Raw genomic sequence first — 82,973 nt, forward strand, 5'->3', positions numbered from 1 at the left:
AAAAAGAAAATGGCAGGGCTAGACGATGATTATCGCTCAACCCTGTTAGAATCTGGGATTAAAATGCGCTAGCCGTGGTAGTGTTGATATAAACCCAGTTTTAGTGCTGTAGTCATAGTCTGTTATCTTGTATAATTTGCCTTCGCTTTTTATTATGCCAAAGAATACGCCAATACTATGAATTATATTTCTCTTGATGATTACAAAAAAGCCTGGGTATTTCGCCACAAAGATATTCCGGTTTCAGATATTGATGCAGCTAATATTAAACCGATGACCAGCGAACGTGCTGCAGTGCTATGGACAACCATGGTGAGTCGTGAACATGATCATCCTGACTTTTTTGATAAAACCGATTGGTGCGCGCAAGAGCAAAACTTTAGCCAAGAAATTAATTGGGAAGATGCGTGGGAAAGCGAAGATCCCCAATTTCCTGACGCTATTTTAAACCACCTAGACTGGCAGGCTAACACCACCGTTTATTTTTGTATGGCGCGCGATAATATTATTGAAACGAGCTTTGATGTGTTTAAACGCAACTGGCAAAACTTTATGTTTTTAGCTGATGGCAGTTTATTAATTGGAAAAAAACGTAATACGGTTGTGCAATTTTTAGAATCAGGCATTGCGAAATTAGGCGAAAAGCCCTAACAATCGGTGCTTAAAAACTGTGCATTACTGTGTTATAAAACATCTATTAAGGTGTTTTTGAGTATAGCGATTGGTCAGTAAAAATAAGCAGTTTGACACAAACCAACAAGTTGAAATGTGGCAAACTGATGCACAAAAAGTGCTTTATGCACAATTATGTAATGCCTTTTATCAGCGTGAGGTGCAGCGCTTAGTGGCTGAACCTAATGGTGATCGTTTACGCAGGCAATTAAAAAGCCTGCCTTATTATATTGAACGTGCCGCAACACGTGTAGCTAATGCACCATTGCCTTTTACGCTTGATGCGCAAAATGGAGGCTGGCTTGAAAAACAAAAACCAACTCCGCCAGAAGTTAATTCTTCAGCGAATGAACTTTTTTATCAAGCGCATGCCAAAGTTGGGCTGATTATTCCTGTATTATTACAAAGTCACGGCCAAATTCGGGTTAGAATAGACAGCATTGATCAAGTAACTAAAACACAGGTTCATTGCAATGAGCTTGGCTGGTTTGATTTTTTAGGTCAAGGGCTTGAGCAGCAAAGTGCGCAATTACTCAAACCCAACAAAGCAACGCTTGCTGCGGCGTGTTGTGGCCATCAGTGGCAGTTTTCAAAGCGCAGTACGCCACGGGTATTATCGTTACGGGAAATGTTACTAGCTGCCAATATTAATTGGCGCAATGTTAAGCGGCCATTGGCGTAAAGCTTACAATTCAAAATTAAAATAAGGAGTGTTTAATGCGATTTTTTCAATTTGGCTTGTTGTGCTTAGCACTTTTTATCCAGTACCGCCTTTGGTTTGGTCATAACGGGGTGCAAGACTACACCCGTTTAAAAAATGCGGTGGCATCGCATCAACAAACTAACGAAAAACTAATAAAGCGTAATAAAGTATTAAAAGCGGATATAGAAGATTTAAAGCTCGGCCACGAAGGCATTGAAGAGCGTGCCCGCAACGAATTAGGAATGATTAAACCGGACGAAACCTTTATTCGTGTTTTACCGGCTCAACACCATGACAAATAAATTTACTATTGCAGCTATTGTTCCTGCCGCAGGTGTTGGCAGTCGAATGCAACACACAACACCAAAGCAATATATTTCCTTAGCAGGGAAAACCATTCTAGAGCATACGCTCGCTAAGTTATCGCAGTTACCGCAGTTAAACTCTATAGTGGTGGCCCTGAGCGAAACCGACCCTTACTTTGACGACCTTACGCTATCTGATCCTCGCATCGTGCGTGCTATTGGCGGTAAAGAGCGTGCAGATTCAGTATTAAACAGTTTATTGTTTTTAGCTGCCAACCCACCTGCTTGGGTTTTGGTGCATGACGCTGCAAGACCTTTAGTCGATATTGCTGATATAGAGCGCTTAATCGCACAATGCATGCAGGCTGATGAAGGCGGCATTTTAGCCAGCCAAGTAAAAGACACTATAAAACGAGGGCAAAGCCATGCGCAGCAAACTGTGCCTCGTGATGATTTATGGCAAGCGCTTACCCCGCAACTGTTTAAATACGACGAGCTTAAAACGGCATTGCAAAGTGCGCTTAACAGCGGTGCAACCATTACTGATGAAGCCAGTGCAATGGAGTGGGCAAATAAGCCGGTAAAGCTGGTAGCAGGGCGTAGTGATAATATTAAAATTACCACCCCAGAAGATTTAGATTTAGCTGGCTTTTTACTGCGAAAACAAAATAATGAGAGTGCAACATGATACGAATAGGGCATGGTTTTGACGTGCATAAATTTGGAGGCCAAGGGCCTTTAACTATCTGCGGCGAAAAAATTGATTATCCACAAGGCTTTTTAGCACACTCAGATGGTGATGTAGCTATTCATGCCTTATGTGACGCTATTTTAGGATCATTAGCGCTGGGTGATATTGGTAAGCATTTTCCGGATACGGCCAGTGAATATGAAAATATTGATAGCCGTATTTTACTTCGCCATGTAGTGAACCTAGCCAAGCAACAAGGTTATGTATTGGGCAATGCGGATGTAACTATTGTGGCACAAGCACCAAAAATGCTGCCGCACATCCAAGCCATGCGAACCAATCTTGCCAGTGATTTAAATGCCGAGCTTTCACAGGTAAATGTAAAAGCTACCACTACCGAAAAACTCGGTTTTGAGGGGCGTAAAGAAGGAATTTCAAGCCATGCTGTGGTCATTATGAGTAAACAAAACGCATGAGCGAATTAAATTATTTATATGGCGCGCCGCTTTCCAAAGCCGACTTTAAAACCACCGCAGAAGACTTTATGGTTGATGAGGAGCTCGGTATAGAGTTTACCGGCAGTGGTGAACACGTGTGTTTGCAAGTGGTTAAAAAGGGTGAAAACACCCAATATGTTGCCAAGCTGATTGCACAAAAAGCGGGTGTATCGCCACGTGATGTAAGCTATGCCGGTATGAAAGACCGCCATGGAGTATGCTCGCAGTGGTTTAGCGTAAAAGTACCGATTAAAAAGCATATTGATTTTACAGAGCTGAACAGTGAAAGCGTGTTTGTGGTATCGCAGCAGCGCCATGAGCGAAAATTGCGCACCGGTTGCCATAAAGGAAATAGATTTACTATTACCTTGCGCAATGTAACCGAGCCGCTTGATATTTTGTGCCGTATAAACGCAGTACGCGCAGGTGTGCCTAACTATTTTGGTGAACAGCGCTTTGGTCGTGATGGACACAACCTAGTGATGGCCGAAAAGATGTTTGCCGGTGAGCGTATTCGCGATAAAAAGCTGCGAGGCATTATTATTTCTGCTGCGCGTTCACATGTGTTTAATCAAATTGTTAGTTTACGCGTGGCAGAGCATGGCCTTGCTAAAACCATGCACCGCGAAGTATTTATGCTCAGTGGCAGTAATGCATTTTTTGAAGATGCGATAAGTGATGAAAATATTGCACGGCTTGCCTCAGGCGACATTATGATGTCGGCGCCCATGGTGGGCAAAAGTGAAAAAGGCTTAACCGAACAAGAAAAAACATGGTTGGCACCGTATCAAGTATGGTGTGATGGCTTAGGTGAGTTAGGGCTTAAAAACGAGCGTAGAATGCTGCGTTTAATCCCTCAAGATCTAAGCATAGAAACACTTGATGAACGCACATTAAAACTCAGCTTTGGTTTACCCAAGGGCTGCTTTGCAACGGCTTTACTGCGCGAACTGGTTAATTATACTGACGCCAGCCCTCGCGAGCGAAAAGAAAAGGATAACGCAGATGAAGATTCTATTAAGTAATGATGATGGTGTTAATGCCAAAGGTATTGCTGTTTTATATCAAGCATTAACACAAATTGCTGAGGTAACGCTGGTTGCGCCAGATAGAAATTGTAGTGGTGCTAGTAATTCACTAACGCTAATGAATCCGCTGCGTGCCACAACGCTCGACAACGGATTTATGTCGGTAAACGGTACACCCACTGATTGTGTGCACTTAGGTGTTAATCAATTAGTGGATGAAAAACCCGATTTGGTTGTTGCCGGTATCAATCATGGCGGTAATTTAGGCGACGATACACTTTACTCTGGTACAGTTGCTGCGGCGACCGAAGGTCGTCATCTGGGCCTACCAGCAATTGCAGTATCTTTGTGCTCTCATCATGGTGAGCATTTTGAAACAGCGGCAGCCGTTACTGTAAATATTATTAAAGGGCTTGCCTCACATCCGCTGCCGAAAGATCAGATCATTAATATTAATGTTCCCGATATTCCGCTCTCTGAGCTCAAAGGCGTTCAGGTAACTCGTTTAGGGGCTCGTCACAAAGCAGAAACCATGACCAAGCAAACCGATCCATGGGGACGCGATATTTTTTGGTATGGCTCACTAGGGCTTGAAAGCGATGCCGGTGAAGGCACTGACTTTTATGCGGTTAATAATGGCTATGCATCAGTGACCCCGTTAAGCGTTGATATGACTGCCAAAGACAGTATTAAAGCCGTGGGAGAATGGTTAGCCGAGTTGGAGATTAACCGTGCTGGCTAATTATACCCGCAGTGCACAAGCGCTTTCAGAGCTTTTACAGCGAGAGGGCGTAGAAGATAAAGAGGTTTTAAAAGCAATAGCGCAAATTCCTCGGCATATTTTTATTGATGATGTACTCAAGCATAAAGCGTATCAAAATACCGCGTTACCGATAGGGCAAGGGCAAACTATTTCTCAGCCTTATATTGTTGCCCGCATGACCGAGCTAATGCGATTGGCAGGTGTACAACATAAGGTGTTAGAAATAGGCACAGGGTCTGGCTATCAAACGGCGGTTTTGGCTAAAACCTTTGATAAAGTATATTCGGTAGAGCGTATTAAAGCTTTGCAATGGCAAGCTAAACGCCGATTACACCAGCTTGATTTGTACAATGTCGCCATGAAACATGGCGATGGTTGGCAAGGCTGGCAGTCACAAGCGCCATTTGATGGCATTATCGTGACCGCTGCGGCAACCACCATTCCCCCCGAGTTACTCGCACAACTTGCCGATGGAGGCGTATTACTCGCCCCTATTGGTGAGGCGGAACAAAAATTAACTATGGTTATTCGCCAAGGCGATAGCTTTACAGAGCATGTAATTGCGCCAGTAAGATTTGTACCTTTAGTCCCTGGTGATATTGAATAGGAATTCATTTTGAAGTTGTTTACCAAGTTATACGATATGGCGCTAGTGTGGGCTAAACACCGCCATGCAGAACGTTATTTAGCAGGAATGAGCTTTGCCGAATCGGTATTTTTTCCGGTCCCACCCGATGTAATGTTAGCCCCCATGTCGCTAGCGCAACCGAGTAAGGCATGGCGATTTGCAAGCTTTGCCACGGTTGCGTCTGTGCTCGGCGGCGTGCTGGGTTACCTGCTTGGATTTTGGTTGTTTGAACCGGTTGTAGAGCCCTTTATTGCGCAAATGCAATGGCAAGATAAATTTAATACGGCGCTTGCATGGTTCAAAGATTATGGTGTTTGGGTGGTATTTATAGCGGGATTTTCGCCTATTCCTTATAAAGTGTTCACCATTGGCGCTGGTGTATTACAAATGGCGTTTTTACCTTTTATTATTGCTTCTGCTGTTGGCCGTGGCGCGCGTTTCTTTTTAGTTTCTGCTTTAATGAAATGGGGCGGAGTTAAAATGGAACAAAAATTACGTCAATATATTGAAGTACTTGGCTGGGCAGTGGTTGCTTTAATCGCTGTTGCGTACCTATTGTTGCGATAATAGCCATAATATAATGATATTAAAACAGAGGGCAAAACACATTGAATAAACAAATACGCTGTTATGTTGCTTTATTTATTAGTGTTTTGCTTTGTGCATGCTCGTCTCGCCATGTTCCGGCTCCTGTAAGTAGTTTAAATAATAATATTAATGACTATCCTTCACGGATTAATATTAACGGTGGTAAGTACACAGTACAAAAAGGCGATACACTTTACTCGATTGCTTTTAGTGCCGGAAAAGATTTCAGAGAACTTGCAAAAAACAATTCAATTCCATCACCTTACACTATTGTTCCTGGTCAGGTTGTATCCCTTTTAGAACCAAGCAGGTCAAGGGTTACACAAAAAAAGCATAAAAAGAAAGCTGCTAAAAAGCCTTCTCATTTACAAAAAAGTAACAGAAAATTAAAGAAAGAGCTTGATAAGCCGAAAAAACGTAGGTATGTTCAAAAACAAGCTAACCAAAAAATTAGTCAGTCTCAAGGTTCTTCAACTAAAAAGTTGAGTTGGTTTTGGCCTGCTAAAGGTAAAATAACAAAACGCTTTTCTAACAAGGAAAATGGTTATAAAGGCCTACAGATTGCTAATAAAAAGGGTACTACCGTACTCGCCGCTGCTCAAGGAACGGTAGTCTATGCGGGTAGTGCACTAAGAGGTTACGGTAATTTAATTATTTTGAAACATAACGATGATTACCTAAGTGCTTATGCACATAATTCAACGTTACTTGTTAAAGAAAAGCAAACAGTGAAGGCGGGACAAAAAATAGCAGAAATTGGTAATTCAGAGTCTTCAGTAACGGCACTTCGTTTTGAAATTCGTTATCGAGGAAAAGCTGTTAACCCTGCTAAATACCTACCCTGAACTAAAGGTGTTGATTGATTGTTCTGGAGAAGGCTCATGGCTAATATAGCAAAAGCTAATAAAACGACTACAGACCTTAATCATAAAGTTATTGATAGCTTGCTCAGGAGAAGTCTTATGGCTGATGTAGCAAAAGCTGAGAAAACCCCCACTGATGATAAGTTTGACGATTCAAAAGTTGAAGATCCAACGCAACTACTTGATGACGTGGAAGATGAAGACGTATTTGTTAAAGAAGAAGTCACTAAAAACCTCGACGCCACTCAGTTATACCTAGGCGAAATTGGTTTTTCCCCTCTATTAAGTGCAGAAGAAGAAGTATTTTTTGCACGAAAATCGCTGAAAGGCTGTGAAGCTTCCCGTAAACGCATGATTGAAAGTAACTTACGCTTGGTTGTGAAAATTGCGCGCAGGTATAACAATCGTGGGCTTGCTCTACTCGATTTAATTGAAGAAGGTAACTTAGGACTCATTAGAGCGGTTGAAAAGTTTGATCCTGAACGTGGTTTTCGATTTTCTACTTATGCTACATGGTGGATACGTCAAACCATTGAGCGGGCGATAATGAATCAAACGCGTACGATTCGTTTGCCTATTCATGTAGTTAAGGAGCTTAACGTTTATTTACGTACAGCACGTGAGCTAACGCAAAAGCTTGATCATGAGCCTACCGCAGAAGAAATTGCAGAAAGCTTAGATAGACCGGTTGAAGACGTCACCAAAATGCTACGCCTAAATGAAAAAATAGCCTCTGTAGATATGCCCATTGGTGGCGAGAATGACAGTGCATTATTAGATGTGATAGCTGATGAAAAAAATGTAGGCCCTGAAGGTGAAGTACAAAACAACGATATGAATACGCATATTATTGACTGGTTAGGTGAGTTAAACCCTAAGCAACGCGAAGTACTGGCACGTCGGTTTGGTTTACTAGGCTATGAACCCTCAACCCTTGAAGATGTTGGCCGTGAAATAGGCTTAACCCGTGAGCGAGTTCGCCAAATACAGGTTGAGGCGCTACGTCGGTTAAAAGATATTTTGCAACAAGAAGGCTTAAGTACCAAAAGCTTATTTGAACAGTTCGCTTAATCTAATCTAATCTAAACACACAGAGAAATGAATACAGCCCGGCTTTTTAAGCCGGGCTGTTTGCGTTTAAAGCAGTGCTTTTAATTTATAAAGCAGTTCATGCGCCTGACGCGGTGATAGGTTATCAGGGTCTATTGCGCTCATTTGTTGCTCCAATTCACTAGGCTGAATTATTTGCGGTTCACTATCAAACGGTAAAACCTGTTGCTCTGTAGTGACTGTGGTGACACTTTGATGGTTTTCAAGCAAGCTTAGCTTTTGTTTAGCTTGGGCAATAACTGCTTTAGGCACCCCGGCCAGTGCCGCTACTTGCAAACCAAAGCTCTTACTCGCTGCGCCATCTAATACCGTATGCATAAAGGCAATGGTATCGTTGTGTTCGATGGCATCTAGGTGCACATTAACCAGCCCAGGCGTTTGCTCTGCAAGCTCTGTAAGTTCAAAGTAATGGGTTGCAAACAGGGTTTTAGCCGCGATTTTTGAAGCGAGGTGATCAGCCGTAGCGTACGCCAGTGATAAACCATCGTAAGTACTGGTTCCTCGGCCTATTTCATCCATTAATACCAATGATTGTGCAGTGGCATTATTTAAAATTGCCGCGGTTTCGGTCATTTCAACCATGAAGGTTGAACGCCCAGATGCTAAGTCGTCACTGGCGCCAATACGGGTAAATATTCTATCTATATTACCAATTTTAGCGCTATCGGCAGGAACGTAACAGCCAATATGTGCCATAAGCACAATAAGGGCCGTTTGGCGCATGTAGGTTGATTTACCGCCCATGTTAGGGCCGGTAATAATCAACATTTTACGCTGGTTATTGAGTTCCACAGGGTTGGCAATAAACGGGTCTTTCATTACCTGCTCTACCACAGGGTGGCGGCCTTGTTTAATGCTGATATTATCGTTATCGCAAAGCTCAGGTTTGGCATAATTAAGTGTTTGGGCACGCTCTGCTAAATTGTTCAGTACATCTAAATCGGCAATGACCGAGGCCATTATTTGTAGTTGCTCAATATGCGGAGCAATAAACTCAAATAACTGTTCGTATAATTGTTTTTCAAGGGCCAACGCTTTTGATTGACTGCCGAGAACTTTGTCTTCGTGTTCTTTTAGTTCTGGGATTATATAGCGCTCGTTATTTTTTAATGTTTGACGACGAATGTAATCTGCAGGCACTAAGTGCGAGTTGGCGCGGCTCACTTCAATAAAAAAGCCATGCACTCGGTTATAACCAATCTTAAGTGTACTAATACCTGTACGTTCACGTTCGCGCTGCTCTAGCTGTTCAAGCACATCGGTGGCACCTTGGCTTAAATTACGCCACTCATCAAGTTCGCTGTTATACCCTGGCGCAATAACACCGCCATCACGAATTAACACCGGTGGGTTATCAATCACTGCACGTTCAAGTAATGCTTGAAGCTCAGGAAGCTCTTTAGAGTGGGCTATAATATGAGAAATACGCGCATCTGTGGCATCGTTTAATAAGCTATGCAGCGGTGCTAATGCTTGAAGCGCACTACGAAGCCTTGTTAAATCGCGTGGGCGAGCCGTGTGTAATGCCAAGCGAGCAATTACACGTTCTATATCACCAATCTCTTTGAGCGCGTCATGCAGCTCACTGCATAATTGCACATCTAAAATAGCACTAATGGCATTTAGACGAGAGTTTAACTCGTCTTTATTACGAATAGGGGTATGAATACGACGCTTAAGTAATCGCGAGCCCATCGCTGTGGCGGTTTTATCAAGCACTTGAGCAAGGGTATTTTCAAAGCCACCTGATAGATTAACGGTAAGTTCAAGGTTTTTGCGAGTTGGCGCATCCAAAATTACTGCGTGTTCGTTATGCTCAAGAGTGATTGCGCGGATGTGCGGTAATGCAATACGTTGCGTATCTTTTACGTACTGCATTAAACAGCCTGCTGCCACCAGGGCGCTATGTGCTTTGTCGACGCCAAATCCCACTAAATCTTTGGTCCCAAACTGCTCGCACAGTAAGTGCTGCGCGGTATCAAGGTCAAACTCCCAATCAGGGCGACGTCTTGCCCCTTTAATGTGTTCAATTAAGTGAATATTTTCAAAGTGTTCGCTATACAGTAATTCAGCAGGCGCTAAGCGTTGTAGCGTTGAGCTAAATGCTTCATCAGTGTTTACTTCAACAACATTAAAGCGTCCTGAGTTGATATCAAGATACGCAATACCGTATTGGCCTTTTTTATTTTGCCAAACACTGGTTAAAAGGTTGTCTTGGCGTTCTTGCAGTAAGGCTTCGTCAGAAATAGTACCCGGGGTGACAATACGTACTACCTTGCGCTCAACAGGACCTTTGCTGGTAGCTGGGTCACCCACTTGCTCACAAATAGCCACCGACTCGCCCATTTGTACTAAGCGGGCTAAATAGTTTTCTACTGCATGATAAGGCACGCCCGCCATAGGAATAGGATCGCCGCCGGCTTTGCCACGATGTGTTTGTGAAATATCAAGCAATTGCGCGGCGCGTTTTGCGTCGTCAAAAAAGAGTTCGTAAAAATCCCCCATCCGATAAAACAATAAAATATCGCGATGCTCTGATTTTATTTTTAGATACTGCTGCATCATAGGGGTTTGTTGTTTTATAGTGTGCGGTGCATAAAGATCAAACGACATGTATTTACCCAAAGGCTGAATATGGAATTACATCAAGAGATTAAGACACTTGCTGCGCAATTAGGCGCTATTTTAACGGATAAACGCTTATGGATCACTACCGCTGAATCATGTACTGGTGGTGGAGTGAGTTATTCGCTTACCGATACCCCAGGCAGCTCAGCATATATTGACCGTGCATTTGTCACTTATAGCAATAACGCCAAGCATGAATTACTCAATGTGAAGCGTGATACCTTAGAGGAATTTGGCGCGGTGAGCGAACAAACAGTCATTGAGATGGCAGCAGGCGCATGTAAGGCGGCTAATGCTGATATTGGCATTGCTATTTCAGGAATTGCAGGTCCCGGTGGTGCCACTGAGGGCAAACCGGTAGGGCTTGTATGGTTTGGCCTACAAATTAACGGTAAACACTGGGCGTTTGAGCAAGTATTTGATGGAGATAGGGCACAAGTTAGGCTGCAAGCTATTGTATTTTCTTTAAAAACTATAATAGAGAAGATAAAATAATAAAATTAGCTTGATACTGTGATTTCATACAGTATACTTGTCTGCATTAGCTGGATTTGGAGAGTAAAATGAACGATAACAAACAAAAGGCATTGGACGCTGCTTTATCACAAATTGAACGTCAATTTGGTAAAGGCTCAATTATGAAATTGGGTGACAACAAGGCGTTAAACATTGACGCTGTATCAACAGGCTCGCTAGGTATTGATATTGCTTTAGGCATAGGCGGCTTACCAATGGGGCGTATTGTTGAAGTATATGGCCCAGAGTCATCAGGTAAAACAACGCTAACATTACAAGTTATCGCGCAAGCTCAAAAAGAAGGTAAAACGTGTGCCTTTGTTGATGCTGAGCATGCTCTTGATCCAGTTTACGCACAAAAGCTAGGTGTTAATATTGATGAGTTACTTGTATCTCAACCAGATACGGGTGAACAAGCACTGGAAATTTGTGACATGTTAGTGCGCTCAAGCGCGGTTGATGTAGTGATTGTCGATTCTGTTGCTGCATTAACACCAAAAGCTGAGATTGAAGGCGACATGGGTGATTCACACATGGGCCTACAAGCACGTTTAATGTCACAAGCACTACGTAAGCTTACAGGTAACATTAAGCGTTCAAACACGCTATGTATTTTCATTAACCAAATCCGTATGAAAATTGGTGTAATGTTTGGTAACCCTGAAACAACAACTGGTGGTAATGCCCTGAAATTTTACGCCTCTGTACGTATTGATATTCGTCGTATTGGCTCGGTAAAAGAAGGCGACGAGGTTGTTGGTAATGAAACGCGTGTTAAAGTTGTGAAGAACAAAGTGGCACCGCCGTTCAAACAAGCTGAATTTATCATTATGTATGGTGAAGGTATTTCTAAGCAGGGGGAGCTGATTGATTTAGGTGTTAAGCATAAAATTGTTGAAAAAGCAGGTGCTTGGTACAGTTATAATGGCAACAAAGTTGGCCAAGGTAAGTCTAATTCGATTAAGTTCCTTAAAGAAAACCCTGAAATTGCAGATGAAATTGAAGGTAAATTACGTGAAATGCTATTGCTAAAAGCAACGGTTGAGCCAGAAGATGGCGAAGACGTATTAGGTGATGAAGGCGACCTTTAAGCCCATTTGTTTTAAAGCTTGATTTGACCCGAGCTTAAAAAAAAGCGCTAACCATTAGGTTAGCGCTTTTTTATTGTTTGCTATAAAGTGGCTTAAAGCCTAGTTAGCTTTATAGCTGCCAGTTAACTGACAATGAGTAGTTACGCGGTGCCCCGTAGTAACCTTGAGCCCAATAGAGGCTGTTTATGTATTTTTCATCAGTGCTGTTATTAACATTAAAGGTAACACCGACGTTTTGAGTAATTTCGTAGGTGGCCATTAAATCTAGTAAGCCATAAGCATCTTGTTTTGTTGTTGCCAATGCGTTGCCTGCTGGATCTTTTACTTGCACACGGCTAATAGAATCTTGCCAGCGGTAATTAGCACCTAAGGTTAAACCATCAATAAATGGCACTTGATAAGTGGCTGCCATTTTTAATTGGTTTTCTGGGGTGTAATCTTTAACGAGTTCATCACCATCAATACTTAAATTACTAAAGCTGATACTGGCACTTAAATCATCAGTTAAGCGACCGCTTAATTCAATTTCGAAACCATCACTGTTAATACCATCTGCAGCGTAATAACGCGTATCGCTTGGAAGGGAGCTCGGAAGTGCAACAGCAAGTCCATCTTGCTTAGCATCAAAATAGGCCAGTGTTACAAATACTTGCTCACCTAAAAGTTGTGCTTTTAAACCAACTTCAGCACTTTTACCAATAACAGGAGCCAGTTGTTCAGCGTTAATGTCTAACTCTTTTTGTGGTACAAACGTTTCTGTGTAGCTAGCGTAAGCTGATAATGACTCGGTAAAATCGTACACAGTACCAATATAAGGAATTAATTCTGAGTCATCACGGGTTTGCACTACATCATAAGCAGTACCTTTAGTTTCCCAGTCGGTATAGCGTACGCCAGCCAAAATGCTTAATGGTTCTGCTAGTTTTATACGAGTTGAAACATAGGCCGATCTTTGTGTATTTTGTACATCACTGCCGTTAGGTTTATCAACCAGTGTTGCTTCTGGTGCTATCCCATCCCAAGTCGCCAAATCAGGCATCGCAGGGAAACCATTTCCTGTGCTGTAGTCATAAAGAGATTGGTCATTAAAGTCCATGTTTGCTTGGCTAATGCCGAATGATAAGTCGTGCTCTAAAGAAAATAGCTCAAACTTACCGCTGGCATATAAATCAAACAAATCTTGGGTGTCTTTGTAATCATAACGACTCGCATAGCCGGTTAAACCTAAACCAGTATCTTTATCTGGGGTACCATATACATAAAATAACTCAGAATTTTGTTCATTTTTTATATGGGCATAACGGGCTTTAGCAACCCAAGTCGCTGATAAGTTTTGCTCAAGTGTTACATATATACGTTCAGCGCTATTATCCCAATACGACCAATCTGCAGCTGTACTAGTTGACTCATCATAATCAGTTGGTGAACCATCAGTGTAATAAAGCGGTAACGCGCCCCATAGAGGGCTATCGGCATCTTTTTGCTGGTTTACATAGTTAATGCTTAGTAATGTATCGTCAGTTAGCTTACCCTCATAGGCAAGGTAGGCAATGGTCTTATCGGTTTCGTAACGGTCTAGGTACGACTCTTTATCTTGCTTAGTAAATACAGCACGAACAGCGTGTTCATCGTTAATCGGTGCGGAAACATCAATATCTACACGTTTGTTATTCCAAGAACCATAAGAAGCAGATGCATTAGCTTGCGTGGTGTAGGTTGGTTTTTTTAGCACCATATTTACAGTCGCTGATGGGTTACCTGCACCGGTCATCATGCCATTGGCACCACGTACAATTTCAACACGGTCGTAAATTGCAGTATCAAGTGTCCCTTGAATTGAACCAGAGGTTTGCGGTGTGCCTAAGCCATCGATTAAAAAGTTAGTTATTTCAAAACCACGGGCTTTAAAGTAAGTACGATCGGTTTCTATTTGTTCCACTGTTACGCCTGGGGTGCTTTCTAATACCGCATTAATATCATCAAGTGAAAAGTCATCCATCAACGCGCGTGAGACAACAGAAATTGATTGCGGAGTTTCTTTAATGGTTAAACCTAGCTTAGTCGCTGACTGTGCTTCTTCGGTAATATAATTTTTATGATGTTGCCCATAAACGGCAATTTTTTCTAAAGGTAGGTCGTCTTGCGTGTCGTTTGCAACAGCATGCCCAGATAAAACCAGTGAAGTAAGTAGACTCAGTTTAAATGCAGAGTTTTTATGTTTGTACAGCATCATGTTTCCCATAAGATTAAATGTGGGTGGTAATTTAATCTAAATGAGAGTGATTTGCAATTGCGTTTGCTGGGTATTTTACACGTCTTTAATATTTTTTAAGTAAAGCGCATGGATTTGGTTAACTTGAGCTCTGGTTAAAAACAAAAAAAGCGGCCGAAGCCGCTCAGGAAGTAAATCAGTATTTTAATTGGTTAGGAAATTAAAACGCATACTTTACAGAAAATTGTAAACGATCTAGATCGCCATCTACGCCACTTTCAAGCTCGCGTTCTGCATGTTTAAATTCAGCGCCAAAGGTTAGACGTTTAACCGGTGAGTATAAAATATTTGCGCTGTAGCTTTGGCTTGATTCTGTAGGGTCGCCATACATTGCAAGTAGGTTTTCATCATTATCAGCAGACAAGAACGAATATAAGAAAGTAGAGCGCCACTGGCTGTTCCACTTATGTTGATACGCAATAAAACCAGATGTTGAATCAATCGCATCTAGGTCATCACCATTAAGAACCGCACCACGTGCTACGTTTAGACCCACATAACGACCTAGTCCTTTACCTTGGGTAAGCATAAATTTTAGATTGTCTTCACCAAGCTTCACCATACCCGATGCACTAACACCAAATGAGGTTTCATCGGCATCAACACCACCTACTTTGTAGGTCAGTTGACGAGCAAGGGCTGTTACTACAAAGTTACCCCAATCAGCATTATGGGTGTAGCGTGCGGTAAAGTCAGGTAATGAGGCATCATCAGTTACGGCCATGCCACCGCCGGCTGTAGTAATTGTGCTTTCTGGGTTCTCTAACGAGAATGACCATGCACCCGTAGTGTATTTAATTTGAGATTGACGAACAAACACCGTGCCTTCTGCAGGACCAACAAAATCAAGTGCTTCTGGTAATGCACCGACGTTTTGAAAGTTTGACCATGTTTGACCAAATAACCAGCCATCATATGAGATAAATGCATGGCGAATGCGCGGAGAGTATGAATTAGACACACGCTCGTTGCCGCCAGGAGCTGACAATAAAAAGTCTAGCTCTATTTTAGTTTTAACCGTTTTACCGTTATCTAATAAGGTAGCAGTTCCAAAATTAAAACGTGACTCACGAGCGTGCATATCAAATACGGCGTCTGAACTATTATCGTTACCAACGGTTAGTGTACTTGGCACATAAAAATCACGGCCAACACTGGTGCCCGCAGGAGCGCCTGCTGAGTAGTCACTCCACATTGCGTCGAGTTTAATGTATCCACCGTAGGTAAATTCTGTATCACCTATTTTTGCAGCATAAGCTGTGCTAGAAAGTGCACATAGTACAGCAATAGCTGCCAGTGTTTTAATTGGAGTAAATTTCATTGTTGCGTCCTTTTATAGGCTACTTGTTGTATGTTGTTTGCTTATGATATGTATTAATGTGTGTTACTTATATAGTACTAACAGATTGAATTTAATTATCTTTAATCTAATTTGTTAGTAAATACGAATTATTAATAAACAATCAAAGTTTTTAAATATTCAAGCTACTGTTGTATATGTACACAATTTACTCAATCAACTATTAGTCTATTAGACTAAGGTTTAATAATTATTGAGTGTTCATATACTTTTATTTAATAGTATGTTTTTTATGTAAATAGGGTGTAGCCATGAGGATTATAGATAAGATAATCGTTGTTTGAACTCAGATACAACTAATGTCTAATATTTAATAGTGCACTGCTGAGTAATCCTTGATGAAAAGCCTAAGGCAAGTAATATAAATTGGAGACTAATATGTCACAAAGTATCTATCCAGTTCCTGCGCACATTAAAAACGCAGCGCTCGTCGATAATGAAAAATATAATACGATGTATAAACAGTCTATTGAGGACCCTGAAGGGTTTTGGGCTGAGCACGGTAAGCGTCTTGACTGGTTTACTCCATATTCAAAAGTAAAAAACACTTCATTTGATAAAGGCCATATCAATATCAAATGGTATGAAGATGGCTACCTTAATGCCTCATATAACTGTATTGATCGTCACTTAAAAACAAAAGCAGATAAAGTAGCGTTAATTTGGGAAGGCGATGATCCTTCGCAAAGCGAAAATATTACCTACCAACAACTACATGATGAAGTTGCTAAATTTGCCAATGGTTTAAAAAAGTTGGGTGTGAAAAAAGGTGACCGTGTTGCCATTTACATGCCAATGAGCCCACAAGCTATATATGCAATGCAGGCTTGTGCTCGTATAGGCGCAATTCATTCAGTTATTTTTGGTGGTTTTTCACCGTCAGCTATTGCGGATCGTATTAACGACTCGGGCGCTAAAGTGGTGATCACGTCAGATGAAGGCCGACGTGCAGGTAACTGTGTTCCGCTCAAAGCCAATGTAGATGAAGCCGTATTACAAGATTCAGTCACCACTGTTGAACATGTAGTGGTACATAAACTAACGTCAGGCGATGTTGATTGGCACGACCATGATATTTGGTGGCATGACTTAGTTGCAGATCAAGCGCCAGAGTGCGAACCTGAACACATGAATGCTGAAGACCCGCTGTTTATTCTGTATACCTCGGGTTCTACGGGTCAGCCTAAAGGTGTGGTTCATACCACCGGTGGCTATTTAGTCTATTCATCTATGACCCACGAATACATTTTTGATTTAAAAGACGATGATATTTTTTGGTGTAGTGCTGATGTTGGCTGGATCACAGGTCACAGTTATATTGCTTACGGGCCGCTCGTTAATGGGTGTACGCAAGTCGTATTTGAAGGCGTACCGACTTACCCAACAGCAGGTCGTATGGGTGAAGTGGTTGATAAACATAACGTGACAATTTTATACACAGCACCTACTGCCATTCGTGCATTGATGGCCAAAGGCGAAGAGCCGATTGCCAGCTCACATCGCGACAGCTTGCGCATTTTAGGTTCTGTGGGTGAGCCAATCAATCCAGAAGCATGGACCTGGTACTATGAAAAAATTGGTAAATCTAATTGTCCAATTGTAGATACGTGGTGGCAAACTGAAACCGGTGGCATCATGATTGCGCCATTACCAGGTGCAACCGATATGAAACCTGGCTCTGCAACTCGTCCATTCTTTGGTATTGCACCGGCGTTATTTGATGCTGAAGGCAATACATTAGAAGGTGCGGTTGACGGTAACCTTGTGATTTTAGATAGCTGGCCTTCACAAGCACGAACCGTGTATGGCGACCATGAGCGCTTTGAACAAACCTACTTTAGCGCTTATCCTGGTGTGTACTTTACTGGTGACGGTTGTCGTCGCGATGAAGACGGTGATTATTGGATCACAGGACGCGTTGATGACGTACTTAATGTGTCTGGGCACCGTTTAGGTACTGCTGAAATTGAAAGCGCATTAGTTGCTCATGAAGCTGTAGCTGAAGCGGCAGTGGTAGGTTACCCACATGATATTAAAGGCCAAGGTATTTACGTTTATATAACTCCTAATGAAGGCGTTACTGTGAGTGATGAGCTGACCAAAGAGATCCGTAATTGGGTACGTAAAGAGCTAAGCCCAATAGCATCACCCGATATGATTCAATGGTCGCCAGGTTTACCAAAAACTCGTTCGGGCAAAATTATGCGTCGTATTTTACGTAAAATCGCGGCAAATGAGTACCAACAGCTTGGTGATACCTCAACACTTGCTGATCCGTCAGTGGTTGATGAGCTAGTAGAAAATCGATTAAATCGTTAATTTCGCGTTAAAAGCTTGATTAGAAGTTGATTCTAAACGTAGTATATCGGCTGTTGTCTATTGGACAGCAGCCGAATTTTTGGGAGTGAACAATGAGTCAGTTTTTAATAGCGGACGATCATCCGTTATTTCGTGAAGCACTAAAGGGCGCTTTGAGTGCAAAGTTTGCGGGTTTGGAAGTATTTGAATCAGCGGATTTTGATAGCACATTGCAGGTGTTAAGCGAACAAGAAGATCTTGATATATTACTACTAGATTTACACATGCCAGGTAACGGTGACTTATACGGCTTGATCCGTATACGTGAAGATTACCCAAGCTTACCTATTGCGGTGGTTTCGGGTAGTGAAGATGTAAATATTGTTTCGAAAGTTATGGGTTATGGGGCAATGGGGTTTATTCCTAAGTCTTCATCATCTGACGATATTGCCAACGCAATTAACCAAATACTTGAAGGCGATACTTGGCTGCCAACCGAGCTAAAAAGTAAAGTGGCTGAAATCGAAGGCGCAGATAGAGAAATTGCCGCACAAGTGGCATCACTTACTCCACAGCAATACCGCGTTTTACAATATTTGCACGAAGGTTTACTGAATAAACAAATTGCGTACGAACTTCACATTTCAGAAGCCACAGTCAAAGCACACATTACTGCCATATTTAGAAAACTCGGTGTTTATAACCGAACTCAAGCTGTTTTAATTGCTGCAAAACTACAACTAGAACCCATAGAGCAAGCCTAAGCAGACTAAATAAGAGGCGAGAGCCTCTTTTTTGCAATCCCATTACAACAAACCAATTAGTTAATTACCATGACATAACAAGTCATTCATCTTTATTACATGACCTGCTCAGAAAATAATGCTAGGTTACGGGCATTTTGTAATTAAGAGAGCATGGTATGTCAGACTCAATAGACTCACCACACACATCCCAAGATGAAAATCAGGTCGCAAAGGGCGGCTGGTTCAATCGATTTTTAGCCACAGTAGAATTTTTAGGGAACATGCTTCCCCATCCAATTACCTTATTCGCGCTGTTTTGTATTGCCATTATTTTATTTAGTGGCGTTGCCGATTGGTTTGGACTAAGTGCCATCGATCCTCGTCCTGAGGGCTCTGCTGGGCGCGATCCAGATGGTGTAATTGAAGTGGTTAGCTTACTCAGTGCTGAGGGCTTACAGCGTATTGTAACGGGCTTGGTGACTAACTTTACCAGCTTTGCTCCATTAGGTACGGTGTTAGTGGCGCTATTAGGTGTGAGTGTTGCCGAGCATTCAGGGTTATTGTCTGCGGCAATGCGTGGCATGGTTATGGGTGCATCTAAACGCTTAGTAACCTTTATGGTGGTCTTCGCTGCTATTTTATCAAACACAGCGTCTGAGCTGGGTTATGTAGTATTGATCCCCCTAGCGGCAATGATATTTCATAGCTTAGGTCGTCATCCGCTTGCAGGTCTTGCTGCAGCGTTTGCTGGTGTATCGGGCGGCTATAGCGCTAATTTATTACTTGGCACTATCGATCCGTTATTAGCGGGTATTACTACGCCTGCAGCACAAATGATTGACCCAACTTACCAAGTTGGCGCTGAAGCAAACTGGTATTTTATGATGATTTCGGTGTTGCTAATTGCTGTTTTAGGCACACTTGTTACTGAGAAAATTGTTGAGCCACGTTTAGGTAAATATAATCCAGATGAAGCCAGTGAAGATTTAGCTCAAAATAATATTGCGGGTTTAACTGACAAAGAAAAATCAGGTTTAAAATGGGCTGGGGTTTCATTACTTCTGGTTTCATTGTTACTTGCTTGGACTATTGTTCCTGCCGACGGTATTTTACGTAATCCTGAAACGGGGCTGGTTGCTCACTCTCCGTTTTTAAAAGGGATTGTGGTGTTTATTTTTGTCACCTTTGGTATTCCAGGTTTTGTGTATGGTCGCGTGGTTGGTACCATGAAAAATGATAAAGACGTGATCAATGCCATGAGCAAAAGTATGAGCTCTATGGGCATGTACATTGTATTAGTGTTTTTTGCTGCACAGTTTGTGGCATTTTTTAAATGGACTAACTTAGGTACGATTTTAGCGATTAATGGTGCCGCATTACTACAAGCACTTAGCTTAACTGGACCGGAAGTATTTGTACTGTTTATTTTAATGTGTGCGTTAGTTAACTTAACTTTAGGCTCATCGTCAGCGCAGTGGGCAGTAACAGCACCTATATTTGTTCCTATGCTGATGCTTATAGGTTATGCCCCCGAGACAATTCAAGCGGCTTACCGTATTGGTGATTCAGTAACTAACTTAATTACTCCGATGATGAGTTACTTTGGTTTAATCCTCGCGGTTGCCACTAAATACAAAAAAGACATGGGAATAGGTACTTTGGTAGCCACTATGTTGCCATACAGCTTAATTTTCTTTGTTGGCTGGGTGGTACTGTTTTATTTATGGGTATTTGTTTTAGGTATGCCAGTAGGCCCTGGGGCACCAACGTATTACACACCCTAATTAGGTAAGGTTTAATATTTACTTATAAAAAATGCCAGCTTAGTAGCTGGCATTTTTAATTTTGATATAAAGCTAATTATGAAAATACCACGGTTTTATTGCCATTAATAAACAGCTTATGTTCTGATGCTAGTTGCAGTGCTTTAGAAAACACCGTTTTCTCTACATCTTTACCCATTTTAGCCATCATCTCAGCTGTATTCGCATGAGTCACACTCGATACGTCTTGTAAAATAATAGGGCCTTCGTCTAGCTCATTATTAACAAAGTGAGCCGTGGCACCAATAATTTTCACACCACGTTCAAACGCCTGATGATATGGTTTTGCACCAATAAAAGCAGGTAAAAATGAGTGATGAATATTAATGATTTTACCCTCAAAACGACCTACAAATTCAGGGCTTAAAATACGCATATATTTAGCTAGGCCAATAATGTCTGGGTTATAGCTGGCAATTAAGTCACCGACTTTTTCGTCGTGCTCACTGCGCGTAAGTCCTTCATGAGAAACCATATGAAAAGGAATATCAAACCCTTTCACTAGAGGCTCTAAAGTAGGGTAATTGGCGATAACGGCTAGTATCTCTATGTTTAGGGCTTGTTCAAATTGCTTAAGTAACATGCCGCCCAAACAATGAGCTTCTTTTGTAGCTAATAGTACCACTTTGGTTTTTTCTTCACCGTGCAGTGCCACTTTTGCGCCAGCAGGTAATACATCGCGCAGTTGTGACAAAAACTCAGTGTGTGGTTCGCCAGTAAGCTCTGTGCGCATAAAAAAGCGCTGCGCATCTTTATCTACAAATTCGTTATTACGAATAATATTTAAATTGTGCTCATTACACAGTCCGGTAATTTTGGCGATTAAACCTATATCGTCTGCGCATTGGGTGGTTAGTATATAACTCATTTTCCTCATTCTTACCCAGTAGTTAGTTGCTTCATTATTTGTGTTTTAACTCAGAAAGCAAGGCCTTTGTGTGATGCCCAATATTTAATTTTCATTAAAGCTAAAATAGTGTTACTGAGGTTAGTTAAGATTTAATCGTAAGGTAATAAGCTGTGCACTAGTAAGAATTTATAGCATGAGAAAAATCAGTTATTTATTACTGCTTTTATACTATCGTCTAGTTATAAAGTTGATTTTAGTATGTTTTACTAACATACGAGTGTATTAAATTGCGCAACAACCCTGTTTGTGCTTAATTTATATACAAGTGTAGCGCTGTTGTCAGTAATACAAACAATGGAAACGTAGTTGCTAAGTGGCTGCAAAATAAAAAGCTTGATAGCTTATAATGTTAATTGGAGAAATAATGGGTAATTTAAGCTTAAAAACCAAATTGCTACTGCTGGCTGTTTTACCTTTGATTGTATTACTAATCAGTTTTATGGCAGGTTCTTATTATTTAGAGATGCAAAATCAACAGCAAAACTTTAATGAGTTCAAAACTAAATTAATTGCTGATAAACAAACTCTATTAAGAACAGAAATAGAAATCGGCTCTAAAGTAGTGCAATACCAATTAGCGCAAGGAAATGAACAAGACGCTAAAGATGCGTTGCGAGATTTAACCTTTGGTGAAGATGGTTACTACTTTATTTATGATACCGATGGTATTAGTGTTTTTCATGCATTACTGGGTGATGCGATAGAAGGGCAAAGTAAAATAGGCATGACCGACCCTAACGGTAAAAAAATAGTGGTTGGCTTACTTGAGCAAGCGCGTAAAGGCGGTGGCTCGTTTACTTATCATTTTCAAAAGCCCAATACTAGCGGCTTAGTCGAAAAAATTGGTTATGCAGCCATGATCCCAGGTACTAATTGGATGATAGGCACTGGCACATATATGGATGATATTGAAGCCGAACTGGTAAAATATCAAACAACCATGGAGCGCCATTTAAGCGAAAAAATGACCACTTTGGTTTTAATCTCACTTCTACTGCTTGGTTTAGCAGCAGCCGGTGCGTTGTACGCTTCTAATAATATGCTAAAACCAATTAAACGTATGGTGCAAAGCTTAGACGATATTGCCAAAGGGGAGGGGGATTTAACCCGACGTTTAGAAATAGATACTCATGATGAAATTGGTCAGTTAGGTGAATCTTTCAATGTATTTGTGAGCAAGCTACACAGTATTATTGCCGGAGTGGTTGATGTAACAAGTGACGTTAAAACAGCTTCTTCAGACATTAATACGCAAACATTGCTAATTGAAGATAAATTATTAAAGCATAACCATGAAACCGATTTAGTGGCAACAGCGATTACCGAAATGTCAGCAACCTCGCATGAGGTAGCGCAAAATACCACGCAAGTTGCGGTATCAACGCAGGCAGCGACAAAAGAAGTGGCCAACGCGCAAGATTGTGTAGATGTTTCACTGAGCGAAGTATCAAACTTAATGAGCGAAATTAATCAAGCCGCGGAGCAGGTTAACTCCTTGAGTGAGCAATCTAAAAAAATTAATAGCGTATTAAGTGTAATTGGTGGCATTGCTGAACAAACAAACTTACTGGCATTAAATGCGGCTATTGAAGCGGCACGCGCAGGTGAGCAAGGCCGTGGGTTTGCGGTGGTGGCTGATGAAGTAAGAAGCCTGGCGAGTAGAACCCAAGACAGCACATTAGAAATTAACGAAATGCTAAGCGAGTTACATAATTTAGTAACGGCAGCGGTTGATGCAATGCATGCGAGTCAACAAAGCTGTAACCGCTCAGTTGAGTCTTCACGGGCTATATCTGAAAGCTTAGGTGCGGTAACTACGTCCGTGACCACCATTAATGATATGAGTACACAAATTGCCACTGCCGCTACCGAGCAAAGTAGTGTTACAGAAGAAATTAACCGTAACGTGTATGCTATTCAAGAAATAGTTAATGAGTTAACACAGTCGAGTAAAACCACTTCTTCAGTTAGTAAGCACTTAGCGGGACGCGGTGAGAACTTGGGTGACCTAGTGGGGCAATTTAAAATATAAATAGCGCTGAGTTATTAATTTTTTAGCAAGCCGTAACGTGTTTAGTTACGGCTTTTTTTGGCTTTATTTTTAGCTAAAGCGCGATAGTTTATAGCACGCTACAACCATAAATATTTAACAACACAGCGATTTTTTAATATTTTTATGCGTGTCTAATGTACACTATTAGCTATTCTCATTAATAAGTGCTTACTTATTACAGTAAATTTATAGTGAAAGACTATTTTAGGGTTTTTAAATGATAGAGTATCCGGTTGATCAGTTACCACAACTCATAAACGACTTATTGCAGTGTGATACCACTGAGCGCAAAAATAAATTACTTATTGATGCTCAGCAAACCTTATCAACGGAACACTTATCCTTATTATTTGAAGCTATTCCTAAAGAGCAGCGCCTTGAAATTTGGCATTTACTAGATGAAGACACGCAACACGAAATTTTCGTTAATTTAAGTGAAGATAGCTGTTTATGGTTACTGCAAACCCTAGATGACAGTGACGGTTTTAAATTATTAGACGAAGTTAACGTTGAAGAGCTGCTTGAGTTAGAAGAAGTGATCCCGCAGCGCTTTATTGATTATGCAAAAAAGCAGCTTGATGAAGCACAAACCAAACAATACGAGCTGGCGCAACAATATACGCCTGAGCAACTAGGTCACTGGATTGGCTTTGACTTTTTAAAGGTGTCAGACAAACTCACAGCCGGCGGCGCTAAAAAGTTACTCCACAAAGGGTTACCGCAGTACAGCGAAGTGATTTATTTAGTGAGCCGCAAAGGCAGCTTAATAGGCGAAGTGGCAGTTAATGACCTGATAAAAGCGCATGATAATGAGAGTTTAATGACCTTAGCTAATCATGACTTTACCTCATTGCATGCAGACCATGATTTATATGAAGCCGCTGAAGTGGTTATTCATAGTGAACAAATGGCCATGCCCGTGGTTAATGCCGATAACAAACTAATAGGGCGATTAACCATTGCATCTGCTTATGAATTACGTCAAGAAATCGCTGACGAAGCCACAGCAAAGGCGGGTGGTTTACGAGAAGACGAAGACCTATTTGCTAGTGTTCGCAAAAGTGCTAAAAACCGAGGTATTTGGCTAGGTATCAACTTAGCGACGGCATTTTTAGCCTCGTGGTTTATTGGTTTATTTGGCGCCACCATAGAACAAGTGGTTGCTTTAGCTGTATTGATGCCGATTGTCGCTTCAATGGGGGGTATTGCCGGAAGCCAAACCTTAACGGTTATAGTGCGTGGTCTTGCGCTTGGTCAGGTTACCGACTCCAACCGTAAGGCACTGCTTAAAAAAGAGCTGCGTGTGGGCGCGGTAAATGGCTTGGTATGGGCTTTAGTGATTGGCTTGCTAACTTTCCTATGGTTTAACGATATTATGCTTAGTATAACCATTACTGTGGCGATACTGCTTAATCTAGTGGCTGCGTCGTTAGCGGGCGTAGTGATCCCGTCTATCTTAGATAAAATGAAAATTGACCCTGCATTATCAGGCTCAGTTATTTTAACCACAGTCACTGATATTGTCGGCTTTGTAACCTTTTTAGGATTAGGTAGTTTGTTACTACTGTAATTTTTATATAAAGATTAATCTCTTATCTACAGCATTTAAAATTAATCTAAACGCCAGTAAAGTAACTCAATTTAGTGGCTTTTAGGGTAGATATAGCGCCATGGAATGGCCTTTAATTTAAACTTTAAACAACAGTACTTATTTTATTTCTACCTTCGGTTTTTGCGCGGTACAAAGCCGTGTCTGCGGCGTACAACAGCGCCTCGTAGGTACGGTATTGACTATTGTGCTCACAGGCAATCCCTTGGCTCACACTAACTTTAACCTCTGGTGGCAGGCCTATATCTGTAAATGTCATCGCATTAATTTGTTGTTGTACATGCTTGGCAACAATCGTTGCACTTTTTATATCGCAACGCGGTAAAATAATAGCAAACTCCTCACCGCCATATCTCGCTGCCAAACACTCTCTTGACGGGATACAATGCAAAAGCATTTTTGCAATTTTTTGTAAGCATTTATCACCTTTAATATGCCCATAGGTGTCGTTGAATTTTTTAAAGTGATCTACATCAATCAATATGCTGGTTAGAGGTTGTTGGCTTTGAATACTTTCTTGCCAGTATTTTTTTAGTGACTCATCTAAAGCTAAACGATTAGCGAGCCCAGTTAAGTGATCGGTTGAAGCTTGTATTTTTAAACGGTTGTACATCGCTTTATGCGTACTGAGATCATGAAGTATGCAAACGTATAATTTTTGCGCCGATGCAATACTTTTTGGCATGCTAGATATTGATAAGTCTGCTTCAATAATATCACCATTCGCTTTATTTATTTTTATTTCATTTGGGCCAAAGCTAAGGGAAGTATCTTTAATGTCTATCCAATTTAATAACGTCTGTTTATATTTATCAAGGTCTGCACCGTGTAAAAACGACAGTAAATTTTCGCCTATTAGAGATTGCTGAGAGTAACCTAATAGCTGTGCTGCTTTTGGGTTTGCAAACTCAAAATCACCTTGTTCATTAATTACAAATATTCCTTCAGCAGTGCCATTAAACAATTCAATTAAAGCACTAAATTGAGCATTTAAAAAAGGGCTCGATGAAGCACTCTCGAAGGAGAGCGCTTTATCATTTTTAATTGCTGCAGTTTCTTTGTTATTAATTTGTTTAGACACGTTTTAGCCTTAGCATGGTACAGACGTTTTTGATGTCTACAAATTTACTTAAAAAAGTGCAATTAAACCTTTCGGTAATCTTCTGTTTTTAACTTGCTGATATTTAATGATAAAAACCATATTTGCACAGGTTTTAAGTAACCTATGCAAGGTGAAAATTAGTTACTCAGCAATTGAAAGTTGAGGTTTTTATTATAAATTAGTAATAAAGGATAGTTATTAATGATGCTGCTTGGTATGTGTAAACGTTAAAGTGTTTGGCTTATAAAATTGCAAAGGAATAAATCAGCCCTGTGCAATTTAAAAATCAATAATTAATCGATGTTAATTAATTTTCACCTCTATTTTCAACTTGCGGATCAGTGCTTTCATAGGCTGTGCCGTTGCACTCAACATTAAATATCAAACAGGCAGTACCTGGGTTTTCATCGGTATCGATAATAGTAATTTTGCGGCCATTATCGCTTACTTTAAAGCTGAAGTTTTGGGCGCAAGGCGTTTCTTTATCGACATCAGTAATAGTCGCGCCAGTAAATAAAAATCCATTTTCAATTGTGGTTTCATCTAAACTATAAATGCCCGCAGTCTCGGTTCTTACAACTCCGCCGCCAGAGACTTCTTTGTTATCTTTAAAGTATGTAAAATTGGCGTTGTCGTTACTGTCTAATTCAATATTTACAGTAAAGTTAATTTGTTCTTGAGAGCTATCCATATTATTTCCTTTTGTATTCGTGGTTATAGTTTAAAGTGAGTAATGCCTAATTTAACTAGACTTGCTTTTATTTTGGGGATTTCGTTTGCTCTATTTAAGCAGGTGTATGCCTGTAACAGCGGGTGCGTTACGTGAACGCTTTGGTTTATTTTTACTGTTTCAGCAATGGCTTTAAGCGCATTTAAGCAAAATTGCTCTCGCTGTACGGTATTTTCAGCTAATTTAGCTTTAAGTAAATTTATATTCGTAAAGTCTACATTATCACCACTCTTTGCTTTATTAGCTATGTACTGTTGGTAGCTTGTATCATTTTCAAGGGCTGTTAAAAACTCATATGCTTTAAGTGGTGACTGTCTATCAATAAAGTACTGTATAAGGATCAATTGAGTATTAATTGCAAAGTTATTTTTAAAGTCCTGCACTTTCAAAAAGTTAATAATATCCTTAACTCGGTTATCAATGTTTTTATTAGGTGAAAGCATTAGCTGGTGGGCTAAAAAACGATAATAAGAATGTTGAATGTCTTTACTTTTTGGATCTTGCAATCGTGCGGTATTAACTGTTTTTGTGGCTTGCTGTGCTTTTTTGTAGGCTGGTTGTTTATTTGGCAGGTAGCTCAAAAGGTAGCTTTGTTGAATATAAGTATAAGCTAAACTGCTTGATAAACTGGCATCATCTGGATATTCAATTAATAAACTTTTTAACTCATTAGATGCATTTTCATACATGGTTAATGCGGCATTAAAGTTACCAAGCCTTTCTTCAGTTTTTGCAAGCCAACTAATGGTGTCTGCTTTATCGCGCAATAAATTTTTGTTATTGGGTTTAAGCTCAAGGGCTTCATTTTTAAGGGTGAGCGACTTTGTAAAGCGTTGTTTCGCGGCAGTGTAGTTAAATTGCTTTAAATACAAAGAACCCAGCGAATTATGCGAATACGATAGCTCCATAATCGAGTTAAAATCATTCGGTGCTAATGAATACATTTTCTCACTGTAGGCATGATATTTTTTAAATAATGGCTCAGTGGCTGCGTAATCGCTTTTATCATAATGAAGCTGACCGAGCCAAAAAGCATTGGCACCGGCAAGGGTGAGTAGTTCTAAATTATTTGGTTGTATTTTTAAAAGTGCCTCAAGACGCGTGCGGGCGTTTTCAAAGGCGGTTTTAGCCTCATTGGTTTTACCGCGCGAATAGGCCACTTCGCCCATGGCCTCAAGAGTTTGTGCATATTGAAAGCGGTTGTTAAATTCGGCTTTTTGGTCGTTAAAACTAAAAAGAGAGCTGGGCTCTTCTGCTTGATTGGTAAAATACTCCAGCGCTTTATTACTAATTCCATCGAGCAAATCCATACGCTTAACGCTGCGCAGTTTATCGGCAAAGTCACCGACCATAAAGCCAAGTAGGCTTTCGGCCTCTTGGCGCTTTTGCTGTGCAAGTTGCTGCGCTTGAAAACTAGTGAAACTCATGAATAGGGCAACACAGGTAAGTAAGTAAAGCAGTGCAATCGTGCCGCGTTTTATTATTGTTTTTGTTTTACTATTTTTGAGAGAGTTATTTATAAGGGCGCGTTCGTCATTGTCTAGTTTGAATATATTGTCGTTTAATAACGTGAGCGCTTCTTGCAATGGTTTACCCGGTGCTAATAGGTAAGCGCTACTTTTATGTTCATTAAGCCAGTGTTGCGTGTGGTGGTGCAAACGGCTTTTAATAGCAAGGGCATCTTTATGATCGTTTATCCACTGTTTAGCACGTGGCCATTGGCGTAATAATGCCTCGTGGGCAAGGCTAAAGCAGGCTTCTTGGTTTTGTAAATGCGATACAAATAAGCGGCTATCGACCATGGCTTGAACCAGCTCTTTTTGGCTGGTGTTGGTTAATGCTTGTAAGCGGGCCGCACGGCTAGTAATGGTTTTACCATCTGGGTTTAGCGTCACTAACTGCGATAATACGCTTTTTAGTTGTTGTTGTTGTTTTGCGCTCAGCCCAATAAAAACATCTTCTGCCTTTTTACCAATGGCGCCTTCAATACCGCCGAGTTTTTCATACACGCTGTGCAATAACTCATTATTATCACTGCGCTGTAAATACAGCTCTTGCAGTGTGTATTGCAACATGGGCAGGGCATCAGGATTGTTGGCGGTATCTGCACACAGTATTTCATCCAGCGGAGTTTTGGTTTGCGGGTCGTGTGAGAACGTTAAATTAGCGGTTAATGCCGGCAAGCGAATAATTTGTTGTAGTTCCTGGCGGTTGGGAGGGGTTAAATCATAATGGGCGCCATTCGCTTTTGCGGCCATAAGGCTGGGTTGCTCTACCACTAAAGGGTAAAAGTCGTTACGACACGCACTAAATACGATCACCGCTTTAGAGGTGGCTAAACGTTCAATAATCGATAAAAAATGACTTCGGGTGTTGGGACTAAATAGTGGCGATGAAAGCAGCACCTCTAAGCGGTCTATAAACAAAAAAAACTGCGGTGTGTTTAGCTTTGTATTTGCCTTACTGATTGCAGTTTGTAACGTGTTTATCGCTTCGTCAATTGTGTGCTCTAATTGCTGCGCCAGTGTTTGCGAGCTTAATCCTTCAAATACGGGGTGTTGGTTTATATCCCAATCAAGCATGGCAGAGGCTAAATCTAAATAGAGCCTAGTTTGATGCACATCTGCAAAGTCGAGCTGAGTGTATGAAACAACGCCAATACTATCATAACCTCGCTCATCAAGTAGCTTCGGTAAAATACCCGCATTGACTAACGACGATTTACCCGTACCACTTGGGCCAAGTATTAAGCAAAAAGCACGGCCAGATTTTACTTGGTTTGATACGTTTTCGAGTAAGGTGGTGATGGCTTGGTTACGACCAAAAAATAAATGAGTATCGGTTGGGTTATACGCGCTTAAGCCTAAAAAAGGAGAACCGCCTTGCCACGTGTTTACAGGGCTTGATGTATCTTCTGCAAATGGAAACTCAAGCTTTGCAATAATACGGTAGCCGCGTTTACGAATGGTTTCTATGTATTGCGGGGAGCTTGCCTTATCACCCAGTGCTTTTCGCAGTTGTGTGATGGTTTTATGCAGTGGGTTATCGCCTACTTCAATGTTTTGCCAGCACTGATTGAGTAACTCGTCACTGGTGACCATATCGCCTTTTTGTAAGCACAGATATAATAATACATCCATTGCTTTAGGTTCTAATTGTGTTACTTTTTCAGCACATTGTATACAATTGCTGGCAGGTGTTACCTGCCAGTCGCCTAAATAAAAAGGTGATTGATGCATAAGGACTCGTTATTATTTTATTTGTAAGCACGCTTAATTAATTTAATATGATTTAAAATCATATTAAGGTTTTTATTTATTTTAAGTCGCTTTTATTAAGCGTAACAATGCGTTGTGGAAACGGAATTTCAATATTGGCATCGTTAATCGCTTTATACACACCGCCATTTATAGCGAGTTTAGTTTCAATAATTTTAGTGGTGGGCACCCAATAACGATAACTAATGGTGACTCCGCTATCAGCAAAGCGCTCTATGCCAATTTGTGCATTGGGTTTTTTAGCGACGAGTTCGTGATTGACTAATACGTTTTCAATAAGGCTTATCGCATTATCACTACAGGCACTGTAGGCTATGTCTATTTCACCTTTTACCAGTGAATAATTAAATGAGTTATGCAGAATTTCGCCAACAATATGTTTGTTAGGAATGGTTATTTCTACTTTTTCTTCATTAATTAATATGGTGTGCCCCAGCTCAATTACTTTTACTTGGCCGCTAACACCTTTTACTTCTATGGTATCGCCGACCACAAATGGCCGTGTAGCAATAATAGCAAGCCCCGCGCCATAATTAGAAAGCATACCTTGTAACGCTAAGCCTGCGCCTAATGAGGCGGCACCTATTGCAGCAACAAATGGGGTCACACTAATACCAATTTTACCCAGCGCAATAATGATCACCATAATGATCAGCAGTACTTTTACAACATTACTGACAAAATTAGTCAGGGTGATATCAATGTTGTGGCGGGTCATTAAGTTTGCGACAACTTCGGCGAGCTTTTTAGCGACCCACAGGCCAACGAGTAGAATAAAAATAGCGCCCACTATTTGCATACTGTAGGTAACTAAATACTCGGTAAGTAGGGCGTAGTACTTTTCAAATTGCTGAATTTCGGAACTGATCATGCTGGGCTCTATTTTTAGCGATACTGTTATCTGCTTACTATAACAAAGTGTTAACTAAAATTGGATATAATAGTGGTACTATCACTGCGGTTAATAATGCACTGAGTGCCATAGCCACTGATGAAAATGCGCCTATTTTTGGGTGTTCGGCAATAGCTGCCGCCGTACCAATTGCATGGCACGCGGTACCGATTGCAATTCCTTGTGCCTCAAAGTTATAAATCTTAACTAATTTGAGTAACATAAAGCCAAACAAAGCCCCCAATAAACCAATAAAAATAACCATGGCAGCGGCAAGCGAACTAATTCCTCCTAATGAGTCAGTAACCAGCAGTGTGATAGGCGTTGTTACACTGAGTGCCGCAACAGAGGCGCTCAGTTGTGAGGGCACAGCAAACAAAATACTTAATACAAAAGCCACTAGTGTGGCGTTAACAATACCTATACTGCAAGTAGCGACAATTAATAGTAAGTTTTTACGTACGTGCATAAATTGCTGATAAAGCGGCAAGGCTAAAGCAACAATGGCCGGCTCTAATAGCCAACTTAGTAACTGACTATGTGAGGCAAATTGTGAATAGGGTAATTTAAGGTTGACTAACAGTAGGGCAATAATGCCAATGCTTAAAAAAACAGGGTTGGTTAATGACTTTAAAATAGTCTGATTTATTTTAAGATTAACCGCTCTTAGTGCAATAAAGAGAATAATAATAAATGGCACGGTTAACCACCATAGGCTGGGGGTTATGCTGGTGGTTAAGTTAGTCATTATTAGCTCTGCCTTTAAAATAGCCCACTAGGCTTGCCACTAAAATTAAACTACTGAGTGGGACTAATAAGACGACCGCAGTTAAGAAAGGCCAATGTGATTTAATTAGCCCTAAATGTTCTATAAAACCGACGCCTGCAGGAATAAAGAAAATAGGCATTACATTCAAAATAGGTGATGCGCAGGGAGCGAGTTGATGTTCTTTAACTATGCCCAATAACAGTAACGTTAGCAGCAAAACCATGGCGAGTAGAGGAGCAGGAAAACTTGCATCAAGAAGATGCATAGTGAATTTGCTTGTTGCCAAGCACAATAAAATAATTGCGCTACTTAGTAGGTATTTCATTAATTTGGCTCACTAGAATAGAAGAGCCTAACTTTAACAAATAACGCTGTTTTATGCATTGTGCCTTAGTATTACCATCAATGTTACCAGCGCTTGGCGTTTGAAAACTCAATATCAGCTTTCCCTTTAGCTTTAGCAATGGCTTTTTTAGTATTAGGGTTGATCAGTAAGCGAATTTGGCTCCATGTTTCTTTGGCGAGTATTTTTCGAGCTGGGGCTTTATAGCTTTGTTGAGTCACACGCTTTATTGCGGCTAATGTGTCAGGTGAGCGCGCTAGCAGTGTATCAAGCATCTCTTTAGTTGCTTTATCGGTATCGTCGGTTGTTTTTGTTACTAAACCGAGTTCAAAAGCGTCTTGTGCGTTTATTGGTTCGGCATGGCTTGCTAGGCAAAGTGCTTGGTCGCGTTTTACTAAGCCTGAAAGCATAACATTAGCGCCCATGTCTGGGCATAACCCCCAGCGCGCTTCCATAATGGCGAGTTTGGCATCGTGATGAACAATCCGGTAATCAGCCCCGAGCGCTATTTGCAATCCACCACCGAGGCAATTTCCGTTAATTTTAGCAATTACAGGCACACTCAATGACTGCCAGCCCAGTACGACCTTTTGCGCTAGGTTTTGATTACCAGGTAGCCATTTGAATAGGAGCTTTATGATATTGAATGGTGAGGCCATAACCGCGTTAATATCGAGTCCCGCACAAAAGTGTTCGCCTTCACCGGTTAATACAACCGCACGAATACTGGCATCTCTTTTTATATTTTTAATCACCTTGTTAAGCTCAACAAACATAGCAAAGCTTAAGGCATTTTGTTTTTCTACACGATTTAATGTAACAGTGGCAATACCCTGTTTTTTTTCTAATTTTATCATTATGCACTCCTCTGACCTGTTGTTTGAGCTTATGTTTTTATTGATGTTAAGTAAAGTGGATGAAGATGAATAAAAACAAAGTGAATTTTTTAAAGCAAATGGGGTCTGTTATCTTTAACGATTAACTTAATTTTTAAGGGTAACACCTTACGCTAACTAATCGTTAATCTATCTATAAGTATTAGGAATAAATAAAAAAGTCAGTATTTAACGTGTTTTTTTATCAAAACCCCAACAACTTTTGATATTATGATACCCACTTAAAAGCTCAGAGGTTAACCATTCATGTCAGGTCCACGTTTATTTACGATAGAAGAAGCAACTCATCAAGCTTATGATATTTTTTTAGAGCTAGCTCCCAATAATTTAAGCGATAAAGATGTTGAAGAATTTAACCTGCACCGTGAAGAGCTAGGCTTTATTGAAGAAGATGAGCCTGATGAACAGTGGCAAGACTTTGTTGCCTTAGAAATTGAACCTGAGCATTTTATTCAAGTATTAGTAGGCCTTGAGTTTGATAATGAAGACGTATTATTTGCGAAAATTTTAATTAGCCGTGATAAAGATGCACCTTTTTGTCATATTTTGTGGAAAGAAAGTGAATAACCATTTCTCCGCTTTTTTGTTATTGCCATTTGCAAGAGAACGTATTTTGCGAAACTCCTTTGTATTACTGCTTTTATTATTTAGCTGCTTTAGCTGGGCTGTTGATCCTTTTGAAGATTTTCATGAGTATGGTCAGCTTTCAGATGAAGAGATTCATGAGTTACACAAAGGCGAAGTACTGTATGGCGATACCGAATTTGGTTTTATTTTAAGTAAAGGTAACACTAATTCAACCAGTTTTAAGCTTAAAGGGAACCTTTATCAAGATTTTGAAAACTGGCGAAATCAATTCAAAATAGACTCCCTCTACAAACGTGACGAAAATGAAGAAACAGGTGAGTCTGATGTGACTGCTAATCGCGTGTTTGTATCTGCACAAGGCAACTATAAAGTAGGGGTTAAAAACTCGTCGTTCTTTATTTATGGGGATTACGAGGAAGATGAATTTAGTGGCCTTGATTTTAAAAGCACGGTAGCAACTGGTTATGGTGCACGTGTTTATCAAGGGGTTAAAAATAAAGTAGATATAGATATTGGCCCAGGTTTATACCGCTCAGTTGCTGATGATGAGTCAACAGCACTTGAAGACGACAAAGACAAAATGGGCTATTTACTTCGTATTGCAATGCAGTGGGAACGGTTGGTATCTGAGCGCACCCGATTTAATCAGGATATTAGTATAGAGCAGTCATTGTCTGGGCTTAACTCTCGGTTAAAGTCAGAAACGGCATTAATTAGCCAAGTGGTTGGCGCGGTATCGCTTAAATTTGCGTATATGTACCGTTATAATTCTAAGCCTGAGGAAGATAAGCTTAAATACGATTCAGAGCTCAGTGCAACCTTAGTGTACAGTTTTTAATTTTTTTAACTTTTTAATTGAGAGTGTTATGTATCAGCATAAGCAGTATGCGGTATTTATATTTGTAGTATTAGCGTGGATCAGTGGTTTTGTTGCGCTTGCATGGAACTTAATCGGTGCCGATGCCCCATTAATCGTATTTGCGGGTATTTTAGTGCTGGTGGGTTTTTTATTTCATGGTTTAACCATTAAAGTTGACGAAACTCATATTAGCTGGGCATTTGGTCCAGGTGTTGCCGGCCAAAAATTAGCATTAGAAGACATAGTGGATGTAAAGGCAGTACAAAACTCATACCGTCATGGTATTGGTATTCGCATTACACATGATGGTTGGATTTATTCGGTATCAGGCTTTAGTGCGGTGCAATTAACGCTTAAAGATGGCACTCAGTATCGCTTAGGCACGAATGACCAAGAGGGGCTAGTTGCTGCGCTTGAAGATAAAATAACCCCAGGCGAAGTACCAGCAGCAGAGCCTCAAGTTAAATTACGTACGCATAATAATATGCTATAAAAAAAGCGCCTGAGGCGCTTTTTTTATTACTGCATTAGGGCTTAGTGCTCGTGACCACAACCGCCTTCGCCATGTACGTGGCCATGCTCAAGCTCTTCGGCTGTTGCATCGCGTACTTCTAAAATTTCTACATCAAAGTTAAGTGTAATACCGGCAAGTGGGTTGTTACCATCAACAATGACTTCTTCATCTTGAATATCGATGATCATTACTGATTGGTCGCCGTCATCTGTGGTTGCACGAAATTGCATGCCCACTTCAATTTCCATACCTTCAAACATTGATTTTGGTACGGCTTGCATTAAGTGATCATGACGCTCTCCGTAACCTTCTTCTGGTTCTACTTTTACACTTAGTGTATCGCCAGCTTGCTTGCCTTGCAGCGCATTTTCAAGCCCTGAGATCAGGTAGCCTGTACCAACGATAAAAATTAATGGCTCACCGCCAAATGAGTTATCAATGGTATTTCCGTCATTATCTAAAACAGAGTAATGCATTTTTACCACTTTATTTGCTGCAACGATCATAGTCATTCCTATTATTCATCTTCAAGAGAGTAAGGTAGAGGCAGAATGTTTAGCTCTACCGAAGGGGTGTGTTTTGCACGAAGAGTCTGATCGATATCAGTATCGTTTGGCAACACGACCAAACCAGTTAAAGTCTGTGTTTGTTCATTATAGCTTTGCGCAATAAGTTTACCTGCACGGCGCCAGTTTTCACTTAATTGGGTTTCAATATCAGGCTCATCAAGTCGTCCTTCGCTTTGTCCTGAAACGATATACATTGCGCGTTTGTTTTTGCCTAGGTATTTCATACGTGCGACAGTTTCTTGGCCTGTGTAGCAACCCTTTTTAAAGCTAATGCCGTTAATGGCTTGCAGGTTAACCATTTGCGGTACGTATTCATCAATTGCATCAACACTTAATTGCGGTTCACCAGCGAGTATAGACGCTTGCTGCCATAGGGCGTCGTTGTCGAGGGTAGACACGTCATCAGGTAGGCAAAATTGGCTATCAACCATTAGTAAAACGCGGTTTGGTGCCAGTTTCAGTGCTTTACCATGGGCGAAGTCACAGGCTGTGGCGTCATCGCTGAAGTGAATATCGAGTTGTACGAGTATGTCTGTTAAGTTATCGCCAAGTAGACCAATTAATCGCTCTGATGCTTTATTAATTTCAACTTTTGCAAATACAGCATATTTTTTTAATTCAGCCAGTGAGCGTTCTACTTCAGCACTTGAACCAGCTAAAAAGTAACTTTGTTGATAAGAAAATAGCTTAAATACACCCCACAGCTTACCTTTTGCGCTACAGTGACCTGTCCACAAAAAGTTGTTGTTGTTGATTTTATTGAGATCTTGAGTGATTTGTCCGTGTAGGTACGATAATTTATCTGCGCCTGAGAGGCTAATAACCTGATGTGATAAAGGACATGCATAAACCTGAGACATAAACACCTTCTTTGCAATAACAAATGAGGTCACATAATAACGTAGTTAAAGCGTATGGTACAGCGACTAACAGACGATGTTTTTATAACTTAGTGCTGTTAAATTAACGCGTATTTGGTAAACTCGAGTTAATTAAATATGAGGTTTAAAATGGTTGAAATACATAGTAAAGCACGTATCCGTTGGGCTTGTCGCCGTGGCATGTTAGAGCTAGATGTTTTGTTTATGCCGTTTGTTGAAGAAGCTTATGATTCGTTAGATGCTAAACAGCAAGCGATTTTTCAGCGTCTATTAACGCAAGAAGACCCAGATTTATTCGCTTGGTTTATGGGCCATGAAGAATGTAAAGACGCAGAGCTAAACAGCATGGTTCAGCTAATTTTAGACCGAGTTCGTGTATAGATTTACCGTTACAGATAATAAAACAGACCACAAACCGATTGTGGTCTTTTTTTGTGTGCTGACTCTAGTGTTGTGCCTATTTATGAACTCGGTGGTGGCAACTCTTTTTTGTATTGCACTTAATACACTTGCTGGCATTATTGTTTGGCGAAAAATCGTGGCTGCTCAACCACAGCAAGGCATTATACTCTTAGAGCCGAATCAATTTCGCTTTGAAGGCTCTGGCAGGCAAATTCAAGGTGTAATTAGTAATCAAAGCCGATTACTTGGTCGCAGTGTGTGGTTGTATATTAATGGTTTTAGTAAAAACTATTGGCTGATTATTTCAGCCAATAGTGTTGATGAGCAAAGCTATGCGCGTTTAAAACGGGCAACGCTTGAAGTAATTAATTACGTAGCGGAGTCAAAATAGTGGGCGTTGGGTTCTCATTTTGCTCTGGATAATCAATGGTAAAGTGTAGTCCACGACTTTCTTTACGTTCCATAGCACTTCTAATAATAAGCTCGGCAACTTGCACCAAATTACGTAATTCAAGTAAGTTATTGCTTACTCTAAAGTTTGCGTAATAATCGTGTATTTCTTGTTGCAGTAACTCAACACGATGAAGCGCACGTTCAAGGCGTTTAGTTGAGCGTACAATCCCAACATAATCCCACATAAACAATCGTAGCTCATGCCAGTTGTGAGTGATGACAATTTCTTCATCTGAATTAGATACACGACTTTCGTCCCAACTAGGTAAATCAACCAGCGCGGGTGCGGTCTCTATTTTACTCAAAATATCTTTTGCTGCTGCATGGGCAAACACAATGCACTCTAATAACGAGTTACTCGCCATGCGATTAGCACCATGCAGGCCGGTATAAGCCACTTCACCCACAGCGTACAAATTTGCTAAATCCGCTTTGCCGTTAAAGTCGGTCATTACGCCACCACAGGTGTAATGTGCTGCGGGAACGACAGGGATTGCCTCTTTGGTAATATCAAGCCCTACACTCAAGCATTTAGCGTAGATAGTAGGGAAGTGTTCAATAATAAAGTCTTTGTCTTTATGGCTAATATCTAAATATAAGCAATTTGCGCCAAGGCGTTTCATTTCAAAGTCGATAGCGCGCGCTACAATATCGCGAGGAGCGAGTTCTTCTCGTTCATCAAACTCTTTCATAAAGCGAGTGCCATCAGGGCGTTTTAAATAGGCACCTTCACCACGCATTGCTTCAGTAATTAAAAAGTTTTGTAATTCTGGGTGGTAAAGACTGGTTGGATGAAATTGATTAAATTCCATGTTAGCAACGCGACACCCTGCACGCCACGCCATTGCTATGCCATCACCGCTAGAAACATCAGGGTTAGAGGTGTAAAGGTATACTTTACTTGCGCCACCGGTTGCTAAGGCAACAAATTTTGCACCAATGGTTTCTACTTTTTTGGCTTTTTTATTCCACACATGCATACCGTGAACATGTGCCCCCGTTTTACCGATATTTTTATCTGTAATTAGATCAATCGCATTATAATGCTCTAACAAGGTGATATTACTGTGCGCTTGAACTTGGCTAATCAGCGTTGTTTGCACTGCTTTGCCAGTGGCATCGGCAGCATGCAAAATGCGTCGATGGCTATGACCCCCTTCACGAGTTAAATGAAAGCGCTCTTTACCTTTACTATCAAATTCCATATCAAAAGGTACGCCTTGGTCAATCAACCATTGTAGGCAGTCATGCGCATTACTGGCAGTGTAATGAACAGCTTCTCTGTCACATAAACCGCCACCTGCATCTAAGGTATCTTCAACGTGAGATTCTATACTGTCATTTTTTTTATCAAAAACAGCGGCAATTCCGCCTTGGGCATAAAGAGTAGAACCTTCGGTTAATTCACCTTTACTGATCACGGTAACGTTACAGTAATTAGCCAAAGATAAAGCAAGTGATAAGCCTGCTGCGCCGCTACCAATAATAGCGACATCGGTAATGTGATGTTTATTTTGGTTCATCTGTGAGGTACTTTGCGGTTACAATGCTCAGATAGAGCAATATTTATTTTTAATACTTATAGTTGTACCATATTTGTTGAACTACTACTAAGTGGTTTTAGCGTATAAACGCGTAATTTGTAGCTATTTTATAAAAAAACAATATGAGTCAGAACTTTTTATTCATCTAAGGGTCAGAGTAGGTGTGAACAATGGCGACACTATGAATAATAAGCAAGAATCAATCAGAGGAGTACCGGCTCGAATGAGCGAGCAGGAATTAGATTTAGCGTTAGTGAAAAGGGTCCAGCAGGGAGATAAAAACGCCTTTAACCTATTAGTTAAGAAGTATCAGAACAAGATTGCCGGTTTGATCTCACGTTATGTATCAAATCAAGGTGACATTGCTGATGTAGCACAAGAAGCGTTTATTAAAGCGTACCGTGCCCTTCCAAACTTTCGTGGTGACAGTGCTTTTTATACTTGGCTTTACCGTATCGCCGTTAATTGTGCTAAAAATTATTTAGTGGCTCAAGGGCGTAAACCGCCAGCAAATGATATAGATGCTGAGGATGCCGAGTTTTATGAAGGTGCAGATTCAATGCGTTCTAACGCGTCACCTGAAAATTTACTATTAAGCGAAGAAGTACGCGCTGTTATTTTTAATACGATTGATAGTTTGCCTGAAGATCTAAAAACCGCGATTACTCTTAGAGAAATTGAGGGTATGAGCTATGAAGAAATAGCCGTGGTGATGGATTGCCCAGTCGGGACGGTACGTTCGCGTATTTTTCGTGCCCGTGAAGCAATTGATAATAAATTAAACCCATTGATAGGCGAGTCTTAGTATGACAAAAGCACACGTTAACCGCTTAGATAACGAATCGTTATCAGCATTACTTGACGGTGAGCAAACTTTAAATGATGCCGCTATTGCATCAGATGATGTTGCTACGTTTGGCCGTTACGCGTTAATCGGTGATGCAATGCGAGCTAAAGAAAATAACAATAATATGGACTTTGATATTAGCGATCGCATTTCGTTAGCACTTGAGAGTGAGCCCGTTTATGCAGACTTTAGCCAGTCTGACAGTGTGGCAACCCCTTCAAGCACCGAAACAGACAACAAAGTAGTGGCGTTTAATTGGCGTAAACCGGTTGCCCAATTGGCAATTGCAGCAAGTGTAGCAATGTTTACTATTGTTGGCGTGAACACCTTACCGCAAGGTGAAGATGCTCCACAAAATGAAATTCCTTTACTGCAAACCACGCCGTTAACCGGCATGGCGTCGCCAGTAAGCTACTCATCAGCACCAGCACTTGATAACGCAGAGCAAGGCTTGCGCGAGCTTCAACAGCAACGCATTGGCGCATTAGTACTTGAACATCAGCGTCAAGCGCGTGTTGCTCATTCGTTAAAAACAGCTAAAACAGATGAAACGTCACAAGAGGAAAAAAACTAATTAGATGAAAGTAATCACTTTTATTATGTCATTGGTGTTAAGTTTTAACACTTTTGCCAATGACACAAACCCCGCTAAAGATTTACTGCTTGAAATGGCCAGTGCAGTTCACACTCGTAATTTCGACGCCTCTTTTGTTGTTGTTAAAGGTAAAAGTATGGAGCCCTACCGCTGGGTGCATGCTAAACAGGGGGACGATGAGCTTGAGCATTTGAGTTTACTCAACGGTGCTGGCCTTGAAATGATCCGCATTGACAACCAAGTTACCTATTTTGAGCCACAATCAGAGCCGTATTCATTAACAACAGACTCAATTGCCGGCCCTATTCCTGAAGTGCTTTTTAAAGATATTAATCGCCTAAGTGCGCATTATGATTTTGTGCTTGGTGGTAAAGGCCGTATTGCGGGGCGTCCTGCTCAGCTGGTTCGAATTGAATCTAAAAACGATGACAAATATAACTATTGGATTTGGATTGATACTGAGTCTTCGTTATTATTAAAAGCCGCTTATGTTAATCATCAAGGCGAAGCACTTGAGCAATTACAACTTACCCATATCAGTGTAACTGAGCAACCGGCAAGCTTATTATTAGAAGTACTTAATCGTAATTTTCCAACCCCATTACCCGCTAATTCAATTGCTGAACAAAGCAAAGCAAATGCTATGAATTGGACTATTGGTTGGCTACCTGAAGGGTTTGAACTACTCAAGTCAGATAGACATAAGCTCGACTTAAACAATGAATTAACAGACTACTATTTATTTTCTGATGGATTCGTTGAGGTATCAGTATTTGTACAACGACCACTACCGGGCAAGCGTTTAAGCGGAGCACTGACCTCGGGTGCAACCACTATATATGTGCACAACGGCGGAAATTTTGATGTGTCTGTGGTGGGGAATATCCCAACAACGAGTGCTAAAGCGATTGCAGAGTCGGTATCACGGGCATTATAGAAACTAAATTATGATAGAACAAACGTTAACCGTCGTGGCCCTTAGTGGCCACGTTGCGCATTTAGAAGCCCAACAAAAACAGGCCTGTGAAGGCTGTAATGGACGTTGTGGCTCACAGGTGTTTAGCAAGTTATTTGGTACCGCCAAAAAAACCTTGCCCTATAAATTTGAAACGCAATTAGAGGTGGGGCAAAAAGTGACCCTGTCACTAGATGACAGCCATGTTGTAAAACATGCCTTTGCCGTTTACATGTTGCCCTTGTTTTTGAGTTTAATCTTCGCCTTAATAACCAGTGAATTAATATTATTGGCCGAAGGCTGGCAAATTTTAGCAGCGATATTGGGTGGCATCACCGGCTTTTTAATTGCTAAAACATGGGTAAAATCACTTAGACATGAGATTAAAGTGATAAAAATTCATCCAATTAGTCTCCCTTTAACTCAAATAGATGGTGATTGACGCCAATTAAATGTAAAATTGCGTTTTTATGCCACAGTAACTTGAAAATGCACAGCAAGTATTTTCAAGTTATTTAGGCATATGACCTTAGTCCTTTAAAATAGAAGTTTAGAATCCAGTTTATGAAGCATATCCGTAATTTTTCGATCATCGCCCACATTGACCATGGTAAATCGACCCTTTCTGACCGTTTGATCCAAGTTTGTGGTGGTTTAACCGACCGTGAAATGCAGAAACAGGTTCTAGATTCAATGGATATTGAACGTGAACGTGGCATTACCATTAAGGCGCAAAGTGTAACGTTAAACTACAAAGCAAACGATGGTGAAACGTACCAGCTCAACTTTATCGACACTCCTGGGCACGTTGACTTTACTTATGAAGTATCACGCTCACTAGCAGCGTGTGAAGGCGCATTATTGGTTGTTGATGCCGGCCAAGGTGTTGAAGCACAAACATTAGCCAACTGTTATACCGCCATTGAAATGGACTTAGAAGTTATACCGGTTCTGAATAAAATTGATTTACCGCAAGCCGATCCATTACGTGTAGCCGAAGAAATTGAAGACATTATTGGTATTGATGCCCTTGATGCTGTGCAATGTAGCGCCAAAACAGGTGTGGGTATTGCTGAAGTACTTGAAATGATCGTTAAAGATGTACCACCACCAGTTGGTGATAAAGACGCACCATTACAAGCGCTAATTATCGATTCTTGGTTTGACCCATACCAAGGCGTTGTATCGCTAGTGCGTATCAAACATGGCGAACTTCGCGCTGGTGACAAAATTAAAATCATGTCAAACGAGAACGTACATACCGCAGATCATGTGGGTATTTTTACGCCTAAACAAACTAACACCGGTGTTTTACGCACAGGTGAAGTAGGGTTTGTTATTGCCGGTATTAAAGAAATACACGGTGCACCAGTAGGCGATACTATTACTCATCAAAAAAATGCGGCACCACTGCGCTTACCTGGTTTTCAGAAAATTAAACCACAAGTCTACGCGGGCATGTTCCCAATTGCGTCAGATGATTACGAGTCGTTCCGTGATGCACTTAACAAACTAAGCTTAAACGATGCGTCGTTATTCTTTGAACCAGAAAATTCAACCGCGTTAGGGTTTGGTTTCCGTTGTGGCTTCTTAGGTATGCTGCACATGGAAATTATTCAAGAGCGTTTAGAGCGTGAATACGACATTGACTTAATCACCACAGCACCAACGGTTATTTATGAGGTAGTGACTAAAGAGGGTACTACACAAATAGATAACCCGTCTGACCTACCAGCCGTAAACGATATTTTAGAAATACGTGAGCCAGTAGTAGAAGCAAACATTTTAGTACCACAAGAGTACTTGGGAAGCGTAATCACGTTATGTGTTGATAAGCGCGGTATGCAAACTAAAATGAGCTATCACGGCAAGCAAGTTGCAGTAACGTATGAACTGCCAATGGCTGAAGTGGTAATGGATTTCTTTGATAAGTTAAAATCAACCAGTCGTGGTTTTGCGTCGCTTGATTATAACTTTAAGCACTTCCAAACCTCAGACATGGTACGTGTAGATATACTTATTAATGGCGAGCGCGTCGATGCTCTAGCTATTATTGTACACCGCGAAAGCGCGCAGTCTCGTGGTCGTCAGCTTGCTGATGCGTTAAAAGAGCTTATACCGCGTCAAATGTTTGATATTGCGATTCAGGCAGCAATTGGTCAGCATGTAATCGCCCGTACAACTGTAAAGCAACTACGTAAAAACGTAATCGCGAAGTGTTACGGTGGTGACGTGAGTCGTAAGAAAAAATTACTTCAAAAACAAAAAGATGGTAAAAAGCGAATGAAGCAACTTGGTAATGTTGAAGTGCCTCAAGAAGCGTTCTTAGCCATTTTAAAAGTTGGTAAATAAAAATAAAGGATAATAAATGGCTGGCTACTTTTCAGTTTTATTGGTGTTATTAACCTTAGGCTCAGGCCTTATATGGTTAATAGATCACTTAATGTTTGCCCCTAAAAGGCAGGAGCGTTTGGCAATTGCACAAACTTCTGCCGGTGGCCAACTTGATGAAGAAACCGCAGCATTGATTGCGCCTGAGCCAGTCATTACTGAAACAGCAAAGTCGATTTTTCCGATGATTGCTGCTATCACTATTTTTAGATCGTTTATTTTTGAGCCGTTTCAGATCCCATCGGGTTCAATGATGCCAACCTTATTAGTAGGCGATTTTATTTTAGTGCAAAAGTATTCTTATGGAATTAAAGACCCAGTATGGCGCAGCCAGTTAGTGGATGTGAGCGAACCAGAGCGTGGCGATATTGTTGTTTTTAAATACCCGTTAGATGAGAGAGTGGACTATATTAAACGTGCTATAGGTTTACCTGGCGATAAAATTGTTTATCGTGATAAGCGTTTATATATTCAACCAAAATGCGAAGAAGGCGAAGTTCAAAAGGGCGCACTTCTTTGTAATGAATTCAATAAAATTGATTTTAAATTAATTAATGATAATGAATTTAAGCAAGGCCCAATGGCTTTAGCGCGTTTAAATGAAGATTTAACTACGTCTAGCCATGATATTTTAATTAACCCAAAATCGCCTGAACGAAAAGGGCGTTACTACCAGCAATTGGGCACTCCTGCGGATGAATGGGTGGTGCCTGCTGATCATTACTTTATGATGGGTGACAATCGCGATAACAGCCAAGATAGTCGCTTTTGGGGCTTTGTACCAAAAGAAAACTTGGTGGGTAAAGCTGTCTTTATATGGATGAGTTTTGAATTTGATAATGGCCCAGATGACATTTTACCAGGATGGGTTCCAACTGGTGTTCGTTTTGAACGCCTAGGTAATATTCAGTAACAATGAAAAAAAATGTAACAGAGTTATACAAAAGAATTGGCTACACATTTGCTGATCAAGGCCTACTTGAGCAAGCAATGACGCATCGCAGCCACAAAGGTCAACACAACGAGCGACTCGAATTTTTGGGCGACTCGATTTTGAGTTTTGTAATTGCCAATGCCTTGTACGCTAAATTTCCTAAAGCACGTGAAGGCGATTTAAGCCGCATGCGTTCGACTTTAGTTCGCGGCCAGACGTTAGCTGAATTTGGCCTTGAGTTTGAGCTAGGTGATTACCTGCGTTTAGGCCCAGGCGAGCTAAAAAGTGGCGGGTTTAGACGCGAGTCGACCCTTGCAGATGCAGTTGAAGCCATAATTGGTGCTGTATTTTTAGATTCAAATATTGATCGCTGCGGCGAGCTTATTTTAGCGTGGTATGAATCACGTTTAGATGCTATTTCACCAGGGCTTAATCAAAAAGATCCTAAGACCCTGCTGCAAGAGTATTTGCAAGCTCGTAAGCTATCATTACCTGGCTATACTGTAGTAGATACTAAAGGTCAGGCACACAATCAAACATTCACGGTTGAATGTATCGTTGATGGAATGGATAGCATTATTTCTGTTGGCAGCTCAAGGCGTAAAGCCGAACAAAAAGCGGCCGAAAAAGCATTGAAGATACTTAAAAATGAATCTTGATACCTTAATACAGCCTCATGAAGGCGAAATAGACACATTTTGTGGCATGGTTGCGATTGTTGGCCGTCCTAATGTGGGTAAATCAACCTTGCTTAATGAAATTATTGAGCAAAAAGTCAGTATTACCTCACGTAAGCCACAAACCACGCGCCATCGTATTATGGGTATTCATACTGAGGGTAAACACCAAGCGGTGTACGTAGATACCCCAGGTCTTCACGTTGAAGAAAAACGCGCCATTAACCGTTTAATGAACCGTGCAGCGTCGAGCTCAATTGGCGATGTTGAACTGATTATTTTTGTTGTTGAAGGCACTCATTGGAATGCCGATGACGAGATGGTACTTAACAAAGTGAGCCAAAGTGGCAAGCCGGTATTGTTAGTTATTAACAAAATTGACCAAGTGAAAGATCGCGACCTTGTACTGCCACATATGAAGTGGTTAGGCGATAAGTTTGATTTTATAGGCATTATGCCTGTATCTGCGACTCAGGGTAAAAACATTAACCTGATCAAAGATGAAGTGACTAAACGCTTACCGCCGTGCGAATTTTATTTTCCAGACGACTACGTTACTGACCGCTCAATGCGCTTTATGGCTGCTGAAGTTATCCGTGAAAAGCTAATGCGCTTTATGGGTGAAGAGTTACCGTATTCAGTGACTGTGGAAATAGAGCAGTTTAAATGGCAAGAAAACGGTATTTGGCACATCAATGGCCTTATTTTGGTTGAGCGTGAAACGCAAAAGCGGATGGTTATCGGTAACAAAGGCGAAAAGCTAAAAGTGATCGGCCGTGAAGCGCGTAAAGACCTAGAAGAAATGCTTGAAAATAAAGTATTTTTAGAATTATGGGTTAAAGTAAAATCGGGCTGGGCTGACGATGAACGTGCCTTAAGAAGCTTAGGCTACGGTGAAGATTAATAAGTATCGAATAGCCTAATATGGACAGCGACTTTTACAAAGCCTATTTATTACACCGACGTCCCTACAGTGACTCGCAAGTAATGTTAGATATGCTGGTAGAAGGCGTTGGTCAGCTTAGAATGCTCGCACGAGTTAGTGGCCGCCAGGCCACTAAATACAAAGCCCAACTCCAACCATTTCAAGCCTTACTCGTCCATTACAATGGCAAATACGATTTAAAGTACATCAATAAATTTGAGCTTCATGGTAATCCGTTATTTTTAACCGGTGATAAGCTTTACTGTGGCTTTTATTTAAATGAGCTAACTAATCGCATTGTGCCGATTAATGAGCCCATTGATCAAGTTTTTCAACTTTATAAAACTCACCTAGAAAACCTTAATAGCGGTAGTGACATGCAAGCGGTACTGCGTTCTTATGAATTTCAACTGTTAGAGCTGCTAGGATATGGAGTCGATTTTAGTTTTGACGCTGACGGTGAGCCAATTGACGAGGTACAAACGTATAGCTACTTCGCAGAAGTAGGGTTTTCAGTGCAACATGACTCGCGTTCTGGGTTTACTGGTTCACAACTCAATGCCATAGCAAATCATGACTTTAGCCAAGCGGATGTGTTATATATGGCAAAGCAATTAAGTCGTTATTTATTAAAACCATTGTTGGGCAACAAGCCATTAAAAAGTCGTGAATTATTTACGGCCTCTCAATAAACAAATTTCACAGGTACAAACATGAAAGATATTCTTCTAGGCGTGAACGTAGATCATATTGCAACGCTTCGCCAAGCTCGAGGTACTTCTTACCCAGATCCAGCCCATGCAGCCAGTGTTGCAGAACATGCCGGTGCAGATGGCATTACGATTCATTTACGCGAAGACCGCAGACACATTCAAGACCGCGATGTGTATGTGATGGCTAAAACCATTCAAACACGCATGAATCTAGAAACCGCAGTAACCGATGAAATGATTGCGATTGCACTTGAGGTTAAACCTGAATATGTATGCTTAGTACCTGAAAAACGTGAAGAGCTTACTACCGAAGGTGGCTTAGATGTAGCGGGTAATATTGATAAAATAGCCGCAGCGACTAAAACCCTAACGCAAGCCGGTATTAAAGTATCACTGTTTATAGATGCTGATAAAGCGCAGTTAGATGCGGCAAAAACCTGTGGTGCACCTTATGTTGAAATTCATACTGGGGCCTATGCAGATGCAACTAATGATGAAGACACCGCAAAAGAGCTTGAGCACATCCGCCAAGGCGTTAAGTATGCAGCGAGTATTGGCTTAATTGTCAATGCCGGCCATGGTTTGCATTATCACAACGTGAAGCCAATTGCAGCGATGCCAGAGATTTACGAGCTTAATATTGGTCACGCTATTATTGCCCGTGCAGCGATTGATGGTTTAGACAAAGCGGTGCGTGACATGAAACGCTTAATGCTTGAAGCACGCGCTTAGAATCATAAAAAACAACATCAAAGACGAGCTTATTTATTAGTGATATCAATTTTGGCATCAACAAGTAAGTTTTCCAGCTCGTCTTGAAGTTCAAACAGTTCGGGCTCTATATTATCAAGTACGCATTCATTTTTTAGTGATGTTTCGATCGTTTCAGCTAAGGTTTTTAGCTTTGGTACGCCGGTGTAGCAACACGCTCCATGAAACTTATGGATCACGCTGAGTACTTGATGGCAATCATTACTGACGATTGCTTGATTTAATAAGTTTAGGGTTTCAGGCACGCTTAATAACAACATGTTAAGCATTTCATTGGCTAATTCAGGCTTACCGCCTGCACGTTGCAGTGCCAACGTCCAATCAAGCCGAGTGCTATCAAAAGGTGCTGTGCTATGTTCAAATCTGCTTTTTGACTTATCACGGCTTACAGGTAATTGCGGGCTATGATCGCAAATAATTTGATTGAGCATATCTTCGTCAATTGGCTTGGTTAAATAGCCTTCAAAGCCATCTTTTAATAATTGTTCTTTTTCACTATTAAGTGCATGCGCCGTTACGGCAATAATAGGTGTATCTTCATTTAAAGATGACTCTTTAATGAGTTTACAGGCTGTAATGCCATCCATTATCGGCATTTGAATATCCATAAAAATCACATCATATTTATGACTTTTACTTAAGCTGTAAGCTTGTGAACCATTATGGGCAGTATCAATCAATTCAACCTGTTCATTTAGTAGGGTGTATATTAATTTTAAATTAGCGTCGTTATCATCTACCACTAATACCTTTAATGGCAGTAGAGTTTGTTCATGCTGATCTATGTTATGCGCCGGGTGATCAAGTCGATATGGTGCGGCTAATAACTCACATAATTTACGATGGTTGAGCGGTTTACTTAAACAGGCATCTGCGCCGCTGCCTATAAAAGCTTCACGCATATTATGCGATACAGTATTAAGCATTAAATATAAATAATCGGTTGATTCCCTAACCGCTTTTACATAGCTTTTTAAGCGCTGCATATCGTCAACCGATGCCATGTGACCAATAAGGCATATATCAAAATTAATCTCTGATTTCTCGATACACTCTAAAAATTCACTTTCGCTATGACATGGGGTGACGCTGATTTTCCACTCTTGTAATAATGAAAGTACGGCATGATGAGTATGTTTATGTGGCTCTAGATAAAGAACACGTTTACCAATTAATGACTGGGTAGGCAAATCGTTGATAAATACATGATTTGGTAATCTAAATACGCCATTAAAAGTAAAGCATGTGCCACTACCTGGAGCTGAATTTAAGGTAATACGGCCATTCATAGCTTCAACAATATGTTTAGTAATAATAAGCCCTAAGCCAGTGCCACCAAATTTACGGGTGATACTGGAGTCGGCTTGGCCAAAGGCGGTAAATAACGCGTCTTGTTTATCGGCAGGAATACCCACCCCGGTGTCAGCCACCGACACTAAAATGGAAGTACGCTCCTCATCCAACAAACGATGGCTAATATCGACTTTAATGGCGCCTTTTTCAGTAAATTTTATAGCGTTACTTAACAAGTTAATAAGTACTTGTTTAAATCGAGTGGGGTCGCCGGTTAAGTGATCGGGCACCTGAGGGTTTATATAAATAGAGAGCTCAAGTTGTTTGTCGTGAGCGCTAGGTGCCAGTAATGTCATCACTTCGTTTACGCTATCGCGTAATTGAAATTGAATTGATTCAAGCTCCATAGCACCCGCTTCTAATTTGGAGAAGTCTAATATATCGCTAATAATGGTCAGTAAGCTGTTTGCTGAAAGCTCAATGGTATCAAGGTAATCTTTTTGGTTTTTATTTAGCGGTGTTTTATAAAGCTGGCGAGTAAAGCCAATAACCCCATTAAGTGGTGTGCGCAATTCATGACTCATTTTTGCTAAAAAGTCAGACTTAACGCGGTTAGCATCTTGGGCTTCTTTTTTAGCCATAGTGAGCTGTATATTTTGTGTTTCGTATTGCTCAAGCGTTTCGCGGTAATCACTAGTTGCTTGATCAATATTTTTTTGCATTTCGTCTTTTTGCATCACCATAGAGTGGGATATGGTATTGAGTCCTTCACGCAATAGTTCAAACTCACCATTCATGGGCTCAGTTAACCCTGTTTGTCTTTTCCCTTCAATTAACCTGTCGGTAGCAAGTACTAACTTATTTAGCGGTGTCATAAACATACGGCTAAGTTTTAGTGCTAAAATAGCTGCTAATACTAAGGCAAGAATAATAATAATACCGCTGACTAATAATGCGCGTTGCTGACCAATAACAGCTTTGTCGCGATTAAGTTGGATCACTACGGTACCTAATGTGGTCTGAAACTCAGAGGTATTCCAATCGCTATTAGGTGTTGTGTGATTAATAATAGGGGTAAAAAAAGTCACTAACTCTTCAGTTTGCTGAACATGTGTGGCTTTAAAACTGTCTATTTGTGTTTGCTCAATTAAGGTATCGAACGAGCGATGATAATTACTGGTTATAATAAGTTGGTTGTTATCATTAAAAATAGCAATTGATTTAATCGCCGGTGAGTGTTTGTTATGTGTATAACGAATCACGCGATTAAGTAGTTTTTTATTTTTTTCCAGTAAAGGTTGTTCAAGGGCAATCGCTAAAGGCTCAGCAATCGTTGTGCCTTGTTGATATAAAATTTCATCAAGCTCAATGTAACGATTTATTGTAAAATAACCACCTAGTAAAAGCCCAATGATCACTGTGGGGATCAGGGTGAGTGTTAAAACAGAATCGCGCAAGCCTAGTTTGGTCATAATCTGAGCATTATTATCATTTTTATTAAATGTGAGTATATACATACTCATAGCTATTCTCAAAGTAGAGACGTAATTCATCAACCTTTAAGGTAATGCCTCATGGCACAAATATTTAAAGCAAAGAAAAAACCACTACAACAGCAATCGCTAGAACTCGATATTACAGCAATGGATCACCATGGCCGTGGTATTGCTAAGTACAATAATAAAGTGTGTTTTGTTAGTGGAGCATTACCTGGTGAGCGAGTAAAAGCTAAGTTGGTTGATGATAAAGCACGTTACAGCCAAGCTGATACGCTTAAAATAATTAAAGCTAGTGAATATCGCACAGCGCCTATTTGTGAACACTACAGCCAATGCGGTGGTTGCCAGCTACAGCATTTAGATACCACACAACAGGTAATTGAAAAGCAAGCTGCGGTGAATCAATTATTTGCCAAGTTTGCAAAATTAACCGATTTAAACTGGCAAGCCCCGCTGCAAAGCCAAGCAACTCATTATCGACGCAGTGCTCGGGTTGCTGTTATGTTCGACAAGGCCGCAAAAAAAATGCGGGTAGGCTATAGGGCACGTGGCTCTAAAAGCATTGTTAGTATTAATCAGTGCCCAGTATTAAGTGACGTATTTGCCGATGTATTTAATGTATTTGATAAAGTCATTAATCAACACAAGACGCTGCACAGTATTAGTCATTTACAGTTATGTGCCGCTGATGAACAATATTTTATTGTTATTCGTCATACCAAAGCGATTTCGCCCACAGATAAAGCGTTTGTTGAGCAAAGTGTAACAGCTCATAATTGGCAATTAGTGTGGCAAAGTGACAGTGACACCATTGATCATTCACATTTAGCTATGCCATTTTATAAGCTTGAACAGCTAAATATAACGTTTGAGTTTGGGCTCAGTAACTTTATCCAGGTTAACGCGAGTGTAAATCAAGCGATGTTAATTCAAGCTGCAAAGTGGTTAGCACTTCAAGGCGATGAAAATGTTCTGGATTTATTTTGTGGTATTGGTAACTTCTCTTTAGTGCTAGCCAAACAGGCTAAAACAGTAACGGGAATTGAAGGCGTGGCTTCGGCGGTTGCATTAGCAACGCAAAATGCGCACACTAACTCTATTACTAATACTCAGTTTCATTGCTTTGATTTAACCACTAGCATTAAAAAAGCGCCATGGTTTAATAAAGAATTAGATGTTTTAGTGCTCGACCCCTCACGCACTGGTGCTATGGCAGTTTTAGAACAGCTTCCATTAACGCAGTTTAAAGCGATTTTATATGTCTCTTGCGACCCTGTTACTTTAGCCCGTGACAGCGCTATTATTTCGCAAGCCGGCTTTGAGTTGAATAAAATAGGGCTAATGAATATGTTTCCTCACACGGGGCATATCGAAACTATGGCGTTATTTCAACGGAGGTAAAGCGCATTATGGTAGCGACACGTCAATCTCATCAACATGATAAAGCGGGGGATTTTTTTTCACGCGTAGAATCTCTTGGTTTGTCACAAGAAAAAATCAGCTTACTCAACAAGGCGCAGCAGCTTTGCCAAGCTTGTGATAACAGCGAGCGACAAAATACCGCCATAGAAATGGTGGAGATTTTAGTTGAGCTAAATTTAGATGCTGACTCTTTAGCCACCGCCTACTTAACGCCTTATTATTTAAATGATGTAGTGAGCATTGATGCGGTAGAAGAGCATTTAGGTAACCATGTTGCAGTGCTGCTTACAGGTGTGTCACAAATGGCGACCATTAGCACCTTAGCTCACCAAGGTAACGGTACAGTTCAGGTTGATAATATTCGCCGGATGCTGCTTGCCATGGTGGAAGATGTGCGCGCTGTGGTAATTAAATTAGCCGAGCAGGTTTGCCATTTACGCAACGTAAAAGACGCCGCAGAAGAAGAGCGAGTGATTGCCGCTAAAGAAACCGCTGATATATTTGCACCGCTTGCGAATCGTCTTGGTATTGGCCAATTAAAGTGGGAGCTAGAGGATTTAGCTTTTCGGTATTTGCATCCAGATATTTATAAAAATATTGCTAAGCAACTTGATGATAAGCGCCTTGCCCGTGAAGCGTATATGGCTGATATGGTTGAGCAAGTAAAACAACGCCTCCATGAAGCTGGCATTAAAGCTGAGGTGTACGGCAGGCCAAAACATATCTACAGCATTTATAAAAAAATGGCGAAAAAGAACTACGAGTTTGATCAGCTATTTGATATACGCGCCATGCGAATTGTGGTTGAACGATTACAAGATTGCTACGGCGCCCTAGGCATAGTGCATACTAATTGGCGTCATTTAAATAAAGAGTTTGACGATTACGTTGCGACCCCAAAACAAAATGGCTATCAATCTATTCATACGGTTGTGTTTGGTCCTGAGGGTAAAACCGTTGAAATTCAAATACGAACACACGACATGCATCAAGATGCAGAGCTGGGTGTCGCCGCGCATTGGATGTACAAAGAAGGCGCATTACCAGGGCGTGGTTCAGGCTATGAGCAAAAAATTAGCTGGTTGCGTAAATTACTGCAATGGCAAGAAGAAGTGGTTGATGGCAGCGATTTAGCACAAGAGCTTAAAAACCAAGTGGTTGAAGATCGTGTGTATGTGTTTACCCCTCGAGGCGATATTTTTGACTTACCGCTAGGGGCAACACCTCTTGATTTTGCTTACTACATTCACTCCAATGTAGGGCATAGATGTATTGGTGCAAAAATATTTGGCAAAATAGTGCCATTTACTCATCAGTTAAGCACTGGTGACCAAGTTGAAATATTAACCCAAAAGCAGCCAAACCCAAGCCGTGATTGGTTAAACCCGTCGCTGGGTTATATTAAATCGTCTCGCGCTAGAGCCAAAATCCACCATTGGTTTAAACAGCTCGACCGCGATAAAAATTTAAGCGCGGGTAAAGAGATTCTTGATAACGAGTTACAAAAATTAGAGCTAACTTATAAAGATTTAGATCCCGCTATAAAGCGGTTTAACTTTAGAGAGCTTGATGACTTAATGGTCGCCATTGGCGCAGGCGATATTCGCCTTAACCAAATGCTTAACTTTATTACCGACAGAACAGAGCATGAGCCGGTAATTCGTTTCAAATCGCCTAGTAAAGTGACCGGTGATAAAAACGGTATTGTGGTTGATGGGGTCGGCAGTTTAATGAGCCATGTTGCTCGTTGTTGTCGCCCAGTACCTGGTGATGAAATCATTGGTTATATTACTCAAGGGCGCGGTATTGCGGTGCACCGAGAGGATTGTGACTCGTTTAGTAATTTAAAAAGCAAGCACCCAGAACGCGTTATTTCAGTAAGTTGGTCAGATGATATTAGTAGCTCTTATGCGTTAACTATTCGTATTGAAGCCAGTGATCGTTCTGGGCTAATTCGTGACATCAGTTCTGCACTGGCCAATGAAAAAGTTAATGTGCTCAATATGAACGTAAACACGGTTGATAGCACACAAACAGCTATTTTTGTGATGCAAATTGAGGTACATGACTTACAGGGCACAAACAAAGTGCTGTCTAAGCTACATCAGATCGAAGGGGTACACAGTGCAAAACGAGGGCAGTAATCAGGCTAATAATGAGGCTTTAAGCCAACTGCTGGAAATAATGCAAACACTAAGAAACCCTGAGGGCGGATGCCCTTGGGATCTCAAGCAAACGTTTGCGTCAATCGTACCTCATACCCTTGAAGAGGCTTATGAAGTGGCTGATTGTATTGAGCGCGGCGATTTAAGTGAACTCAAAGGTGAGCTAGGTGATCTGTTATTTCAAATCGTGTTTTATGCGCAACTAGCGCAAGAGCAGCAATTATTTAATTTTAATGATGTGGTGGCCCAGTTAAATGAAAAGCTAGTGCGTCGTCATCCGCATGTATTTACAGCGCAAGACACACCCACAACTGATGCCGAATTAGCCGCGCAGTGGCAAGCAATAAAAGCACAAGAGCGTGCTACTAAACCCCAAGATGAAAGCTCAGCACTATGGCAAGATATACCAAACAGTTTACCTAGCTTAACAAAAGCTAAAAAAATTCAACAATGTGTAGCCGCTTTAGGTTTTGATTGGCCTACTTATCATGGAGCTATAGATAAAGTGAGTGAAGAGGTTGAGGAAGTGAAAGAAGCCTTAGCTCATAACCCGTACTCAGCGCATACAGCAGAAGAGCTAGGTGATTTGTTGTTTGCTACCGTGAATGTAGCGCGCCATGTTAAACGTGATCCAGAACAATTGCTTCGCAGTGCCAACGATAAGTTTTCTGCACGATTTGAAAAGGTGCAGAATTACTTAATTGCCCAGGGTAAATGTATTGAGTCTGCGTCTTTAGAGGAAATGGATGCGGCATGGGATGCGATAAAAAAAATTAAATAAATAGGGACATAAAAAATGTCTGTTTTTTGTGCACAGATTTGCCATTTATAGCTGGATTGCTCAGCCATGTTTTGGTACAATTTCGCCCCGTCTTGTTTATATTCCAAAATCACTTGTTTGGGTATTATATTCCTTTTAATTCCTGATATTCTAGGGTTCGCATGAGTACAAAATTTATCTTCGTTACTGGCGGAGTTGTTTCTTCGTTGGGTAAAGGTATTGCAGCAGCATCATTGGCCGCTATTTTAGAAGCCCGTGGCTTAGATGTTACCATTCTAAAGCTGGATCCTTACATCAACGTTGACCCAGGCACAATGAGCCCAATTCAACACGGTGAAGTATACGTTACCGAAGACGGCGCAGAAACGGACCTTGATTTAGGTCACTACGAACGTTTTATTCGCACCAAAATGACCAGCCGTAATAACTTTACGCAAGGGCGTGTATATGAAGATGTACTACGTCGTGAAAGACGTGGTGAATATCTTGGCGCAACTATTCAGGTTATTCCTCATATTACCAATGACATTAAGCAACGTGTTTATGATGGCGCTGAAGGCCATGATATAGCAATCGTTGAAATTGGTGGTACGGTAGGCGATATTGAATCACAACCATTTATCGAAGCAATTCGTCAAATGGGTACAGAAATTGGTCGTGAACGCGCACTTTTTATTCACTTAACCTTAGTGCCATTCTTAGGCCCTGCCGGTGAAGTGAAAACAAAACCAACTCAGCACTCAGTTAAAGAGTTACGCTCGGTAGGTATTCAACCAGATATTCTTATTTGTCGCTCAGACCGTAAGCTGCCAAATAACGAGCGTGCAAAAATTGCATTGTTCACAAATGTTGAAGAAAAAGCAGTTATTTCACTACCTGATGTAGACAGTATTTATAAAATTCCTGCGCTATTAAAATCGCAAGAGTTAGATAACTTTGTATGTCGCCGTTTTCATTTAGACGCGCCTGAAGCTGATTTAGCTGAGTGGGAACAAGTATTATACCAAGAGTCTAACCCAACAGGTGAAGTGACGATTGGCATGGTAGGTAAGTACATTGAATTACCAGATGCATACAAATCAGTAAACGAAGCATTAAAACATGCAGGATTAAAAAATCGTTTAACTATTAATATTCAATACGTTGATTCACAAGACTTAGAAACCAAAGGAACGGATGTTCTTTCTCGCTTAGATGCTATTTTAGTGCCAGGTGGTTTTGGTGGTCGTGGTGTTGAAGGTAAGATTTTAGCGGCAAAATATGCTCGTGAAAACAAAGTGCCTTACTTAGGTATTTGTTTAGGTATGCAGGTTGCGCTTATTGAATACGCACGAAATGTTGCCGGTTTAGTTGATGCAAATTCAACTGAATTTAACGCAAACTCAGACTCGCCAGTGGTTGGTTTAATCACTGAGTGGTTAGATGCTGAAGGTAATGTTGAATTACGTGACGAAAAATCTGATTTAGGTGGCACTATGCGTTTAGGCGCACAAAAATGTCATTTAACACCTGGCTCTAAAGTACATGACGTGTATGGCAGCGACGAAATTGTTGAACGTCACCGTCACCGTTACGAAGTTAACAACAACTTCGTTGCACAGCTTGAGCAAGCAGGTTTAAGCTTTACTGGTTTATCTGAAGATAAAAAACTAGTAGAGATTATTGAGAACAAAGATCACCCTTGGTTTATTGCAGCGCAATTCCATCCGGAATTCACTTCAACGCCACGTGATGGTCACCCGCTATTTGAAGGGTTTGTAGCTGCGGCTCATACCTATCAAAAAGCGTCTTCGTAATTTAAAAAAGGCTGTGCATATTGCGCGGCCTTTTTTGTTTCTAAGGCTAGCCTAGGTTAGCCGTACTCACCATTTTGGGAATATAGAGGAATCAAGATGTCAGAAATCGTAAAAGTAATCGGTCGTGAAATTATGGACTCGCGTGGTAACCCAACTGTAGAAGCTGAAGTGTATTTAGCTGATGGTTCATGGGGCCGTGCTGCTGCACCATCAGGTGCATCTACAGGAACTCGCGAAGCATTAGAATTACGTGATGGTGATAAAACTCGTTATTTAGGTAAAGGCGTATTAAAAGCCGTAGGTTTCATTAATAATGAAATTGCAGCAGCACTGAAAGGTCAAAATGCACTTGCTCAAAGTGATGTAGACCAAGTAATGCTTGATTTAGATGGTACCGAAAATAAAGAAAAATTAGGTGCTAACGCAATCTTAGCAGTATCACTCGCTACCGCAAAAGCAGCCGCGCAATTTAAAAAAGTAGAGCTTTATGAGCACATTGCTGACTTAAATGGCACGCCAGGTGTTTACTCTATGCCACTTCCGATGATGAATATTATCAATGGTGGTGAGCATGCTGATAACTCTGTTGATATTCAAGAATTCATGATTCAACCTGTTGGCGCTACTAATTTCCGTGAAGCATTACGTATGGGTGCTGAAGTATTCCATAGTCTGGCTAAAGTACTTAAAGCAGATGGTCATTCAACAGCTGTAGGTGACGAAGGCGGTTTTGCACCAAACCTTGCATCAAATGAAGCTGCGCTTGCAGCCATTAAAGTGGCTGTTGCAAATGCCGGTTATGAGCTTGGTAAAGATATTACCCTTGCACTGGATTGTGCGGCCTCTGAGTTTTACAATAAAGAAGCAAATATCTATGACCTTAAAGGTGAAGGCAAGCAATTCACATCTGAAGAGTTTAACCACTTCTTAAAAGATTTAACTGAGCAATACCCAATTGTATCAATTGAAGATGGCTTAGATGAGTCTGACTGGGATGGCTTTGCACACCAAACTAAACTAATGGGCGATAAAGTTCAATTAGTGGGTGATGACTTATTCGTAACCAATACTAAGATTTTAAAACGCGGTATCGACAATGGTATTGCTAACTCAATCTTAATTAAATTTAACCAAATTGGTTCACTAACAGAAACGTTAGCGGCAATCAAAATGGCGAAAGATGCTGGTTTTACAGTGGTTATTTCTCATCGCTCTGGTGAAACTGAAGATGCAACCATTGCTGATTTAGCGGTAGGTACAGCTGCAGGCCAGATCAAAACAGGTTCATTAAGCCGTTCAGACCGTGTTGCTAAGTACAACCAATTGCTTCGTATTGAAGAGCAATTAGGCGCTAAAGCACCGTACAATGGTTTAAAAGAAGTTAAAGGCCAGTAATTCTTTAATTTGTTTAAAATTATAAAAATCCTCGCTTATGCGGGGATTTTTAATCATAAATGCAAATATAACAGGTGGGTGGTTTATTGTTTGTAAATTTATTGTTACTTTAGGAGCGTGTTAAAAATAACAATAAAATGATTATGAAAAAGAACTATGTTACTCACCTCATAAATGCCAAATATCATGGCACGCTTCCTCCAAAACAAGAAATAGTGTCTTTTGCGCTAACAGCTCCTGAATTTGTTCACTACTGGTTATGTCATGCGGTTTCATCATCAACTTCTTCTCAGGAGCTAGCCATTGTTTTATGCTTAGCTAAGTATCATAAAATTGAAGCTCTTAAGGTTTTATCTCACTTTTGGCCAATCCGAACTGCTGATCCGCAAGTAACAATTAACTTTGAAAAACATATATCAGGCCTTCCTAAGACTATACAGCAGGGTATTGAAACCGATTTAATAGGGTTGTGGAGTGGCTTAATTATGCCATTGAATATTCAATCCTCTGAACAATCATTACCTGTGACAACATTAGAAACGCAACTAACAAATGAATTAGCGCAGGAGATTATAAAGCTTGCTAATAATAATTTAAATTTAGCTGGGGTGTATGCTGAAAACTCTACAAGACAAAAAGTTATAGACATCAGAGACAATGAGCAGCTTATAACACAATTACCAGTCGATAATATTTTAATAGCTATATTACAGCGCATCATATGTTCAGACGACTATGCTGACTTAGCATATGCTGAGCCTATGATTATTTATCGTTATACTCAAGGTCAGCAATACAAATGGCACTATGATTTTATTACACCTTCAAATGAAAATGCTAAAAAAGAACTTAATTTTTTTGGTCAAAGACGGCGAACACGTATTATAAATTTAAATGACGGATTTGAAGGTGGAGAAACCGCCTTTAAAGACTGGAATGTAAGTGTTAAAGCCAAGCAAGGACAAGTAATTAAATTTAATAATATGATTGGTAATCAGGTAGATAAAAACTCAGTACATAGTGGAAAACCCGTATTATTAGGTGAAAAGTGGATTTGTACGCTTTGGATGCGAGAAAAACCTTTTTGGTTACGCGAATCTATTTGGTGCAAAAATTAATACCGACAAATAATTACAACTGAAACTGCTGTTTTAATATCTCTTTTGTAAAACTGGTTTTCAAATAAAAGCCACGGGGCAGGGTTTGTATAATTTGCCCGTTGGGGCCTATGGCATCGGTAACTACTTTGCTATTAGCTGCTTTTGGCCGTATTTGCATGGCGTCGCCTAAATGCCCTGATATTTCATCTACCCGACCAAGCGCTATAAGCTCCATTTGTTCTTCCCAGTCACGCTGTAATTGCGCATCTTGCGCGGGGGAGGGTTGCCACAAAAAGCCGCTGCCTATGATTCTATCAAACGGAGCAATATCGCGCTCACTTAAAATAGGTAGCCATAAAACATGATTCAACTTTTTACGTACGCTACTTGTGCGCCAGGTCATGCCAGTTACATTCATTAGTGGGGTAACCGACACAAACGTAGTTTCTAATGGTTTGCCTTTATATGAAATGGGCAATGTTTTGAGCTCTATGCCTAAATCCTCAAAGTCGGGTAGCGGTTTTGACCCAGCACTTGCGCCTAATACATACTCAATCAGTTGACCTGTCCAGCCTTTTTCACGCAATAAATCATCTGGCGTTTTAAAGTGGTACTGCTGTGCGAGTTGTCCTAGTGTGAGTCCTGCAATAGCATCGACACGTTGCATTAATTGATTGATTGAATGAGGTTTTAAAGGTTGCATACTGTTTATTTTAGTTGAATAAATACCAACGCCATGATAGCAAATTAGTGTGTTAGTGGATATCTTTAGCGGTTGGTTGAATTTTGTTCGTGCCGTGTGTGGTGCAATTTTATGCACTGTTTTAAAACGCCAAGCTTAACTAAGTAACTGAACTGCATTGTTTTTTTTGTTTTTAGTGTTCAGTTTTAATTAAGGTCTATAAATGTTGTAAGGATAAATACAGATGTATAAACATGTTTATCCACAGATTCTGTGGAGAACATCACCTTTTAGATCTTGTATTGTGGATTTGTTTGCTAAATGAGCGTGTTTTACAAAAGTTATGCACAAGCTGTGAGTAACCAGCACAAACAGTGTGGTTTTTATGTATTTATACATGGCAGTGTTGTTTGTTATTCACATGCAATGGATTTCGCTATTAATTTGCCTTAACCGAGGACGTTAACGGGGCTTGTACGTAATAGTATTTGCCGTATTGCAGCTAATGTGGAACAATCATAAAAAATCGACTTACAAATGAGGCACTAAGGTGATTGATGCCGAAGGTTTTCGTGCCAATGTCGGAATTGTAATTTGCAATAATCAGGGGCAAGTGTTTTGGGCCAGACGCTATGGTCAACATTCTTGGCAGTTTCCCCAAGGCGGTGTTGATGATGGTGAAACACCAGAACAAACTATGTACCGTGAATTACACGAAGAAGTAGGTTTGCGACCAGAAGATGTAGAAATAGTTGCAAGCTCAAAACATTGGTTACGCTATAAATTACCCAAACGATTAATCCGCCGCGACTCAAGTCCGGTGTGTATTGGGCAAAAACAAAAATGGTTTTTACTGAAGTTACGCTGTAAAGATGAAGATGTAAATTTACTAAAAACGCACCATCCTGAATTTGATGATTGGCGGTGGGTGAGTTATTGGTATCCAGTAAGGCAGGTAGTATCGTTTAAACGGGATGTTTATCGACGTGTTATGAAAGAGTTTGCTCCTTTTGCTATGCCCTTCAATAAGCGAGAGCAACAAAAAGACAATTGGCGAAGCAAAAGATAGTTTTACATAAAAAGGAGCAGTGTATGCTGGCAACACTCAGATCGATAGCTGAGTCTGTTTCGCAACAAGCGAATTTAGACGATGCGTTAGTGTGCTTTGTGAAAATGGTAAAAGATGCCATGAATACCCAGTGCTGCTCCATTTATTTTGCCGATTACAGTCAAGATAACTTTGTACTAATGGCCAGCGAAGGGTTAAACCCCGATGCGGTGGGTAAATTTAGAATTGGCTTTACTGAAGGACTTGTTGGGCTAGTTGCTCAGCGCGAAGAGGCGATTAACATTGCGTTTGCTAAATCGCATCCTCGCTTTAAACTCTCCCCAGAAGTGAACGAAGAAGGCTACAACGCTTTTTTGTCTGTGCCTGTTGTTCATCAAAAAAAGGTATTAGGCGTTATTGTTGTGCAACAGAAAATGGCTCGAGTATTTTCTCAAGATGAAGAGTCGTTTTTAATTACGCTCTCAGCGCAGTTAGCTTCACAGCTGGCGCATGCCGAAATAAAAGAAGTATTGCGCCAAGATGAGTCGTCTCATCAAACATCGGTTTTAAAAGGGGTGTCTAGTGCGCCAGGCATTAGTATTGGTAAAGCCTTTGTTGTTATTCCTAAACTTAATTTTAAGTCCATAGAGCTTACTAAAAATAGTGATGTGAATGAACAACGCCGTTTATTCACGCAAGCGGTTGCTGCAACGCGCAAAGAATTTAGCACTTTATCGATGACATTAAGCGATACCATACCGCAAGAGGCGTTGGCGGTGTTTGATGTGTATCAGCAATTATTGGATGCTAAAAGTTTAGGTCATAATGTAGAGGCTCAATTACAAGAAGGGTGGTGTGCTAAAAGTGCATTAAAAATTGTGATTGAACGTTTAGTTGCGCAGTTTAACGAAATGCAAGACCCTTATATTAAAGAGCGTGCGGTTGATGTTAAAGACATTGGCTTACGGGTGCTTCATCACTTAGTGAACACTGAGCATGCAATAAAAGACTACCCTGAAAACACAATCCTCATCGCTCACACATTAACTCCTGCGATGTTAGCCGAAGTGCCAAATGAGCGTTTAGCAGGTGTGGTAAGCATTAATGGTTCAGCCAATAGCCATGCCTCTATTTTAACGCGAGCAATGGGGGTGCCTGCAATTTGGGGTATTGAAGATTTACCGTTACTGCAGTTTGATAACAAAGAAATGATTTTAGATGCTTTTGCTGGGCGTTTATATATTTCGCCTTCGCAAATGCTTATTGATCAGTATATCGAGTTACAACATCAAGATAACTTACTCAACAATCGTTTTTTAGAAGAGCAATCACTGCCTGCAATTACCTTGGACGGGGAGCATATTAGTTTATTGCTCAACGCAGGGCTTGAACTTAATACGCAACAAAATAGTGCCCATATTTGTGATGGTGTTGGTCTTTACAGAACCGAAGCGTGGTTTATGCAAAAAGGGCAGTTTCCATCGCAACAAGAACAAGAAAAATGGTATCGCGAAGTACTCAGTAGCTATTATCCTAACCCCGTAGTTATGCGAACGTTAGATATTGGTGGCGACAAAGTTTTAGATTATTTTAATATTACCGAAGAAAACCCGTTTTTAGGATGGCGTGGTATTAGAATTAGCCTAGATCATCCTGAGCTTTTTTTAGATCAGCTCAAAGCCATGCTCAAAGCGAATATTGGCTTAGGTAATTTAAAAATAATGCTGCCTATGATCAGTGGCACTGATGAAGTTGAAGAGTCGCTGGCATTGTATAACCAAGCCTATTATGAGTTAAGCGAAACATTTCCTGAGCAATTAATAGAAAAGCCAGATATTGGCATTATGCTTGAGGTACCTTCAAGTGTATTTATGCTGCCAGAGTGGTCTAGAAAAGTCGATTTTTGCTCAGTGGGTAGTAACGATTTAACTCAGTATTTATTAGCGGTAGATAGAGCAAATGCCCGTGTGGCCGATTTATTCAATCCTTATCATCCAGCTGTGTTACGTGTATTAAATAATATTGCCAGCGAATGTGAGCACTATGAATTGCCCTTTAGTTTATGTGGTGAGCTTGGCGGCGATCCCGAGGGAGCAATATTACTCATTGCCATGGGCTATAGACGTTTAAGTATGAACTTATCGTCGTTAAATAAAGTGAAATGGGTGCTTAGGCGCTTAAATGTTAGTGACATGGAACAATTACTGAGCGAGTGTTTAGCACAGCCCAATGCTAAACAAGTGTTGCGTTTAACCCGTAATTTTATGATAGAGCATCAGCTAGGTAATTTATTTTATACACCTAAATGATAGAGCTGTTATTGTTTATATAATCAATTAAAATATACATATTCTTAAGTGTATTAGAGATAACTATGTATGAACTAGGACTTCTAGTTGCAAGTTGTGCGTTATTAGGTTGCATTGTTGGTTTTTTAGCAGGACTTCTAGGCATAGGCGGTGGTTTAATCATTGTGCCGGTGCTAACGAGCTTGTTACTGGGTTTTAATGTGGCCGCTGCCGATCATGTATTAGTTATCGCTATTGCGACATCTTTAGCCTCTATTTTATTTACCTCGACTTCTTCAGCGTTAGCTCATCATAAAAATGATAATGTGCCTTGGAAAATTGCCCCTTGGGTAATGTCGGGTGTGGCCATTGGCGCCTTGATTAGCGGCTTTGCTGCCAGCTTTATACCTGAGAAAATGTTACGAACGGTGTTTGCAGTGAGTGTAGTTTTTATTGCTATGAGAATGGTGCTTTCTGCTCGTAATAAAGTGAGCGTAGGTCACCAGATGCCTGCAGGCCCCGTGCTAGGAAGTATTAGTGCGATAATGGGGGCACTATCTGGGTTGATTGGGATTGGCGGTGGCGCATTACTTGTGCCTATGCTGCACTATTTTTCGGTTGATATTAAAAAGGCAATTGGTTGCGCTGCTGCATGTGGTATTGTAATTGCCTTTTTTGGCTCTATTGGTTATGTCAGCGCCGGTTGGCAAGTAACTGACTTAGCGCATGGTTTTATGGGATTTGTTTATTTACCTGCATTGTTAGGGATTGTTGTTACCTCATGGTTTATAGCGCCAATAGGCGCCAAAGCAACACATTACTTACCTGTGAATACAATTAAGAAAGTTTTCGCGATGTTACTGGTTTTCATCGCTATTAAAATGGTTTTTAGCTAAAGGTTTATTTTTATGGCACTGGAGTTTCCTCAAATTGATCCAATAATATTTTCTGTTGGACCACTTAGCGTTCGTTGGTATGGGTTAATGTACTTAATTGGTTTTGCGTTTGCGATGTGGTTTGCTAATCGTCAAGCTAAAAAACCAGGGTCGGGTTGGACTAAAGACGAAGTCAGTGATTTACTCTTTTACGGCATGCTGGGCGTTATATTAGGTGGGCGTATTGGTTATGTTCTGTTTTATCAATTTAGTTATTTTATCGAAAACCCCTTATATTTGTTTAGAATAGATCAAGGTGGCATGTCATTTCATGGCGGCACACTTGGGGTGATCACTGCGATTGCTATTTTTGCTTACAAGCGTAAAAAGTCCTTATTGCAAGTCGGTGACTTTGTAGCGCCTTTAGTGCCAGTTGGTTTACTTGCCGGGCGTATAGGTAACTTTATTAACGGCGAATTATGGGGGCGTACCACTGATGTTCCGTGGGCAATGGTATTTCCAACTGGAGGCCCGCTTGCACGCCACCCATCACAACTTTACGAAGCTTTTTTTGAAGGTCTAGTATTGTTTGTCATATTATTGTGGTTTATTAAGCGTCCGCGTCCTGCGGGAAGTGTGTCGGGTTTGTTTTTACTGGGTTACGGCGTATTTAGGTTTGGTATTGAGTATTTTCGCCAACCCGATGCGCAATTGGGGTTATTTGCCGACTTCATTTCAATGGGGCAAATTCTATCGTTACCTATGATCATTGGCGGGCTAGGCTTACTTATTTGGGCCTATAAACAACCACAGTCAAAAACAGCGGCAAAAGCTTAAAAGAAGAAGTTAGATGAAACAATATTTAGAATTATGTCAGCGCATTGTTGACCAAGGACAATGGGTTGAAAACAAGCGTACCGGTACACGTTGTTTAACGGTTATAAACGCTGATTTAGAATACGATGTGGCTAATAATCAGTTCCCAATGATCACCACGCGAAAAAGCTATTACAAAGCGGCTATTGCTGAATTGTTAGGTTATTTAAGAGGCTATGACAGTGCTGAGCAGTTTCGTAATATAGGCTGTAAAACCTGGGATGCTAACGCCAATGAAAATAGTGCCTGGCTTAATAATCCTAATCGTAAAGGTGAGGATGATATGGGGCGCGTTTATGGCGTGCAAGGACGAGGCTGGCAACGCCCTGATGGTTCAACACTGGATCAACTTGCAAAGGTCATCAATAATTTAAAAAATGGCATTGATGATCGCGGCGAAATTATTACCTTTTACAACCCAGGTGAGTTTGAACTTGGCTGCTTGCGCCCATGCATGCATACACATACCTTTTCATTACTAGGCGATACCCTGTATTTAACCTCGTACCAACGAAGTTGTGATGTACCACTAGGGCTAAACTTTAATCAAATTCAATGTTTTGTTTTATTGGCACTGGTTGCACAAATTACTGGCCACAAAGCAGGTAAGGCATATCATAAAATCACCAATGCCCACATTTACGAAAATCAGCTAGATTTAATGCGAGATGTGCAATTAAAGCGCGAGCCATTTGCTTCTCCTCAATTAAAAATTAATCCAGAGATTAAGTCACTCGAAGATATAGAAACATGGGTAACACGTGATGATTTTGAGGTGGTTGGTTATCAATGCCACGAGGCTATTCAATACCCATTTTCAGTTTAAAAAATAAGGAGAGCATAATGAAAGCAGTGATCCCCGTAGCCGGCCTTGGAACACGTATGTTACCGGCAACTAAAGCAATTCCAAAAGAAATGCTGCCCGTTGTAGACCGTCCACTCATTCAATACGTTGTTAGCGAAGCGGTTGCCGCTGGTATTAAAGAGATAGTGCTAGTAACGCATTCGAGTAAAAACTCGATTGAAAACCATTTTGATACCAGCTTTGAACTAGAGGCAACGTTAGAGAAACGTGTAAAGCGGCAATTACTTGCCGAAATACAGTCTATTTGCCCTAAAGATGTGACCATTATTCATGTACGTCAAGGTGAAGCAAAAGGCCTAGGCCATGCTATTAACTGTGCCGCCCCTATTATTGGCAATGAACCTTTTGTGGTTATTTTACCCGACGTTATTATTGATGATGTAGAAAGTGACCTAACAAAAGACAACTTAGCTGAAATGATTACTCGCTTTGAGCAAACTAAACACAGTCAAATTATGGTTGAGCCAGTCCCTAAAGATGACGTAGATAAATTTGGTGTTGTGGATTTAGGTGATGTTGAGTTAAACCAAGGTGAAAGCTCACCCATTCAAAGCATGGTAGAAAAACCACCCGTTGACGAGGCACCTTCAAACCTTGCTGTGGTTGGTCGTTACGTGTTGAGTAAAAATATTTGGCCATTACTGGCTAAAACCCCTCAAGGTGCTGGTGATGAAATTCAGCTAACAGATGCAATAGCCATGCTTATGCAAGATGAAAAAGTAGATGCCTACGCAATGAAAGGCCGAAGCCATGATTGTGGCAGTAAAATTGGTTATTTAAAAGCAACCATTGAATTTGCTCTTCGTCGTGATGAATTCGCCGGTGAGCTTAAAACGTTTATTAAAACGTTAATTTAAATAAACTTATCATTATTAGAAGCGCCTATATGGCGCTTTTTTTGATTGTAAAATAGCTTTTTTAGTATTTTAAATTATCACTATTTTTGCAGCTATACAGACATATTTAACATTGTGTTGTAATCTTTATGTTAACCCAAGTTGTTTTGTTGTTAACGTGCTTTATTGATTCAATTGAAAATTGACTTAATTGAGCGGTCTAAACTATTGAAAGAGAAACAATCAATGTGTGAATACAGCAAAAAGTATCACCGATATCTATTAGTCGTATTACTGTTGTTATTAAGTACTGGTTGTACGATATCGCCTGATAAAACATCATTAAATGAACAAGTTAAAGATTCACCTGAATATGTAACTATCACTGCACTTGAGCTTGCTCAACTAAAAGATGCCGCCTTGCAATGGCAGCAAGCACGCTCTGGCATAGAGCGGCTATTAAAGTTAGAACGTGAGCTCACATATTTAGTTGATAACCTGGATATTATTAACAGTAAAGCAATAGCGCAATCTAATCAGGCTGTTAGCAATCGTTATGCTCGCTCATCAATTAAGGCTAATACATCGCCAAACCTCAGGTATGGTAATAACTACGCAAGCACGTCAGATAAAGTTAAACGACCAAGGCAAAGGTATAGTAATCGCTACGCAAAATCCTCTAAAGGGGACGCTCCATACAATCAGCGACACAGTAGTCGCTATGCTAGCGTGCCTACAAAAATGATTACAGCCCCTTCAAAAAGCTACAGTAAGCGCGCTGTTAGTTTGCCTGTGAAAGCAACGAACTCAATTGTGAAGAAAAAAGTATTCCCTCAAACATCGAAGCTAACAAAAGTGGCAATGGTTGATACCAACAAAAAAGTATTTGCATTGCAAGTTGCGTCACTCGATTCAGAAGAAAGTGTTGTTAAGCAATGGAAGAAAATTAACAAAAAAGCAGCGCCTTTGTTTAAGGACAAAATCACGACAAATATTGAAAAAGCAAAGGTTAATAACAAAACCTATTATCGACTAAAATTAGGTGAGTATTTTAACTTTAAAAGTGCAGAGGATGATTGCGAGGTATTTAAATTTTATAAAGTTGACTGTTTTGTGAGTAACTACACTGACGGACCAATCAGGTTATAAAACAGTATTACTTGGCGCTTTTATTGCATAATAGCTTTAGATAGCTAGTCTTTTGTAATGGGTGCCTAAAGTGAAACTTCATTTAATAACATTATTAATACCATTCGCATTAGCTGGTTGCAGCAACCAGCTAATGTCCACCGATCCACAAAGTGATAAGCTTGTGCGTGAAAAAGATATAAAGCCTTACCTAGAGCAATGGGATAACAACAAAGAGCAAATAGCGCGCTTAAGCACCATGGAAGAAGACTTATCGTTATTGATTCAAGCGCTTTCTGCACAAACAGATATTGATACCGTACCAGAGCCGATGAAAGAGAAAGTTAAACGTGTTGAGTATGGCTCTAAGCAATCGTTACAACCCTCATCAGAAACCGCTCTAGCTGAAAATACTACCAGTACAAACGAAGCAATTTACGGTGTGCAAATTGGACGTTATTTAATTTCTAACGGAGCCAAAAGACAAGTGCAGCGACTAAAAGAGCAGTACCCTCAGTTAAACAGTATTTTAAAATACCGCATTAATGAGCAACAAAAAGAATCCACTACCTTTTATAGTGTTGTAGCAGGCCCTTTGAAAAATCAACAGCAAGCAGCGCAGCTGTGTTTATTTTTTTATAGGATGGGTAATAAATGTACCTTAGCGGCATTTTCAGAGGATGTTTAAGGTTTTTTTCGCTTATTTTTGCATCCTGTTATTATAAATCAAAATAAAGTAAATATTTTCTAACTTTTTAGTGATTTTGGCCGATACTTAAATTAACCTGAACAAAAGGTTAACAACTTATATCTAAGGGAAAACTATGAACAAAATATTTACTAAAGCAGCATTAGCTGCGTCAATGGCAGTTCTTTCTTTCGGTGCTGCAGCTGAATCAGTTTCGTTTCAAGCAGGTGTTACAGTTCAAAATGCTTTTACCTTGACTAACGATTCGGCACTAGATTTTGGAACAATTCGTGCTTCAGCTGATTTAGCAACAACTGAAACAGCTACCCTTGTTTTAGCTGCAAACCCAGCAACCTCACCTACAACGGCTTCTACATCGATTGCAGATGCTGAAATCGCAATTTTAGTACCAGGTGCACCAGCCTCTTTTTCTGTTTCTGGCGTGTCTCCTTTCGGTTCACTAACCATTACGAATCCGCCAGAAAGTGCTATTTCACCTGATGCAGCACCTGCGGGTACTGCAGCATTTACTTTGGGAACTCCAACGTATTATGTGTTAACTGGCGCGACGCCTAACAGTGCAGCGACAACTGCCATTCAGGTAGACGCAAATGGTGAAGCGACATTTAATGTTGGTGCAACATTAACGACAGATGCCACTACACCTACTAGTGACTACATTGATGGCACTTACAGTGGTTCATTCACATTAGAATTAAACTATTAATGAGCAAAGCCTGCTTTATTACAAAGCAGGCTGTTTTATGAAATTAATTTTATTCATATTTGCAGCCTTCTTAACTTCAGGCTCGTACGCGCAGGTAACACCACTTGAGCAATTGAACTTTGGTAAAATTGTTATCAGTGATAATCAAAGTGTTAGCTCTATAACTTTGTTGCCTAGTAATACAAATACCTTAACCAATAAGATATATTTACTTGAAAAAGGCCATGCAGCTGAATTGTTGCTCGAAGGGTATCCAGCTCGTATTCAAGTGAATGTGAGTGACTTTATAAACGACCAACCTTTAAATAACATTTTCGGTGGTGCATCACTGATTTTAAATCAACTTATATACAATGCGACCATTACAACCGATACCACAGGAACGGCTTTATTAAGAGTTGGAGGGCAATTAAGTACCTCTGGTGACGGAAATACATATAAAGATGGCATCTTTGATACTACAATTGAAGTGACACTAAATTATTAGACAACTAGAGATGTTGATTAAATGACAATAATAAAAACTTTTTTTATCTTAGTAAGCTTTATTTTAATTAGCTTTCATTCTTATGCAAACTTACTCATTTCTCCAACAAGAATCAATTTTGATGAACGTCAACGTGTTGCTAAAGTCATTGTTGTTAATAACTCTAATGAATCTAAAACTTATAGATTGGAGTGGCAGGATAAAGTCGCACTAGCTGGCGGAGGGTATGCTAATTTAGCGGCTGATCAAGAAAGTTCATCTTCACTTAAAAATATGGTTAGGATTAGCCCATCGCAAGTTAGATTAGCACCAGGAGAAAGGCAGATTGTTAAGCTTGCTATTCGAAAGCCAAAAGGTTTAATAGAGCAGGAGTACCGCTCTCATCTAGCCTTTAAAGCACTTCCTAATGAAACTCAAAGTCAGCAACAGAGGCTAGGTATTAAGGTAAACTTACTTTTAAGCTACACTATTCCTGTTATTTTGCGAAAAGGCGGTGAAAAACCTGATGTTAATATTAGCAATTTACAGCTTATACACAGCCCAGAAAAAAAGGCGCTTGAGATTGAAATTAAGCGAGAGGGTGGCTTTAGCTCTTTTGGCAAGCTAGAAGTTTTCTTTAAGCAAAAAGGAACGGAAACAGAGAAAAAGATCGCCATGTTAAACGATTTTAGTATTTACCCTGAGCTCAAAAGAACAACGGCGACGATCCCAATTTTTGCAGATCAAAATATCCCGAAAAATGGCGAAGTTCGCGTCATTTATACAGGGCTTAAAGAATATCGCGATACTATTTTTAGTGAAAAGGTTGCGCCAATTAATAATGCAATTATCGGTAATTTGAAATAGGCGATGTATTACTTTAAGCGCTTAAAGTGGTTGCTGATCATTTTTTTATCAATTGATCCATTATTAGCAGCAGAGCCTGATGCTCAGGCCATTTTTGCTAGCATAAAAAAAATAGATAAAAAATGGCAGCAATACAACACTGAACAAGCTTTAAATGAAAGAACAGAGCCTGAGCTTAATGTGCAGCAAGGTGAGGGCATCCCCGAAGGGGAGTTATTATTTTTTTCATCGTTCGTGAAAAAAAATTACCTGGGTGAAATGCTCGGGGTGAAAAGTAAAACCGGTGTATTAATCGATTTATTAAGTTTTTCAGAAAGCCTGGATTTTGCTATCGATATAAATAGCGATGACCTTATTGCTCAAGGCTGGTTTATTCGTGAAGATAATCAGTTTTATCTAGACCTAAATACAAATACAGCACAAATTAACGGCGCTAGATATTCATTTAACAGCCAACAAGCTTATGCTGAGAACGGCGATATGTTTGTTGATAGTAACTTGTTAGCGCAGTGGTTTTCGTTAGATATTGATATTGAATATTCAGCACTTGAGCTAAATGTAAGCTCCCCCACCAAATTGCCTATAGAATTAAAACGCGAAAGAGAGCAGCGAGAAACTGTAACGAATAGAGAGTCACGTCAAGCAATATTACCTTGGAAGGCCAGTCCATACAGCGCAATTTCATCGCCTCTTGCTGATGTGCAGCTTAGTGCAACTAAGAGTAATACGGATTCAGCGATAGGGTACTCTGTATTAGGATCAAATGACTTGGCCTATTTTAATACTCAGTATTTTTTTGCAGGGCGAAAACAAGATTTACTATCTGATTCAAGATTATCATTTAGTCGTCAAAGTAAAGATGCACGCCTATTAGGTCCTTTAAATGCGACAACGGTTCAATTTGGAGATGTATTAGCAACTCAAGTCGGTAAACGATTTAATGGTAGTTACGCCAGAGGAGTAAAAGTTGATAACAAACCACTTTTTAAACAGGTTAATAGTAATCAAATTAACTTAACGGGTGCCATTCAACCAGGGTGGGATGTTGAGTTATATAGAAATGATGTACTGCTAGCGCAGCAGTTTAGCTTAGCTGATGGGCGCTATTTATTTGAAGACATTGATTTATTATTTGGCGCTAATAATTTTGAGCTGATTTTTTATGGTCCACAAGGACAAGTAGAGCGAAAAACAGAGCAATATTTTATAGATGGTAATAGTTTGTCAGCAGATGAATCGTTTTATGAGTTGTCAATTACTGAGCAAGGTGAGCAGTTATTCAATCAGTCACTTTATTCGACACAAGGCAAAGGTTGGCAGCTAGCGGGTCGTTATGAAACGGGATTAACTGATTATTTATCGGTTTATGCTGGTACATCAATATTAAATAGCAATTCGGGTGATAATGTTAACAATTATGCCTTTGGTTCAAACCTGAGTATATTTGATAAGGTATTACTTAATCTAGATTATGAAAAAAATAATAACGATGAAGATAAGCTAGAGGTCGCAGCTAGAGGTGAATTAGTTGGTCAATCGGTACGTTTAAGCCTGTCTCAAAACAATGAAAAAATAGTTGGTGATACAGATACAGCGAAAACTGAAAGTTATCAACTATACACGGCAGGAAAGTTATTTGATGAATCATTTGGAAGCTTGAGCTATCAAAATACGCTCGCCTATAACAACAGAGAATTTAGTGACTCATATTTAAGTGTTGATAATACCTTATCGTATAATTTAGGTGGTACCGTTGTTAGTAACAATTTAATTTGGCGAAAATTTGATTCTTTAGATGATGCAACAACACTTGGCAGTATGCGTCTTCAACATCGATTTGGTAAAACATACACTCGTTTTAGTGTTGACTACAGCGCAGACTCTGGTTCGACTATACTGGGTTACCAAGCAGAATTAAGCCGTAATTTATCTCAGAATTTGCAATCTGAATTCACACTAAGAAACTCCCGTATAAACGATTTAGTTTCTATGGAGTTGGGTCTAAATTGGCAAAGCGATAGTTTTAGCTTAAATAGCACAATGAGCTACGATGACGATGATAATTGGCGACTAGGTTTATTTAGTCGCTTTAGTATCGGTTTTGATACGAACACTGACGAGTACTTTTTAAGTAAAAGAAGCCTCGTAAATTCAGGGACTTTAATGGTTCGAGTTTTTCTTGATTCAAATAATAACAATATTCAAGATGATGGGGAAAAGGGAATTGAAGGCGTTAAGGTAAAAGGAGTTCAAAATTATCGCCGAGCTGTAACTAACGAAAATGGTTTAGCGATACTTAAAGGTATGCCGGCTAACTTAACAACCGACATAGTGATTGAACCAGGTAGTATTAGCGAGCCTTTTTTAGTTGCCGCCAACGATGGCTTTTCAATTACACCGCGTGCCGGTTTTGTTGAATATATGGAAATACCGCTTAATCACAGTAGTGAATTGGAGGGAACTGTTTACAAACAAGATGGGCAAGGCAGTAGTGAAGTACAGCCTTTTGCTACCGTAAAATTACTCGATAAACAAGGTAAGCAAGTGGCGCAAACGCAAGCTGCCTATGATGGCTATTATTTGTTTACCGATTTACGCCCTGGCGAATATAAAGCGGTTATAGATGATGAGTTTAAGCAACGTAAATCCTTAAAAGATACGCAACAGGTGGTGGTTAAATTACCAGCACAAGGTGAAGTGGTAATGGGCGTTGACTTTGAGCTGAAAGAAAAAACACAAACTCCAGCGTATATTGCAAATGCGGGTGGGTTTTCATCATTACCGATTATGAAAGCGTATTATCAATTAATTAAACGTCATTTAAATGAACAATCAAAGCGTGATGCTTTTTATATTAAAGATGAAAAACAAAAACGGTATATTTTAGCTGTCGCATATGCCGAGTCTGCGCAAGGGGAACTTGAACAAGTATGTGCAGAATTAAAAGTAAAAGGCTTAAACTGCCAAGTCCAAGCGCAACTTATTAGCCACTAATAACAATAAGGTTTAACCATGCAACATGCTAATTTATATAAACGCTACTCAATACTAATTGCCTGTATTGCTGCTCTTTTTATATCAGGATGCAGCACCACCAAAACTGCAGAATCTCCTCACCCAATGCAAGCGAGTGCCAATCTTTCTGAGGAAGAGTTGGCGCAGCTAAAAGCATCGTCTCAGCAGTGGCAAGCAGCCAAAGCAGGTGTTGAGCGTTTATTAGTGATTGAACAAGACTTAAAGCTATTAATAAGCCAATTAAATGCGGTGGCAAAACAAGGCTCTGCACCAACAAATACGCCTGCAGTATCAACAGCTAAAGCTTCGGCTGAAACGGTAGCACCCACAAAAGTTGCAAAAAAAGCTAAAGTAGCAGCGAATACAGCTGATGAAAAACAAGCCGTTAAAGCCTTATTTGCCTTACAAGTTGCAGCCGTTACCGACAAAGAGCGACTTAGCCAAAGTTTAAATCAAATAAAAGCCAGCGCATCTTCGTTATTTCAGGGTGAATATGTGGCGAATGTAGAAACTATTAACGTGAGTGGCATGACTTACTACCGTTTAAAGCTTGGAGCTTATCAAAATCAAGCCAATGCCGCTGCTGATTGCGATAAACTTAAACAGCGCCAAATCAACTGCATTGTGAGCCATTACACCCAACAACCATTAAAATAAATATGCATCTAGGGTATTAGGCATAATAATTGCTTTGTAACTATTATGTTTTTAGAGGATGGCAACTATGCGCCTTTTGTTACCCTTACTATTATTAAATTTAGCGGGCTGTAGCTTAACACCCCAGCCAAAGCCAAGTATAAGCACTGATGCGCCTAAAGCGGTCATGGCACCCTATACGCTCAATCAGTACGTAAATAGCTTGAGTGCCCAGCTTAGCCATATCAAAGAGCCTTTTAAAAGCACCGCTTCAATCGCGGTCAGCAGCTTTTATTTAGCCAATGCTTTGGATTCGCAAATTGCCCAAGGGCAGGGAACAGGGCTTAGTCAGCAAGTTCAAGAAAGCTTAATAACCCAATTTACTCAGTTAGGGTACAACACAGTTGAATACCGGCTTGAAAACCAGCTTAACTTATCAGCAAGGGCTGACTCAGTGTTAAGCCGTAGTACCAGTAACTTAAAGCAGCGTCAGATTATTGACTTTGTGATCACCGGTACTTTAACCCGTCAAGAACATGCTTATATTGTTAATGCTCGCATGGTAAATATGCAAACTAATCAAGTTGTATCTGCCGGCAGCACTGAAATTCCCATCAATGTGATGTGGAGCAATGAAAAAATACAGCAGCGCGGTGACTATATTTACCGCAGTGAATATTAATTAGGAGCACACATGAAACGCCTACTATTAACTTTATGTTTGCCACTGGGCTTTGGTTGTTCACAAATGACAAACCATAGTGACACACAAATTACCGACGATGCGCCTATGTTTTTTGAGCAACGCCCTGTAGCCGCACCTACACAAAGCGACTCGCTGTATCAAAATAAAGCCGCAGTGATGAATAAAAACAAACAAGTTAACACGCCAACACGCAAAAATATTAATCACTATGTGCGTGGGATCATGCAAGACATGGCTGAAAATTTACAGTACGTAAATACTAAAACGCCATTGGCAGTATCAAGCTTTGTTTTTTTAGACCGTGACTACAATAATGCTGACTTAGTGGGTAACCAAATCGCAGAGAGCTTTATGCATGAGCTGCATAATTTTGGTGTGCCGGTCATTGATTTTAAAACCACCGATTATATGCGCGTAACCCCTGGAGGCGATTTTGTTTTTAGTCGCGACTACTTAGAGCTTAACCAAGAACAAAACTTTAGTTACGTATTAGCCGGCACGCTAGTAAACCACCAAGGCGGCATATTAGTAAACGCACGTATTGTTGGTTTAGCGAGTAAAGCGGTTGTAGGCTCTGCACAGGGCTTTATTCCACAATCAGTTATTGATGCGTTAAATAGCAGTAACAGTGCTGATGGCATCATGCTAAAACAAGCGAGTAAGTGAGGTTTATCATGGCTAACTTAGCTAAGCGCTCAGCTTTAATTAGCATAATTGCATTTTCATTATTACTTTCAGGCTGTAATTTACTTGGTGAATCTAGCATGGCTGAACCCGCTAAGGCTGAGCCTGAACAAACAGTGGTAAGTAATCTTGATTTTAACCAAATCATGGCGCAAATGCAGCGCAATGACGAGCAAGAGCAATATGCTGATACAACGCAATTTAACCCAAACAAGCACCACAAAAGCTTAGTTAATTACGTTGAGCAAATGGCACTTGATTTAACCGACACCATGCAAGTAGCCCCGCAAGATGCAGCGATTGCGGTGACTTCGTTCGTTGATTTAGACGCAAGTTTAACTACAACAAGCCAGTTAGGTAATCAGTTATCAGAAACCTTTATACATCAGCTACAAAAGTTTGGTTATAGCGCCGTTGATTTTAAAACAGCCAATTTAATTACCGTAAATAAGCAAGGCGATTTTGCCTTTACACGAAACACTCGCAAACTTGCAGGTACCAGTATAGCCAGCCATGTATTGTCAGGCACCCTTATTTATAGAGAGGACGGCGTAGAAATAAACGCACGCGTTATTGATATTCAAAGCAAACGCTTAGCAGCCAGCAGCCGAACATTTATACCGCTTTACGTATTAAATAAAGAAGATATATATTTATCAAGCAATTAACTTAATTTGATGCTTGATATAAAAAACCAGATGCCGTTATAATTTTTGTAAGCTGTAAGCTGTAAGCTGTAAGCTGTAAGCTGTAAGCTGTAAGCTGTAAGCTGTAAGCTGTAAGCTTGATGTGGCCTCTTAGTTAAATGGATATAACGGCCCCCTCCTAAGGGGCAGTTGCAGGTTCGATTCCTGCAGGGGCTACCATTTACACGTTTCATACATAAAAATACCGCAGCAATAAATTTAAAATCGCCATATATCCCACTGTAAATAACTCTCTCATGTTTCAGGTTGTAAAATTTGGTATCGCTACATTTCATATTTTTAGTTACACTGCTAGTTACACCGAATCGGTTTGTTGATTTTGGTGTAACTAAAACTGCTTAAATTTCATTAAGCAGATGAAAACTAAAGGAAGAATGCGGATCTTGATTTTAGTATCCCATTTCAAGGTTTGGCTACCTATTCGATAATGGAGTGAAACATGCCAAGAGCAACGACCCCTTTAAACGATACGCAGATAAAAAATGCGAAACCAAAAGCAAGCGAATACCTGTTATCTGATGGTGGTGGGCTTGGCTTACGGATAAAAAAGAACGGCTCTAAAACTTGGCTGTTTAATTACTACCGTCCGCATATAAAAAAACGGGCGCAGATAAGCTTTGGCGTTTACCCAGCGATAACCTTAGCAGCCGCTAGAAAAAAGCGTGATGAGGCAAGGGCGTTACTTGCTAATGATATTGACCCTAAAGAATACAGGGAAGAAATTCAAAGCACTAAAGCAACTGAGGCAAAGAACACGTTTGAGGCGGTAGCAACTGAATGGCTAAACCTTAAAACGGCTAAGGTAAGTCAGCGGCACTCTTTTAATATCCGTAGGGGGTTTGAGTTACATGTTTACCCCGCACTAGGGAAAGTGCCTATAAGCAAGCTATCCGCACAGCTAACCATTGAAACGTTAAGGCCATTAGAGGCCGCTAATAAGCTCGATATGTTAGGCCGCTTATGTCAGCGTATTAATGAGGTGATGGACTATGCTGTGAATACTGGGCGTATGCCAGCTAACCACCTTCATAGTATCGGCAAAGCGTTTGGTACTGTTAAACATACCAATATGCCTACCGTGACCCCTGAGCAATTACCTATGCTATTAGCAACCGTTAACAGTGCGCGTTTAAAGCTTATTACTAAATGCTTGTTTGAGTGGCAGCTTCATACAATGGCTAGGCCAGCAGAGGCGGCAGGGGCGGCATGGAGTGAAATTGATTTTGATAATCGAGTGTGGAATATACCCGCTGAACGCATGAAAAAGCGCAAGCCGCAAGCGATCCCCTTAACCCCGCAAGTGTTATCACTGCTGGAGTATTTAAAGCCTATTAGCGGACACCGTGATTTTATATTCCCTTCTGATAATAACCCACGTACCCACCTAAGCAGAGAAACGCTAGGCGCAGCGCTCAGGCGTATGGGATTACAAGGCAAGCAAACAGCCCACGGCTTACGCGCACTAGCCAGTACCACGTTAAACGCCCAAGGTTTTGACTCCGATTTAATTGAGGCAGCACTAGCGCACGTTGATAAAAACCAAGTACGCGCAGCCTACAACCGAACCGACTACTTAGAGCGCAGACGTAAAATGATGTGCTGGTGGTCTGATCATATTGAAGCGGCTAGCAAGGGTGATTACTCAGTCACTGGCAGCCAGCATTTGAAAGTAGTTTAAGGATTAGCTAATGGATGAATTTATAACTTTTAACACTGCTTTGGCTTTGATTGCCTCTAATAAAGAAACAGATATAAATGTAAAAGCGATTAAATTAATCGACCTTTATTTGAATGGTGATGTTGATTTATATATCGAGCTAAACGGCAAGCGTGGAAAGCGGAGTTTTCCATATAGTCCACTGCCGCAAGCTTACAACCCGTTAGATGATTTACTTCGCCTTTTAGAGGATGGACAGGGAAAGGATGCTTTTAAAGACATTGATAACTTAGCAAAAAAAAGTTGGGATAGTAATTCGATCGGTGAGTTACAAAGCCTAGTTTTTTCAGCTGTTAAAGATACTTACTACACTCGGGTAGATGATGGGAAACAGGTCAGGTATATACCAAATGAGCTTATTGAAAAGTCTTTTATCAGCGACGCCGGGGGAGCGTCTAAGCAACAGGTCAAGCAATCATATGATTATGAATGTTCATATTTCTCAGAGGATGAGCTTTATAGGCTAGAGGGCACTTTTAAAGTTCCTTTGGACGAAGGAAGTTATCACTTAGATCGCTTTAAAAAAGCTCTATTTTATGGTGAGGGTGATGATGAGTTGAGCGAGAGAGGTATTGATCTGCCAATGGGGGGGATTGGTAAGGTTGCCTCATTAGACGGGCAAATATGGACGCTATATAGCCATGAAACACATAAATCCAACATGCTTAACCTAAAAGATGCTGAGCCGCATCCAGATATAATATTTCCTGATATTAATGTGTTTTTGTTAAAGCGTGATCAGGTTGTATCGGTTGATAAAGTGAATTCAGAGGTTGTTAAACGACCTAATGCGGCAAAAAGGAATCAGGATATTCGTAATCAGATACTAGAGGCGGCCCTATACGAGTTAGCACACAATTATAATGAGTGCCTGAAAGGTGGCGTAGTTATGGCTTCAAAAGTAGTAGAGGCTTTTACCTTAAACCATAAAGTTCATTGGCCTGATGGTTGTGGAGTTGATAAGGAGACAGGAAGAATTAAAGACGTTCCTTTAAGTAATGAAAAGATGATTAGACTTGTTAGAGGCGTAATTAAAAAGAAAAATTGAAATTTAATTATTAAATATCAGAGCATTAAATTAGCTAACCGTTAGCTAACGTTAGCTGACAGGAAGTTTATTTTTAACCTCTTAATATCCACCTTGAACTGTTTGTTTATTTCAAATTATTACAAGGTGAAACGTTATGATTGACAGAATTTTAAAGCAACGCGAAGTGGTAAAAATTACTGGTATGAGCCGCCCTACAATTTGGCGTAAAGAAAAGTTAGGGCTGTTTCCTGCTAGACGCGACTTAGGCGCTCGTTCAGTAGGTTGGCTTGAAAGCGAAATTAAGGCTTGGATGGAGAGTCTACCTTGTGTGGAGCATGACGAGGAGGCGGCCTAATGAAAGGGGGCAGCGGCAAAAAAGCCGCCACCCAAACCAATTTAGCAGCTAATGATGATAGTCCAAAAAAGTCTAATAAGCAGCCTAAGAAAGAACGCGCTTTTATTTATATTTTGCAGCATCCTGTAGGCGCTACAGAAAACGATATTTTGCGTAACATTGGCCTATCCAGTGGTAGGAACTACTTTACAGAGCTTGAGCGCCTGTATGACTTTAAATTCACGCGAGTGAGTGACGAGAACCCAGACGGTATAGGTACTCACCTTAGGTATGGCTTTTCATCACCAGAAATAGCAGCGGCTATTTTGAAAGAGATTAATGCGAGCCGAGCAAGGCGTGACGCTGGCGCATTGACGAAGGAGCAAGAGGCGGAGTTGTTGGCGCCTTTTAATCGTTTGTCATAAGTAATTACTAAAGTATTGCCATTACTGGCTATTAAAAATTTAATTAAAAGGAACAGGACGATGACTACAAACAATATGAAATATGATGCTAGCATTTCGGCGGATAACTTTGACTATCTTGACAGGGTAGTAAGTCAGGTACATAGCCTAACAGTGTTTATTATTGCTAATGATGGTTATAAATCAATGACAGAAGTCACATTGTCAAACTTACTTTGGACAGTTAGTGATCGCGTAGGGGAAGTGTTGTCGGATAGTGTTGACATGTATTTTGGTGAAATCCCAAGAGAGCAATTGAAGTTTGAGCAGCTATTAATTCAGGCTAAAACGGTGCTGGACGCTTTGCGTAATAGTGAGGGGTTTGGTGGATTACTTGGGGATCATCTGAGTAATGTAATTTGGCTGGTGGAAAGTTTATTTGAAGATGCCATAAAAGAATTAGGCAAAATGTCTACTCGTTCTGATGAACAGGCCGCTTAATAGAAATATGTGCCACCAGCATATTAAATCAACTTTGAATTATCCCTTGGTAGTGATCGTGGCCAAGGGAAACCCACCTAAGAAAATAGCCTAAAAAACCTATGTACCAGTATTTTTATGTAAGCGAATACTATCGCTGTGTGCTTTGTCGTTTATGGCTTTTTGTTGGTGAAACAATATGAACACTCAAAGTCGGTTTTTTACCCTCGAAAAAAGGCTATTTTTGAAGATGCGCCCCAGTAGAGGCGTTATAGCTATGGATAGTAGCTACTAACAATTAACTGGGTATTTAATAATATCTACGGCTCATGAATGACTAACCAACTAACCATAAATAACAATGATAAAGGGTATGAACACATTTTTGTCCACGGTGATAAAGGCTGGTGGGTGAACGCTGGGAAAAGTGGCTTAATGGTTAAGCCTATGCGAGCTATGCTAGACCAAATTGAGGTCATGCTGAGCAACCATAGCCGTGTGATGTTAATTCGTTTTGATTTGCGTATGGAGTCGTACACGCCAGATAACAAAATCATCACTGTATTTAACCGTAGGCTGTTTAAATGGGTTAAGGCTCAGTATGGGGTTAGTCGTATTGGTTTTGTGTGGTGTAGAGAGCTTGAGAGGGCAAAACGGCAACATTACCACTATGCGCTTATGCTTGATGCGTCAAAAGTTAACTATCCAAACAGCATAACCAAGAAGGTTTTGCAGATATGGGGCGAGCTTAACGGTTCGGCTTATGTACCAAAAAATTGTTATTACATCATGAAGCGCGATTGCTTGGAGTCACAGCAAGAGGCTATTTACCGTATATCTTATTTAGCTAAAGCGCGTGGGAAGGGCTACAAAGCTACTCAGGCTAAAAATTACGGTGCTAGTAGGATAAAGCCTAGGGCTAATGAGTTTTAAAGTGGTTTGGTTCTAAGGGGGTTATAGCTTTTTTTTCGCCGAATTAGCGGAACAGTGCGGAACAAATAGCGGAACAATTGAATTTTTAAGTCTTTGTTTTTTCTTTGATAGTGATTTAAAGCGGAACAAATGAGGGCTTGAATTTACGAGTTGTACTCTTGGTTATGGAAGGTGAGAGGTTACGCAGACCGCAACCCCTCACAAACCTGCTTTGGTACGACTCGTCCGGCCTCAATTGCCGTTAAGTGGTTCACCATCACAGAGGATTATTATCGGCGTAGATGCTTTAACCAGTCAATACTGGCTATTTTTACAGGCTTTTGATTGGCTACACTAAACGGCTGAACACGTTATAAATTTGTTATGCTCCCAACGTTAAATAATGTTTACTTTTTAGTGTTGCTACTTAGCTTCAATATACTTAGTTGTGTTTAAAAAAATTAATAATGCGTTGATTATTTCACCTCTACTTTTACAGACTCTATGTACCATGAATCATAGTTTTTCGAGGTTGTATCAAAGGTTGTTATTGAAAAAGAGCCGGAGTCTAAAGGTGGAATACTATATTTTATACCACTTAATGTAGGTAAGGGTTCATCTGCGAAATAGTTCTTAGATGATGCTAGCTTTTGTGCTATTGGTGGGAAGTGATTGATTTTATAGTCTCGGCTGGTTCCATTTTTATGGTTGATAGTAATTATAATTTCTTTTATCAAGTACTTATCTGAGCCATTGTAGATCGAGCCTTTAAATGTATTTCCGTCTATTTTAGCTTTCCCTTCTACTTTAGCCATTAAAGGGCTAATGATTTCAGCATCTGGAGTCTTTAGTGTAATACTACTTCTATCGTCATAGTGATTTGAGTATATCTGACCTAATGCGGACATAAATGAAATTATTATACACGTTACCGAGAACACTCCAGCCTTACAGTCTTTTTTTAAAATTAATGGAACCAGAGTTACAAGCGCTGAGACAAATACCACTGAGATCATTTGGCCTAAAATAAATCCAAGTATAAGTACAAAATCATTTGAGCTGGTATGAGTCATTGAATAAGCTGTAAAAATAATTATGTTAGATATAATTAGGCTTCCAGTTATTTTTATGAAATCTTCTGACATTTAAACTTCCTTTTTAAATACTTCCAAATTTTCTATTCGATAATAAAATTAAAATATTATTAATCCCAACGATAGCTTTATTTATATCTATATTCAACTCAACTTGTTTAGGGCTAATTTTATTTTAGATGTGCTGTTTCTGGTAGAGAAAAAGGTTTAGTTACACTGGTAGTTACACTTTGCTCATTTTATATTTTGTAAGTCATCTAAAATCAATGTCTTATGATTGTAATTCGACATTTGCAGGGGCTACCAATTAAATCAATGAGTTATGTTCTTTTTTTGTTTCTATATCAACAATATGTAGTATATTTGTAGCAATGTCAGCTTTGTGCCGTTCGGATAAAAAGTGAATTTGAAAGCCTGTTGGGTGGCGCCTTCGGCTTAACCAACCTACATTTTGGTGTAGGTCGGATAAGTGGCGGAGCCACGCCATCCGACAAAAATAATGAATTTACCAGAAACAGCCCAATTTACCCGTTAGCGATATAAATAACTGATTTGTACTGTAAGTTAAACCATCTATATTGACTGTCGGCTGAGTGCCCAGACTGTGTGAAAACTCTGATCACCTTTTGGTCTAAGTATGTTCTGCTTATGATCTATTAATCTATACATTTAGTT

At 40.3% G+C, this 82,973-nt stretch carries 78 protein-coding genes and 1 tRNA gene; 62 read left to right on the top strand and 17 right to left on the bottom strand.

Annotated features, from left to right (window positions below):
• The first annotated feature begins 177 nt into the window (after nucleotides 1-177).
• The 11 genes from AAEY57_RS03375 to rpoS all read left to right on the top strand — a co-directional run bounded on the left by AAEY57_RS03375 (nucleotide 178) and on the right by rpoS (nucleotide 7,809).
• Entirely contained in the window at nucleotides 178-651 is a 474-nt protein-coding gene (locus AAEY57_RS03375; RefSeq protein WP_008110328.1) for a DUF2947 domain-containing protein, read from the top strand.
• 115 nt (nucleotides 652-766) lie between these two features.
• Complete coding sequence (locus AAEY57_RS03380) at nucleotides 767-1,354, top strand: hypothetical protein (RefSeq protein ID WP_370587300.1); 588 nt, start codon at nucleotides 767-769, stop codon at nucleotides 1,352-1,354.
• A gap of 35 nt (nucleotides 1,355-1,389) precedes the next feature.
• Complete coding sequence (gene ftsB, locus AAEY57_RS03385; protein WP_008110330.1) at nucleotides 1,390-1,677, top strand: cell division protein FtsB; 288 nt, start codon at nucleotides 1,390-1,392, stop codon at nucleotides 1,675-1,677.
• Nucleotides 1,667-2,368: a 2-C-methyl-D-erythritol 4-phosphate cytidylyltransferase gene (gene ispD, locus AAEY57_RS03390; protein ID WP_350606322.1), complete on the top strand. Its 702-nt coding sequence runs from the start codon at nucleotides 1,667-1,669 to the stop codon at nucleotides 2,366-2,368. The genes ftsB and ispD overlap by 11 nt, the downstream gene beginning before the upstream one ends.
• Nucleotides 2,365-2,847 (top strand): 2-C-methyl-D-erythritol 2,4-cyclodiphosphate synthase, encoded by a 483-nt coding sequence (gene ispF, locus AAEY57_RS03395; RefSeq protein ID WP_013465671.1) that lies wholly within the window; start codon nucleotides 2,365-2,367, stop codon nucleotides 2,845-2,847. Before ispD ends, ispF begins: the two co-directional genes overlap by 4 nt.
• Complete coding sequence (gene truD / locus AAEY57_RS03400) at nucleotides 2,844-3,893, top strand: tRNA pseudouridine(13) synthase TruD (RefSeq protein WP_024602325.1); 1,050 nt, start codon at nucleotides 2,844-2,846, stop codon at nucleotides 3,891-3,893. The genes ispF and truD overlap by 4 nt, the downstream gene beginning before the upstream one ends.
• Nucleotides 3,874-4,638, top strand: coding sequence for a 5'/3'-nucleotidase SurE (gene surE / locus AAEY57_RS03405; RefSeq protein WP_010387748.1), 765 nt, complete (start codon nucleotides 3,874-3,876; stop codon nucleotides 4,636-4,638). The genes truD and surE overlap by 20 nt, the downstream gene beginning before the upstream one ends.
• A complete protein-coding gene (locus AAEY57_RS03410) occupies nucleotides 4,628-5,266 on the top strand; it encodes a protein-L-isoaspartate(D-aspartate) O-methyltransferase (RefSeq protein ID WP_024602326.1) in 639 nt (212 codons plus the stop codon). The genes surE and AAEY57_RS03410 overlap by 11 nt, the downstream gene beginning before the upstream one ends.
• Nucleotides 5,267-5,275: 9 nt before the next feature.
• Nucleotides 5,276-5,854: a YqaA family protein gene (locus tag AAEY57_RS03415; RefSeq protein ID WP_008464217.1), complete on the top strand. Its 579-nt coding sequence runs from the start codon at nucleotides 5,276-5,278 to the stop codon at nucleotides 5,852-5,854.
• Between the two features lie 41 nt (nucleotides 5,855-5,895).
• Nucleotides 5,896-6,720 (top strand): peptidoglycan DD-metalloendopeptidase family protein, encoded by an 825-nt coding sequence (locus AAEY57_RS03420; protein ID WP_024602327.1) that lies wholly within the window; start codon nucleotides 5,896-5,898, stop codon nucleotides 6,718-6,720.
• A gap of 117 nt (nucleotides 6,721-6,837) precedes the next feature.
• Nucleotides 6,838-7,809 (top strand): RNA polymerase sigma factor RpoS, encoded by a 972-nt coding sequence (gene rpoS, locus AAEY57_RS03425; RefSeq protein WP_350606419.1) that lies wholly within the window; start codon nucleotides 6,838-6,840, stop codon nucleotides 7,807-7,809.
• A gap of 66 nt (nucleotides 7,810-7,875) precedes the next feature.
• Here the strand turns inward: rpoS and mutS are convergent, their stop codons facing one another.
• A complete protein-coding gene (gene mutS / locus AAEY57_RS03430; RefSeq protein ID WP_350606328.1) occupies nucleotides 7,876-10,461 on the bottom strand; it encodes a DNA mismatch repair protein MutS in 2,586 nt (861 codons plus the stop codon).
• Between the two features lie 21 nt (nucleotides 10,462-10,482).
• Between mutS and AAEY57_RS03435 the strand changes: the two genes are divergently transcribed.
• Together AAEY57_RS03435 and recA are read left to right on the top strand one after the other, a co-directional pair.
• Nucleotides 10,483-10,971 (top strand): CinA family protein, encoded by a 489-nt coding sequence (locus tag AAEY57_RS03435; protein WP_058155140.1) that lies wholly within the window; start codon nucleotides 10,483-10,485, stop codon nucleotides 10,969-10,971.
• Nucleotides 10,972-11,039: 68 nt separating this feature from the next.
• A complete protein-coding gene (gene recA, locus AAEY57_RS03440; protein WP_058155138.1) occupies nucleotides 11,040-12,083 on the top strand; it encodes a recombinase RecA in 1,044 nt (347 codons plus the stop codon).
• A 109-nt stretch (nucleotides 12,084-12,192) separates the two neighbouring features.
• Here the strand turns inward: recA and AAEY57_RS03445 are convergent, their stop codons facing one another.
• Together AAEY57_RS03445 and AAEY57_RS03450 are read right to left on the bottom strand one after the other, a co-directional pair.
• Nucleotides 12,193-14,313, bottom strand: a complete 2,121-nt coding sequence (locus AAEY57_RS03445; RefSeq protein ID WP_350606421.1) for a TonB-dependent siderophore receptor — start codon at nucleotides 14,311-14,313, stop codon at nucleotides 12,193-12,195.
• A 202-nt stretch (nucleotides 14,314-14,515) separates the two neighbouring features.
• Nucleotides 14,516-15,676: a DcaP family trimeric outer membrane transporter gene (locus tag AAEY57_RS03450; RefSeq protein WP_350606330.1), complete on the bottom strand. Its 1,161-nt coding sequence runs from the start codon at nucleotides 15,674-15,676 to the stop codon at nucleotides 14,516-14,518.
• 417 nt (nucleotides 15,677-16,093) lie between these two features.
• Between AAEY57_RS03450 and acs the strand changes: the two genes are divergently transcribed.
• From acs to AAEY57_RS03465, 3 genes are all read left to right on the top strand, one after another.
• Nucleotides 16,094-18,034 (top strand): acetate--CoA ligase, encoded by a 1,941-nt coding sequence (gene acs / locus AAEY57_RS03455; RefSeq protein WP_008464207.1) that lies wholly within the window; start codon nucleotides 16,094-16,096, stop codon nucleotides 18,032-18,034.
• A gap of 92 nt (nucleotides 18,035-18,126) precedes the next feature.
• On the top strand, nucleotides 18,127-18,777 hold the full coding sequence (locus AAEY57_RS03460) for a response regulator transcription factor (RefSeq protein WP_008111545.1): 651 nt from the start codon (nucleotides 18,127-18,129) through the stop codon (nucleotides 18,775-18,777).
• 158 nt (nucleotides 18,778-18,935) lie between these two features.
• Nucleotides 18,936-20,543, top strand: coding sequence for an AbgT family transporter (locus tag AAEY57_RS03465; RefSeq protein WP_036934086.1), 1,608 nt, complete (start codon nucleotides 18,936-18,938; stop codon nucleotides 20,541-20,543).
• A gap of 76 nt (nucleotides 20,544-20,619) precedes the next feature.
• Here the strand turns inward: AAEY57_RS03465 and purU are convergent, their stop codons facing one another.
• Nucleotides 20,620-21,450: a formyltetrahydrofolate deformylase gene (purU, locus tag AAEY57_RS03470; protein ID WP_350606334.1), complete on the bottom strand. Its 831-nt coding sequence runs from the start codon at nucleotides 21,448-21,450 to the stop codon at nucleotides 20,620-20,622.
• Nucleotides 21,451-21,856: 406 nt separating this feature from the next.
• Between purU and AAEY57_RS03475 the strand changes: the two genes are divergently transcribed.
• Both AAEY57_RS03475 and AAEY57_RS03480 read left to right on the top strand, forming a co-directional pair.
• A complete protein-coding gene (locus AAEY57_RS03475) occupies nucleotides 21,857-23,524 on the top strand; it encodes a methyl-accepting chemotaxis protein (protein WP_008111551.1) in 1,668 nt (555 codons plus the stop codon).
• Between the two features lie 238 nt (nucleotides 23,525-23,762).
• On the top strand, nucleotides 23,763-25,115 hold the full coding sequence (locus tag AAEY57_RS03480) for a magnesium transporter (protein WP_008111553.1): 1,353 nt from the start codon (nucleotides 23,763-23,765) through the stop codon (nucleotides 25,113-25,115).
• A 124-nt stretch (nucleotides 25,116-25,239) separates the two neighbouring features.
• Here the strand turns inward: AAEY57_RS03480 and AAEY57_RS03485 are convergent, their stop codons facing one another.
• The 7 genes from AAEY57_RS03485 to AAEY57_RS03515 form a co-directional block, all read right to left on the bottom strand.
• Nucleotides 25,240-26,235 carry a sensor domain-containing diguanylate cyclase gene (locus AAEY57_RS03485; RefSeq protein ID WP_350606338.1) on the bottom strand — a complete coding sequence of 332 codons (996 nt, stop codon included), beginning with the start codon at nucleotides 26,233-26,235 and terminating at the stop codon, nucleotides 25,240-25,242.
• Between the two features lie 328 nt (nucleotides 26,236-26,563).
• Nucleotides 26,564-26,947: a DP-EP family protein gene (locus AAEY57_RS03490; RefSeq protein WP_350606340.1), complete on the bottom strand. Its 384-nt coding sequence runs from the start codon at nucleotides 26,945-26,947 to the stop codon at nucleotides 26,564-26,566.
• Between the two features lie 23 nt (nucleotides 26,948-26,970).
• Entirely contained in the window at nucleotides 26,971-30,225 is a 3,255-nt protein-coding gene (locus AAEY57_RS03495; protein ID WP_350606342.1) for an nSTAND1 domain-containing NTPase, read from the bottom strand.
• A 76-nt stretch (nucleotides 30,226-30,301) separates the two neighbouring features.
• Entirely contained in the window at nucleotides 30,302-31,135 is an 834-nt protein-coding gene (locus AAEY57_RS03500; RefSeq protein WP_350606345.1) for a mechanosensitive ion channel family protein, read from the bottom strand.
• A 37-nt stretch (nucleotides 31,136-31,172) separates the two neighbouring features.
• Nucleotides 31,173-31,904 carry an LrgB family protein gene (locus AAEY57_RS03505; protein WP_090495323.1) on the bottom strand — a complete coding sequence of 244 codons (732 nt, stop codon included), beginning with the start codon at nucleotides 31,902-31,904 and terminating at the stop codon, nucleotides 31,173-31,175.
• Nucleotides 31,897-32,250 (bottom strand): CidA/LrgA family protein, encoded by a 354-nt coding sequence (locus tag AAEY57_RS03510; RefSeq protein ID WP_138563074.1) that lies wholly within the window; start codon nucleotides 32,248-32,250, stop codon nucleotides 31,897-31,899. Before AAEY57_RS03510 ends, AAEY57_RS03505 begins: the two co-directional genes overlap by 8 nt.
• An 83-nt stretch (nucleotides 32,251-32,333) precedes the next feature.
• On the bottom strand, nucleotides 32,334-33,125 hold the full coding sequence (locus AAEY57_RS03515; RefSeq protein WP_350606348.1) for a crotonase/enoyl-CoA hydratase family protein: 792 nt from the start codon (nucleotides 33,123-33,125) through the stop codon (nucleotides 32,334-32,336).
• 285 nt (nucleotides 33,126-33,410) lie between these two features.
• Here AAEY57_RS03515 and AAEY57_RS03520 point away from each other — a divergent pair, with 285 nt between their 5' ends.
• Genes AAEY57_RS03520 through AAEY57_RS03530 form a run of 3 tightly spaced genes read left to right on the top strand, consistent with a single transcriptional unit; the run spans nucleotide 33,411 to nucleotide 35,104 of the window.
• Nucleotides 33,411-33,731 carry an HI1450 family dsDNA-mimic protein gene (locus AAEY57_RS03520; RefSeq protein WP_008111572.1) on the top strand — a complete coding sequence of 107 codons (321 nt, stop codon included), beginning with the start codon at nucleotides 33,411-33,413 and terminating at the stop codon, nucleotides 33,729-33,731.
• A 46-nt stretch (nucleotides 33,732-33,777) separates the two neighbouring features.
• The gene (locus tag AAEY57_RS03525) at nucleotides 33,778-34,590 is read left to right on the top strand and encodes a DUF481 domain-containing protein (RefSeq protein ID WP_036934091.1); all 813 of its coding nucleotides are present in this window, start codon (nucleotides 33,778-33,780) and stop codon (nucleotides 34,588-34,590) included.
• A gap of 28 nt (nucleotides 34,591-34,618) precedes the next feature.
• Nucleotides 34,619-35,104, top strand: coding sequence for a hypothetical protein (locus AAEY57_RS03530; protein ID WP_008111576.1), 486 nt, complete (start codon nucleotides 34,619-34,621; stop codon nucleotides 35,102-35,104).
• Between the two features lie 41 nt (nucleotides 35,105-35,145).
• On the opposite strand, the gene AAEY57_RS03535 is transcribed toward AAEY57_RS03530, so the two are convergent.
• Nucleotides 35,146-35,631 (bottom strand): FKBP-type peptidyl-prolyl cis-trans isomerase, encoded by a 486-nt coding sequence (locus tag AAEY57_RS03535; protein ID WP_008111743.1) that lies wholly within the window; start codon nucleotides 35,629-35,631, stop codon nucleotides 35,146-35,148.
• Nucleotides 35,632-35,642: 11 nt separating this feature from the next.
• Entirely contained in the window at nucleotides 35,643-36,554 is a 912-nt protein-coding gene (ygfZ, locus tag AAEY57_RS03540; RefSeq protein WP_350606353.1) for a CAF17-like 4Fe-4S cluster assembly/insertion protein YgfZ, read from the bottom strand.
• A 150-nt stretch (nucleotides 36,555-36,704) separates the two neighbouring features.
• Here ygfZ and AAEY57_RS03545 point away from each other — a divergent pair, with 150 nt between their 5' ends.
• Nucleotides 36,705-36,956: an FAD assembly factor SdhE gene (locus tag AAEY57_RS03545; protein WP_010387788.1), complete on the top strand. Its 252-nt coding sequence runs from the start codon at nucleotides 36,705-36,707 to the stop codon at nucleotides 36,954-36,956.
• Nucleotides 36,957-37,038: 82 nt separating this feature from the next.
• The gene (locus AAEY57_RS03550; protein WP_350606355.1) at nucleotides 37,039-37,368 is read left to right on the top strand and encodes a hypothetical protein; all 330 of its coding nucleotides are present in this window, start codon (nucleotides 37,039-37,041) and stop codon (nucleotides 37,366-37,368) included.
• On the opposite strand, the gene nadB is transcribed toward AAEY57_RS03550, so the two are convergent.
• Nucleotides 37,343-38,953: an L-aspartate oxidase gene (gene nadB, locus AAEY57_RS03555; RefSeq protein ID WP_350606357.1), complete on the bottom strand. Its 1,611-nt coding sequence runs from the start codon at nucleotides 38,951-38,953 to the stop codon at nucleotides 37,343-37,345. The two genes, AAEY57_RS03550 and nadB, sit on opposite strands and share 26 nt — an antisense overlap.
• 244 nt (nucleotides 38,954-39,197) lie before the next feature.
• Here nadB and rpoE point away from each other — a divergent pair, with 244 nt between their 5' ends.
• From rpoE to pdxJ, 10 genes are all read left to right on the top strand, one after another.
• Nucleotides 39,198-39,779, top strand: a complete 582-nt coding sequence (gene rpoE / locus AAEY57_RS03560) for an RNA polymerase sigma factor RpoE (protein WP_008111753.1) — start codon at nucleotides 39,198-39,200, stop codon at nucleotides 39,777-39,779.
• A 1-nt stretch (nucleotide 39,780) separates the two neighbouring features.
• On the top strand, nucleotides 39,781-40,395 hold the full coding sequence (locus AAEY57_RS03565) for a sigma-E factor negative regulatory protein (RefSeq protein ID WP_350606359.1): 615 nt from the start codon (nucleotides 39,781-39,783) through the stop codon (nucleotides 40,393-40,395).
• A 4-nt stretch (nucleotides 40,396-40,399) separates the two neighbouring features.
• Nucleotides 40,400-41,353, top strand: a complete 954-nt coding sequence (locus AAEY57_RS03570; protein ID WP_350606362.1) for a MucB/RseB C-terminal domain-containing protein — start codon at nucleotides 40,400-40,402, stop codon at nucleotides 41,351-41,353.
• A gap of 10 nt (nucleotides 41,354-41,363) precedes the next feature.
• Nucleotides 41,364-41,813, top strand: coding sequence for a SoxR reducing system RseC family protein (locus AAEY57_RS03575; protein WP_008111758.1), 450 nt, complete (start codon nucleotides 41,364-41,366; stop codon nucleotides 41,811-41,813).
• A 122-nt stretch (nucleotides 41,814-41,935) separates the two neighbouring features.
• On the top strand, nucleotides 41,936-43,723 hold the full coding sequence (gene lepA, locus AAEY57_RS03580; RefSeq protein ID WP_008111760.1) for a translation elongation factor 4: 1,788 nt from the start codon (nucleotides 41,936-41,938) through the stop codon (nucleotides 43,721-43,723).
• 16 nt (nucleotides 43,724-43,739) lie between these two features.
• Nucleotides 43,740-44,675, top strand: a complete 936-nt coding sequence (lepB, locus tag AAEY57_RS03585; protein WP_350606365.1) for a signal peptidase I — start codon at nucleotides 43,740-43,742, stop codon at nucleotides 44,673-44,675.
• Nucleotides 44,676-44,677: 2 nt separating this feature from the next.
• Nucleotides 44,678-45,355 (top strand): ribonuclease III, encoded by a 678-nt coding sequence (rnc, locus tag AAEY57_RS03590; RefSeq protein ID WP_008111763.1) that lies wholly within the window; start codon nucleotides 44,678-44,680, stop codon nucleotides 45,353-45,355.
• A complete protein-coding gene (gene era / locus AAEY57_RS03595; protein WP_008111765.1) occupies nucleotides 45,345-46,277 on the top strand; it encodes a GTPase Era in 933 nt (310 codons plus the stop codon). The genes rnc and era overlap by 11 nt, the downstream gene beginning before the upstream one ends.
• Nucleotides 46,278-46,297: 20 nt before the next feature.
• Complete coding sequence (recO, locus tag AAEY57_RS03600) at nucleotides 46,298-46,990, top strand: DNA repair protein RecO (RefSeq protein ID WP_350606368.1); 693 nt, start codon at nucleotides 46,298-46,300, stop codon at nucleotides 46,988-46,990.
• Nucleotides 46,991-47,011: 21 nt separating this feature from the next.
• The gene (gene pdxJ / locus AAEY57_RS03605) at nucleotides 47,012-47,743 is read left to right on the top strand and encodes a pyridoxine 5'-phosphate synthase (RefSeq protein ID WP_008111769.1); all 732 of its coding nucleotides are present in this window, start codon (nucleotides 47,012-47,014) and stop codon (nucleotides 47,741-47,743) included.
• Between the two features lie 29 nt (nucleotides 47,744-47,772).
• Here pdxJ and barA read toward each other — a convergent pair whose 3' ends face one another.
• Entirely contained in the window at nucleotides 47,773-50,547 is a 2,775-nt protein-coding gene (gene barA, locus AAEY57_RS03610) for a two-component sensor histidine kinase BarA (protein WP_350606424.1), read from the bottom strand.
• A 102-nt stretch (nucleotides 50,548-50,649) separates the two neighbouring features.
• On the opposite strand from barA, the gene rlmD reads away from it, so the two are divergent.
• The 6 genes from rlmD to AAEY57_RS03640 all read left to right on the top strand — a co-directional run bounded on the left by rlmD (nucleotide 50,650) and on the right by AAEY57_RS03640 (nucleotide 59,251).
• Entirely contained in the window at nucleotides 50,650-51,975 is a 1,326-nt protein-coding gene (rlmD, locus tag AAEY57_RS03615) for a 23S rRNA (uracil(1939)-C(5))-methyltransferase RlmD (protein WP_076918311.1), read from the top strand.
• Between the two features lie 8 nt (nucleotides 51,976-51,983).
• Complete coding sequence (gene relA / locus AAEY57_RS03620) at nucleotides 51,984-54,140, top strand: GTP diphosphokinase (protein ID WP_008111776.1); 2,157 nt, start codon at nucleotides 51,984-51,986, stop codon at nucleotides 54,138-54,140.
• On the top strand, nucleotides 54,121-54,942 hold the full coding sequence (gene mazG, locus AAEY57_RS03625) for a nucleoside triphosphate pyrophosphohydrolase (protein ID WP_350606372.1): 822 nt from the start codon (nucleotides 54,121-54,123) through the stop codon (nucleotides 54,940-54,942). Before relA ends, mazG begins: the two co-directional genes overlap by 20 nt.
• Before the next feature lie 161 nt (nucleotides 54,943-55,103).
• Nucleotides 55,104-56,738 (top strand): CTP synthase, encoded by a 1,635-nt coding sequence (gene pyrG / locus AAEY57_RS03630; RefSeq protein WP_008111779.1) that lies wholly within the window; start codon nucleotides 55,104-55,106, stop codon nucleotides 56,736-56,738.
• Between the two features lie 96 nt (nucleotides 56,739-56,834).
• On the top strand, nucleotides 56,835-58,133 hold the full coding sequence (gene eno, locus AAEY57_RS03635) for a phosphopyruvate hydratase (RefSeq protein ID WP_350606375.1): 1,299 nt from the start codon (nucleotides 56,835-56,837) through the stop codon (nucleotides 58,131-58,133).
• Nucleotides 58,134-58,276: 143 nt separating this feature from the next.
• Complete coding sequence (locus AAEY57_RS03640; RefSeq protein ID WP_290187462.1) at nucleotides 58,277-59,251, top strand: prolyl hydroxylase family protein; 975 nt, start codon at nucleotides 58,277-58,279, stop codon at nucleotides 59,249-59,251.
• A gap of 13 nt (nucleotides 59,252-59,264) precedes the next feature.
• On the opposite strand, the gene mutH is transcribed toward AAEY57_RS03640, so the two are convergent.
• The gene (gene mutH / locus AAEY57_RS03645) at nucleotides 59,265-59,936 is read right to left on the bottom strand and encodes a DNA mismatch repair endonuclease MutH (protein WP_350606378.1); all 672 of its coding nucleotides are present in this window, start codon (nucleotides 59,934-59,936) and stop codon (nucleotides 59,265-59,267) included.
• A 529-nt stretch (nucleotides 59,937-60,465) separates the two neighbouring features.
• Here mutH and rppH point away from each other — a divergent pair.
• The 23 genes from rppH (at nucleotide 60,466) to AAEY57_RS03760 (ending at nucleotide 81,225) form a co-directional block, all read left to right on the top strand.
• Nucleotides 60,466-60,984 carry an RNA pyrophosphohydrolase gene (rppH, locus tag AAEY57_RS03650; protein WP_013465620.1) on the top strand — a complete coding sequence of 173 codons (519 nt, stop codon included), beginning with the start codon at nucleotides 60,466-60,468 and terminating at the stop codon, nucleotides 60,982-60,984.
• A 23-nt stretch (nucleotides 60,985-61,007) separates the two neighbouring features.
• Nucleotides 61,008-63,272 carry a phosphoenolpyruvate--protein phosphotransferase gene (ptsP, locus tag AAEY57_RS03655; RefSeq protein ID WP_350606380.1) on the top strand — a complete coding sequence of 755 codons (2,265 nt, stop codon included), beginning with the start codon at nucleotides 61,008-61,010 and terminating at the stop codon, nucleotides 63,270-63,272.
• A 65-nt stretch (nucleotides 63,273-63,337) separates the two neighbouring features.
• Complete coding sequence (locus AAEY57_RS03660) at nucleotides 63,338-64,147, top strand: sulfite exporter TauE/SafE family protein (RefSeq protein ID WP_350606382.1); 810 nt, start codon at nucleotides 63,338-63,340, stop codon at nucleotides 64,145-64,147.
• 12 nt (nucleotides 64,148-64,159) lie between these two features.
• Nucleotides 64,160-64,963, top strand: coding sequence for a prolipoprotein diacylglyceryl transferase (lgt, locus tag AAEY57_RS03665; protein WP_350606384.1), 804 nt, complete (start codon nucleotides 64,160-64,162; stop codon nucleotides 64,961-64,963).
• A gap of 13 nt (nucleotides 64,964-64,976) precedes the next feature.
• Entirely contained in the window at nucleotides 64,977-65,828 is an 852-nt protein-coding gene (locus tag AAEY57_RS03670; protein ID WP_138563050.1) for a thymidylate synthase, read from the top strand.
• A gap of 17 nt (nucleotides 65,829-65,845) precedes the next feature.
• Nucleotides 65,846-66,724 carry a UTP--glucose-1-phosphate uridylyltransferase GalU gene (gene galU, locus AAEY57_RS03675; RefSeq protein WP_013465615.1) on the top strand — a complete coding sequence of 293 codons (879 nt, stop codon included), beginning with the start codon at nucleotides 65,846-65,848 and terminating at the stop codon, nucleotides 66,722-66,724.
• A 225-nt stretch (nucleotides 66,725-66,949) separates the two neighbouring features.
• Nucleotides 66,950-67,852 (top strand): SPOR domain-containing protein, encoded by a 903-nt coding sequence (locus AAEY57_RS03680; protein ID WP_350606386.1) that lies wholly within the window; start codon nucleotides 66,950-66,952, stop codon nucleotides 67,850-67,852.
• Between the two features lie 70 nt (nucleotides 67,853-67,922).
• The gene (locus tag AAEY57_RS03685) at nucleotides 67,923-68,519 is read left to right on the top strand and encodes an SPOR domain-containing protein (protein ID WP_350606388.1); all 597 of its coding nucleotides are present in this window, start codon (nucleotides 67,923-67,925) and stop codon (nucleotides 68,517-68,519) included.
• Between the two features lie 136 nt (nucleotides 68,520-68,655).
• The gene (locus AAEY57_RS03690; protein ID WP_028833963.1) at nucleotides 68,656-69,246 is read left to right on the top strand and encodes a DUF4402 domain-containing protein; all 591 of its coding nucleotides are present in this window, start codon (nucleotides 68,656-68,658) and stop codon (nucleotides 69,244-69,246) included.
• A gap of 37 nt (nucleotides 69,247-69,283) precedes the next feature.
• Entirely contained in the window at nucleotides 69,284-69,733 is a 450-nt protein-coding gene (locus AAEY57_RS03695) for a DUF4402 domain-containing protein (RefSeq protein WP_350606390.1), read from the top strand.
• A gap of 21 nt (nucleotides 69,734-69,754) precedes the next feature.
• On the top strand, nucleotides 69,755-70,579 hold the full coding sequence (locus AAEY57_RS03700; protein ID WP_350606392.1) for a fimbrial biogenesis chaperone: 825 nt from the start codon (nucleotides 69,755-69,757) through the stop codon (nucleotides 70,577-70,579).
• A 3-nt stretch (nucleotides 70,580-70,582) separates the two neighbouring features.
• Entirely contained in the window at nucleotides 70,583-73,573 is a 2,991-nt protein-coding gene (locus tag AAEY57_RS03705; RefSeq protein WP_350606395.1) for a hypothetical protein, read from the top strand.
• An 18-nt stretch (nucleotides 73,574-73,591) separates the two neighbouring features.
• On the top strand, nucleotides 73,592-74,251 hold the full coding sequence (locus tag AAEY57_RS03710) for an SPOR domain-containing protein (RefSeq protein WP_350606397.1): 660 nt from the start codon (nucleotides 73,592-73,594) through the stop codon (nucleotides 74,249-74,251).
• Nucleotides 74,252-74,318: 67 nt separating this feature from the next.
• Nucleotides 74,319-74,912 carry a FlgO family outer membrane protein gene (locus AAEY57_RS03715; RefSeq protein ID WP_350606399.1) on the top strand — a complete coding sequence of 198 codons (594 nt, stop codon included), beginning with the start codon at nucleotides 74,319-74,321 and terminating at the stop codon, nucleotides 74,910-74,912.
• Nucleotides 74,913-74,924: 12 nt separating this feature from the next.
• Nucleotides 74,925-75,602, top strand: a complete 678-nt coding sequence (locus tag AAEY57_RS03720; protein ID WP_350606402.1) for a FlgO family outer membrane protein — start codon at nucleotides 74,925-74,927, stop codon at nucleotides 75,600-75,602.
• 8 nt (nucleotides 75,603-75,610) lie between these two features.
• Nucleotides 75,611-76,288 carry a FlgO family outer membrane protein gene (locus tag AAEY57_RS03725; protein WP_350606405.1) on the top strand — a complete coding sequence of 226 codons (678 nt, stop codon included), beginning with the start codon at nucleotides 75,611-75,613 and terminating at the stop codon, nucleotides 76,286-76,288.
• Nucleotides 76,289-76,411: 123 nt separating this feature from the next.
• Nucleotides 76,412-76,486: transfer RNA gene (locus AAEY57_RS03730), tRNA-Arg, on the top strand.
• A gap of 280 nt (nucleotides 76,487-76,766) precedes the next feature.
• Complete coding sequence (locus AAEY57_RS03735) at nucleotides 76,767-78,005, top strand: integrase domain-containing protein (protein ID WP_350606407.1); 1,239 nt, start codon at nucleotides 76,767-76,769, stop codon at nucleotides 78,003-78,005.
• A gap of 10 nt (nucleotides 78,006-78,015) precedes the next feature.
• A complete protein-coding gene (locus AAEY57_RS03740) occupies nucleotides 78,016-79,092 on the top strand; it encodes a hypothetical protein (protein WP_350606410.1) in 1,077 nt (358 codons plus the stop codon).
• Between the two features lie 136 nt (nucleotides 79,093-79,228).
• On the top strand, nucleotides 79,229-79,429 hold the full coding sequence (locus AAEY57_RS03745) for a helix-turn-helix transcriptional regulator (RefSeq protein WP_138563035.1): 201 nt from the start codon (nucleotides 79,229-79,231) through the stop codon (nucleotides 79,427-79,429).
• Nucleotides 79,429-79,833: a hypothetical protein gene (locus tag AAEY57_RS03750; RefSeq protein ID WP_350606414.1), complete on the top strand. Its 405-nt coding sequence runs from the start codon at nucleotides 79,429-79,431 to the stop codon at nucleotides 79,831-79,833. The genes AAEY57_RS03745 and AAEY57_RS03750 overlap by 1 nt, the downstream gene beginning before the upstream one ends.
• Before the next feature lie 60 nt (nucleotides 79,834-79,893).
• Entirely contained in the window at nucleotides 79,894-80,313 is a 420-nt protein-coding gene (locus AAEY57_RS03755) for a hypothetical protein (RefSeq protein WP_008466552.1), read from the top strand.
• Nucleotides 80,314-80,625: 312 nt separating this feature from the next.
• The gene (locus tag AAEY57_RS03760; RefSeq protein WP_350606416.1) at nucleotides 80,626-81,225 is read left to right on the top strand and encodes a YagK/YfjJ domain-containing protein; all 600 of its coding nucleotides are present in this window, start codon (nucleotides 80,626-80,628) and stop codon (nucleotides 81,223-81,225) included.
• Between the two features lie 455 nt (nucleotides 81,226-81,680).
• On the opposite strand, the gene AAEY57_RS03765 is transcribed toward AAEY57_RS03760, so the two are convergent.
• Nucleotides 81,681-82,349, bottom strand: a complete 669-nt coding sequence (locus tag AAEY57_RS03765; protein WP_008463934.1) for a hypothetical protein — start codon at nucleotides 82,347-82,349, stop codon at nucleotides 81,681-81,683.
• Nucleotides 82,350-82,973 lie beyond the last annotated feature (624 nt).

The sequence above is a fragment of the Pseudoalteromonas sp. MER144-MNA-CIBAN-0113 genome (assembly GCF_040308965.1).
Classification (GTDB): Bacteria; Pseudomonadota; Gammaproteobacteria; order Enterobacterales; family Alteromonadaceae; genus Pseudoalteromonas; species Pseudoalteromonas tetraodonis.

What these genes read in the sequence shown, in the direction of transcription:
- eno (WP_350606375.1), top strand. Translation starts at nt 56,835, where the DNA reads ATGTCAGAAATCGTAAAAGTAATCGGTCGTGAAATTATGGACTCGCGT.
- lepB (WP_350606365.1), top strand. Translation starts at nt 43,740, where the DNA reads ATGGCTGGCTACTTTTCAGTTTTATTGGTGTTATTAACCTTAGGCTCA.
- AAEY57_RS03490 (WP_350606340.1), bottom strand. Translation starts at nt 26,947, where the DNA reads ATGGATAGCTCTCAAGAACAAATTAACTTTACTGTAAATATTGAATTA.
- AAEY57_RS03435 (WP_058155140.1), top strand. Translation starts at nt 10,483, where the DNA reads ATGGAATTACATCAAGAGATTAAGACACTTGCTGCGCAATTAGGCGCT.
- AAEY57_RS03505 (WP_090495323.1), bottom strand. Translation starts at nt 31,904, where the DNA reads ATGACTAACTTAACCACCAGCATAACCCCCAGCCTATGGTGGTTAACC.
- AAEY57_RS03680 (WP_350606386.1), top strand. Translation starts at nt 66,950, where the DNA reads ATGTGTGAATACAGCAAAAAGTATCACCGATATCTATTAGTCGTATTA.
- nadB (WP_350606357.1), bottom strand. Translation starts at nt 38,953, where the DNA reads ATGAACCAAAATAAACATCACATTACCGATGTCGCTATTATTGGTAGC.
- era (WP_008111765.1), top strand. Translation starts at nt 45,345, where the DNA reads ATGAATCTTGATACCTTAATACAGCCTCATGAAGGCGAAATAGACACA.
- recO (WP_350606368.1), top strand. Translation starts at nt 46,298, where the DNA reads ATGGACAGCGACTTTTACAAAGCCTATTTATTACACCGACGTCCCTAC.
- purU (WP_350606334.1), bottom strand. Translation starts at nt 21,450, where the DNA reads ATGAGTTATATACTAACCACCCAATGCGCAGACGATATAGGTTTAATC.
- AAEY57_RS03735 (WP_350606407.1), top strand. Translation starts at nt 76,767, where the DNA reads ATGCCAAGAGCAACGACCCCTTTAAACGATACGCAGATAAAAAATGCG.
- AAEY57_RS03475 (WP_008111551.1), top strand. Translation starts at nt 21,857, where the DNA reads ATGGGTAATTTAAGCTTAAAAACCAAATTGCTACTGCTGGCTGTTTTA.
- mutS (WP_350606328.1), bottom strand. Translation starts at nt 10,461, where the DNA reads ATGTCGTTTGATCTTTATGCACCGCACACTATAAAACAACAAACCCCT.
- AAEY57_RS03515 (WP_350606348.1), bottom strand. Translation starts at nt 33,125, where the DNA reads ATGATAAAATTAGAAAAAAAACAGGGTATTGCCACTGTTACATTAAAT.
- AAEY57_RS03700 (WP_350606392.1), top strand. Translation starts at nt 69,755, where the DNA reads ATGACAATAATAAAAACTTTTTTTATCTTAGTAAGCTTTATTTTAATT.
- ispD (WP_350606322.1), top strand. Translation starts at nt 1,667, where the DNA reads ATGACAAATAAATTTACTATTGCAGCTATTGTTCCTGCCGCAGGTGTT.
- AAEY57_RS03640 (WP_290187462.1), top strand. Translation starts at nt 58,277, where the DNA reads ATGAAAAAGAACTATGTTACTCACCTCATAAATGCCAAATATCATGGC.
- lgt (WP_350606384.1), top strand. Translation starts at nt 64,160, where the DNA reads ATGGCACTGGAGTTTCCTCAAATTGATCCAATAATATTTTCTGTTGGA.
- recA (WP_058155138.1), top strand. Translation starts at nt 11,040, where the DNA reads ATGAACGATAACAAACAAAAGGCATTGGACGCTGCTTTATCACAAATT.
- AAEY57_RS03725 (WP_350606405.1), top strand. Translation starts at nt 75,611, where the DNA reads ATGGCTAACTTAGCTAAGCGCTCAGCTTTAATTAGCATAATTGCATTT.
- AAEY57_RS03690 (WP_028833963.1), top strand. Translation starts at nt 68,656, where the DNA reads ATGAACAAAATATTTACTAAAGCAGCATTAGCTGCGTCAATGGCAGTT.
- rlmD (WP_076918311.1), top strand. Translation starts at nt 50,650, where the DNA reads ATGGCACAAATATTTAAAGCAAAGAAAAAACCACTACAACAGCAATCG.
- ispF (WP_013465671.1), top strand. Translation starts at nt 2,365, where the DNA reads ATGATACGAATAGGGCATGGTTTTGACGTGCATAAATTTGGAGGCCAA.
- AAEY57_RS03495 (WP_350606342.1), bottom strand. Translation starts at nt 30,225, where the DNA reads ATGCATCAATCACCTTTTTATTTAGGCGACTGGCAGGTAACACCTGCC.
- AAEY57_RS03715 (WP_350606399.1), top strand. Translation starts at nt 74,319, where the DNA reads ATGCGCCTTTTGTTACCCTTACTATTATTAAATTTAGCGGGCTGTAGC.
- AAEY57_RS03545 (WP_010387788.1), top strand. Translation starts at nt 36,705, where the DNA reads ATGGTTGAAATACATAGTAAAGCACGTATCCGTTGGGCTTGTCGCCGT.
- rpoE (WP_008111753.1), top strand. Translation starts at nt 39,198, where the DNA reads ATGAGCGAGCAGGAATTAGATTTAGCGTTAGTGAAAAGGGTCCAGCAG.
- rpoS (WP_350606419.1), top strand. Translation starts at nt 6,838, where the DNA reads ATGGCTGATGTAGCAAAAGCTGAGAAAACCCCCACTGATGATAAGTTT.
- mutH (WP_350606378.1), bottom strand. Translation starts at nt 59,936, where the DNA reads ATGCAACCTTTAAAACCTCATTCAATCAATCAATTAATGCAACGTGTC.
- AAEY57_RS03720 (WP_350606402.1), top strand. Translation starts at nt 74,925, where the DNA reads ATGAAACGCCTACTATTAACTTTATGTTTGCCACTGGGCTTTGGTTGT.
- rnc (WP_008111763.1), top strand. Translation starts at nt 44,678, where the DNA reads ATGAAAAAAAATGTAACAGAGTTATACAAAAGAATTGGCTACACATTT.
- AAEY57_RS03460 (WP_008111545.1), top strand. Translation starts at nt 18,127, where the DNA reads ATGAGTCAGTTTTTAATAGCGGACGATCATCCGTTATTTCGTGAAGCA.
- AAEY57_RS03570 (WP_350606362.1), top strand. Translation starts at nt 40,400, where the DNA reads ATGAAAGTAATCACTTTTATTATGTCATTGGTGTTAAGTTTTAACACT.
- AAEY57_RS03750 (WP_350606414.1), top strand. Translation starts at nt 79,429, where the DNA reads ATGAAAGGGGGCAGCGGCAAAAAAGCCGCCACCCAAACCAATTTAGCA.
- AAEY57_RS03565 (WP_350606359.1), top strand. Translation starts at nt 39,781, where the DNA reads ATGACAAAAGCACACGTTAACCGCTTAGATAACGAATCGTTATCAGCA.
- AAEY57_RS03445 (WP_350606421.1), bottom strand. Translation starts at nt 14,313, where the DNA reads ATGCTGTACAAACATAAAAACTCTGCATTTAAACTGAGTCTACTTACT.
- pyrG (WP_008111779.1), top strand. Translation starts at nt 55,104, where the DNA reads ATGAGTACAAAATTTATCTTCGTTACTGGCGGAGTTGTTTCTTCGTTG.
- AAEY57_RS03520 (WP_008111572.1), top strand. Translation starts at nt 33,411, where the DNA reads ATGTCAGGTCCACGTTTATTTACGATAGAAGAAGCAACTCATCAAGCT.
- AAEY57_RS03765 (WP_008463934.1), bottom strand. Translation starts at nt 82,349, where the DNA reads ATGTCAGAAGATTTCATAAAAATAACTGGAAGCCTAATTATATCTAAC.
- AAEY57_RS03745 (WP_138563035.1), top strand. Translation starts at nt 79,229, where the DNA reads ATGATTGACAGAATTTTAAAGCAACGCGAAGTGGTAAAAATTACTGGT.
- ygfZ (WP_350606353.1), bottom strand. Translation starts at nt 36,554, where the DNA reads ATGTCTCAGGTTTATGCATGTCCTTTATCACATCAGGTTATTAGCCTC.
- AAEY57_RS03695 (WP_350606390.1), top strand. Translation starts at nt 69,284, where the DNA reads ATGAAATTAATTTTATTCATATTTGCAGCCTTCTTAACTTCAGGCTCG.
- AAEY57_RS03550 (WP_350606355.1), top strand. Translation starts at nt 37,039, where the DNA reads ATGAACTCGGTGGTGGCAACTCTTTTTTGTATTGCACTTAATACACTT.
- AAEY57_RS03465 (WP_036934086.1), top strand. Translation starts at nt 18,936, where the DNA reads ATGTCAGACTCAATAGACTCACCACACACATCCCAAGATGAAAATCAG.
- AAEY57_RS03705 (WP_350606395.1), top strand. Translation starts at nt 70,583, where the DNA reads ATGTATTACTTTAAGCGCTTAAAGTGGTTGCTGATCATTTTTTTATCA.
- AAEY57_RS03760 (WP_350606416.1), top strand. Translation starts at nt 80,626, where the DNA reads ATGACTAACCAACTAACCATAAATAACAATGATAAAGGGTATGAACAC.
- truD (WP_024602325.1), top strand. Translation starts at nt 2,844, where the DNA reads ATGAGCGAATTAAATTATTTATATGGCGCGCCGCTTTCCAAAGCCGAC.
- ptsP (WP_350606380.1), top strand. Translation starts at nt 61,008, where the DNA reads ATGCTGGCAACACTCAGATCGATAGCTGAGTCTGTTTCGCAACAAGCG.
- AAEY57_RS03575 (WP_008111758.1), top strand. Translation starts at nt 41,364, where the DNA reads ATGATAGAACAAACGTTAACCGTCGTGGCCCTTAGTGGCCACGTTGCG.
- AAEY57_RS03710 (WP_350606397.1), top strand. Translation starts at nt 73,592, where the DNA reads ATGCAACATGCTAATTTATATAAACGCTACTCAATACTAATTGCCTGT.
- ftsB (WP_008110330.1), top strand. Translation starts at nt 1,390, where the DNA reads ATGCGATTTTTTCAATTTGGCTTGTTGTGCTTAGCACTTTTTATCCAG.
- galU (WP_013465615.1), top strand. Translation starts at nt 65,846, where the DNA reads ATGAAAGCAGTGATCCCCGTAGCCGGCCTTGGAACACGTATGTTACCG.
- surE (WP_010387748.1), top strand. Translation starts at nt 3,874, where the DNA reads ATGAAGATTCTATTAAGTAATGATGATGGTGTTAATGCCAAAGGTATT.
- lepA (WP_008111760.1), top strand. Translation starts at nt 41,936, where the DNA reads ATGAAGCATATCCGTAATTTTTCGATCATCGCCCACATTGACCATGGT.
- AAEY57_RS03535 (WP_008111743.1), bottom strand. Translation starts at nt 35,631, where the DNA reads ATGATCGTTGCAGCAAATAAAGTGGTAAAAATGCATTACTCTGTTTTA.
- AAEY57_RS03480 (WP_008111553.1), top strand. Translation starts at nt 23,763, where the DNA reads ATGATAGAGTATCCGGTTGATCAGTTACCACAACTCATAAACGACTTA.
- AAEY57_RS03740 (WP_350606410.1), top strand. Translation starts at nt 78,016, where the DNA reads ATGGATGAATTTATAACTTTTAACACTGCTTTGGCTTTGATTGCCTCT.
- AAEY57_RS03530 (WP_008111576.1), top strand. Translation starts at nt 34,619, where the DNA reads ATGTATCAGCATAAGCAGTATGCGGTATTTATATTTGTAGTATTAGCG.
- AAEY57_RS03755 (WP_008466552.1), top strand. Translation starts at nt 79,894, where the DNA reads ATGACTACAAACAATATGAAATATGATGCTAGCATTTCGGCGGATAAC.
- barA (WP_350606424.1), bottom strand. Translation starts at nt 50,547, where the DNA reads ATGACCAAACTAGGCTTGCGCGATTCTGTTTTAACACTCACCCTGATC.
- acs (WP_008464207.1), top strand. Translation starts at nt 16,094, where the DNA reads ATGTCACAAAGTATCTATCCAGTTCCTGCGCACATTAAAAACGCAGCG.
- pdxJ (WP_008111769.1), top strand. Translation starts at nt 47,012, where the DNA reads ATGAAAGATATTCTTCTAGGCGTGAACGTAGATCATATTGCAACGCTT.
- AAEY57_RS03380 (WP_370587300.1), top strand. Translation starts at nt 767, where the DNA reads ATGTGGCAAACTGATGCACAAAAAGTGCTTTATGCACAATTATGTAAT.
- AAEY57_RS03450 (WP_350606330.1), bottom strand. Translation starts at nt 15,676, where the DNA reads ATGAAATTTACTCCAATTAAAACACTGGCAGCTATTGCTGTACTATGT.
- AAEY57_RS03510 (WP_138563074.1), bottom strand. Translation starts at nt 32,250, where the DNA reads ATGAAATACCTACTAAGTAGCGCAATTATTTTATTGTGCTTGGCAACA.
- AAEY57_RS03500 (WP_350606345.1), bottom strand. Translation starts at nt 31,135, where the DNA reads ATGATCAGTTCCGAAATTCAGCAATTTGAAAAGTACTACGCCCTACTT.
- AAEY57_RS03670 (WP_138563050.1), top strand. Translation starts at nt 64,977, where the DNA reads ATGAAACAATATTTAGAATTATGTCAGCGCATTGTTGACCAAGGACAA.
- relA (WP_008111776.1), top strand. Translation starts at nt 51,984, where the DNA reads ATGGTAGCGACACGTCAATCTCATCAACATGATAAAGCGGGGGATTTT.
- AAEY57_RS03660 (WP_350606382.1), top strand. Translation starts at nt 63,338, where the DNA reads ATGTATGAACTAGGACTTCTAGTTGCAAGTTGTGCGTTATTAGGTTGC.
- AAEY57_RS03375 (WP_008110328.1), top strand. Translation starts at nt 178, where the DNA reads ATGAATTATATTTCTCTTGATGATTACAAAAAAGCCTGGGTATTTCGC.